This is a genomic window from Pseudoxanthomonas jiangsuensis, from assembly GCF_010093185.1.
Lineage (GTDB): Bacteria > Pseudomonadota > Gammaproteobacteria > Xanthomonadales > Xanthomonadaceae > Pseudoxanthomonas > Pseudoxanthomonas jiangsuensis.
The window spans coordinates 55,665-148,887 of record NZ_PDWL01000007.1; the positions used below are offsets into that span (position 1 = coordinate 55,665).

Consider the following 93,223-nt stretch of genomic DNA (forward strand, 5'->3'; position numbering starts at 1 on the left):
CCGGCCAATGGTCGGGCAGCAGGCGGAAATGCCGGCGCAACTGGGCAAGCCCGCCGGCCTGCTGCTGTTCGCGGTCGGCGCGGCCCAAGGCGCGCGCCGCCGCTTCGGGCAGCGCGCCCGGCAGGCGCACGCGTGCGGGCAGCAGCAGCGAGATGGCGGTCATGGCGCGCCGTTCATGGCACCGCGATCATGACGCACCCGGCGGCGGTCGCGGGACATGCGCGCCGGCTCAGCCCAGGTACTGGACCCGGGCGATCTCGTACTCGCGCTTGCCGGCCGGGGCCTCGATCACGATCGCGTCGCCCTCCTCCTTGCCGATCAGCGCGCGCGCCACCGGCGAGGAGATCGCGATCAGGCCCTGCTTGATGTCCGCTTCCAGGTCGCCGACGATCTGGTAGCGCACTTCCTCGTCGGTCTCCACGTCGGCCAGGGTCACGGTGGCGCCGAACACCACCTTGCTGCCGGCGTTGAGCTTGGCCACGTCGATCAGGTCGGCGTGCGAGAGCTCGCTCTCGAGCTGCTTGATCCGGCCCTCGATGAAGCCCTGCTGCTCGCGCGCGGCGTGGTACTCGGCGTTCTCCTTGAGGTCGCCATGGCCGCGGGCTTCAGCAATGGCGGCGATCACCTCAGGCCGCTTCACCGACTTCAGGTGGTCCAGTTCCTCGCGCAGGCGCGCGGCGCCCCGCAGCGTCATCGGTGCCCTCATGCCTGCAGCTCCTCGTGCAGCTCCTGCAGCGACCAGACCGGACCGGTGCCGCGGAATTCAAGCGAATGCACCAATGCCTTGGCTCCAGCGATGGTGGTCGAGTAGGTTACGCGCTGCTGCAACGCCTCGCGCCGGATCGAGAACGAGTCGGCGATCGCCGCGCGGCCCTCGGTGGTATTGACGATGTAGGCGATGTCGCCGTTCTTGATCGAGTCGACGATGTGCGGGCGGCCCTCGGCGACCTTGTTGACCACCGAGCACTCCACTCCGTTCTCCTGCAGCCAGGCCGCGGTGCCGCGGGTGGCGACGATGCTGAAGCCGCGCTCGACCAGGGCCTGGGCCACCGGCAGCACCCGCTTCTTGTCCGGGTCGCGGACCGAGACGAAGGCCTTGCCCGGCGCCGGCGCCTTGATCCCGCCGGCCTCCTGCGCGCGCGCCATCGCCGCGCCGAAGCTGCGGCCCACACCCATCACCTCGCCGGTGGAGCGCATCTCCGGGCCGAGGATCGGGTCCACGCCCTGGAACTTGGCGAACGGGAAGATCGCCTCCTTCACCGAGTAGTAGTCAGGCACCACCTCGCGGGTGGCGCCCTGCTCGGCCAGCGAGCGGCCGGCCATGCAGCGCGCGGCGATCTTGGCCAGGGCCACGCCGGTGGCCTTGGACACGAACGGCACGGTGCGGGAGGCGCGCGGGTTCACTTCCAGCAGGTAGACGGTGTCGTCGCCGTCCTCGTTGGCCTGGATCGCGAACTGGGTGTTCATCAGGCCGACGACATTGAGGGCCTTGGCCAGCTCGATGACCTGGCGGCGCAGCTCGCCCTGGGTGGCGGCCGAAAGCGAGTACGGCGGCAGCGAGCAGGACGAGTCGCCCGAATGCACCCCGGCCTCCTCGATGTGCTCCATAACGCCGCCGATGAGGGTGGCGCCGGTGGAATCGGCGATCAGGTCCACGTCCACCTCGACCGCGTTGTCGAGGAAGCGGTCCAGCAAAACCGGCGAATCGTTGGAGACCTTGACCGCGTCGCGCACGTAGCGCGCCAGGTCGGATTCGCCATAGACGATCTCCATGGCGCGGCCGCCGAGCACGTAGCTCGGGCGCACCACCAGCGGGTAGCCGATCTCGCGGGCCAGGACCAGGGCTTCCTCAGCGTTGCGGGCGATCCGGTTCGGCGGCTGCTTCAGGCCCAGCGAGTCGACCAGCTGCTGGAAGCGCTCGCGGTCCTCGGCCAGGTCGATCGAGTCCGGGCTGGTGCCGATCACCGGCACGCCGTTGGCCTCCAGCGCGCGCGCCAGCTTCAGCGGGGTCTGGCCGCCGTACTGCACGATCACGCCCTTGGGCTGCTCGAGTTCGACGATCTCCAGCACGTCCTCGAGCGTGAGCGGCTCGAAGTACAGGCGGTCGGAGGTGTCGTAATCGGTGGAGACCGTCTCCGGGTTGCAGTTGACCATGATGGTCTCGTAGCCGTCCTCGCGCAGGGCAAGGGCGGCATGGACGCAGCAGTAGTCGAACTCGATGCCCTGGCCGATGCGGTTGGGACCGCCGCCGAGGATCATGATCTTGTCGCGACTGGTCGGCTGCGCCTCGCACTCGTCCTCGTAGGTCGAGTACAGGTACGCGGTGCTGGTGGCGAACTCGGCCGCGCAGGAGTCGACCCGCTTGTACACCGGCTTGACCTTGTGCGCGCGGCGCAGGGCGCGGATGCCGGCCTCGTTGGTGCCGGCCAGCTGGGCCAGGCGCGCGTCGGAAAAACCGTCGCGCTTGAGCTTGCGCAGGCGCGCGGCGTCCAGCGAGTCCAAGCCCTCGGCCGCCAGCTTCTTCTCTTCCTGCAGGATCTCCTCGATCTGGTCGAGGAACCACGGGTCGATGAAGGACAGGGCATGGATTTCCTCCACGCTCATTCCGGCGCGGAAGGCGTCGGCCACGTAGAACAGGCGTTCCGGGCCCGGGGCCTTGAGTTCGCGGCGCAGGGTCGCCAGGTCGTCCTCGCTGCCCAGGTCCAGGCCGGTGGGGTCGAAGCCGACCTTGCCGGTCTCCAGCCCGCGCAGGGCCTTCTGCACCGATTCGCGGAAGGTGCGGCCCATCGCCATCACCTCGCCCACCGACTTCATCTGGGTGGTCAGGCGGGCGTCGGCCTGCGGGAACTTCTCGAACGCGAAGCGTGGAATCTTGGTGACCACGTAGTCGATCGCCGGCTCGAACGAGGCCGGGGTCTTGCCGCCGGTGATCTCGTTCTTCAGCTCATCGAGGGTGTAGCCCACCGCCAGCTTGGCCGCGACCTTGGCGATCGGAAAGCCCGTCGCCTTGGAGGCCAGCGCCGAGGAGCGCGACACCCGCGGGTTCATCTCGATCACCACCACCCGCCCGGTCTGGGCGTTGATGCCGAACTGCACGTTTGAGCCGCCGGTGTCCACGCCGATCTTGCGCAGGACCGCGATCGAGGCGTCGCGCAGGCGCTGGTACTCCTTGTCGGTCAGGGTCTGGGCCGGGGCGACGGTGATCGAGTCGCCGGTGTGCACGCCCATCGGGTCCAGGTTCTCGATCGAGCAGACGATGATGCAGTTGTCCGCGGTGTCGCGGACCACCTCCATCTCGAACTCCTTCCAGCCCAGCACCGATTCCTCCACCAGCACCTCGGTGGTCGGCGACAGCTCCAGGCCGCGGTTGACGATCTCGATCAGCTCCTCGCGGTTGTAGGCGATGCCGCCGCCGCTGCCGCCCAAGGTGAAGGACGGGCGGATGATGGTCGGGTAGCCGACCGTGGCCTGGATCTCCAGCGCCTCTTCGAGGGTATGGGCCACGGCCGCCTTCGGGCACTCCAGGCCGATCTCGCCCATGGCCACGCGGAACAGCTCGCGGTCCTCGGCCATGCGGATGGCGTCGCGCTTGGCGCCGATCAGCTCGACCCCGTACTTCTCCAGCACGCCGTGGTCGGCCAGGTCCAGGGCGCAGTTCAGCGCGGTCTGGCCGCCCATGGTCGGCAGCAGGGCGTCGGGCTTCTCCTTGGCGATGATCTTCTCGACCGTCTGCCAGTTGATCGGCTCGATGTACACCGCGTCAGCGGTGTCCGGGTCGGTCATGATCGTGGCCGGGTTGCTGTTGACCAGCACCACCCGGTAGCCCTCCTCGCGCAGGGCCTTGCAGGCCTGGGCGCCGGAGTAGTCGAACTCGCAGGCCTGGCCAATGACGATCGGGCCTGCGCCGATGATCAGGATCGTCTTGATGTCGGTGCGCTTTGGCATCTCAGTTCTTCTCCGCGTGCGTGTTCGACATCAGCGCAACGAACCTGTCGAACAGCGGTGCGACGTCGTGCGGGCCGGGCGAGGCTTCCGGGTGGCCCTGGAAGCTGAAGGCGGGGGCGTCGGTCAGCTCGATGCCCTGGTTGGTGCCGTCGAACAGCGAGCGGTGGGTGACGCGCACGTTGCCCGGCAGGGTGGCCTCGTCGACCGCGAAGCCGTGGTTCTGCGAGGTGATCATCACCCGGCCGCTGTCGATGTCGATCACCGGATGGTTGGCGCCGTGGTGGCCGTGGCCCATCTTCACCGTCTTCGCGCCGGCGGCCAGCGCCAGCAGCTGGTGGCCCAGGCAGATGCCGAACAGCGGGATCTTCCTGGCCACGAACTCGCCGATCGCGGCGATCGCGTAATCGCACGGCTCCGGATCGCCCGGGCCGTTGGACATGAACACGCCATGCGGGTTCATCGCCAGCACGTCCGCGGCGGGCGTCTGCGCCGGGACCACGGTGACCTCGCAGCCGCGCTCGGCGAGCATGCGCAGGATGTTGGTCTTCACCCCGAAGTCGTAGGCCACGACCTTGAACTTCTTGTCCGCCTCGACGAAGGCGTTGCGGTCCAGGTCCAGCTGGCCGGCGCTCCACGGATAGGCCGTGCCGGTGCTCACCACCTTGGCCAGGTCCATGCCCTTCAGGCCGGGGAACTTGCGCGCCGCTTCCAGCGCCTGCTCGACGTCGATCGTGCCGGCCATCAGCGCGCCGTTCTGGGCGCCGCGCTCGCGCAGGATGCGGGTGAGCTTGCGGGTGTCGATCCCGGCGATGGCGACCACGCCGCGCGCCGCCAGCCAGTCCTGCAGCGAGGCCTGGCTGCGCCAGCTGCTGGGACGGCGCGGCACGTCGCGCACGATCAGGCCGGCCGACCAGACCTTGGCGGCCTCGTCATCCTGGTCGGTGCAGCCGGTGTTGCCGATGTGGGGATAGGTCAGCGTGACCAGCTGGCGGGCATAGGAGGGATCGGTCACGATCTCCTGGTAGCCGGTCATGGCGGTGTTGAACACCACTTCGCCGACCGACAGGCCGCTGGCGCCTACGGATTCGCCCTCGAACACGGTGCCGTCTTCGAGGACGAGGATTGCGGGTTGGGTCACGTCGTTCGCCTTGAGGTGGAGGAGCCCTGTCGCCGGCCGGCCTGGTCGAAAGCGGGCTGCAAGAAACCGCGGACGGGTGTCTCTCCGGTCCGAGGCGTGGGGTAACAGGCGAGCGGGAATTGTACCGGCGACGCCCCCAAAAGGGAACGCCGGATCAGCGCCGGATGCGCCGCGGCGCGCGCCGGTTCAGGCGTCGCCGAACAGCAGGCCGCGCATCGTGTACGCGCCGGGCGCGCGTCCGGCCAGGCCGCTGGCGGCCTGCAGGGCGCCGCGGGCGAAGATGTCGCGGTTGGTTGCGCGGTGAACCAGTTCGATCCGCTCGCCCTGCCCGGCGAACTGCACCAGGTGCTCGCCGACGATGTCGCCGGCGCGCAGGCTGGCGTAGCGCGGCTGCGCGCCGCCCTGCTGCGCCGATTCGCCCAGGGTGAGCGCGGTGCCGGAGGGCGCGTCCTTCTTGTGCACGTGGTGCGATTCGACGATGTCGCAATCCCAACCCGGCAAGGCGCGCGCGGCGCGCTCGACCAGTTCGTTGAGCACGGCCACGCCGACACTGAAGTTGGAAGCCCACAGCAGGGGAATGGTGGCCGCGGCGGCGTCGAGCTTGCCCCGCTGCTCCGGCGACAGCCCGGTGGTGCCGGATACCAGCGGCCGGGCGCGGGCCACGCACAGGGCCAGCACCGGGTCGAAGCCCTCGGGCAGGCTGAAGTCGATGGCCGCATCGAAGTCCGGCACGCCGGCCAGTTCGGCGGCGGCGAAGTGCGGCACGCCGTCGACCACCCGCTGCGCCGGCGCACGCCTGGTTACCGCGGCAACCACCTGCCAGTTCGCCGGGGATTCGGCCGCCAGGCGCATCAGGGCCTGGCCCATGCGCCCGGAGGCGCCGTGGATGAGGACTCGCAGGGGCGTGGTGTTCATAGGCCGCGCAGGCTAGCCGGCAGGCGGCGGTGGGGCAAGCGGCCTACCAGACCAGGTCGTCCGGCACCTGGTAGCGCGGATCGGCGTAGGGATCGTCCTGCCGGGACGGCGGCGGTTCGGTCCCGGCCGGGGCTTCGGACGGCCCCTTCAGCGCCACCGCCGGCGGGAACACCGCCTCGGCTTCGGCCAGCACCGCCGCGTCCACCAGCAGGTAGCGGCCGTTGAGCTGGAGCACGCCCAGCTCGCCGGCGGTGAGCGCCTTGAGCTGAGCCTCGTTGACGTAGATCCGCTTGATCCTGCCGCCGTATTCGAAGTGGCGGGCGATCTCGGCGGCCGGGTCGTTCAGGGCCTTGCCCTGCAGCAGTTCCTCGAGCCTGGCCCGTGCCTCGCGACGCTGGCGGGCCTCCTCCTGCTTCTGCCGCTCGGCCTCGATCCGCTCCTGCTTTTCCTGGTTGGCGCGCAGGGCCCAGGCCTTGCCCAAGTCCATCTCCGAGGCCGGCTTGCGGCGCGCGCCCGCCTCGCCCGGCTTGCCGCCCGGGCGGCCGCCGCCTCCCTGGCGCGCTAGCGTAGTGCCCTTGGCCTGGGCACCGGCATGGCCTTGCGGACCGCCCCGGCGCTGCTCACCCCCACGCCCGTGCGGACCGCCCTTGCCGCCCGGCCCGCGCGGATGCGCGCCCTGCCCGCCCTTGCCGTCGCGGGACGGGGCCGGTTTGCGCTCGGGTTCGGGGGCCTTGAAGCCGAGGTTGAGCAACTGGTCGCGGAGGCTGTCGATCATGGGCGTGGTCGGGCGTGCGGTGGCCGCGTGGCGGCCAGTGGTACGGAAAGGTACGAAGTTCGAGGCGTAAACCGGGCGCGGGGCCGGTTCGGAAGCGGCGCCGCGGTCGGGTGGCGCCAGCCGCGGCTCAGTAATGCGGCGGGGGCGGTTCGCTGCCGGCGTCGGCGTAGAGCGCGCCGCGCAGGCCGCGCAGGTCGGCCAGCATCGCCTGCAAAAGGGCCTCGCTGCGCGCCGTTTCCAGCCGCGCCTCGGCCAGGGCCTGGCTCATCTCGTTCAGGGCATGCTCCTGGAAGGCGAGCCGGGTCTCCAGCTCGACCAGGCGCTGCTCCAACCGGGCATCGACGAGCCGGGCGTCGACCAGGCCGTCGTCGCCGAAGCCGGGCATCGGCATCTGCGCCGGGCTCATGGCGCGCGCCCCACTGCTGCCGTCGGACGCGAGGACACCCGCAAGGAGCGGCCGCGGCCGATGCCGTAGTAGGCCAGGCCGGCGGCCTCGATCTCCTCGGGCTCGTACAGGTTGCGGCCGTCGAACACCACCGCGTCGGCCAGGGCCGCGTGCAGGCGGGCGAAGTCCGGGCTGCGGAACTCCTTCCACTCGGTGACCACGACCAGGGCGTCGGCGCCCTCGAGCGCAGCCTGGGCCGAATCGCACAGGACCAGGTCCTCGCGCTGGCCGAAGATCCGCCGCGCCTCGTCCAGCGCCTCGGGATCGTAGGCGCGCACGCTCGCGCCGGCCTCCCACAGCTGCGCCAGCAGGCGCCGGCTGGAGGCCTCGCGCATGTCGTCGGTGTTGGGCTTGAACGCCAGCCCCCAGACCGCGAAGGTCTTGCCGCGCACGCCCTCGTCCTCGCCGCGGTCGTAGTGGCGCTGGACCAGTTCGAACAGGTGGCCCTTCTGCCGCTCGTTCACGCCCTCTACCGCCTCCAGCAGCTGCGCGGGATAGCCGTTCTGCTGCGCGGTGCGGGCCAGCGCCTGCACGTCCTTGGGGAAGCAGGAGCCGCCGTAGCCGGCGCCGGGATAGATGAAGTGCCAGCCGATCCGCGGGTCGGAGCCGATGCCCTTGCGCACCGCCTCGACGTCCGCGCCGACCTGCTCGGCGATGTTGGCGATCTCGTTCATGAAGCTGATCTTGGTCGCCAGCATCGCGTTGGCCGCGTACTTGGTCAGCTCGGCCGAGCGCACGTCCATGACCACGAAGCGGTCGTGGTTGCGGTTGAACGGCGCGTACAGCCGGCGCATGCGCGCCACCGCCGAAGCACTGTCGGCGCCGACCACGATCCGGTCCGGGCGCATGCAGTCGGCCACCGCGTCGCCCTCCTTGAGGAACTCGGGGTTGGAGACCACGTCGAACGCGACCTCCGCCCCGCGCGCGGCCAGCTCGGCGGCGATCGCCTCGCGCACCTTGTCGGCCGTGCCCACCGGCACGGTCGACTTGTCCACCACCACGGTCGGCCGCTCGATGTGGCGGCCGATGGTGCGGGCCACCGCCAGCACGTACTGCAGGTCGGCGCTGCCGTCCTCGTCCGGCGGGGTGCCGACGGCGATGAACACGATGTCGCCGTGCGCGACCGCCGCGGCCGCGTCGGTGGTGAAGTGCAGGCGGCCGGCGGCGTGGTTGGCCTTGACCATCGGCTCCAGGCCGGGCTCGTAGATCGGGATGATCCCGTTCTTCAGGCCCTCGACCTTGGCCGCGTCGACATCGACGCAGACCACGTCGTGGCCGACCTCGGCCAGGCAGGTGCCGGTGACCAGGCCGACGTAGCCTGTGCCGAAGATCGCAACGCGCATCGTGTGTTCCGTGGAGAGTCCGGGGCCTGGAAGCCTGGCACGCCGGATGTTACGGCGCGATGCCCAGCAGCTCGACGTCGAAGGTCAGGGTCGCGTGCGGGCCGATCTTGCCGCCCGGCGCGCCGTTGGCGCCGTAGGCCAGGTCCGACGGGATCCAGAACCGGTACTTGGCGCCGACCGGCATCAGGGCCACGCCCTCGGTCCAGCCGGCGATCACCTGGTTCAGGCCGAACTCGGCCGGCTGGCCGCGCTCGTAGGAGCTGTCGAACACGGTGCCGTCCAGCAGCTTGCCCTCGTAGTTCACGCGCACGGTGTCGGTCGGGTTCGGGCGCGGACCGCTGCCTTCGCGCAGGACCAGGTACTGCAGGCCCGAAGCGGTGGTGATCACGCCCTTCTGATTGCGGTTCTGGGCCAGGAAGGCGGCGCCATCGGCGCGGTTCTTCTCGGTCGTGGCCTGCTGCTTGGCGCTCATGTAGCCCTGCAGGGTGGCCATGGCCTCCTGCTCGGCCAGCAAAGGGGTGCCGCCGGCGAAGGCGGTGCGCACGGCCTGGAACAGCACGGCCAGGTCGATGTCGTCCTTCAGCGGCGCCAGCGAGGGGCCGATCGCGCGCTCGCCGAGCATGGTGCCGACGTCTTCCTTGGACGGCGCCGGCGGCTCGCTGCCCGGCGCCATGCCCGGGATGCGCTGGCCGGAGCGGGCCGCCACCGCGGTCTGCAGGCCGACGTGGGTGGCCTGGGCCTTCTCGTCGCTCTGCAGGGGCTTGCCGCCGGCGAAAGCGTTGCCGACCGCGCGCTGCATCGCGGCCAGGTCGATGTCCTGGGCGATGGGCTGGAACGAGCGGGCCACGTCCAGGCCGATCGCGTAGCTGACCTTGTCCTTCTCGCTGGCCAGTACGGTCTTGTCCTGTGCCATCGCCGCGCCACTCATCATGCTCGCTCCCATCACCAGCGACGCCAGGGCGCCACGCATGCGGTTGTTCATTCGTTGGGTTCCGTAGGGTTGTCGATCCACCGGCCGGGCCGGCGCGGCGCATTGTCGCATGCGCGTGCGGCGACGGCTCAGCGCTGCGGGCGCGGCGCCTTCAGTTCGCGTTCGATCGCCGCCACCAGCTCCGGATCCTCGGGCTTGACCTTGCTCGGCCAGTTGCCCACCACCCGGCCGTCGCGGGCGATCAGGTACTTGTGGAAGTTCCAGCCTGGCTCCACACCGGTGGCCGCGGCCAGGCGCCGGTACAGGGGCGTGGCGTCGGCGCCGGTGACGGTCACCTTCTCGAACATCGGGAACTTCACCCCGTAGGTGAGCGTGCAGAACTCCTGGATCTGTTCCTCGCTGCCCGGCTCCTGTCCACGAAAGTCGTTGGAGGGGAAGCCGAGCACGGCGAAGCCCTGCGCGGCATGGCTTCTTTGCAGCGCCTCCAGGCCTTCGTACTGCGGGGTGAAGCCGCACTTGCTGGCGGTGTTGACCACCAGCAGCACCTGCCCGGCGTACTGACGGGCCAGGTTGACGGGGGTCTTGCCGGCCAGCGGCCGGTAGTCCACGTCCAGCAGCGAGGGGCTGGCCGCGGTCGCCGGGGTCATGGCGGCCAGGACAAGAACCATCGGAATCAACGACTTGATCGACATGGTGGACTCCTTGCGGACTGAGTGGCCGGCGGGATGCCGGCATAGGCCATCGGTTGGGTCACGCGGGTGTTGACGCCCTGTGTTTAGGTGTTATAGTTGAATACAACACCAGTCACCCAGAGCAGGAAGCCTCATGAAGCGCATCAGCCAAGCACGCCGGACCGGGTTTCTCGCCTTCGGCCTGGCCGTGCTCGCGGGCAGCACGTTCCTGTCCGGGGTGGCCGGCTGGCTGCCCGACCACGATGGACGCCGTGGCGATTATGAACCGGCTGTGGCCGCGGCGGAGCGCGGCGAGGCGGACCTGGGCGAAGGCGGCGAACGCGCCGTGCGCCGGGTCAGGGCCTCGGCCATGCCCTATTTCTCCTTTGCGCAGTCCCTGCGCCCACGGGGTTGACCCATGAGTGACATCCAATGGAGCGACGGCGCTCCGATCTACCGCCAACTGAAGGACCGCGTGATCGCCATGATGCTGGACGGAATCCTCAAGCCCGGTGAAGCCCTGCCCTCGGTCCGCCAGGTCGCGGCCGAGTACCAGCTCAACCCGATCACCGTTTCCCGCGCCTACCAGGAACTGGCCGACGAGGGCCTGGTCGAGAAGCGCCGCGGGCTGGGCATGTTCGTCACCGAGGAAGCGTCCAAGCAGCTGCGCAGCAGCGAGCGCGAGCGCTTCCTCAACGAGGAATGGCCCGTTGTCGCCGAGCGCATCCAGCGCCTGGGCCTGTCCATGCAGGACCTGCTGAACTCCCTGGGGAAGAACCACTCATGAACGCCATCGCTCCCGAACACGCACGCCCCGACGCGGTCGTGTCCGCCCGCGGCCTGCGCAAGGCCTACAAGCACAAGCTGGCCGTGGCCGGTGCCGACTTCGACATCGGCGCCGGGCGGATCGTCGGCCTGATCGGGCCCAACGGCGCCGGCAAGACCACCGCGCTGAAGGCCATCCTCGGCCTGACCCCGTTCGACGGCCGGCTCAAGGTGCTGGGCATGGACCCGCGCACCCAGCGCGACGAACTGATGAACCAGGTCTGCTTCATCGCCGACGTGGCGGTGCTGCCGCGCTGGATGCGGGTCAAGGAGGCGATCGACTTCGTCGCCGGCGTGCACCCGCGCTTCGACCGGGCCAAGTGCGAGCGCTTCCTGGCCAACACCCAGCTGCATCCGAAGCTGCGGGTGCGGGAGATGTCCAAGGGCATGATCGTGCAGCTGCACCTGGCGCTGGTGATGGCGATCGACGCCCGCCTGCTGGTGCTGGACGAGCCGACCCTGGGCCTGGACATCCTCTACCGCAAGCAGTTCTACCAGCGCCTGCTGGAGGACTACTTCGACGAGGACAAGACCATCGTGGTCACCACCCACCAGGTCGAGGAGATCGAGCACATCCTCACCGACGTGCTGTTCATCCGCGACGGCCGGATCGTGCTGTCGGCCGAGATGGAGCACCTGGCCGAGCGCTACTGCGAGGTGCTGGTGGCCGCCGAGCGGCTGGAGGAGGCCCGCACCCTGGGCCCGGTGGAGGAACGCGCCCTGCCCTTCGGCAAGACCGTGCTGCTGTACGACGGGCTGCCGCGCGAGCGCGCCGCCGCCCTGGGCGAGGTCCGCAACCCGGGCCTGGCCGACCTGTTCGTGGCCCTGATGAAAGGAACCTACGCATGAATGCCGTCGCCACCACCCCGTCCAACCGCTGGACCGCCACCTTCGGCTGGCTATTGCGGCGCGAGTTCTGGGAGAACCGCGGCGGCTTCCTCTGGGCCCAGCTGATCACCAGCGGCATCGCCGTGTTCCTGGCCGCGCTGGGCGCGGTGATCGGCGTGGTCCAGGCCCGCCGCCACCTGGGCGAGACCGCCCGCGACATCGGCGACGTGGCCGAGTTCCTGCGCGGCATGGGCGCGGCCGGCGACGGCATCCTGATGGCCGGCTTCAGCCTGACCGGGATCGTGGTCGCGTTCGTGGTGTTCTTCTACGCCCTGGGCAGCCTGTACGACGACCGCCGCGATCGCAGCGCGCTGTTCTGGAAGTCGCTGCCGGTGTCCGACGCGCAGACCGTGCTGTCCAAGGCCGCCTGGGCGTTGCTGCTGGCGCCGGCGATCTCGATCGCGGTCGGCCTGCTGGCGGGGATCGTGTTGTGGATCATCGCCGGAATCGCCCTGGCCGCCAGCGGCGTACCGCACGCCGGCGCCCTGTTCACCCAGGCCCACCCGTTCCACGTCCTGGGCCGGATGGCCGCCACCCTGCCGCTGGGCATGCTGTGGTCACTGCCGGCGGTGGGCTGGCTGATGTTCTGCTCGGCCTGGGTGCGCAGCAAGCCGTTCCTGTGGGCGGTGCTGGTGCCGGTGCTGGGCTGCGTGATCATCAGCATCTTCGGCGCCATGCCGGGACTGAACGTGCCGCACGGCTGGATCTGGTACGTCGCCGTCTACCGCGGCCTGATGAGCGTGATCCCCGGCACCTGGGTCGCCGGCAACCTGGACGAGCAGTTGCTGAACGGACAGGACATCCATGATCCGGGCGACGTGGTCCGCGCCGTGCTCGAGCAGACCAGCAACCTGGAGCTGTACGCCAGCCTCGACCTGTGGATCGGTGCGGCGGTGGGCGCAGCCTTCATCGCCGCCGCCATCTACCTGCGCCGCTGGCGCGACGAAGCCTGAGCCGGCCGCGCCGGCCATTCGAGAGGAAGCCCGACCATGCATCGCCTGACCCTGCTGCCCCTGCTGCTGATGGCCTCGCCGCTGGCGCTGGCCGACGACAACGGCTGCCCCCACTCGGCACCGCGCCAGCTGAGCCTGGACACCGCCGGCGCGAAGGTGGTGCGGGTGGAGACCCACCAGCACACCGTGCGCCTGCGCGCCGCGCCCGGATCAAGCCACGTCCTGTCCGGCCGCGCCTGCGCCGGCAAGGCCGCCTGGCTGCAGGACCTGACCGTGACCCAGGCGCGCGAGGGCGACACCCTGGTGGTGCGCCTGCGCCGCGAGAACCCGGCCGGGCTGGCCAGCCTGTTCGGCGACAACCGCGCCTCGCTGGAGGTCTCCGGCACCGTGCCCGAAGGGGTGCTGGTGCAGCTGGTGGTCGGCTCCGGCGAGGCCTCGCTGGAAGGCGGCGCCGGCGCCAGCGCCGACGTCGGCTCGGGCGAGGCCCGGCTGCGCGGCGTGCGCGGCGCGGTCACCGCCAAGGTCGGCTCCGGCGAGGTGGAGGTCCAGGGCGCCGGCGCGCTCAAGGTGCTGTCGATCGGTTCGGGCGACGTCGAGGCCCGCGACATCGGCGGCGCGGTCGAGGTCGGTTCGATCGGCTCTGGCGACTTCAGCCTGGACGGCGCCCGCGGCGAGGTCCGGATCGGCTCGATCGGCTCCGGCGACGCCGGCCTCAAGCGCGTCGCCGGCGCGGTCAAGGTCGGCTCGATCGGCTCGGGCGACCTGGAGGTCGAAGGCGCCGCCAGCCTGGCGGTGGAATCGATCGGCAGCGGCGATGTCGGCCACCGCGGCGTGACCGGCGCGGTCGACCTGCCGCGCGGCCACTGACCATGAGGAGAGGAACCATGGAACACGCATCCCGCCACCGCCCCCTGCTGCCCTGGCTGCTGGCCGGCCTGCTTCCGCTGGCCGCGCAGGCCACCGACGCGCCCAAGGGCGGCATCGGCCACGAGATCGGCACCGAACTGGCCGACGCCCGCAAGGAAGTGCGCCAGGAACTGGCCGCCGCCCGCGCCCAGCTGGAGACCGAGAACCTGGAGGTGGGCAACAGCTTCCGCTTCGGCACGTCCGGCAAGCGCGACAGCGGCAAGGACGAAGCGCTGCCGAAGGCGGAGATCACCCCGGCCGGCGATTTCCTGATCGAAGGCCGCGCGGTCGCGGTGGACGAGGCCCAGCGCCGCGAACTGCTGGTCTACCGCCGCCAGGTCATCGACATCGCCAGCGCCGGGATCGAGATCGGCGAGCGCAGCGCCCAGGCCGCCCTGGACGCGGTCGACCGCGGTCTGTTCGGGCTGATGTTCGGCGCCCTGACCGGCAGCCTGGAACGGCGCCTGGAAAGGACGATCAAGCAGTCGATCGAGCCGGGCGTCGCGCGGATCTGCAACAGCCTGCCGGCGCTGCACGCCTCGCAGCAGAGGCTCGACGCCCTGCTGCCGCAGTTCCGGCCCTACGCCACCCTGGAGGCCGACGACGTCGACGACTGCAGGGACGAAATGCGCCGCGAATTCGCCGGCAACTAGGAGGAACAGACCATGCGCAAGCTCCATCTTCTCGCCCTCGCCGTCCTGCTGCCGCTGGCCGCCTGCGGCCGCGATTCCGCCCCAGCCGCCGGCGCCGCGCCCGACGACGAGGGCTTCATCGCCCGCACCACCCGCAAGGCCCTGGAAGAGGCGCGCAAGGACATCGCCGAGGGCAACGTCCGGGTGGGCGGCGGCGTCAACGATGGTGGCCTGGTCATCAACGGCGCGCGCATCGGCGCCAGCGACGGCCGCCTGCCCAGGGCCGAGATCAGCCCGCAGGGCGACCTGCTGGTCGACGGCAAGCCGGTGCCGGTGAACGCGGCCCAGCGCAAGCTGCTGCTGGAGCACCGCGCCAACGTGATCGCCGTGGCCGAGGCCGGCATCGCCATCGGCATGCAGGGCGCGCGCCTGGGCAGCCAGGCCGCCAGCGGCGCGCTGGCCAGCGTCTTCAGCGGCAAGTCCGACGAGTTCGAGAAGCGGATGGAGGCCGAGGGCGCCAAGATCGAAGCCGAGGCGCTGAAGCTGTGCGACCACCTGTCGCCCCTGCTGTCCTCGCAGCAGGCGCTGGCCGCGGCGCTGCCGGCGTTCCAGCCCTACGCCACCCTGGAGCAGTCCGACATCGACGACTGCCGGAGCGAGCAGGCCAAGTCCGACGGCGGCAACGTCGGCCGCGAGGTCGCCCAGGCGGTGGCCCAGGCCACGGCCGAGGTCCAGGCGGCCGGTGAAGCGGCCGCGGCGGCGACCGATGCGGCCGCCACCGCGACCGCCGATTCCACCAACACCGACGCGGCGGCCGAAGCCGACGCCGCCGCGCGCAAGCAGTGAACGGCCTCTTGCAGGAGCCTGGCCTGCCTTACCCGCCGCCGCCCGGGGTGCCGTGGATGCCGCCCTTGGCCAGCACCGCCGGATCCAGCAGGGGCGCCAGTTCCTGTCGCGGCAGGCCGGTGACCTCCATCGCCACCTCCAGCACCGGGCGGCCTTCCTTGTAGGCCTGCTTGGCGATCGCCGCGCCCTTCTCGTAGCCGATCACCGGGTTGAGCGCGGTGACCAGGATCGGGTTGCGGTCCAGCGCCCGCTTCACCACCTCGCCGCGCACCTTCAGCCCGGCGATCGCCGAGTCGGCCAGCAGCCGCGACACCGCCGACAGCAGCTGGATCGAGTCCAGCAGGTTGGCCGCGATCAGCGGCAGGGTGACGTTGAGCTGGAAGTTGCCGGTCTGCCCGGCGACGGTGATCGCGGTGTGGTGGCCGATCACCTGGGCGGCGGCCATGACCGTGGCCTCCGGGATCACCGGGTTGACCTTGCCCGGCATGATCGAGCTGCCCGGCTGCAGGGCCGGCAGTTCGATCTCGCCCAGCCCGGCCAGCGGCCCGGAGTTCATCCAGCGCAGGTCGTTCGCGATCTTGATCAGGGCCACCGCCAGCGCGTTGAGCTGGCCCGACAGCTCGACCGCGTCGTCCTGCGCGGCCAGGCCCTCGAACTTGTCCTGCGCGCTCTCGAACTTCGTGCCCGCCAGCGCCGAGAGGGCCTTGGCCGCCTTGCCACCGAAGCGCGGGTCGGCATTGATCCCGCTGCCGATGGCGGTGCCGCCCAGCGGTAGCCGGCGCAGGCGCCTGAGGCTGTCCTGGATCCGGTCTTCGGCCGACTTCAGCTGCGAGGCCCAGGCCCCGAACTCCTGGCCGAAGGTCAGCGGCATCGCATCCATCAGGTGGGTGCGGCCGGTCTTGACCACCTTGCGCAGCTCGCTGCCGCGCTTCTCGATGGTCCGGCGCAGGTGCTTGAGCGCCGGCAGCAGATCCTCGACCACGGCCAGCTGGGCCGAGACCCGGATCGCGGTGGGGACCACGTCGTTGGAGCTCTGGCCGAGGTTGACGTGGTCGTTGGGGTGGACCCTGCCCTTGCCGGCCTTGCCCGAGGCGTTCGCCAGCGCGGCGATCACCTCGTTGGCGTTCATGTTCGAGGAGGTGCCCGAGCCGGTCTGGTAGATGTCGACCGGGAAGTGGGCGTCGTGGGCGCCGGAAGCCACGTCCAGCGCGGCGGCGCGCACCGCCGCGGCCACGTTCTTCGGCAGCAGGCCCAGCCCGGCGTTGACCTCGGCCGCGGCGGCCTTGACCAGGCCCAGGGCGCGGATGAAGCCGCGCGGCATCGGCCGGCCGGAGACCGGGAAGTTCTGCACCGCGCGCTGGGTCTGCGCGCCCCACAGGGCGTCGGCGGGGACCTGCAGTTCGCCCATGCTGTCGCGTTCGACCCGGGTCTTCGCGGCTCCGGGCCGGGATGCGCCGGAAGCCGCGGCCTTGCCGCGGGGGGACGAGGAACTGCCGGCGGCGGAAGGCTTCGCGCGGGGCCGGGCGGGGGTTTTACTCATGGACCGTCTCCAGTGGGGTTGGACTACGGCGGGCAACCGGCGGGGCCGGCGGCTGGCTGAGGCTGCGCAGCATACGCCAGCCGGTATCGCCTCTGTAGGCATTGGTCTTGCTGGCGACCGCAAAACACACCAGCCATCAGCAACGGCGAAAGCATCGACTTGGCCGGCTTCGGGCTGAGCCGCGGCGGACGCCGGGACCCAGTGCCTTTGCACGCTCACCCCGGGGGGAGCAGAAGCACCAGAAGCGGTGAACTCAAAAGCCGCAGAGGCCGCCGTGTCTTGGGTCTGCGAGGCAAATGGCACAGGGACGTGCCACGGCCGCGCGTTGCGGGCAGGACGCCCGCCCGAGCGGTGCACCGCAGACCCAAGGCACGGCGGCCCCGCCCGAAGCCCGCGCTTTTGCGCCAACCCTCCGGACGACGCAGGGAAAGCCGCAAAACCACGCCCGCAAGCCATAGGCCCTAAACTATGCGGCTCCGTTCCCCAGCCAGCCGCCCCCATGCCGGATTCCGCCCTGCTCGCCCTGTCCCCGCTCGACGGACGCTACGCCTCCAAGGTCGACGCCCTGCGCCCGATCTTCTCCGAGTACGGCCTGATCCGCGCCCGGGTCAAGGTCGAGGTCGAGTGGCTGCTGGCCCTGGCCGCCGAGCCGGGCATCGCCGAGCTGGCACCCTTCTCCGCCGCCGCCCAGGCCCGCCTGCGCGCCCTGGCCGAGGGCCTCACCGTCGCCCACGCCGCCCGGGTCAAGGAGATCGAGCGCACCACCAACCACGACGTCAAGGCGGTGGAGTACTTCATCAAGGAGCAGCTCAAGGACGATGCCGAGCTGGGGCCGGCCCTGGAGTTCGTCCACTTCGCCTGCACCAGCGAGGACATCAACAACCTGTCCTACGCCCTGATGCTGCGCGAGGCCCGCGACACCGTGCTGCTGCCGGCGCTGGACGGCATCGCCGCCCGCCTGCGCACCCTGGCCCACGAACAGGCCGCCCAGCCGATGCTCTCGCGCACCCACGGCCAGACCGCCTCGCCCACCACCCTGGGCAAGGAAGTGGCCAATGTCGTCGCCCGGCTGGAGCGCCAGCGACGGCAGATCGCCGCGGTCGAGCTGACCGGCAAGATCAACGGCGCGGTCGGCAACTACAACGCCCACGCCGTCAGCTACCCGGACCTGGACTGGCAGGCGTTCGCGCGCAGCTTCGTCGAGGGCCTGGGGCTGCCGTTCAACCCCTACACCACCCAGATCGAGCCGCACGACAACGTCGCCGAGCTGGGCGACGCGGTGCGCCGCGCCAACACCGTGCTGGTCGACCTGGCCCGCGACGTCTGGGGCTACATCTCGCTGGGCTACTTCAAGCAGAAGCTCAAGGAAGGCGAGATCGGCTCCTCGACCATGCCGCACAAGGTCAACCCGATCGACTTCGAGAACGCCGAGGGCAACTTCGGCATCGCCAACGCCCTGTTCGAGCACTTCTCGGCCAAGCTGCCGATCAGCCGCTGGCAGCGCGACCTGACCGACTCCACCGTGCTGCGCGCCCTGGGCACCGCCTTCGGCCACACCCAGGTGGCGCTGGACTCGCTGGCCAAGGGCCTGGGCAAGCTGGAGGTGAACCCGCAGCGCCTGGACGCCGACCTGGACGCGGCCTGGGAAGTGCTGGCCGAGGCCGTACAGACGGTGATGCGCCGCCACGGCCTGCCCAACCCCTACGAGCAGCTCAAGGCCCTGACCCGCGGCCAGGGCATCGACGCGCAGGCCATGCGCGGCTTCGTCGCCTCGCTGGACCTGCCCGAGGACGCGCGCGCGCGCCTGGCCGCGCTGACACCGGCCGGCTACACCGGGCTGGCCGAGAAGCTGGCCCGGGCGATCTGAGGCGCGAGCATGTCCGCTTTCCGTATCCTGCCCCCCGGCCTGCTGCTCGCGGCCCTCGCCGCAGGCCACGCCCAGGCGGCGCCCGCCGCCGCGGCCCCGGCGGCACGCTGCCCGGCCGACGCCGGCTGGGACACGCCCTCGGCCCCGCACCACATCCATGGCGAGACCTGGTTCGTGGGCACCTGCGGCATCACCGCCCTGCTGCTGACCTCGCCCGAGGGCCACGTCCTGCTCGACGGCGGCACCGCCCGGGGCGCGGCGCTGATCGAAGCCAACATCCGCGCCCTGGGCTTCGACCTGCGCGATGTGCGCTACATCGCCGGCTCGCACGAGCATTTCGACCACGCCGCCGGCATCGCCGCCCTGCAGAAGGCCAGCGGCGCCACCGTGGTCGCCCGCGCGCCGGCGGCCGAAGTGCTGCGCACCGGCCGCAGCGGCCGCGGCGACCCCCAGTACGGCGTGCTGGAAGCCTTCGACCCGCTGCCCGGCGAAGTCCGCCTGATCGGCGATGGCCAGGTGCTGGAGCTCGGTCCCCTGCGCCTGACTGCACACGCCACCCCCGGCCACACCTCCGGTAGCACCAGCTGGACCTGGCGTTCCTGCGAAGGCCAGAGCTGCGTGGACATCGCCTATGCCGACAGCCTGACCGCCATCTCCGACGACCAGTGGCGCTTCGGCGACGAGGACGCGCACCCCGGCTACCTGGCCGCGTTCCGGCGCAGCCTGGACGCGGTCGCCGGCCTGCCCTGCGACATCCTGGTCACCCCGCACCCGTCGGCCAGCGACCTGCTGGCGCGGATCGGGCCCGGCGCGGACAAGCCGCTGGCCGCGCCCGGCGCCTGCCGGGCCTATGCCGACACGGCCCGCGAGCGCCTGGACCGGCGCCTGGCCGAGGAAGAAGCTGGCGCCCGCTGAGGGTCTTCGACGCCGACCACCTTCGACCGCCGCGGCTTGCCCGCGATCAAGCCGCCGCCACCGGGCATGGGCGACAATGGCCGCTCGCCCTGTCCGGCCAATCCGCCCCGCACCGATGAAGAACACGCCGAAGACCGCCGCCCTGCCGTTCGAGGTCCACGCCCAGGGCGACCTGCCGCTGGGCATGCCGGCCGAACGCTTCCTGCGCGACTACTGGCACAAGCGCCCGCTGCTGATCCGCGGCGCCTTCCCGGATTTCCAGACCCCGCTGATGCCCGAGGACCTGGCCGGCCTGGCCTGCGAGGAGGGCGCGCTGGCGCGGATCGTCAGCCACGACCGCAACCGCGACGGCTGGGAGCTGCGCACCGGCCCGTTCCAGGAGGAGGACTTCCCCGGCATGCCCGACCACGACTGGACCCTGCTGGTCCAGGACGTGGACAAGTGGGACCCGGACGTGGCCGCCCTGCTGGAGGCGTTCCGCTTCCTGCCGCGCTGGCGGCTCGACGACGTGATGATCAGCTTCGCCGCCACCGGCGGCTCGGTCGGCGCCCACGTCGACCATTACGACGTGTTCCTGCTGCAGGGCCTGGGTCACCGCCGCTGGCAGATCGACGCCAGCGTGGCGATGGGCCGGCCGGCGCCGGACCTGGCGTTCCGCGACGACGTGGCGATCAAGCTGCTGCGAATCTTCGAGCCCACCCACGACTGGGTCCTGGGCCCCGGCGACATGCTCTACCTGCCGCCGCTGGTGCCGCACCACGGCGTGGCGCAGGACCCGTGCCTGACCTTCTCGGTCGGCATGCGCGCGCCCTCGGCGTCCGAGCTGATGGGCGACTGGCTGGACGAGGTCCTGGTCGACGCCGACGAGGCGGTCCGCTACCACGACGAGGACCTGGCGGTGCCCGCCGATCCCAACGAGATCGACGTGGCGGCGATGAACCGGGTGGTCGAGGCGCTCAACGCGATCCGGATGAACGATCCCGACCGCCTCGGCGACTGGTTCGGCCGCTTCATCACCACCTACCGCGCCGCCGGCGAGGTCATGCCCGGCGCCAGGCCGCGGCCGCGGATCGAGCTGGAATGGGACCTGGACCACGGCGCGGCCCTGCAGCGCCATCCCTGGTCGCGGATGGCCTGGCGCCACCGGCACGCCGGCCAGGGCGCCACCCTGTTCTGCAGCGGCCGCTCGCTGGAACTGCCGCTGGCCGACGCCCGCCGCCTGGCCGACGCCGCCTGCCTCGACGGCGCCGCCTGGGCGGCCCTGTCCACGGCCGGGCGCGACGCCGCCTACGCCCTCTACGAGGCCGGCCACTACGCCCTGCAGGCCGACGATCCGGACGCGGACAACGGGGAATGACGAGCCCGCGCTTCACCGTCGCCGCCGCCGAGTACGCCCGCGACCACGCGCGGCTGCATGCGCTGCGCACGACGGTGTTCGTGCACGGCCAGCGGGTGCCGGCCGGACTCGAGCGCGATGCGCTGGACCCGCTGAGCTTCCACGTCCTGGCCGAGGCCGACGACGGCACCCTGCTCGGCACCGCGCGCCTGACCCCCGAGCGCCGGATCGGGCGGATGGCGGTGCTGGAGCAGGCCCGTGGCCACGGCATCGGCGCGGCGATGCTGGATGCGCTGGTCGCCGAGGCCCGCCGCCGCGGCTGGCCCGAGGTCGCCCTGCACGCCCAGCTTCACGCCCTGCCGTTCTACGCCCGCGCCGGCTTCGTCCCGGCCGGTCCGGTGTTCGCCGAAGCCGGGATCGAACATCGCGGCATGCACCGCCGGCTGCCCGGGGCCAGCCCGGTCGAGGACGCCGACGCCGCCGCGGCCGTGCTGGTGGCCCTGGCCAGCCATGCCCGCAGCCGCCTGGGCCTGTACAGCCGCGCCCTGGACCCGGGCCTGCTGGACCGCGCCGACGTGCTCGAGGCCCTGCGCCGCTTTGGCGTGCGCCCGGGCGAGCGCCAGGTCCGGATCCTGCTACAGAACGCCGCCGTCCCGCAAAGAAGCGGCGCTCCGCTGCTGCCGCTGGCCCAGCGCCTGCCCAGCGTGTTCGCCTTCCGCGAGGTGCGCGAGCCGGTGGACCTCAACTACCCCTCGGCCTACGCCTTCAACGACACCGGTGGCGCCCTGTTCCGGCCGCTGGGCCACCGCTTCGACGGCGAGGGCGGGATCGAGGACGCGGCCACCGCGCGGCGCCTGCGAGGCGAGTTCGACCGGGTCTGGGAACGTTCGCGGCCCTGCGTGGAGTACCGGGCGCTGATGTAGACGGGCGGGTGGACCGCTATCCGAAGGCACGCATCCGCAAGCACACCGTTCAAGCCAGGCACAAGCCATGTGTCCGCCCGGGACTGTCCCGGACAAGACCCGCATCCCAGATGGCAACGAACGCCTGCGCATCCACCGGAGTGTGAACCCCGGCACGACAGGACCCTGTCGCAACAGTCCCTTAGCCCTTCGGCTAGGCCCCTCCGCGCGGCAATGGGGCTATACTTTTGCGGCTTTCAAGCCCGTGCGACGGGCACTGGGCCGCGCGGCCCGCCTCCCACCCACACCCGACCTCATCGTGGACAACCTACTCAAGCAGTTTGCGCAGTCATCGCAGCTCGGCAGCAATGCCGCCTTCATCGAGGACCTGTACGAGCAGTACCTGGTCTCCCCCGACAGCGTAGACCCGAAGTGGAAGGCCTACTTCGACGGGTTCAAGGGCCGCGAGGCCGGTGACGTCCCGCACTCGGCGGTGATCGCCCACGTCGCCCAGGCCGCGCGTGACGCCGCCAGCGGCACGGCGGCGGCGGCCCCGGCTGCCGGCGACGAGCGCGAGCGCAACGTCGGCCGCCTGATCACCGCCTACCGTTCGCGCGGCCACCTCGGCGCCGACATCGACCCGCTGGCGCTGACCCCGCCGATGAACCCGCCGGACCTGGGCCTGGGCTTCCACGACCTGGCCGAGCGCGACCTGGACAGCGAGTTCAGCACCGGCGGCCTGGCCGGCCAGCCGCGGATGAAGCTGCGCGACCTGCTGGCGCGGCTGAAGGCGACCTACGCCGGCCCGATCGGCGCCGAGTTCATGCACATTCCCGAGGTCGAGCAGCGCCAGTGGCTGTACCAGCGCCTGGAGCTGGCCGGCGGCGACTACAACCTCAGCGCCGAGACCCGCCAGCGCGTGCTGGAGCGGCTGACCGCGGCCGAGGGCCTGGAACGCTACCTGCACACCAAGTACGTCGGCCAGAAGCGCTTCTCGCTGGAAGGCGGCGACTCGCTGATCCCGCTGCTGGACACGGTGATCCGCCAGTCCGGCGTGGACAAGGTCAAGGACATCGTCATCGGCATGGCCCACCGCGGCCGCCTCAACGTTCTGATCAACACCCTGGGCAAGAACCCGCGCAAGCTGTTCGACGAGTTCGAGGGCAAGTTCGAGCACGACGAGCGCGCCCATGCCGGCGACGTGAAGTACCACATGGGCTTCTCGGCCGACATCGCCACCCCGGGCGCGCCGGTGCACCTGGCCCTGGCCTTCAACCCCTCGCACCTGGAGATCGTCGACCCGGTGGTCGCCGGCTCGGTGCGTTCGCGCCAGGAGCGCCGCGGCGACGACGAGCGCCGCCAGGTGCTGCCGGTGCTGATCCACGGCGACGCGGCCTTCGCCGGCCAGGGCGTGGTGATGGAACTGTTCCAGATGTCGCAGGCGCGCGGCTTCGCCGTCGGCGGCACCGTGCACGTGGTGATCAACAACCAGGTCGGCTTCACCACCAGCAACAAGGAAGACGCGCGCTCGACCCTGTACTGCACCGACGTGGCCAAGATGGTCGGTGCGCCGGTGTTCCACGTGAACGGCGACGACCCCGAAGCGGTGGTGTTCGTGGCCAAGCTGGCCTATGAGTTCCGCCAGCAATTCAAGAAGGACGTGGTCATCGACCTGGTCTGCTACCGCCGCCACGGCCACAACGAGGCCGACGAACCGGCGGCGACCCAGCCGGTGATGTACCAGACCATCCGCAAGCACCCGACCACCCGCGAGCTGTACGCCGCGCGCCTGGAGAAGGCCGGGGTGATCGACGCCGGCACCGCCAAGGCGCTGGTGGACGAGTACCGCAACAAGCTCGACGCCGGCGAGGTCACCACCGAGCTGGCCGCCTCCAAGCCGGAGGACTACGAGCTGACCATCGACTGGTCCAAGTACCTGTCCGGCACGCTGTCCGACGCGGTCGACACCAAGGTGAAGAAGGCCACGCTGACTCAGCTGGCCAAGATCATCAACACGATTCCTCAGGGCGTCTCGCTGCACCCGCGCGTGGCCAAGATCTACGAAGACCGCCTGAAGATGGCGGCCGGCGAGATCGGCGGCGACTGGGGCTTCGCCGAGAACCTGGCCTACGCCACCCTGCTCTCGGAAGGCTACGGCCTGCGCCTGGTCGGCCAGGACGCCGGCCGCGGCACGTTCTTCCACCGCCATGCGGTGCTGCACGACCAGAAGACCGACAGCTACTACCTGCCGCTGCGCCAGCTGGTGGAGACCCCCGAGCAGGCCACCATCATCGACTCGCTGCTCAGCGAGGAGGCGGTGATGGCGTTCGAGTACGGCTTCTCCACCACCGACCCGAACACCCTGGACATCTGGGAAGGCCAGTTCGGCGACTTCGCCAACGGCGCCCAGGTGGTGATCGACCAGTTCATCGCCTCCGGCGAGGCCAAGTGGGGCCGCATCTCCGGCCTGACCCTGCTGCTGCCGCACGGCTACGAAGGCCAGGGCCCCGAGCACAGCTCCGCGCGCCTGGAGCGCTTCCTGCAGCTGTGCGCGCTGGAGAACATGCTGGTCTGCGTGCCGACCACCCCGGCCCAGTGCTTCCACATGCTGCGCCGGCAGATGAAGATGAGCACGCGCAAGCCGCTGATCGTCATGTCGCCCAAGTCGCTGCTGCGCCACAAGCTGGCGGTGTCGAGCCTGGAGGAGCTGGCCAGCGGCGAGTTCCAGCACCTGATCCCGGACAGGAGCGCCGACCCGAAGAAGGTCAAGCGCGTGGTCGTGTGCTCGGGCAAGGTCTACTACGACCTGCTCGAGGACCAGCTCAAGCGCGGCCAGGACAACGTCGCCATCGTCCGCGTCGAGCAGCTGTACCCGTTCCCGCGCGAGGCGCTGTCCACGGTCCTGCAGACCTACGCCAACGCCACCGAGGTGGTCTGGTGCCAGGAGGAGCCGCAGAACCAGGGCGCCTGGTACCAGATCAAGCACCACCTGCAGGCCTGCCTGGCCAAGGGCCAGGCGCTGAGCTACGCCGGGCGCACGCGCTCGCCGTCGCCGGCGGTGGGCCACTTCGCCGACCACGTCGAAGAGCAGCTCAAGCTGGTCGCCGACGCGCTGGTCAACCCGCCCGGCAACCAGCTCGCCGCCGAATAATCCTTCGCCCCACGAAACGCACAACGAATCAAGGACGCCCTCATGGCCACCGAAGTCAAAGTCCCGGTCCTTCCCGAATCCGTCTCCGACGCCACCATCGCCAGCTGGCACAAGAAGGCCGGCGACGCGGTCAAGCGCGACGAGAACCTGGTGGACCTGGAGACCGACAAGGTCGTCCTGGAAGTCCCCTCGCCGGTCGACGGCGTGCTGAAGGAAATCAAGTTCCAGGAAGGCGATACCGTCACCAGCTCGCAGGTCCTGGCGATCATCGAGGAAGGCGCCACCGCCGCCGCAGCGCCGGCCGAGGCGAAGAAGGACGACAAGCCGGCCGCCGGCGCCGAGGAAGTGCAGGCCAAGGCCGGCGCGGCCAAGGCCGAAGCCGCCGCGCCCGCCTCGACCAAGCCGGCCCCGGCCGCCGCGTCGGGTGGCGAACTGCCGCCGGGCGCGCGCTTCACCGCCAGCAAGGAAGGCATCGACCCGTCGCAGGTCGAGGGCACCGGCCGTCGCGGCGCGGTGACCAAGGAAGACATCGTCAATTACGCCAAGTCCGGCGGCGCCGGCAAGGCCGGTGGCGCGCGTCCGGAAGAGCGCGTGCCGATGACCCGCATCCGCAAGCGCATCGCCGAGCGGCTGATGCAGTCCAAGGACTCCATCGCGATGCTGACCTCGTTCAACGAGGTCAACCTGGCCAAGGTGTCGGCCGCGCGCAAGGAGCTGGGCGAGGACTTCCAGAAGGCCCACGGCATCAAGCTGGGCTTCATGAGCTTCTTCGTGAAGGCCGCGGCCAACGCGCTGCAGCGCTTCCCGGTGATCAACGCCTCGGTCGACGGCGACGACATCATCTACCACGGCTACGCCGACATCTCAATCGCCGTGTCCACCGAGAAGGGCCTGGTCACCCCGGTGCTGCGCAACGTCGAGCGCCTGGGCTTCGCCGACATCGAGCAGGGCATCGCCGATTACGCCAAGAAGGCGCGCGACGGCAAGCTCGGCCTGGACGACCTGCAGGGCGGCACCTTCACCATCACCAACGGCGGCACCTTCGGCTCGCTGATGTCGACCCCGATCGTCAATCCGCCGCAGAGCGCGATCTTGGGCATGCACACCATCAAGGAGCGCCCGATCGCCGAGAACGGCCAGGTCGTGATCGCGCCGATGATGTACATCGCCCTGTCCTACGACCACCGCATCATCGACGGCAAGGACGCGGTCCAGTTCCTGGTGGACATCAAGAACCAGCTCGAGAACCCGAACCGGATCCTGTTCGGCCTGTAATCGCATCGGAAGGAACAGGAAATGGCTGAAAACTTCGACGTCGTCGTCATCGGTGCCGGCCCGGCCGGCTACCACGCCGCGATCCGCGCCGCGCAGCTGGGCCTGAAGACCGCCTGCATCGACGCCGCACTGGGCAAGGACGGCAAGCCGGCGCTGGGCGGCACCTGCCTGCGCGTGGGCTGCATCCCGTCCAAGGCGCTGCTCGACTCCTCGCACCAGTACGAAAACATGCTGCACAAGTTCGAGCAGCACGGCATCGGCTTCAAGGATGCGTCGATCGACGTGGCGAAGATGGTCGCCCGCAAGGACGGCATCGTGAAGCAGTTCACCGGCGGCATCGCCCAGCTGTTCAAGGCCAACAAGGTCACCGCGTACTACGGCTTCGGCCAGCTGCAGCCCGGCAATGTCGTGAAGGTGAAGCAGCACGACGGCTCGGAAGTGGAGCTCAAGGGCACCAACGTCATCATCGCCGCCGGTTCGGATTCGATCGAGCTGCCGTTCGCCAAGTTCGACGGCGAGGCCATCGTCGACAACGTCGGCGCGCTGGATTTCACCGAAACCCCCAAGCGCCTGGCGGTGATCGGCGCCGGCGTGATCGGCCTGGAACTGGGCAGCGTGTGGAAGCGCCTGGGCGCCGAGGTCACCATCCTCGAGGCGATGCCCGACTTCCTGGCCGCCGCCGACGCCGAGGTGGCCAAGCTGGCCGCGCGCGAGTTCAAGAAGCAGGGCCTGGACATCCGCCTGGGCGCCAAGGTCTCCAAGGCCGAGGTCAAGACGAAGGGCAAGAAGAAGGAAGTCGCCGTCACCTACACCGACGACAAGGGCGCAGAGCAGACCCTGGTCGTGGACAAGCTGCTGGTGGCCGTCGGCCGCCGCGCCGCGACCAAGGGCCTGCTGGCCGAAGGCACCGGCGTGCAGCTCAACGAGCGCGGCCAGGTCGTGGTCGACGACCACTGCCACACCGGCGTCGATGGCGTCTGGGCGGTCGGCGACTGCGTGCGCGGACCGATGCTGGCGCACAAGGGCTTCGAGGAAGGCATTGCCGTGGCCGAGCTGATCGCCGGCCTGCCGGGCCACGTCAACTTCGACACCATCCCGTGGGTCATCTACACCGGCCCGGAAATCGCCTGGGTCGGCAAGACCGAGCAGCAGCTCAAGGCCGAGGGCGTGCCGTACAAGACCGGCACCTTCCCGTTCGCCGCCGTCGGCCGCGCCGTGGCGATGGCCGAGCCGGTCGGCTTCGCCAAGGTGATCGCGCACGCCGAGACCGACCGCGTGCTCGGCCTGCACCTGGTCGGCCCGAACGTGTCCGAGCTGGTCCACGAAGGCGTGCTGACCATGGAGTTCAGCGGCTCGGCCGACGACCTGGCGCGCATCTGCCACGCCCACCCGTCGCTGTCCGAAGCGATCCACGACGCGGCCATGGCGGTGGACAAGCGCGCGATCCACAAGGCGAACTGAAGGTTCGCCTTGTGGATGGAAGACGTTCGCTGCGCGAACGTCTTCCATGCATACCGCCATCCCCGCCGCTCCGCGCCTTCGGCGCGGACCGCCCCCGACTCGGGGGCTGCGGCACACGGCCTCCCGGTTCGGGATGCAGCTGGTACAAAGGACGGCCCGGGCGATGCCCGGGCTTTCGCCTTCCAGGGAGGCAGGGAATGCCCCGTTCGCCGCGATACCCGCAGATGTTCCCGTTCGTCGTCCTCGCATTCGCTTCCGCCGCCACCGCCATGCCGACCGAACCGCCCGCTCGCGCCGATGCCGCTCCGGTCCCGGTCCCAGTCCACGTGCTCTGCGCCCGGGTGCAGCCGGGCATGAACTACCGCGATGCCGTGGCGCTGATCGGACGCGAACCGGACGAAACCCTGTCCGGCCATACCGCCGCCGGGCCTGCGGGCGAACCGCCCGGCAGCTACGCGATCGACTTCTGGTACGACACCGGGGTCGATGGCCGCCGCCTGGTGTCGAGCCTGCACTACCGCGGCGGCACGATCGAATCGGTCGACTGCGGCCGTCCCACTGACGGGCCGGCATCTCCCGCCTCCCCCGCTTCTCCAGGAACCTGATCCATGCGTTCGATCTGCGTCTATTGCGGCTCCAACGCCGGCAGCAAGCCGGCCTATGCCGAACGTGCCATCGCCCTGGGCGACCGCATCGCCAAGAACGGCCTGCGTCTGGTCTACGGCGGCGGCAACGTCGGTCTGATGGGCACGGTCGCCAACGCGGTGTTGGCCGCCGGCGGCCAGGTCACCGGGGTGATCCCCAAGCAGCTGGCGGACTGGGAAGTGGCCCACCGCGGCCTGACCGAACTGGAGATCGTCGGCTCGATGCACGAGCGCAAGATGCGCATGTTCGAGCTCTCCGACGCCTTCGTCGCCCTGCCCGGCGGCTTCGGCACCATGGAGGAGATCTTCGAGATGCTGACCTGGCGCCAGCTCGGCATCGGCAGCAAGCCCTGCGCCTTCCTCGACATCGAGGGCTTCTACGCCCCGCTGATCGGGATGATCGACCGCATGGTGGAGGAGCGCTTCCTGCACCCCGACCAGCGCGCGGACCTGTGGTACGGCAGCGACCTGGGCGAAATGCTGGCCTGGATGCAGGCGTACGAGCCGGCGCAGGCGTCCAAGTGGATCGACGAGAAGCGTCGCGACGTGATGCGGTAAGCCCACCAGCTCCTACAAAGGTCGGGCTTCGGCGGCGGCAGGCGCATGCCAGAATCGGGACAAGGCATCGACCGAGGAATCGCCATGACCATCCCCGCCACCTTCCCAGCCTTCCGCATCCACAGCGACGACGCCGGCTACCGCAGCGGCATCGAGGCTTTGGCGCTGGACGCGCTCTCGCCCGGTGAGGTGGTGGTCAAGGCGGCCTGGTCCTCGGTCAACTACAAGGACGCCCTGGCCGGCACCGGCAAGGGCAGGATCCTGCGCCGCTTCCCCCTGGTCGGCGGGATCGACGTGGCCGGCCACGTGGTCGCCTCCACCGACCCGAAGTTCCGCGAAGGCGACCCGGTGCTGGTCACCGGCTGCGGCCTCAGCGAGACCCGCGATGGCGGCTATGCCGCCTACGCCCGCCTGCCGGCCGAATGGGTGGTCGCCCTGCCGCGCGGCCTGGACCTGCGCCAGAGCATGATCCTGGGCACCGCCGGCTTCACCGCCGCGCTGGCCCTGTACCGCATGCGCGAGAACCGCCAGCGCCCGGAACTGGGCCCGCTGGCCGTCACCGGCGCCACCGGCGGCGTCGGCTCGCTGGCGGTGGCGATCTTCAGCAAGGCCGGCCATGAGGTCCACGCGATCAGCGGCAAGGCCGACCAGGCCGCCTACCTGAAGTCGCTGGGCGCGAGCGAAGTCCTCGGCCGCGATGCGCTGGAGGCCAGGCGTCCGCTGGAGTCGGTGCGCTTCGGCGGCGGCCTGGACAACGTCGGCGGGCCGATGCTGGTCAGCCTGCTGGCCCAGACCGCGCCCTACGGCAATGTCGCTGCCGCCGGCCTGGCCGCGACTCCCGGGCTGGACGCGCTGACGGTAATGCCCTTCATCCTGCGCGGCGTCTCCCTGCTCGGCATCGGCTCGGCCGGCACCGCGCGCGACATCCGCGACGACATCTGGGCGTTGCTGGCCGACGCCTGGAAGCCGGCGCAGCTCGATGCGATCTGCACCCGCGAGGCCACGCTGGAGGAACTTCCGGGCGTGTTCGACACGATGCTGGCCGGCGGCTCCCTGGGCCGCACGGTGGTGCGCCTGCCCGGGTAGCGGCGGCTCTCCGACGACCAAGTACGGCGAACCGCCTGGCCGGCAGCGACCGCGGCGGACGCGCCGGCGGTTCCTACCTGGCGGACGCCGGCGTGGCGGGTTCCTGCCCGGACTCGACCAGCGGATACACCCGCACGTAGTCCACCTCCATCCACGCAGGGAAGGCCGCCGCGTCCACGCCCTCGGCGCCGCCCCAGTCGCCGCCGACCGCCAGGTTCATCAGCAGGTGGAAGCGCTGGTCGAACGGCCACGCGTCCGGACCGGTACCCTCGTTGGCGAACGCGAACGCCGGCGCGTCGTCGATGAAGCCCTCGATCCGCTCCGGCGTCCAGTCGACCCGGTAGCGGTGGAAACTCTGACTGGCGCCCTCCACCAGGGTCGCCTGCCCGCGCTGGGTGCCGACCTTGTGGTTGTAGGCCTGGGTGTGCACGGTGACGTGGACCCGTCCCGGATCGTGGCCGACGTGCTCCATGATGTCGATCTCGCCCGAACGCGGCCAGCCGCCGTAGCGGTTGTCGGTCGGCAGCATCCACAAGGCCCCCCAGGTCCCGCGCCCGACCGGCAGGCGCGCCCGAAACTCGATCCGGCCGTAGAGGAAATCGCCCTTGCCGCGCGAGACCAGACGCGCCGAGGTGTAGTCGTTGCGGCGGTTCACCCGCTGGCGGTGGGCGACGATGGTCAGCAGCCCGTCACCGACGAAGGCGTTGGCCGGCTTGTCGGTGTAGTACTGCAGCTCGTTGTTGCCCCAGCCGTCGCCGCCGAGGTCGTAGCCCCATTTGCCAGGATCGGGCGCGCCCTCGTAGTCGAATTCGTCCTGCCAGACCGGGGTCTGGCCGAAGCTCCAGCGCGGCGCCGCGCCCGCTTCCGCCGCCGGCACGGCCACGCCTGCCAGCGCCAGCCAGGTTCCCAGCAGGCCCGCACGGCCGAAGCCGACGATCCGATCCATTGCGCTCCCCCATCCACGCCGCCGGACGCGGCCCGTCGATTCTAGGCAGTCCTGGCGGCTACGGCCTGCTGCGCTGCCGCGGGCACGCAGGCGGCAATCTCCCTACCCTCGACCCATGCTCACGATCCTCCGCACGATCCTTCGTCGCCTCGCCCTGCCCGCGCTGCTGTTCCCCGCCATCGCCACCGGGGCCCCCGTCGCCGCAGCGGATAGCGTCGCCAATTCCGCGCACGGCACCGTGCTCGTGTTCACCCGCACCCTGGGCTGGCGCCACGACTCGATCCCCGAGGCGGTCCGCACCCTGCGCGAACTGGCCCAGGCCGAAGGCCTGGCCGTGGTCCACAGCGAGGATCCGGCGCTGTTCGACGATGCCGGCCTGGCGCGCTTCCGCGCGGTGGTATTCGCCAACACCACCGGCGAGGTGCTCGGGCCTACGCAGCGCGCGGCGTTCGAGCGCTACATGCGCACCGGCGGCGGTTTCATGGGCGTGCACTCGGCCGCCGACACCGGATACGGCTGGCCCTGGTACGGCCGCCTGGTCGGAGCCTGGTTCGCCAACCATCCGCCGGGCCTGCAATCCACCGAGGTGCGCTTCGAGCATGGCCTGGGGCCGGACGGGATCGAGCGCTGGCAGGTCACCGACGAGCTGTACAACTACCGCCGCAACCCGCGCCCGGAGGTCACCGTGGTCGCGACCGTGGACGAATCGCGCTACGAAGGCGGACGCATGGGCGCCGACCATCCCATCGCCTGGTGCCACGCCGGCGCGGGCGGTCGCGCCTGGTACACCGGACTGGGCCACGCCGTGGCCCTGTACGCCGATCCGGTGTTCCGCGCCCACCTGCGCGACGGCCTGCGGTATGCGGCCGGGCTCGGGGCGCCCTGCCTCGCGCCCGCCACGCCCGGGACGTGACCGGGCGCACACGCCGGGAGGCTTCCGGCCGCATCACGCAACGTCTACACTCCGGCGCAGGGGAAAGACACCGGGGGAACGCCGCATGGCTCGCATCCTGATCGTGGACGATTCGCCATCCCAGCTGATGGGCATCCAGCGCATCGTCGAGAAACTCGGCCACGAGACCCTGACCGCCGAGGACGGCGCCGCGGGCGTGGAAGTGGCCAAGGCGCAACTGCCCGACCTGATCCTGATGGACGTGGTGATGCCGAACCTCAACGGGTTCCAGGCCACCCGCACCCTCAGCCGCGAAAGCACCACCCGCGACATCCCGGTCGTGCTGGTCACCACCAAGGACCAGGACACCGACCGGATGTGGGGCATGCGCCAGGGCGCGCGCGCCTACCTGACCAAGCCGTTCTCCGAAGCCGACCTGTCCGACGTGATCGGCCGCCTGCTCGACGGCAAGGCGCCGGCCGGGGAAGCCTGAGCGGCCGGCACCGGCCTTCGCCGGTGCCTTCCACTGCCACGGTTCAGCCGCCGAAGGCCTTGGCCAGCTCGCGGTAGGCCTTGCGCTGGGCGTCGGTCTCCGGGGCCGGCGCCTGCACTTCCAGCTCCACGATCTGGTCGCCCGGCGGCTCGCCGGGCAGGCCGCGGCCGCGCAGGCGCAGCTTGCGCCCGGAATCGGAGCCGGCCGGGATCTTCAGCTCGACCTCGCCGCCCAGGGTGGGCACGGCCACGGTGGTGCCCAGCGCCGCTTCCCAGGGCTGCACTTCCAGGGTGTGCAGGATGTTGCGACCGTCCACCTCGAACTGCGGGTGGGCCAGGTACTCGACCTCCAGCAGAAGGTTGCCGCCGCCGTTGCCCTGCCCGGCCAGGCGGATCGACTGCCCGGCGCGGATGCCCTTGGGCACGCGCACGTCCAGCTGGCGGCCGTTGAGGGTGATGCGCACGCTGTCGCCGCGGTGGACCGCTTCCAGCGGCACCGCCAGCCTGGCGCGGGTGTCGCCGCGCGGCTGCGGGCCGGGGCCGCGCGGACCTGCGCCGGCGCCGCCGCGCTGGCGCGCGAACAGGCTCTCGAAGAAGTCGCTGAAGCCGCCGCCGCCGCCGCGGCCGCCCATGTCGCCGAACACTTCGTCGAAGTCGAAGCCGGCGCCGTCGAAGCCGCCCGGCGGCGGGTTGAATTCCTGGCCGGGGCGGTAGCCGCGCGCGCGCAGCTGGTCGTAGGCGGCGCGCTTCTGCGGATCGCGCAGGGCCTCGTAGGCCTCGCCGATGGCCTTGAACCTGTCCTCGGCGTCGACCTCCTTGCTCACGTCCGGGTGGTACTTGCGCGCCAGCCGGCGGTAGGCCGACTTGATCTCGGCCTCGCCGGCGCTGGGCTCCACCCCGAGGATCGCGTAGTAGTCCTTGAATTCCATCCGTTCACCGTTCTCGAAACTGGAGGGCCCCGCCGCCCGTCCGGCGGCGCGGGACCGGAAAGCGCGAAGGCCCGTGGCGCGGACGCCACGGGCCGGATTCTAAAGCCTGTCGCGTCACCGCCCGCCCGGCGGGCCGGACTTCGCGGCGCGTCCGCGGCGGCAGGTGCCGGCCGCCGCGGATGCGGGCGCTTACTGCACCTGGATGCGGCGCGGCGTGGCCTGCGGGCGCTTGGGGATGTCGATCCGCAGCACGCCATGGCGGCCGCTGGCGGTGATGCCGTCGGCGTCGGCGCTGTCGGGCAGGGCGAAGCGGCGGTGGAAGCCGCCCCAGGCGCGCTCGCGGCGCGAATAGCGACCGGACTCGTCGTCCTGCTCGCCGGCGCGTTCGCCCTTGAGGGTGAGCACGCCCTTGTCCATCTGCACCTCGATCGCCTGCGGGTCCACGCCGGGGATGTCGGCGAAGATCACGAAGCGGTCGGCCTCCTCCTTGATGTCCACCCGCGGCGCCCATTGGCTGGTCACCACGTCGGACGGCTCGCCGGCGGCCTCGCCGAAGAAGCGCTCGAACACCTGCTTGAACTCGTCCTGCAGGGCGCGGCCGGGGACGGTGTTGTAACGGACTACGGTCATGGCGGGTTCTCCTTGGTCGTGACGCCGCGGCGGGGCGCGGCCATGCCCGGAACATGGGTGCCGGCCGCCGGCTTTCAACACCCGCGCACGCGGCGGCCACGCGGCTGCGGCTACACTCGTTCAGCCTCCGGTGAACCGCCGGCCCCTCCCCCAGCAGGACCCCCGCCATGACCATCCAGATCGGCGACCGCATCCCCGAAGTCGTGCTCAAGCGCATCCGCGAAGGCGTGGAGAGCGTGGACACCCCGACCCTGTTCGAAGGCCGCAAGGTGCTGCTGTTCGCGGTGCCCGGCGCGTTCACCCCGACCTGCTCGGAGAAGCACCTGCCCGGCTTCATCGCCCGCTTTGACGACTTCCGCAGCCGCGGCATCGAGGTGGTGTGCATGGCGGTCAACGACCCGTTCGTGATGCAGGCCTGGGGCCGGACCCTGGACGCGCCCGAGGGCCTGCAGCTGGTCTCCGACGGCAACGCCGACCTGACCAGGGCGCTGGGCCTGGAAATGGACGCCAGCGGCTACGGCATGGGCATCCGCGCGCGCCGCTTCGCCCTGTACGTGGAGGACGGCGTGGTCCGCCAGCTGTTCGTGGAAGCGCCGGGCGAGTTCAAGGTGTCCTCGGCCGACTACGTGCTCGAGCACATCGGCTGAGCGGCGCGTTGCGGCGCCAGCATCCGTCGCCGCCTACCGCCGTTCCTGCACCGGAAGACGGGTGCGCGCCGCCATGTCCACCACCCGGAACTCCACCCGCGTCCAGGCCCCGCTGTCGGCCAGCGCGGTCAGCACGTGCGCGCCCGGCCCAGCACCGGCGTAGTCGTACTCGAAGCCGCGCGCGCCTTCCGTGCGTGCGATCCAGCGCCCGTCCAGCAGCCACTGCACGCCCGCCGTGGCGCCCAGCGCCCGCACCTGCAGGCGCAGGCCGCGGCCGCTGCCGGGCGGCGCGGCCAGGCTCGCCCGGTCAGCCAGGCCCTCGATCCGCAACGACTCCGCCGCACCGCGGCCATCGTCTGCGCAGTCCGGCGCCAGCGGCGGCAGGCTCGAGGCGCGCCGGGTCGCCGCCGGCAGCCAGGGCGAGACCAGGGCCGGCCAGCGCGCGATCTCCGCCTCGCGCGCTTCATGCGCCAGGCGGCAATCGGCCGACAGCCGCAGGCCGCTGGCGGCGTCCACCTGGAAGCGCTCGCGGCCAGCGCTCCACAGCCGCGCCTGCCGCTCGGGCAGGGTCGGCGGCGTGGACCCGTCCAGGCGCCAGGCCTGCAGCCGGCGCTGGCACAGCGCAGCGGGGGTTTCCGCCGCGGCCCGGCCCAGGGGCCAACACACTTCGACCGCCTCCACCGTGTCCGGCCGCGGCAGCGGATCGGCATCGCCATGCGCCCGCGGCAGGCCGTCCAGGGTCTCCAGCAGCAAGGGCAACGCGGTGATCGCGCCGTACTGGCCCGGCAGGGGCGTGCCGTCCGGGCGCCCGACCCAGACCCCGGCGGTGTAGCGACGGCTGCCGCCCACCGCCCAGGCATCGCGGAAGCCGTAGCTGGTCCCGGTCTTCCAGGCCACCGCCGGGCGGCCGCCGGGATCGAAACGGCCCGCGGCCTGGCCCGGGCGCGGCGCGGCCTGCAGCACCTCGCGCACGATCCAGGCTGCGCCGGGCGACAAAAGACGTCGTTCGACCAGCGGCTGCTGCGGGGTGTAGCGCACCTGCGCCGCCAGCCCACCGCGCTGGAACGCGGCAAAGGCGCCGACCAGGTCCTCCAGCCGCGCCCCGGTGCCGCCGAGGATCAGGGCCAGGTTCGGCCGCGCCCCGCGCGGGAAGCGCAGGCCGATGCCTGCATGGTCCAGGCGCGCGGCGAAGCGCGCCGGGCCGACCCGGTCGAGTAGGTCCACCGCCGGCACGTTCAGCGACAGCCGCAGGGCGGTGGCCGCACTCACCGGCCCGTTGAAGGCCTCGCCGAAGTTGCCCGGGCGGTAGCCGCCGAAATCCTGCGGCGCGTCCACCAGCAGGCTTTCCGAATGGATCAGGCCATCGTCCAGGGCCATGCCGTAGAGGAAGGGCTTGAGGGTGGAGCCGGGCGAGCGCCAGGCCCGGACCATGTCGACGTGGCCCAGCCGCTCGCGGTCGCCGAACGCCACCGAGCCGACGTAGGCGCGCGCCTCCATGCTCGCGTTGTCCACCACCAGCAAGGCCGCCGAGGTCCGCGGCGGCAGCGTGGCGAAGTAGGCGGCGACCCGCTCCTCCAGCGCGCGCTGCAGGTCGGCGTCGACGGTGCTGGCGATCCGCGCCGCGCGCGGCTGCCCGGCGGCCAGCCTTTGCGCCAGCAGGGCCGCGTGCAGCGGCACCTGCAGCGAGCGCGCCACCACCGGCTCGACCCGGGCGTCGGCCACATCCTGCGCCGGCCACGCGCCCAGCGCCTGCATCCGTGCCAGGACCTTGTCGCGGGCCGCGCGCGCGGCCTCGGGATGGCGGTCCGGGCGCAGCCGGCTCGGCGCCTGCGGCAGCACCGCCAGCAGCGCCGCCTCGGCATGCGACAGCCGCGCCGCCGGCTTGCCCAGGCAGGCCCAGCTGGCCGCCTCGACGCCCTCGATGGTGCCGCCGAAGGGCGCGCGTTCCAGGTACAGCTGCAGGATCTGCGCCTTCGACAGCCGCGCCTCCAGCTGCAGCGCACGGGCGACCTGGCGCAGCTTGCCGCCGGCGCTGCGGGTGTCGTGGCCGTCGAGGATGCGCGCGACCTGCATGCTCAGGGTCGACCCGCCGGACACGATGCCGCCGTGGCGCAGCCATTGCCCGGCCGCGCGCCAAAGCGCCATCGGGTTCACCCCCGGGTGGTGGTGGAACCAGCGGTCCTCGTAGTTGAGCAGGGCCTGCAGGTACAGCGGCGAGACCGACTCCGGAGTGGCCGGATAGCGCCACACGCCTTCGCCATCGGCGAACGCGCGCAGGGGCGTGCCGTCGCGGGCGGTGACGACGGTGGCGATGCCGGCATCGCCGGCGGGCAGCGGCGGCGGGAAGGCGAAATCGAGCACGAGCACGGCGAGCAGCACGGCCACGATGCTCCAGCGCAGCCAGGGCAGCAGGCGGCGCAGCGGCGTGCGCCCGCCTTTTCGTTCGCCTGCTGCCAAACGGGTCATCCCGTCCTTCCCCTCACTGCCGACCGATCCCTGTCATTTGAAGCGATCGGGGTGCCGGGCGGAAGCCTGGCGTAAAAGCGCTGACTTCGGGCGGGGCCGTCGTGTCATGGGTGCGGATGCAGGGTTGCGGCGCTTTGGCGTGCGGCCTGCTGCCGCTCATGTCCCCCGGTCCCGGCCCGGCGGGCCGGAACCTCCTCCTTTACTTCCCGTCAGCAGGCCGCACGCCAAAGCGCTCCAAGCTTGGCCGGCGGCCCACGGAAAGCGGGATCCATGCGTCGACTCTGGCCTTTCGTCCGGCGGCCAATGAGGGTGAAGCGGTGCGGTGCGATGCCTGCTGACGGGAAGTAAAGGAGGAGGAACCGGCTTCACCGGTTCCGGGGGACATGAGCGGCAGCAGGCATCGTGCCGCACCGCCGCGACCGCCTTTCCCGCCCAGGCTTTCCGGTTCTGGATGGCATCCATCCCCGCCGTCGGGAGAAGAACCAAAGAAAAGGGACCGGCTTCCCGGTCCCTCCACTTTCCAGCAGCCTCGGCAGCGCCCTGCCTCAGCGCAACCCGGTCTCGCTGCGCGCGATCACCAGCCGCTGGATCTCCGAAGTGCCCTCGTAGATCTCGGTGATCTTGGCGTCGCGGAAGTAGCGCTCCAGCGGCATCTCCTTGGAATAGCCCATGCCGCCGTGGATCTGCACCGCCTGGTGGGTGATCCACATCGCCGCCTCCGAGGCGGTCAGCTTGGCGATCGCCGCCTCGGCCGAGAACGGCTTGCCCTGCCCCTTCAGCCACGCCGCGCGCAGCGTCAGCAGCAGGGACGCGTCCAGCTTGCACTTCATGTCCGCGATCTTGGCCTGGGTCATCTGGAAGGTGCCGATCGCCGCGCCGAAGGCCTTGCGCTCGCGCACGTACTCCAGGGTCTTCTCGTAGGCCGCCCGGGCGATCCCGATCGCCTGCGACGCGATCCCGATCCGGCCCGAGTCCAGCACCCCCATCGCGATCTTGAAGCCCTCGCCCTCCGCGCCCAGGACCTCGTCCGTCTGCGCCACGTAGTCGGCGAACTCGATCTCGCACGTGGCCGAGGCGCGGATGCCCAGCTTCGGCTCGGTCTTGCCGCGGTGGAAGCCCGGGCGCGCGGTGTCGACCAGGAACGCGGTGATCCCGCGCGCGCCCTTCTCCGGCTCGGTCATCGCGAACAGCACGATGTACTTCGCCACCGGCCCGGAGGTGATCCAGCTCTTCTTGCCGTTGATCACGAACGTGCCGTCGGCCTGCTTCACCGCCCGGCAGCGCATCGCCGTGGCGTCGGAGCCGGACTGCGGCTCGGTCAGGGCGAAGGCGCCGATCTCGCGGCCCTCGGCGATCGCGCGCACGTAGGTCTGCTTCTGCGCCTCGCTGCCGTGCTTGAGGATGCCGGCGCTGAACAGCGAGTTGTTGACCGACATGATGGTCGAGTGCGCGGCGTCGCCGGCGGCGATCTCCACCATCGCCAGCACGTAGCTCACTGGGTCCATGCCGGCGCCGCCGTACTCGTCGGGCACCTCGATGCCCATCAGCCCGTTCTCGCCCAGCACCTTGATGTTGTCCAGCGGGAACTCGCCCTGGCGGTCGTAGTGCTCGGCGCTGGGCGCGATCACGTCCTGGGCGATGCGGCGGGCCACGTCCTGCAGCATCAGTTGTTCTTCGGTGAAGCTGAAATCCACGGTGAGACCCCTCCGGTCCTGGCGATTGGTCCCGATTGTAACCGCCCCACCATTCGGTGGCGTATGCGGTTGACCGTCCCCGCCCGCCGGGGAGACAATCATCTCTATATCGCGATAGGAAGATATTTATGGACCTGGAGGACTGGTCGACCCGGCTGAAGGTCTTCGCCGACGCCACCCGGGTGCGCCTGCTGGCGCTGCTGGAGCTGGAAGAACTGACCGTGGCCGAGCTGTCGTCGATCACCCGGCTGGCCCAGCCGCGGGTCTCGACCCACCTGGCCAAGCTCAAGGAGGCCGGGCTGGTGCGCGACCGCCGCGCCGGCGTGTCGGCCTACTACCGCTTCGACGAGGCCGCCCTGGATCCGGCACAGCGCGCATTGTGGCAGGCCCTGAGCACCGGCAGCGACGACCCTTTGCTGCGCCAGGACGCCGAGCGTCTGCCCGGAGTGCTGGCCGCGCGCGCCGCCGACCAGAACTGGGCCGACAGCGTGGCCGGCGACATGGAGCGCCACTACTCCCCCGGCCGCACCTGGGAGGCGCTGGCGCGCAGCGCCCTGCCCCTGCTGGAGACCGGCGACGTGCTCGACATCGCCTCCGGCGACGGCGTGCTGGCCGAGCTGCTGGCGCCGCACTCGCACCGCTACGTCTGCATCGACACCAGCGCCCGGGTGGTGGCCGCCGCCAGCGAGCGCCTGCGCCGGCTGCAGAACGTGGAGGTGCGCGAGGGCGACATGCACGCGCTGCCGTTCAAGGACGCCAGCTTCGACCTGGTGGTGCTGATGCACGCCCTGACCTACTCGGCGCGGCCCGCCCAGGCCGTGGCCGAGGCCGCACGGGTGCTGCGCAAGGGCGGCCGCCTCCTGCTGAGCAGCCTGGCCCGGCACGAGCACAAGGCGGTGGTGGAGACCTACGGCCACGTCAACCTCGGCTTCCCGGCCAAGGAGTTGAAGAAGTTCGCCGAGAAGGCCGGGCTGGAGGTCACCAGCCTGGAGACCGTCACCCGCGAGCGCCGCCCGCCGCATTTCGAGGTGATCTCGCTGATCGCCCTCAAGTCCTGAACACCCGAGCCGCACCGATGAACACCCTGCCCTGGCTGCACCCCGACCGCGTCGCCCTGCTCGAACAGGCGCTGCGCGAGCGCATCCTGATCATCGACGGCGCCATGGGCACGATGATCCAGCGCCACGAGCTGGAGGAGGCCGACTACCGCGGCGAGCGCTTCGCCGCAGGTTTCGACCACGCCCACCACCCCGACCACGAGGGCCACGGCCCGCACTGCGGCCACGACCTCAAGGGCAACAACGACCTGCTGCTGCTGACGAAGCCGGAAATCATCGCCGGCATCCACCGGGCCTACCTGGAGGCCGGCGCCGACCTGGTCGAGACCAACACCTTCAACGCCACCTCGGTTAGCCAGGCCGACTACCGCCTCGAGCACCTGGTGTACGAGCTGAACAAGGCCGGCGCCCGGGTGGCGCGCGAACAATGCGACGCGGTCGAGGCGACCACGCCGCGGCAGCCGCGCTTCGTGATCGGCGTGCTCGGCCCGACCAGCCGCACCGCCTCGATCAGCCCGGACGTGAACGACCCCGGCTACCGCAACACCAGCTTCGACGAGTTGCGCGCGACCTACCGCGAGGCGGTCGAGGGCCTGATCGACGGCGGCGCCGACACGCTCATGGTCGAGACCATCTTCGACACCCTCAACGCCAAGGCCGCGCTGTACGCGATCGAGGAAGTGTTCGACGCCCGTGGCGGGCGCTTGCCGGTGATGATCTCCGGGACCATCACCGACGCCTCCGGGCGGACCCTGTCCGGGCAGACCGCCGAGGCTTTCCACACCTCGCTCGCCCACGCCCGGCCGTTGTCGATCGGCCTGAACTGCGCGCTCGGCGCCAAGGACCTGCGCCCGCACGTGGAGGCGCTGTCGGAGGTGTCGCCGTATTACGTCAGCGCCCATCCCAACGCCGGCCTGCCCAACGCCTTCGGCGGCTACGACGAGACCCCGGAGGAAATGGCCGAGGTCCTGCACGAGTTCGCCCAGGCCGGCCTGCTCAACCTGGTCGGCGGCTGCTGCGGCACCACCCCGGACCACATCCGCGCCATCGCCGGGGTGGTGCGCGGGCTGCCGCCGCGACAGCCGCGCACGCTCCTGGAGCAGGCCGCATGAAACACGCCGTGACTCCGGAACCAACCCGTCGTCCCGGCGAACGCCGGGACCCAGTGTCTTCCCCCCCCCATCACCGCAAGTCGCTGGGTCCCGGCATTCGCCGGGACGACGGGCGCTAGCCGATCTGCCGTCCATGTCCTCATCCATCCCTAGATACACCCGCCTCTCCGGCCTGGAGCCGCTGGTCATCACCCCGGAGCTGCTGTTCGTCAACGTCGGCGAGCGCACCAACGTCACCGGCAGCGCCCAGTTCCGCAAGCTGATCAAGGAAGACCGCTACGCCGAGGCGGTGGAGGTCGCGCGCCAGCAGGTCGATAGTGGCGCGCAGATCCTCGACGTGAACATGGACGAGGGCCTGATCGACTCCGAGAAGGCGATGGTCCGGTTCCTCAACCTGATCGCCTCCGAGCCGGACATCGCCAAGATCCCGGTGATGGTCGACTCCTCCAAGTGGGAGGTGATCGAGGCCGGGCTGAAGTGCCTGCAGGGCAAGGGCGTGGTCAACTCGATCTCGCTCAAGGAAGGCGAGGCGGCGTTCGTCGAGCACGCGCGCAAGGTGCTGCGCTACGGCGCCGCCGCGGTGGTGATGGCCTTCGACGAGACCGGCCAGGCCGACACCTGCGCGCGCAAGGTCGAGATCTGCACCCGCGCCTACCGGATCCTGGTGGACGAGGTGGGCTTTCCGCCGGAAGACATCATCTTCGACCCCAACATCTTCGCGATCGCCACCGGCATCGAGGAACACGACAACTACGCGGTGGACTTCATCGAGGCCACCCGGATCATCAGGCGGACCCTGCCGCACTGCCACGTCTCCGGCGGCGTGTCGAACGTGAGCTTCTCCTTCCGCGGCAACGAGCCGGTGCGCGCGGCGATCCACTCGGTGTTCCTGTACCACGCGATCAGGGCCGGCATGGACATGGGCATCGTCAACGCCGGCGCCCTGCCGGTGTACGACGACCTGGACCCGGAACTGCGCGAGCGGGTCGAGGACGTGGTCCTCAACCGCCGCGCCGACGGCACCGAGCGGCTGCTGGAGATCGCCGAGAAGTACAAGGGCAAGAAGGGCGAGAAGAAGGCCGAGGACCTGGCCTGGCGCGGCAAGCCCGTGCGCGAGCGTCTGGCCCACGCCCTGGTCCACGGCATCGACGCCTTCGTCGAGGAAGACACCGAACAGGCGCGGCAGCAGGCCACGCGCCCGCTGGACGTGATCGAAGGCCCGCTGATGGACGGCATGAACGTGGTCGGCGACCTGTTCGGCGCCGGCAAGATGTTCCTGCCGCAGGTGGTCAAGTCGGCGCGGGTGATGAAGAAGGCGGTGGCCTACCTGCTGCCCTTCATCGAGGCCGAGAAGGCCCGCACCGGCGACGCCGGCAAGTCCAACGGCAGGATCGTGATGGCCACGGTCAAGGGCGACGTGCACGACATCGGCAAAAATATTGTCGGCGTGGTCCTGGCCTGCAACAACTTCGAGGTCGTGGACCTGGGGGTGATGGTGCCGGCGCAGAAGATCCTGGACACCGCACGCGAGGTCCAGGCCGACCTGATCGGCCTGTCCGGGCTGATCACGCCCTCGCTGGAGGAGATGAGCCACGTCGCCCGCGAGCTGCAAAGGCAGGGCTTCCAGACCCCGCTGATGATCGGCGGCGCCACCACCTCGCGCGCCCACACCGCGCTGAAGATCGACCCGCACTACAAGGCGCCCACGGTCTGGGTGAAGGACGCCTCGCGCGCGGTCGGCGTGGCCCAGTCGCTGATCAGCCCGGAGCTGCGGACGAAGTTCGTCGCCGCCAACGACGCCGATTACGCCGAGATCCGCACCCGCCATCGCAACCGCGGCGACGCCAAGCGCCTGGTGTCGCTGGAGAAGGCGCGCGGCCAGCGCTTCGACGGCGGCTGGGGCGCCGGCTACATTCCGCCGGCGCCGAACCGCACCGGCGTGCACGCCTTCGAGGACTGGCCGCTGGCCGACCTGCTGCCGGTACTGGACTGGACCCCGTTCTTCCAGGCCTGGGAACTGGCCGGCAAATTCCCGGCGATCCTCACCGACGAGGTGGTCGGGGTCCAGGCCAGCGAGCTGTACCGCGACGCCCGGGCGATGCTGGAGAAGATCATCGCGGAGAAATGGCTGACCGCGCGCGCGGTGTACGGCATCTGGCCGGCGCACGGCGTCGGCGACGACGTGGTCCTGGAGCACGCCGACGGCCCGGCCACCCTGCACTTCCTGCGCCAGCAGGTGGACAAGCCGGTCGAGCGACCTGACTTCTGCCTGGCCGACTTCATCGCCCCGAAGGACCAGGGCGTGGCCGACTGGATCGGCGCGTTCGCGGTGACTGCGGGCATCGGCATCGAGCCGCACCTGGCCCGCTTCGAGGCCGACCACGACGACTACAACGCGATCCTGCTCAAGGCCCTGGCCGACCGCCTGGCCGAGGCCCTGGCCGAGCGCCTGCACCAGCGGGTGCGCACCGAGTTCTGGGGCTACGACACGGCCGAAGCGCTGGACAACGAGGCGCTGATCGCCGAGAAGTACCGCGGCATCCGCCCCGCCCCCGGCTACCCGGCCTGCCCGGAGCACAGCGAGAAGGGCACCCTGTTCCGGCTGCTGGACGCCGGGGCCAACGCCGGCATGACCCTGACCGAGAGCTTCGCGATGCTGCCGACCGCGGCGGTGTCCGGCTACTACTTCAGCCATCCGCAGAGCCAGTACTTCGTGGTCGGCCGCGTGGGCAAGGACCAGGTCGCCGACTACGCCCGGCGCAAGGGCGTGCCGCTGGCCCAGGCCGAACGCTGGCTGGCCTCGAACCTGGACTACGACCCGGAGTAGCGCCAGCACCGGCCGCCTCCGCACGCAACCCGCGCCGGCCACGGCCGCCGCGGCGCCCCCGTACAATGGGCGCCATCCTTCTCCCGGAACCTGCGCATGCAGCCCGAAACCGTCCGCGCCGTCGTCACCGGCGGTGTCTCCGGCCTCGGCCTGGCCGTGGCCACCCGCCTGGTCGCCGACGGCGGCAAGGTCGCCCTGCTCGACGTCAACGACGACAAGGGCGCCCAGGCCGTGGCCGCGCTCGGCGAGGCCAACGCCCGCTACTTCCGCACCGACGTCACCGACGAGGCCGGCGTAGCCGCCACCTTCGCCGCCGCCCGCGATTTCCTCGGCGGCCTCAACGCCGCCGTCAGCTGCGCCGGCATCCTCGGGTCCGGCCGGGTGCTGGGCAAGGACGGGCCGATGCCGCTGGACGGCTTCGCCCGCACGGTGATGGTCAACCTGGTCGGCAGCTTCAACGTGGCCAAGGCCGCCGCCGACCTGATCCAGCACAACCCGCCGGGCGAGGACGGCGAGCGCGGCGTGATCGTCAACACCGCCTCGGTTGCCGCCTACGAGGGCCAGATCGGCCAGGCCGCGTACGCGGCCTCCAAGGGCGGCGTGGTCGGCATGACCCTGCCGATGGCGCGCGAGCTGGCCCGCTTCGGCATCCGGGTGATGACGGTGGCGCCGGGCGTGTTCTGGACCCCGATGGTCGACGGCATGCCGCAGGCGGTGCAGGACTCGCTGGCCGCCACCATCCCCTTCCCCGCCCGCCTCGGCCGGCCGGAGGAATTCGCCGACACGGTCGCCTTCATCCTGCGCACCCGCTACCTCAACGGCGAGACCCTCCGCCTGGACGGCGCCACCCGACTGGCGCCGAAGTGAGGATCCGCCCGCTCTCCACCGGCGGCCCGGATCGCCGCGGCGCGCGCCCGCGGCCCAAGCCGCCGCCCGCGCGCGGCCGCCGCCCCGCCTGACTCCAACCGATCCCAGAAACCCGATTCCTACCGGTCGAACCCATGAAAGCCAGCGACATCAAGAAGGGCAACGTCGTCGAATACAACAACGGCGTCTACCAGATCCGCGACATCGAGCGCAGCTCGCCGCAGGGCCGCGGCGGCAACGTGCGCTTCCGTTTCATCATGTATTCGGTGCCCGGCGGCGCCAAGCTGGACGCCAGCTTCGACGCCGACGACAACCTCACCGAGGTCGAGCTGCTGCGCCGCCAGGCCACGTTCTCGTACAAGGACGGCGAGGCGTTCGTGTTCATGGACGACGAGGACTACACCCCCTACACCCTGGACCCGGACGCGATCGGCGAAGCCGCCGGCTACATCACCGACGGCCTGTCCGGCATCTACGTGCAGGTGATCGACGAGCAGCCGGTGGCGATCCAGCTGCCGCAGCACGTGACCTTGGAAGTGATCGAGACCCCGCCGGAGCTGAAGGGCGGCACCGCGACCAAGCGCCCGAAGCCGGCCAAGCTGAGCACCGGCATCGAGATCATGGTCCCGGAGTACATCACCACCGGCGAGCGGATCCTGGTCAACACCACCACCGGCGAGTTCGGCGGCCGCGCCGACTGAACCGGGCCGGCGGCCGGCTTCTCCCTGTAGGAGCCGGTCTTGCCGGCGACCGCCATGGTGGACGTGTTTGCGTGAAACCGGGTGCTATTGATGTATCCGTCTCCGCGGTCGCCGGCGCTCTTCCACGGACGGATGTCCGGTCCGGCTCCTACAGGGGCGGCGCATCGTCGAGCGCACGCAAGCGCTCGCCCAGCAATGCCAGGTTGGCCTCGGTGCCCTCCAACGCCGCGCGGCGCGATGCCGGCAGCAGTTCCCGCAGCTGCACCTCGAGCATCCGCGCATTGCCGGCACGGTGCTGCGCATCCTCCCGCACCCGCGCCTGCAGCACCGTGCGCTCGTCTTCCTGCGGCAGGCCGTAGCCGGCCACCCCGTCCAGCCAGGCCGCCGGCCGGCTGAAGGCGCCGCCCAGGCGCAGGAAATCGCGCAGGGCCTCCACAGTCGCCACCGGCACGCCGTCCAGGTCGGCGCCGGCGCCCAGCCAGCGGCGCTTGAGTTCGTCGCGGGCCAGCGCGTGCTGCCGGCGCCAGGCCGCCGATTCCAGCACCAGCAGGGCGGCCGCAGCACGCAGGCCGGCACGGTCCAGTTCGGGCGCACGCGCAGCCGGCGGCAGCGCCAGCCAGTCCTCCGCCGAATCCGGCACGAGGTCGAGTTCGGCGCGCGCGACCGCGTACATCGCCGCGTAATGCGCGCTGGCCGGCTCGAACCGGAAGCCCAGGCGCACCCGTTCGCCGGGATCTGCAGGCACCGCCGCCGCGTCGATCAGGCCCTGTCGCTCCAGCCTGCGCCGCAGGCCGGTCGGGGTGATGCTGCGCAGCGGCGAAGCGGCCAGCCGCGGCGAGGCATCGTGCAGCAGCTTCCAGGTCTCCACCGCGCAGTTGTTGGCAACGAACCAGTAGCGGCCGTCGTAGTTCCAGTGCAGCTGCGCCGCGCGCCCGGCCAGCGCCTCGATCTCCGGGCGCGTCAGCGACAAGGGCCAGGAACCCAGGCCGCGCAGTTCGACCCGGGTGTACTCGTCCACCACCTGGTCCAGCGGCAGCGCGAACAGGCGCGAGGGATAGGAACCGGTCAGCCCGCGCCAGCTGGAGATCTGCAGGTCGTCGACGAAGGCGCGGAACGACAGCACCAGGTGGTGCTGCAGGTCCAGGCGGCAATCCGGCCCGCGCGGCCGGCCCGGCGCGCACACCACCAGGCGCAGCATGCCGTGGCCCCAGCGGCTCATCGGCCGCGCGTTGCCCTCGGCCAGCAGGTAGTCCACCGCGAAGATCCGTGCCGGATCGACGACGCGCACGGGCTCGGCCGCGGCGACCGCGTCCTGGACGAAGGCCAGTCCGGGCGCGCAGGCCGCGCGGCCCGCCGGCACCTCGCCGAAGCGGGCATCGAAGTACGCCGCCAGCGCCGGGCGCCGGCAGGCGTAGTCCGGGTCGAGCAGATAGTGCTCCAGGTTCACCGCCAGGTATTCGCGCGGCGAATGCAGCTCGTACGGGTCGGGGCTGCGGTCGCGGAAGTCGTTGCGCCCGCGCCGGCCCGGGCGCAATGCAGCCACCTGCCAGCCGGCCAGGTCGAGCAGGCGCGGATCGCGCGACAGGCCGCCGGCGGCGGTGCGGTCATGGAGATGGGCCAGCTCGTGCAGGACCGCGGCCAGCGCGGCGCGGGATGCGGATGCCGCCTCCTGCGCCGCGGCGGAAAGGGCATCCCCCGCCGCGATGGCCGGAGCGGCCTGATCGGACAATGGCGGCTGCGCCATCCAGGCCGCGAGCAGTTGCCGGTCCAGCAGCATCCGCCAGTGGCGCGCGCGGCCGTGCACGCCCTCGGGCAGGTCGTCGCGCCATTCGACCGCGATCGGCCGGTCCAGCGAGGCGGCCCAGGCCGCCGGCAACCGGGCGGCCGCCTCGGCCAGGAGCCGGCCGGTCGCCTCGCGTTCCTCGCGCGTCAGCGCGCCGTGCAGCTCGAACCTCGGCGCGGCCACGGCCTGGCCGCTGGCCAGCAGCAGCCAGCCCAGCAGCGCGGCGCCGCGCAGGCTCATCCGCGGGCGAGGATCTTCCGCGCCAGCTCCAGGTCGCTGGCCTGGCGGCCGGCCTGGTCGCCCTCGCCGCGCTCGCGCATCACCCGCAGCGCGGCCTCGAGCCGGGCGCTGCGCAGGCGGCCGTCGCTGGCCACGAACGCGGCCGCGTCCTCGCGCGCCTGCAGCACCAGCTTGTCGTCGCCGGAGGTGCTGCCGGAGGACGCGGAGCTGCCGGCCGAAGACGCGCCCGCGGAAGTGCCGGCGAAGCTGGAAGCCTGCGCGGCCGACGCGGCGCCGAGGCACAGCAGGAGGGCGAACAGGGAGGCGGAACGGCTGTTCATCGGGCGGGTCCGGAAGGCGGTGACGGATGCGCCAAGACTAGCCGCAAGCGGCATCCGCGTGCATGACCGGCGGGTAAGTGAACGGGTGCTTCCCTGTAGGAGCCGGCCTTGCCGGCGACCGTGGAGGCGGACGGATCATTGGCGCCGGGTTTCACGCAGGCGCTTCCGGCATGGCGGTCGCCGGCAAGACCGGCTCCTACAGGGTTGCGGCCCGCTCAGGCGTCGAACAGCTTGCCGGGGTTGAGGATCCCGTTCGGGTCGAACACCCGCTTGACCCCCTTCATCAGCGCGATCTCCGCCTCGCTGCGGGTGCTGTCCAGGTACGGCTTCTTGACCAGGCCGATGCCGTGCTCGGCCGAGATGCTGCCGCCATTGGCCTTCAAGGCCTGCGCCAGCAGCTTGGTCACCTGCTCGCACTGGGACACGAAATCGGCGTCGGAGGTCTCGTCCGGCTTGAGCACGTTGATGTGCAGGTTGCCGTCGCCGATGTGGCCGAACCAGACCACGTCGAACTGCGGGTAGGCCTGTCCCAGCAAGGCCTGGGTCTCGGACAGGAACGCCGGCATCGCCGAGATCCGCACCGACACGTCGTTCTTGTACGGCTTGTACCGTGCCACCGCCTCGGTGATGCCCTCGCGCAGGCGCCAGATCTGCTGCGCCTGGGCCTCGGACTGGCTGATCACGCCATCGGCGACCCAGCCCTGCTCCATGCAGTGCTCGAACGCGGCCATCGCCGCCGCCTCGGTGGCCTCGTCGTCGCTGGCGAACTCGGTCACCACGTAGTACGGGTATTCCTCCTCCAGCGGCTTCTGCGCACCGTGGGCGAGGACGTGGCGCAGGGCGCGGTCGGTGAAGAACTCGAACGCCTCCAGCCGCAGGCGGCCGCGGAATTCGGCGAACACCTGCATCAGCACCTCGAACGAGGGCAAGGCCAGCAGCATGACGTTGGTCGGCGGCGGCGGGTCGGTCAGGCGCAGGATCGCCTCGACCACGATGCCGAGGGTGCCTTCCGAGCCGACCAGCAGCTGGCGGAAGTCGTAGCCGCTGGAGTTCTTGACCAGGGCGCGGTTGAGCTGCAGCAGTTCGCCGCCGCCGGTGACCACGGTCAGCCCGGCGATCCACTCGCGGGTGTTGCCGTAGCGGATCACCCGGATGCCGCCGGCATTGGTGGCGATGTTGCCGCCGATCGAACACGAGCCGCGGGCGCCGAAGTCCACCGGATACACCAGCCCGTGCTCGCGCGCGGCGTTGTGCACCGCTTCCAGGACCATGCCGGCCTGCACCGTCATCGTGCGGTCGACCGGATCGAAGTCCAGGACCTTGTTCATCCGCTCCAGGCTCAGCACCAGTTCGCCGTGGGCGGCCACCGCGCCGCCGGACAGGCCGGTGCGGCCGCCGGAGGGCACCACCGCCACGCCGTGGCGGTTGGCCCAGCGCACGACCGCCTGCACCTCCTCGACCGTGGCCGGCAGGGCGATGGCCAGCGGCGCCGGGGTCCAGCGGCGGGTCCAGTCGCGGCCGTAGTGCTCCAGGTCGGCGGCGTCGGTCTTCAGGCGCAGGTCGGGCGCCGACTGCAGCAGGTCGGCGAGGCGGGAATCGGTCATGGGGGCCAGGCGGAAAGCGCGCGTGCGGGAGCGCGCAAGCGTGCCAGCGAAGCCGCGGTGCGTCCAGCGGGCCGGAGGTCCCGTCGTCGCTGCAGCGGATCGATCGCAGGCCCCGTTTCAGGGGCAACTTTCCGCATGCGCGGTTTGCCGCGAAACGCCGCACACGGTGTTCCGCGCGAAGGGCGAAAACACCATGCCGCAGTGCGGAAAACGGGTACCGCTTCTGGCATAGTTGGCGGCTCCCGCCACACCTGCCCGGAAGCGCCGCGAATGTCGCCCAAGAAGACCTCGTTCCCGAAATCCGACATCCGCGTCCTGCTGCTGGAAGGCGTCAGCCAGACCGCGGTGGAGACCTTCCGCGCCGCCGGCTACAGCCAGATCGAGTTCCACGAGAAGTCCCTGCCGGAGGACGAGCTGAAGGCGCGGATCGCCGAGGCCCACATCGTCGGCATCCGCTCGCGCAGCCACCTCACCGCCGAGGTGCTGGCCGAGGCCAAGCGCCTGATCGCGATCGGCTGCTTCTGCATCGGCACCAACCAGGTCGACCTGGAAGCGGCCGAGCTGGCCGGCATCCCGGTGTTCAACGCGCCCTATTCCAACACCCGCTCGGTGGCCGAGCTGGTGGTGGCGCAGGCGGTTTTGCTGATGCGCGGCATCCCCGAGAAGAACGCCCAGTGCCACCGCGGCGGCTGGTCCAAGTCGGCCGCCGGCAGCCACGAGGTGCGCGGCAAGACCCTGGGCATCATCGGTTACGGCCACATCGGCACCCAGGTCGGCGTGCTGGCCGAGGCGATGGGCATGAACGTGGTCTTCCACGACATCGAGACCAAGCTCTCGCTGGGCAACGCGCGCCCGGCGCAGGGCCTGGACGACCTGCTGGCGCGCGCCGACGTGGTCACCCTGCACGTGCCCGAGACCGCGTCCACGAAGAACATGTTCGGCGCCGCCCAGATCGCGGCGATGAAGCGCGGCGCGCACCTGATCAACGCCTCGCGCGGCACCGTGGTCGACATCGATGCGCTGGCCGCGGCACTGGAGTCGGGCCACGTCGGCGGCGCGGCGGTGGACGTGTTCCCGGTCGAGCCCAAGGGCAACGCCGATCCCTTCGTCTCGCCGCTGACGAAGTTCGACAACGTGATCCTGACCCCGCACATCGGCGGCTCCACCCTGGAGGCGCAGGAGAACATCGGGGTGGAGGTGGCGGCCAAGCTGGTGCGCTACAGCGACAACGGCAGTACCCTGTCCTCGGTGAACTTCCCCGAGGTCACCCTGCCCGGGCACGAGGACAGCCTGCGCCTGCTGCACATCCACCGCAACGTGCCGGGCGTGCTGTCGAAAATCAACGAGATCTTCAGCCGCCACGCGCTCAACATCGACGGCCAGTTCCTGCGCACCGACCCCAAGGTCGGCTACGTGGTGATCGACGTGGCCGCCGACGAGGCCCAGGCCGCGGTGCTGCGCGAGGAACTGGCGGCGATCCCGGGGACTTTGCGCACCCGCGTGCTGTACTGAGCCGCCCGCCGCGGCGCGGCCCGCACGGGGCCGCAGCCGCCGGCAGGCGCGGAAAACCGAAATCAGCTTCAGGCCGGACCCCACTGATCGCGGCGCCCGCCTTCTGTAGCTTGCCCGTCCGATGCGGCGCCCAGTCCCGGGCCCACGGACAGGAAGGCGGAAGGATGGACGACGCATGGAACCGGCGCTGATCCTGGCGATGGGCATGTTCTCGCTGGGCATGTCCATCTCCCCCGGCCCGGCGAACATGGTGATCGTGGCCTCCGGCGCCAACCACGGCTTCCGGCGGACCCTGCCGTTCGTCTCCGGGGCCACCGTCGGCTTCACCCTGCTGCTGGCCTTCGTCGGCTTCTGGCTGTTCAAGGCGATCGGCGGCCACCCGGCGTTCTTCCGCGCGCTGGGCATCGCCGGCGCGCTGTTCGTCGCCTGGGTCGGCTGGAAGATCGCCGCGGCGCGGCCGGAACTGGCGGTGGAGAAGGCGGGCGTGCCCAGCTTCATGCAGGGCTTCGCCCTGCAGTGGCTCAACCCCAAGGCGTGGATCGCCTGCGCCTCGGGCGCGGCGCTGTTCTCCGACCCGCGCACGCACGCCCCCCTGGCCGTGTTCGTGGCGATCTACGCGGTCGTCTGCTACCTGTCGCTGGCGGCCTGGGCGGTGCTCGGCGACCGGGTGGCGGTCCTGCTCGATAGCCCGCGGCGCATCCGCGCCTTCAACCTGGCCATGGGCGGGATGCTGGTCGCCACCGCCGGCTACATGCTCTGGCTGCAGCTGTTCAGCGCTCCGGCGACGGCGGGTTGAAGGCGTCGTACAGGGCGTTGACCAGGGCGTAGGCGGCGCTGCTGGCGGAGACGTTGGCCGGCCACACCGCGTGGACCTGCAGCGGCTCCAGGGTCCATTCCGGCAGCACCGCGACCACTTCGCCGCGGCGGATGCCCTCCCCGCTCAGGTAATCCGGCGGCGCCGCCAGGCCGACGCCGCAGGCGGCCAGCCGCCAGGCGGCCTCCACGTTGTCCACCCGCACCCGCGGCACATACCGGATCTCGACCGTCTCGCCGCTGCGCGCATGCCGGAACCGGCGCGTGTCCGGGCGCATGGCCAGGCCGATCCACGGCAGCCCTTCCAGCTCGGACGGGTGCGCGACCGGCGCATATCCGGCCAGCAGCGACGGCGCCGCGAGCACCCGCCGCGGCAGCAGGCACAGGTGGCGGGCTTTGAGCCCGCTGTCGGGCAGTTCGCCGATGCGGAAGGCCAGGTCGATGCCCTCGGCGACGATGTCCTCCAGGTAGCGGATGTCCTCGATCATCGCCGCTCCGAGCCGGAGGCGACCGGCGCCACCTGGCCCAGGGCCGGCGAGCGCGCCAGCCACTTGCCGGCCATCCGCCGCATCGATTCGTCGCCGGCCGGGTCGGCGGCGATGGCCGCGACCTCGCGCCAGGCCAGCGCGTGCGACTCCTCGCTGACCACGAAGCGCTCGTCCGCGCCGGCCCGGACCACGTAGCGCACGTCGTAGTGCCAGTGGCCCGGCACCTGCCCGCGTTCCGGGATCCAGTGCCGGTCCAGGTCGAAGATCGCGCCGTCCTCCAGGGACAGCCCCGCCACCCCGGTCTCCTCCTCGGCCTCCCGCAAAGCCACCCGGGCCAGGTCGGCGTCGCCGTCGGCATGGCCGCCCGGCTGCAGCCAGCGGTCCAGCTTGCGGTGGTGGGTCAGCAGGGTGCGCCGGCCGTCGGCGCCGACCACCCAGGCCGAGCCGGTGAAGTGCCCGGCCAGGCGCTCGCGCACGAATGGGTCCAGCGGGTCGGCCAGCAGCTCGAGAAAGGCCTCGGCGAGCGCGCGCTCCTGCGGCCAGCGCACGGCGTAGGCGGCCAGGGCGGCGGCCAGCGCCGGGGATCGTTCAACTGCGCGCATCGGCGGCGGTCCAGGCGGTCGGATCGGGGCGGCGGATTATCGCCTGCCGCCGCCCGCGCAGGCAGGTCCCAGGCCCGCCCCCATGATCGACGTTGCAAGCGCAACTTGTGATCCCCGTGCCCGTTTGGCAAGGTACGGCGCTTATGCGGTTGCCAGGGGGCGGCCGTCCTGAACAACAACAGGCACATCGGACGGCCACGCACGGGGAACCACGCATGTCCAAAGGTCTATTCATCGTCAAGCCGGTCGAACCGGCCGGCCACGTCGACGCCGGCGAGCCGGTCGAGGGCAGCCTCCAGGGCGAGGCCACGCTCAAGCGCACCCTGACCGCGCGGCACCTGATCCTGCTGGGCATCGGCGCGGTGATCGGCGCCGGCATCTTCGTCCTCACCGGCCAGGCCGCGGCCAACCACGCCGGCCCGGCGATCATGCTCAGCTTCGTCCTGGCCGGCTTCGCCTGCGCCCTGGCCGGGCTGTGCTACGCCGAGTTCTCGGCGATGATGCCGGTCTCCGGCAGCGCCTATTCCTATTCCTACGCCACCCTGGGCGAGTTCACCGCCTGGTTCATCGGCTGGTGTCTGATCCTGGAGTACCTGTTCGCGTCCTCGACCGTGGCGGTCGGCTGGTCCGGCTACCTGGTCAGCTTCGTGACCACCACCCTGCACCTGCCCTTCCCGGCCGAGTTGGCCTCGGCGCCGATCACCTGGACCGACGGCCAGTTCGTGCGCACCGGCAACCTGTTCAACCTGCCGGCGGTGGTGATCGTGGCCGCGATCAGCGGGCTGTGCTACGTCGGCATCACCCAGTCGGCCTTCGTCAACGCGATCGTGGTGGCGATCAAGGTCGCGGTGATCGCCGCGTTCCTGGGCGTCGGCGTGATGTACGTCGATCCCGCCAACTGGACCCCGTTCATCCCGCAGAACACCGGCCCGGGCCAGTTCGGCATGGACGGCGTGTTCCGTGCGGCGACCATCGTGTTCTTCGCCTACATCGGCTTCGACGCGGTCTCCACCGCCGCCGGCGAGGCCAAGAACCCGCAGCGCGACATGCCGATCGGCATCCTCGGTTCGCTGGCGGTGTGCACCATCATCTACATCGCCGTGTGCGCGGTGCTGACCGGCATGACCCACTACTCTTTGCTGGGCACCTCCAAGCCGGTGGCCACCGCGCTGGAGGAGGTGATGAAGGCCGACCCGGGCGCCAGCCTGGGCTGGCTCAAGACCGCGGTGGAGATCGGCGCCATCGCCGGCCTGTCCTCGGTGATCCTGGTGATGCTGATGGCGCAGCCGCGGATCTTCTACTCGATGTCGCGCGACGGCCTGCTGCCGGCCCTGTTCGGCAAGGTCCACCCGAAGTTCCAGACCCCGTACGTGGGCACGATCATCGTCGGCGCGGCGGCCTGCCTGCTGGCCGGGCTGATGCCGCTGAGCGTGCTCGGCGAGCTGGTCTCGATGGGCACCCTGATCGCCTTCGCCACCGTCTGCCTGGGCGTGCTGGTGCTGCGCTACACCCGCCCGGACCTGCCGCGCCCGTTCCGGGTGCCGGCCGCGGTGCTGATCTGCCCGCTGGGCTTCCTGGCCTGCCTGTTCCTGTTCTTCCAGTCCTTCGTCGAGCACTGGCACCTGTTCGTCGGCTGGACGGTGGTCGGCATGCTGATCTACTTCGGCTACGGCTACGGCCACAGCAAGCTCAGGCGCCGGGCCGCCTGACCCTCCCGGGCCGGCGGGCACCCCGCCGGCCCTTCCGTTTGCACTCCCGACCTCCCAGCAGGAACCGCAGATGCTGCGACAGCTTCTGGCCACCAAGCACCCCACCGCCGCCAACCGCGACGCCACCGACCTGGGCCTGCACCGCACCCTCGGCCCCTGGGGCCTGACCGCGCTGGGCATCGGCGCGGTGATCGGCGGCGGCATCTTCGTCATCACCGGGCAAGCGGCCGCCCACCACGCCGGCCCGGCGATCATGCTCAGCTTCGTCCTGGCGGCGATCTGCTGCACCTTCTGCGCCCTGGCCTACGCCGAGTTCGCCTCGATGGTGCCGGTGTCGGGCAGCGCCTACACCTACACCTACGCCACCCTGGGCGAGCTGGCGGCCTGGTTCATCGGATGGATGCTGGTGCTCGAATACGGCGTGTCGGCCTCGGCGGTGGCGGTCAGCTGGACCGGCTACCTGCTCAGCCTGCTGGAGCACTTCGACATCTACCTGCCCGCGGCCCTGGTCAGCGCGCCGCTGGACGCGCAGCTGCGCCCGACCGGGGCGATCGCCAACCTGCCGGCGGCCGGCATCGTGCTGGCCCTCACCGCCGTGTGCTACGTCGGCATCCGCAAGTCGGCGTCGATGAACATGGCCATGGTCGTGCTCAAGACCGGGCTGATCGTGCTGGTGATCTTCGCCGGCTGGAAGTACGTGGAACCGGCCAACTGGCAGCCATTCATCCCGGCCAACGAAGGCCCGGGCAAGTTCGGCTGGGACGGCGTGCTGCGCGGCGCGGCGATGGTGTTCTTCGCCTACATCGGCTTCGAGGCGGTGTCGGTGGCGGCGCAGGAATCGCACCGGCCGCAGCGCGACCTGCCGATCGGCATGCTGCTGTCGCTGGCGATCTGCACCGTGCTGTACATCGCCATGGCCGCGGTGATGACCGGGCTGGTGCCCTACACCGCGCTGGGCACCGCCGAGCCGGTGGTGACCGCGGTGGCCGCGCACCCGCAGCTGGGCTGGCTGCGGGTGGTGGTGGAAATCGGCGCGCTGATCGGCCTGTCCTCTGTGGTGCTGGTGATGATCATCGGCCAGCCGCGGATCTTCATGATCATGGGCCGCGACGGCCTGCTGCCGCCGGTGTTCACCCGGATCCACCCCGAGTACCGCACCCCGCACATCAACACCGTGATCACCGGCCTCGGCATCGCCCTGCTGGCGGCGCTGTTCCCGCTGGACATCCTCGGCGAGCTGACCTCGATGGGCACCCTGGTGGCCTTCGCCTCGGTCTGCATCGGCGTGCTTGTCCTGCGCCGGACCCAGCCGGAGCTGCCGCGCCCGTTCCGGATCCCCGGCGCCTGGCTGGTCTGCAGCCTGGGCGTGCTCAGCTGCGCGGCTTTGCTGTCGGCGATGACCGCGCACAACTGGATGCTGATGGGGGTGTGGACCGCCGCCGGCTTCCTGGTCTACGCCGGCTACGGCTACCGCCACAGCCGCCTCCGCGGGTAAGGCGCAGCCCGCTGGCGGGCTGCCCCCCAGGTCTTGCTTCGCAAGACCTGGGCCCCCGCTTCGGCCTCGCCTATCCCCGCGGCTTCGCCGCGCCCCTTTAACATAGGGGGCTCTCCTCCAGACCGTTGACCGCCGGCGGTGCCTCGCCCGCCGCGCGGCGAAAGTCCTAGAATGTGGCGATGAACCAGACCACCGTCCCCTACAGCAGTGACCGCCTGCGCGAGCTGGCGCAGCTGCTGATCGGCAACGTCCGCGAGCTGGCCCAGGCCGGCTGGACTCCGGCCACCAGCAGCAACTTCTCCCACCGCCTGGACGACCGCCACGCCGCGATCACCGTCTCCGGGCGTGACAAGGGCCGGCTGGTCGAGGACGACATCATGGTGGTGGACCTCGACGGCCAGGCGGTCGGCCGGCCGTTGCGGCCCTCGGCCGAGACCCTGTTGCACACACAGCTGTACCGGCGCTTCCCGGAGATCGGCTGCGTCCTGCACACCCACTCCCCGGCGCAGACCGTGGCCTCGCGCCTGTACGCGCCGCAGGGCCACGTGCGCCTGGAAGGCTACGAGCTGCTCAAGGCCTTCCACGGCAACCAGACCCACGAGATGGCGGTGGACGTGCCGGTGTTCGCCAACACCCAGGACATGACCGTGCTGGCCGCCCAGGTCGAGGCCGCGCTCGACCGCGAGCTGGCCGCGGGCCGGCCGCTGTGGGCCTACCTGATCGACGGCCACGGCCTGTACGCCTGGGGACGGGACATGGCCGAGGCCCGCCGCCACCTGGAGGCGTTCGAGTTCCTGCTCGGCTGCGAACTGGAACTGCGCCGGCTCGGCGCCCGCTGACCGCTCATTCCCGCGCCGCGCGCACCGTTGCGCCGGCGTTATCAGAGCCGTCGCCGCCTGCTGGTAATCTTGGCGGCCTACGCGGCGCATCCCCGCGCCATCGCACAGGTGAGACCCCATGAGCCGACTGCGCATCTTCGACGAAAACGACCCGGGCCAGCCCCTGTTCGCCAGCACCGACGCGGCCGCCGTCGCCGCCGAGCTGGAGAAGATCGGGGTGACCTTCGAGCGCTGGCAGGCCAGCAAGCCGATCGAGCCGGGCGCCACGCCCGAGCAGGTCATCGAGGCCTATCGCGCCGACATCGACCGCCTGGTCGCCGAGCGCGGCTTCAAGACCGTGGACGTGGTCAGCATTGCCCCTGACAACCCCAACCGCGCCGAGATGCGCAGGAAGTTCCTGGACGAGCACTTCCACAAGGAGGACGAGGTCCGCTTCTTCGTCGCCGGCTCGGGCCTGTTCACCCTGCACGTGGACGGCAAGGTCTACGAGATCGAGTGCGTCAAGGACGACCTGATCGCGGTCCCCGACGGCACGAAGCACTGGTTCGACATGGGCGAGGAGCCCAGCTTCGTCGCCATCCGCTTCTTCACCGAGCCGGACGGCTGGGTCGGCCACTTCACCGGCACCGACATCGCGCAGAAGTTTCCTCGCTACGAACCCAAGGCCGCCTGAGCGCCGCCTGGACCTTCTGCGCCGCCCCTTCCCACGCCCCTCGTCCGCGAGGGGCGCTTCGTTTCCCGGACGCCCGCATGACCCGCGCCATCCTCACCGACATCGAAGGCACCACCAGCAGCATCTCGTTCGTGCGCGACGTGCTCTTCCCGTACGCGCGCCGCGCCCTGCCCGGCTTCGTCCGCGAACACGGGCACGAGCCGCAGGTGCGGCAGTGGCTGGACCAGGTCGCGGTCGAGGCCGGCGGCCTGTGCCAGGACGAGATGATCGTCGAGACCCTGCAGGGCTGGATCGACCAGGACCGCAAGCACACCGCGCTCAAGGCGCTGCAGGGTCTGGTCTGGGAAGACGGCTACCGCAATGCCGACTTCACCGCACCGATCTATCCGGACGCGGCCCAGACCCTGCAGCGCTGGCATGCGCTCGGACTGCCGCTGTACGTGTATTCGTCCGGCTCGGTGCCGGCGCAGAAGCTGTTCTTCGGCCACAGCGACGCCGGCGACCTGACCGGACTGTTCTCCGGCTGGTTCGACACCGAAACCGGCGGCAAGCGCGAGGCCGCCAGCTACGAGCGCATCGCCGCGGCCATCGGCCTGAAGCCGCACGACCTGCTGTTCCTGTCCGACGTAGTCGAGGAACTGGACGCGGCCCGCGAGGCGGGCATGCGCACCGTGCTGGTGGACCGTCGCGAGGACTACCCGCAACCGCGCCAGGGCGACGCCGCCCACGGCCACACCCGGGTCGCCAGCTTCCTGGACATCGAGCTGCCGCTGTAGGCGGCATGCCGACTTGAGAATGCTTCGCGTTCGAACACCGTTTTCCGCGGCTGGCTAGACTGCGCCCCACGTAACCGCCCGCCACCAAGCGAGCCAGTCACGCGATCCGCGCCAGCCAGCCTGCGCAAGCCAGCCCGGACTCCACGACGCCCCGCATGGGGCGTTTTGTTTTTCAGCGAAGTGTCACTCGCCGGCATCCTCCAGGCGGTAGCCGATGCTCGCCCTCGCCTCGCCCTGCCAGCGGTCGAAGGCGCGGACCTCGACCGCGTGCTCGCCCGCCTCCAGCCCGGTCGGCAGGGCGCCGCGCCACAGGTGGGTCGAAGGCACGGCCTCGGGCGAACGGTCGTAGCCGCGCAGGGCCGGCGCCAGGTCGTCGGCGGCATTCTCCAGCAGCAGCCGCGGATCGGCGCGCTCGACCCGCCGCATCGGCTGCCACTCCCCCCCGTCGACCCGGTACTCGACCCGAGTGTCGGCCTCGCCCATGAACACGTTGGCGTACACGCCCCAGGCCGGATAGGCGCCGCGGCGCAGCACCTTCGGCGCGTGCAGGGCCATGGCCGCGGTGAACGCCGGATCGTCCACGGGCGGGCGCGCCGGGCGCCAGGCCAGGGCGTAGCTGCCGTCCCCGTGCACCGTGAGCAGGGCGCTGCCGTTGGGCGTGCCGTCGCTCATGGTCGCATCGGGAATCCCCTGCGCATCCGCCGCGCCCGACCAGAACGCACCGCAGGCCGCGCCCACGTTGTATTCGTGCAGCGGCTGCGCGCCCTGCCAGCCGTCGACGGCGCCGTGCCGGTAATGCCGCTGGTTGTGGCTGTGGCCGCTGAGCAGCAGCAACCGCGGGCGGTCGCGCAAGAGGGCGAACAGGCGCGCGCGGTCGGCGGCGCGGAAGGTCGGACGGCCGCCGGTGTCGAACAGCGGGATGTGCATGCCCAGCACCAGCAGGCGCTCGCGCGGCAGCTGCCGCAGGTAGTTCTCCAGGAACAGGAACTGGTCCTCGCGCAGCCCGCCGACGTAGCCCGGCGCCTGTCCCGGCTGCACCACCACGTCGTCCAGGAACACGAACGCGGCCGCGCCCTGCTCCAGCGCGTAGGTGTCCGGGCCGTAGCTCGCCTTCCAGGTGCGCAGGGAATCGCCATCGCCGGCCGCGTCCGGATCCAGGTCGTGGTTGCCCGGCACATGGAACCAGGGCACGCCCAGCTGGGCGGTGATCTCGTTGAGCCGCGGGTACAGGCCGACCTCGTCGTCGACCAGGTCGCCCAGGGTCACCCCCAGCGCCGCCCGCGGCCGGCCGAGCGGTTCGACGATGTCGCGCCGGTAGTAGTCGATGTCGCGCGCGTCCTTGACCTGGGTATCGGCGAACAGCAGCACTTCAAACGCGGAAGGTGCCCTGCCGCGCCCGTCCGCCTGCAGACCGAAATCGGCGTGGACCCGCCCGTCGCCTTCCGCCTCGATCCGACGCCAGAACGCCGGCAGGCCGTCGGCGCCGGCGACGAAGCGGTATCCGGCCGGCTTGACCACGAAGACCGCATCGCCGGGCACCGCCGCGATCCGGTAGCGCCCCTGCGCATCGGTGCGGACCAGATCGCGGCCGTTGGACACCGCCACGCCCGCCAGGCCGGCCTCGCCCGTGCCACGGCCGGGACGCCCGTCGCGTTCGAGATGGACGCTGCCGGCGACTTCGACTTCGGCCCCACCGCCTGCCGCCGGCGATGCGGCCGCAGGCACGGCGAGGGCGGCGAACGAGCCGATGCAGGCCAGCAGGAACGACCACGGCAAGGTTCTGGACATGCGCATGCACCGGCGGAGATCCGGCGATTCTAGGCCCTCCGGAAAAATTTCCGCCGGAATCCTTGCCCAGGACCGCGCCGATCCAGTATGATTCGCGCCCTTGTCGGGGTGTAGCTCAGGCTGGTAGAGCGCTACGTTCGGGACGTAGAGGTCGCAGGTTCGAATCCTGTCTCCCCGACCATTGATCCATCGCGGTACGCAGACCGGCCTCGCGCCGGTTTTTGCTTTCAGGGCTTCCCTTCGTTCGCCCCGGATGCGCGCCCGCCCCGCCGCAGGCCACCCACCGTGCACGCTTCCCCTACCGCCAACGACGCCAGGCTCCCGGGCCGGGCGCTGGTGCTGGCCGGCATCCTGCTGGCCGCCGTCAACCTGCGCACCGCGGTCACCTCGCTGACGCCTTTGCTGGACGTGCTCGGCCGCGAGTTCGGTTTCGGCCCCACCCTGGCCGGGCTGCTGGGCATGGTCCCCACCGCCGCCTTCGCCGTGGCCGGCGTGGGCACGCCGCGGCTGGCCCATCGCCTGGGCCTCGAGCGCACCGCGGTGCTGGCGATGGCGCTGGCCGCCACCGGCCTGCTGTGGCGCTCGCTGAGCGGCGGCACCGGCGGCCTGCTGGCCGCCTCGGCGGTGGCGCTGGCCGGCATGGGCATCGGCAACGTGATCCTGCCGCCGCTGGTGAAGCGCTACTTCCCGGACCGGATCGGCACGGTCAGCTCGCTGTACATCACCGTGCTGCAGGTCGGCACCATCCTGCCGGCGTTGCTGGCGGTGCCGCTGGCCGACGCCGCCGGCTGGCGGGTGTCGATGGGCGCGTGGACCCTGCTGGCGCTGGCCGCCCTGCTGCCCTGGCTGGGCGTGCTGCGGATCGAGCGCCGCGGCGGCAACGCGCTGGCGCAGCTGCACGACCGCGCGGTGGCGCCGGGCGACGAGGCGCCCGAGCTGGCGGCGCCGCCGGCCCGCGGCCGGGTCTGGACCACCGGCCTGGGCTGGGGCATGGCGGTGATGTTCGGCATGACCTCGCTGGTCACCTACGCCATGTTCACCTGGCTGCCCAAGCTGATGGTGGAAGCCGGCGCCAGCCCCGCCTTCGGCGGCACGATGCTGGCGCTGTTCTCGGCGCTGGGCCTGGTCGGCGCGCTGGCGATGCCCTCGCTGGCCGCGCGCATGCGCAATCCCCTGCCGATCGCCTTGCTCTGCGCGGCCTGCCACCTGTCGGCGTTCGCCGGCCTTTTGTGGGCGCCGATGGCCGCGCCCTGGCTGTGGGTCGCGCTGCTGGGCATGGGCCCGAGCACGTTCCCGCTGGCCCTGACCCTGGTCAATCTGCGCACCCGCACCCCCGCCGGCTCGGCCGCGCTGTCGGGCTTCGCCCAGGGCGTGGGCTACGCGCTCAGCTGCCTGGGGCCTTTGCTGTTCGGCTGGCTGCATGAGCGCAGCCACGGCTGGGGCCTGCCGTTCGCATTCCTGGCGGCGTGCGTGGGGCTGATGGTGGCCGGCGCCTGGCTGGCCTGCCGGCCGGGATTCCTCGAGGAACGCTGGTAGCCTTCAGAGCAGGTCGGGGTGCCGCACCTGGCCCTCGCCGCGGACCACGAAGCGCTCCACCGTCAGCGCGTCCAGGCCCATCGGGCCATAGGAATGCAGGCGGGTGGTGGAGATCCCGATCTCCGCGCCCAGGCCCAGCTCGCCGCCGTCGGAGAAGCGCGAGGAGGCGTTGACCATCACCACCGCCGAGCGCAGGGCGTGGACGAAGCGCGCGGCATGCGCCGGGTCGCTGGTCGCGATCACCTCGGTATGGTCGGAGGTGTAACGCTGGACGTGGGCGATGGCCTGCTCCAGGTCGTCGACCACGGCCACGGCCAGGATCAGGTCCAGGTATTCGGCGGCGTAGTCCTCTTCCGTCGCCGGCGCCATGTCGGCCACGATCGCGCGGCTGCGCGCGTCGCCGCGCAGTTCCACCCCGCGCGCGCGCAGCGCCTGGGCGGCCTTCGGCAGGAACTGCGCGGCCACCTCGGCGTGCACGAGCAGGGTCTCCAGCGAATTGCAGGCCGCCGGCCGCGAGATCTTGCCGTCGATCAGCAGGTCCAGCGCCAGGTCCAGGTCGGCCGGCGCGTCCACGTACTGGTGGCACACGCCCTTGTAGTGCTTGATCACCGGCACCCGCGCGTGCTCGGCCACGAACCGGATCAGGCCCTCGCCGCCGCGCGGGATCGCCAGGTCGACGATCTCGTTGAGCTGGACCAGCTCCAGAATCGTCTCCCGGCGCAGGTCCTCGACCAGGGTCACCACCGCCTCGGGCAGGCCTGCCTCGCGCAAGGCGCGCTTGAGCGAGGCGGCGATCGCGGTGTTGGAATGGATCGCCTCCGAGCCGCCGCGCAGGATCACCGCGTTGCCAGCCTTCAGGCACAGCGCGGCGGCGTCGGCGGTCACGTTCGGGCGGGCCTCGTAGACCATCGCGATCACCCCCAGCGGCACCCGCACGCGCTCGACGTGGATGCCGTTGGGGCGGTCGTAGGCGCGGGTGACCTGGCCGACCGGATCGGGCAGGTCGGCGACCTCGCGCAGGGCGTCGGCCACCCCGCGCAGGCGCTTGGGATCCAGGCGCAGGCGGTCGAGCATCGCGCTGCCCGTGCCCTTGGCCGCGGCGGCCTCGATGTCGCGCGCGTTGGCGGCCAGGATCGCTTCGGCGTCGTCCTCCAGCGCCTGGGCCATCGCCCGCAGCAAGGCGTCCTTGGCGGCGGTGGGCAGCTGGGCGATGGCCAGAGCGGCCTCGCGCGCCTGCAGTGCCTGGGTCCTGATGTCGCTTGCGGCCATGCGGTTTTCCTCTTGGCCCGGTGCGGGCCGGGGTTGGATCACAACAGCACCAGGTCGTCGCGGTGGATGACGTTGCCGCCGTAGTTGTAGCCCAGGACGGACTCGATGTCGCGCGAGTGGCGGCGCGCCAGCCGGCGCACGTCCACCGCCGAGTACTGGCTGATGCCGCGGGCGATCCGGCGCTCGCCGTCGGCTTCGCGCAGCACCACCTCGACCATGTCGCCGCGGCGGAAGTCGCCCTCGGCGCCGAGCACGCCGCCCGGCAGCAGCGAGGCGCCCTTGTCCGCCAGCGCCGCGGCGGCGCCGGCATCGACCACGATCGCGCCCGGTTCCACCGGCGCGTGCCGCAGCCAGTACTTGCGGGCGGCAATGCGGGTGCTGGCGGCGCGGATCCGGGTGCCTTCCAGGCGGTCGTGGGCCAGGTCGCGCAGGACGTCGGCGCGGCGGCCGTTGAACAGCACGGTGTCGATCCCGGCGGCGCCGGCCTTGGCCGCGGCCTCCAGCTTGGTGCGCATGCCGCCGGTGCCCACCGCGCTGCCCTGGCCGCCGGCCATGGCGAACACCGCCGGGGTCAGCTCGGCGACCTCGGCGATCCGCTTCGCGTCCGGGTGGGTGCGCGGGTTGGCCTCGTACAGGCCGTCGATGTCGGTGGCGATGAACAGCACGTCGGCGTCGATCAGGGCGGCGACGATCGCGGCGAGGTTGTCGTTGTCGCCGAGCTTGAGCTCGTCCACCGAGACGGTGTCGTTCTCGTTGACCACCGGCAAAGCGCCCAGGGCCAGCAGCTCGTTGAGGGTGGCGCGGGCGTTGAGGTAGCGGCGGCGGTTGCGCAGGTCGTCGTGGGTCAGCAGGACCTGCGCGACCGGGCGCTCGAAGAAGCGCTGCCACAACCCGATCAGCTGCGCCTGTCCGAGCGCGGCCAGGGCCTGGCGCGCGGCCATCGCGGCGCCGGCCTCCTCGGCCTTGGGCAGGATCGCGCGGCCGGCCGCGACCGCGCCGGAAGACACGATCACCACCTCGCGCCCGGCCGCAAGCGCCGAGGACACGAACTGGGCCAGGCCCAGGGCGAAGCGCGGCGACAGCCCGCCGCCGTCGGCCGCCAGCAGGCTGCTGCCGACCTTGAGCACCGCCCGGCGCCAGGCCGGCAGCACCACCGTCCGCGTATCCGCCGCGCTCATGCCTGCCGGGTCCTCATCGTGCGTTCCATTCGTGGACCGTGAGGTCCGAGCTGGCGGTGAGCGCCAGCGGATCGGTGGCCACCAGCGCCTGCGCCTCGGCCAGGCTGGCGATGCCGTGCAGCACGTAGGCGCCACCGCTGCGATCGCTGAAGCCGCCGGTCAGCACCAGCAGGCCGCGGGCGCGCAGCTCGTCGAGCCAGGCCAGGTGCGGGGCGATGGCGGCTTCGTCGAAACCGGGTTTGCGGATGGCGAGGACGAGGTAGTGCGGCATGGATTTCATCCCAAGGCATTCCAACGCGCCTGCAACGCCTCCAGGCGCAGGTCGGCCGCCGATCCCGGCGACACCCGCGCGGCCAGGCTGCCTTCCGGCGTCCTGCCCTGCCCGGCCGTGTCGGCGCTGGCCGCGGCGGCCTTGTAGGCCTCGCGGAACGGGACGCCGGCCACCGCGGCCTCGACCGCGACGTCGGTGGCGTACATGCCCGAGTCGATCGCCGCGCGCAGCTTTTCCTCGCGCCACTCCAGGTTGGCCAGCAGGGCCGGCAGCAGTTCCAATGCCGCCAGGCCGCGGCCGAAGCCGTGGAAGATCGCGCCCTTGGACGCCTGCAGGTCGCGGTGGTAGCCGGATGGCAGCGACAGCAGCTGCTCGATCTCGGTGCGCGCTGCCGCCACGCTGGCGTGCGTGGCGCGCATCAGCTCGATCACGTCGGGATTGCGCTTGTTGGGCATGATCGAGCTGCCGGTGGTGTACTGCGCCGGCAACGCGACGAAGCCGAACTCGGCGCTGGTGAACAGCGACAGGTCCCAGGCGATCCGGCGCAGGTCCAGGGTGGCGCTGCCCAGTGCCTCCAGCGCGGCCAGCTCGAACTTGCCGCGCGAGAGCTGGGCGTAGATCGGCGAGACCTGCATCCGGGCGAAGTCCAGCGCGGCGGTGGTGTGCTCGCGGTCCAGCTTGAGGTTCACGCCGTAGCCGGCGGCGGTGCCCAGCGGGTTGGCGTCCACCAGCTTCAGCGTGTCGGCAGCGCGCACCGCGTCGTCGATGAAGGCCTCGGCCCAGCCGGCCCACCACATCCCCGCCGAGGAAACCACGGCGCGCTGGATGTGGGTGTAGCCGGGCACCGGCAGGCCCCGCTCGGCCGCGGCGCGGTCCAGCGCGACCCGGGCGACCTCGCGCGAGAGCGCCGCCACGCGCGCCAGCTTCTCCTTCAGCCACAGCCTCGTGGCGACCAGGATCTGGTCGTTGCGGCTGCGACCGGTGTGGATCTTGCGGCCGGCATCGCCCAGGCGCTGGGTCAGCCGCGCCTCGATCGCCGAGTGGCCGTCCTCGTAGCCTTCGTCCAGGACGAAGGCGCCGGAGCGGAAGTCGTCGGCCAGGATGTCCAGCTCGCGCGACAGGCCGTCCAGTTCGCCCTGGCTGAGGATGCCGATCCTCTGCAGGCCCTGCGCGTGCGCCTTGCTGGCGGCGATGTCGTACAGGAAGAACTCGCGGTCCAGGATCACGTCGTCGCCGGCGAGGAAGCGCTGGATCTGCGCGTCCACCGCCACGCCAGGCTTTTGCCACAACAGGTCAGCCATTGGTCTGGTTCTCCTCGACCGGGATGCCGGCCAGCTCGGGCAGGCCAAGCGCGATGTTGATGTTCTGCAGGGCCTGGGTGGCCGCGCCCTTGAGCAGGTTGTCGACGGTGGCCACCACCACCACGCGCTTGCCGCCCGGGGCCACGGTGAAGCCGCCGATCTCGACCCCGTGGCGGCCGGCGATACGGCTCACCCACGGCGCCTGCTCGACCACGTCCACCAGCGGCTCGCCGGCGTAGCGCTGCTCGTAGCGGGCGCGGATCCAGTCGGCCTTCAGCGGCTCGTTCAGCCACAGGTTGGCGGTCAGGGTGATGCCGCGGAAATGCGGAGCCACGTGCGGCATGAACTCCACCGGCACCTGCAGCTGGGCCGAGACCTCGCGCTCGTGCATGTGGTCGGCGAGCGCGTACGGCATCAGGTTGTCGCGCAGCAGCTCGACGTTGTTCTTGTCCGAGGGCGTGGTCCCGGCGCCGGAATAGCCGGACACGCCGAAGCACTGCGGCGGCCCGGCCAGGTATTCGAGCAGGGGCCAGATCGCCAGCTGCATGGCGGTGGCGTAGCAGCCGGGATTGCTGATCCGCTTCTGGCCGGCGTAGCGGCCGCGGGTGATCTCCGGCAGGCCGTAGTACCAGCCCGGGTCGAAGCGGTAGTCGGCCGACAGGTCCACGATCAACGTGCCGGGCCGGGCCGCGTCGATCGCCTCGACATACGGCGCGGCCTTGCCGTTGGGCAGGGCCAGCACTACCACGTCGGCGCCGGCGGCGGCCACCGCCGCCGGGTCGAGGCTGGCGTAGCGCAGCTCGCCGGCGTAGGCGTCGCTGTGGTCGGCCACGCGCTGGCCGTCCAGCTCGCGCGAGGAGACGAAGGCCAGCTCCAGCTCCGGGTGGCCGGCGATCAGCCGGATCAGCTCGGCGCCGGTGTGTCCACGGGCACCGACGATACCGATGGTGTATTTCCTGCTCATGCGTTGGCTTCCAGGCGGAATTCCAGGTGCCGGCGCACCGCCGGCCATTCCGTGTCGATGATGGAGAACACGACGGTGTCGCGCAGCGACCCGTCGGCGTGGCGCTTGCAGTTGCGCAGCACCCCGTCCTGCTTCGCCCCCAGGCGCGCGATCGCCGCCCGCGAGGCATGGTTGAACCAGCTGGTCTCGAAGAACACGCTGGCGCAGCCCAGGGCCTCGAAGGCGTGGGCCAGCAGCATCCGCTTGCACTCGGTGTTGACCCCGGTGCGCTGCACCGCCGGCGCGTACCAGGTGTAGCCGATGCCCAGCCGCGGCACCTCGGGCTCGAGCCCGTAAAAGCGGGTGGTGCCCACGATCGCACCGGCCGCATCGCGGACCGCGAACGCCAGCACCCGGCCCTGCGCCTGCGCTTCCAGCACGCCGTCGACATAGGCCGCCACCTGCCCCGGCGCCGGCACGTTGGTGTACCAGAGCCGGTCCAGGCCGCTGCCTTCCACCACCGCACGCAGGCCGTCGGCATGCGCCGCCTGCAAGGGCTCGAGCGTGGCGTGGCGGCCGGCCAGGGTCGGCACCTGGCGCCAGGCTGCGGCGGAAGCGGCGCCCATCCTCAGCCGACCAAGGTGGGCTGGCGGGTGGCGCAGTGGGCCACGCAGCGCTCGATCCGGTCGAAACCGTCCAGTCCGTACCAGAACACCTTCCACTTCTCCTGCTTGATGCAGCCGTCGGACTCGGCGTAGTAGAAGATGTTGACCTGGTTGTGGTGGCGCGAGCGCCAGAACAGCTCCGGCGTCTCCTCGCGCATCACGTTCCACACCGCCCGGCCCAGACCTTCGCCCTGGGCGTCGTCGAGCACCGCGAACTTGTCCAGGTACACGCCCTCGGGGGTGTCGACCAGGATCACCGCGGCGCGGTAGTTCTCGCTGACGTAGGCGCGCAGCAGCGCGGTGCGCTGGAAATAGTCGGGCACCAGTTCGCGGCCGAAGCTGGACTCGATCAGGGTCTTCATCCGGCCCAGGTCCAGCGCGTCCCAGGAGGTGGCGCGCAGCACCTTCTCGCCGCGCCGGACCAGGGTGCCCGAGCCCTTGTGGGTGAACAATTCCTTGGCCAGGTCCGCCGGCCGGGTGATCGACACCGACGACTCCAGCGGCAGCTTGTCCAGCAGGTCCTTGATCTGCTCGATCTTGACCTTCATCCCGCCGTGGATCCACGGCTGCTCGATCAGATGCGCGTACTCGGTGGACAGGTTGATCGAGTCGATCACCTTGCCCTGCTCGTCGAGCAGGCCGCCGGTGCCGGTGAGGAAGATGATCTTGTAGGGCTGCAGCTCGCGGACCAGCTCGTTGGCGGCGAAGTCGGCGTTGATGTTGAGGATCTGGCCGCTGGCGGTCTCGCCCAGGCTGGTGATCACCGGGATCGAACCGGCCTTCAGGCTGGCCTCGATCGGCGCCAGGTTGACCTTGCGCACCTCGCCGACCAGGCCGTAGGTGGCCTGGTCCAGGTAGTCGGCCTCGAACACCCCGCCGGTGATCGAGGTGGCGCGCGCGCCGTTCTGCTGCAGGGCCTCGACCAGCTTGAGGTTGGAGGCCTGGAACACCCTGCGCACGATCGCCAGCGCCTCGGGCGTGGTCACCCGCAGGCCGTTGACGGTCCGCTTCTCGATCCCCGCCGCCGACAGTTCGGCGTCCAGCTGCGGCCCGGCGCCGTGCAGCACGATCGGAGTCAGGCCGACCTCCTGCAGGAACGACAGCGAGGAGGTCAGGTCCTCCAGCTCGTCGCGCAGCACCGCGCCGCCGACCTTGACCACGGCGAAGCGCTTGGCGTCCAGCTGCGAGAAGCGCTTGAGGTACTGGCTGATCTCCTTGGCGCTGGCCATGCTCGAGAGCAGGCGGACGATGGTCTGGCGGGTCTGCTGGTGGGCTTGCATGAGTTTCGTGTCTTGCGGAAGGGGATGGCGGCGCCGGCCGAAGCTCAGCGCAGGCCATTGATGATCGAATCGACCGAGGCCGCGTAGCGCCGCAGCTGGTCGAGGGTGACGAACTCGTCGGCGGTGTGGGCCTGGGCGATGTCGCCCGGACCGTAGACCAGGGCGGTGTAGCCGCCGGCCGAGAACAGGGAGGCCTCGGTCCAGAAGTCCACCGCGTTGCCGATCGGCAGGCCCAGGGCGTCGGCGACGTCGCGCGCGGCCAGGCGGCGCTCCTCGGCGCGGGCGACGTCTCCCGAAGGCAGGCTCGGTCCGCGGAAGGTCTCCTCGAAGTGCGCCGCGGCCGGCTCGGCGAAGCCGGCGAAGGTCGCCAGCAGCCCGTCGATGTCCATCGACGGCAAGGGCCGGAAGCCGAAGCGCAGCTCGGCGTCCGGGGCGATCATGTTGGCCTTGATCCCGCCTTCGATCCGGCCGATGTTGAAGCGCAGCCCGGTCAGCCCGCCGAAGCGCGCGTGCGCCAGCGACTGCACGTGGTCCAGGGCGCGGTCGCCCCAGCGCACGGCCTGGTGCAGGGCGCTGGCGGCGGCGTCCTGCTGGCCCGAGGCGTGCCCGGCGCGGCCCTTGAACCGCATCAGCACCGAGGAGATGCCGCGGTGGGCCAGCACCGCCTCGCCCATCGTCGGCTCGGCCACCAGCACCGCCTCGTAGGGCTGCGGCCCGCGGGCGAGGAAGGAAGCGATGCAGCGCGGATCGTTGGCCTCCTCGTCGGAGGAGAACAGGAACGCCGCGTCGCCGGCGCCGGCATTGGCCGCGGCGACCAGGGCCGCCGCCGCGCCCTTGATGTCGCACACGCCCAGGCCGACCACGCGGTCGTCCAGGCGGCGCATCACGTGCGGGTCGGCGCTCCAGTGCGGCGAGTCGGGGACCGTATCCAGGTGCACGTTGAACAGGTACTTCGGTCTGCCGCGCACCGCGTACAGGCTGACCGCACCGGCGCCGTGGTCGACCACCTGCACCTCGAAGCCGGGCAACTGCGCGCGCAGGTAGCCGAAGATGCCGCCCTCGGCGGCGATCGCGCGCGGCGGGTTGCGGGTGTCGAAGGACACCAGCCGTTCCAGGTGCGCGAGGGTGGATTGGAGCAGGTCGGTCATTGCCTCAGCCCGTCGTTCCCGCCCAGGCGGGAACCCAGTGACTTCGATGCGGTATCCGGTGCCGCGTGCGCAAGGCACTGGGCTCCCGCCTGCGCGGGAGCGACGGCCCCATGTGCCATTGCGGCCTTCACCGGTTGATCTCGGCCCACAGGGTGCTGCTCATGCCGAACAGCTTGATGAAGCCCTCGGCCTCCTCCACGCCCCAGTCAGCCGACTGGGCATAGGTGGCGCCCTTGGCGTTGAGGATGTGCGGCGAACGGATGGCGACCGCATCGACGCGGCCGCCGCGGGTCTCCAGCACCACCTCGCCATTGACCTGGGCCTGCGAGGAGGCCAGGAACGCCTCCAGGTCGGTCTTCAGCGGGTCGTGGTAGAAGCCCTCGTACACCAGTTCCACCCACTTGCGCGCCACCTCGGGCTTGAAGCGGTTCTGCTGCTTGCTCAGCACCGCCTCCTCCAGCGCGCGGTGCGCGGCCAGCAGGGCGGTCAGGCCCGGCGCTTCGTACACGATCCGGCCTTTCAGGCCGATCACGGTGTCGCCGGTGTACATGCCGCGGCCGACACCATATTGGGCGAACATGGTGTTGAGCCTGGCCAGGATCTTCGCGCCTTCCAGCGGCTTGCCGTCCAGCTCCACCGCCTCGCCCTGGACGAACTTCAGGGTCACCGTCAGCGGCTCGGCCGGCCAGGCCGCGCGCGGCGCGCACCAGCCGCGGGCGCCCTCGCCCGGGGCCTCCCACTTGTCGATCTCGCCGCCGGACATCGTCACGCCCAGCAGGTTCTCGTTGATGGTGTAGCTCTTCTGCTTGGCCCGCACCTCGAAGCCGCGCTCCTCCAGGTACTTCTGCTCGTAGGCGCGGGTCTGGGTGTGCTGCTTCTGGATCTCGCGGATCGGGGCGACGATCCGGTAGTCGCCCTGCGACTTCACCGCCAGGTCGAAGCGGACCTGGTCGTTGCCCATGCCGGTGCAGCCGTGGGCGATCGCATTGGTACCCAGTTCGGCCGCGCGCGCCAGCGAGGCGTCCACGATCAGGTAGCGGTCGGAGACCAGCAAGGGGTACTGGCCCTGGTAGCCCTCGCCGGCCTGCACGAACGGCTTGACGAAGCCGCTCCACAAGGCCGCGCCGCCGTCGACGGTGACGTGGCTGGCCACGCCCAGCTCGGCGGCGCGCTGCTCGATGTAGGCGCGCTCCTCGGCGTCCACGCCGCCGGTGTCGGCGAAGACCGTGTGCACGTTCCAGCCCTGCTCCTTCAGGTAGGGCACGCAGAAGCTGGTGTCCAGGCCGCCGGAGAAGGCCAGGACGATGTCGCGGGATTGGTTGGGGCTGCTCATGGGGTCGTTTCCGTGGGGATGCGGGTATTCGGGGGACGTTCTGTGGCCGGCGCGCTTCAGCGCACCAGCGCGGACATGACCGCCTTCTGCACGTGCAGGCGATTCTCGGCCTCGTCAATGGCAATACAGTTGGGCGAGTCCATCACCGCATCGGTGGCCTTGACGTTGCGGCGCAGGGGCAGGCAGTGCGAGAACACGCCGTTGTTGGTCAGCGCCATCTTGGCCTCGTCCACGATGAAGTGCTTGAAGCGGTCGCGGATCGGCTTCTCCGGCTCCCAGTTGCCGAAGTACGGCAGCGCGCCCCAGCTCTTGGCGTAGACCACGTCGGCGCCGCGGTAGGCCGACTCGATGTCGTGACTGACCCGGAACGAGCCGCCGCTCTCGGCGACGTTGTCGTTGGCCCAGCCGATGTAGCGCTCGTCGAGCACGTACTCGGGCGTCGGGCACAGCAGGGTCACGTCCATGCCCAGGCGAGTAGCAATCGTCAGCGCGGAGTTGGCCACCGCCGTGTTCAGCGGCTTGGGATGGTAGGTCCAGGTCAGCACGTACTTCTTGCCGCGCAGGTCGCTGGTGCGGAAGTGCTCCTGCAGGGCCAGGGCGTGGGCCAGTTCCTGGCAAGGATGGGTGATCGTCTCCATGTTGATCACCGGCACGGTCGAGTACTTGGCGAAGGCCTTGAGCACGTGGTCCTGGCGGTCGTAGCTCCAGTCCTTGAACTTGGGGAAAGCGCGCACGCCGATCAGGTCGACGTAGCGGGCCAGCACCCGCGCCACCTCGGCGATGTGCTCCTCGGTGTCGCCATCCATCACCGTGCCCAGGTCGAACTCGATCGGCCAGGCGTCCTTGCCCGGCTGCAGCACGATGGCGTGGCCGCCGAGCTGGAACGCACCCAGCTCGAAGCTGGTGCGGGTGCGCATGGACGGGTTGAAGAACACCAGCGCGATCGACCTGCCCTTGAGCTCGCTGCCCAGCTTGTTGCGCTTGAACAGCGCGGCCTGGGTCAGCAGGGCGTCCAGGTCCGGGCGGCTCCAGTCCTGGGTGTTGAGGAAGTGCTTGAGCGACATCGATCGTTCCTTGCGGTGGCACCGGCCCTGGCGGACTCGGGCGTGGTGGAGCGGAGACTACTCGGGTACTTCTGAAACTTTTTCCCGGGGCCGGAAACGAAAAAACCCAGCCTGGGGCTGGGTTTTCCGAACGGACAGCACGATGCTCCGGTCACCCAGCGGAAAGGTGGGGTTCCGGTCGACGCGCGCGCGAGGTCATCCCGGAGGCCATCCGGGCGGTGCTTGCGGCATGCGGCTGCAGGTCGGTGTTCATCGGTCGCGAATGGTCGCACGCGCTCCCGGGCCATGCAAGCCCGCGGGGAACCACGGAGGCGATGCGGGGAAGGCTCAGGGCGAGACGGGCGCCGCTTCGGCCACCATCGGGGTCACCGCGACCCGGATGCGCAGGCGGTTGCCCGGATCCTCGGCCAGGCGCGAGCGGTACTTGGTGCCCTTGTAGACGTAGTCCACGTCGTAGGCGATCGGGCGCTGGAACTGGCGGTCGACCTGGACCAACTGGCAGTTGGCGTTGCGTCGCGCCGGCGCCGCGGCCACGGGGGCCGGCTGCGGCGCTTCCTCTTCGCGCGCGAACAGGCCCTTGACCGAGTCCACCATGCGCGAGAACACGCCCGGCTGCTCCCGGTGCTCGTCCGGCACCGGCACCTGGATCACCGGGGTGGACTCGCAGCGCTCCTCGGTGCGAGTGGCGCGCAGGGTCTGGTAGACCGGCTCCACCTTGAGCACCTGGGCGTACTCGATCCGCACGTTCTCGGCCGGCACCACCCGGATCTGGCCCTCGGCCTGGGCGGACGTGCCGGACGGGGTCTGCGCCATGGCCGGCTGCCAGGCGCAGCAGGCCACCATGCCCAGCAGGGAGGATCGGAGCAGACGGAGCATCGGACCGGGAGATACGGCGGAGCCGACAGTGTAGGCAACGCGCCTTGCAGCCGGCTGAACCAAGCCCCCTGCGCGCGCCAGCAAAGGCCGGGTTCGCGTGGCCGCGGACGGCGCGCGGGCCCGGCGCGCTAGAATCGCAGGCCTTTCCCGACGTCCCCTGCCGATGTCCCTGCGCCTGTACAACAGCCTGACCCGCAAGGTCGAGGCGTTCGAACCGCTCGATTCCGCGTCGCCGACCATGTACGTGTGCGGGCCGACGGTCTACAACTACGTGCACATCGGCAACGCCCGCGGGCCGGTGGTGTTCGGGGTGCTGGCCGCCCTGCTCCGGCGCCGCCACGGCGCGCTGAAGTACGCGCGCAACATCACCGACGTGGACGACAAGATCAATGCCGCCGCCGCCGAGCAGGGCGTGCCGATCTCGGCGATCACCGACCGCTTCGCCGCCGCCTACCGGCAGGACATGGCCGCGCTGGGCGTGGCCGCGCCGGACATCGAGCCGGAAGCCACCGCCCACATCCCGCAGATCGTGGCCATGATCGAGCGCCTGGTCGAGGCCGGGCACGCCTATGCGGCCGAAGGCCACGTGCTGTTCTCGGTCGCCAGCTTCGACCGCTACGGCCAGCTCTCGCGCCGCGATCCGGAGGAGATGCTGGCCGGCGCGCGGGTGGAGGTGGCGCCGTACAAGCGCGACCCCGGCGACTTCGTGCTGTGGAAGCCGTCCACGCCCGAGCTGCCCGGCTGGGACTCGCCCTGGGGCCGCGGCCGCCCGGGCTGGCACATCGAGTGCTCGGCGATGGCCGCCGCCCACCTGGGCGAGACCATCGACATCCATGCCGGCGGCATCGACCTGCAGTTCCCGCACCACGAGAACGAGATCGCGCAGAGCCAGTGCGCGCACGGCGGCAAGGTGTTCGCCCGGTTCTGGCTGCACAACGGCATGCTCAACTTCGGCGGTGCCAAGATGAGCAAGTCGATCGGCAACATCGAGCGGGTCCACGACCTGGTCCGCAGGCATCCGCCCGAGGCTCTGCGCTACGCCCTGCTCTCGGCCCACTACCGGCAGCCGCTGGACTGGTCAGATGCGCTGATCGAGCAGTCGGTGCGGACCCTGGACCGGCTGTACGGCACCCTGCGCGACCTGGCCGGGATCGAGACGGCGCCGGCGATTCCGCTGGCGGTCGAGGATGCGCTGGAGGACGACCTCAACACGCCGCAGGCGCTGGCCGAGCTGGCGCGGATCGCCGGCGAGGCGCGCAAGGCCGGCGATGCCGCCGAGAAGGCGCACCTGAAGGCCGAACTGCTCGGTGCCGGCCTGGCCCTGGGCCTGCTGCAGCAGGCGCCGGCCGACTGGTTCAACCGCGGCGCCTCCGGCGAGGACGACACGCGGATCCAGGCGCTGGTGGACGAGCGCGGCGCGGCCAAGCGGGCGCGCGACTTCGCCCGCGCCGATGCGATCCGCGAACAGCTGGCGGCCGAAGGCATCCTGCTGGAGGACACGCCGCAAGGCGTGCGCTGGGTGAGGAAGCACGCGTGAGCGAACCCCTCTTCCCCCTCGAACCCACCGCCGCCGCCGCACAGGCCGCGATCAAGGACGAGTTCGCCTTCTTCGGCGACTGGTCCGAGCGCTACCAGTACCTGATCGACCTGGGCCGCAAGCTGCCGCCGTTCCCGGAGGAATGGAAGGTCGAGGAGCACCGCCTGCACGGCTGCCAGTCGCTGGTCTGGATCGTGCCGCAGGGCAACCGCGAGCGCCTGGACTTCCACGCCGTCAGCGACTCGGCCATCGTCTCCGGGCTGATCTACCTGGCGCTGCGGGTTTACTCCGGCCGCCCGGCCGCGGAGATCCTGGCCACCGACCCGGACTACATCGCCGACATCGGCCTGGCCCGGCACCTCTCGCCGACCCGCAGCAACGGCCTGGCCTCCCTGCTGGCCTTCATCCGCGACACCGCGCGCGCGCAGGCCTGAGGTGGCCGGCGCCACGCCCGACCTGTCGATTCCCTCACCCCTGCGCGAGAGCGGCTTCCGGGTCCTGCTCGGCTACCGGCTGTGCGCGATCCTGTCCTACCAGATCGTCGCGGTCACCGTCGGCTGGCACATCTACGAACTGACCCGCGACACCTTCGCCCTGGGTCTGGTCGGCCTGGCCGAGGTCCTGCCCTTCATCGGCATGGCCCTGTTCGCCGGCTACCTGGTCGACCACCTGCCGAAGAAGCGGCTGGGGGCGATGGCCTGCGCCGGCCTGTGCGCCACCGCGGTGCTGCTGGCGCTGGTCGCGGCCGGTCACCTGGCACCGGGCAGGACCTGGCCGATCTATGCGGCGATCGTGCTCACCGGCCTGGTCCGCTCGTTCCTCACGCCGGTCTACACCGCGCTGTTCGCGCGGGTGCTGCGGCGCGAGCAGTTCGCCCGCGGCGCCAGCGTCGGCAGCGTGGCTTTCCAGACCGCGCTGGTCTGCGGCCCGGCGCTGGGCGGGGTGCTGGTCGGCTGGGCCGGCAAGACGGTGGCCTATGCGCTGGCCGCAACGCTGGCAATCGTCGCCGGCGGCGTGCTGCTGTCGCTGCGGGTGCCCGAGCCGAGGCCCGAAGGCCCGCGTGCGCCGGTGTTCGCCAGCATCCGCGAGGGCCTGCGCTTCGTGTTCGGCAACCAGGTCATGCTCGGCGCGCAGGCCTTGGACCTGTTCGCGGTGCTGTTCGGCGGGGCGATCTCGCTGGCGCCGGCCTTCATCCACGAGATCCTGCACTACGGTCCGGAAGGCCTGGGCATCCTGCGAGGCGCGCCGGCGCTGGGCGCGGTGCTGGTCGGCGTGGTCCTGGCGCGGCGGCCGCCGGGGCGCCACGCGGGCCGGCTTTTGCTGTGGGCGGTGGCCGGGTTCGGGCTGTGCATCATCGGCTTCGGCCTGTCGCGGCACTTCTGGCTGTCGGCGTTCTTCCTGCTGCTGTCGGGCGTGTGCGACGGGGTGTCGGTGGTGTTGCGCACGACGATCATGCAGCTGGTCACTCCGGACGGAATGCGCGGGCGAGTGGCCTCGATCAACGGCATCTTCATCGGTTCGTCCAACGAGCTGGGCGCGTTCTACGCCGGCTCGATGGCGCGCCTGCTCGGGCTGGTGCCGGCGGTGGTGCTGGGCGGCTGCGTCACCCTGGGCGTGGTCGCCACCACCGCGGTGAAGGCGCCGAAGCTGCGGCGGCTGGACCTGAAGGAACTGTAGGCGCGTTCCGCACCGGACACGGAAAAGCGAAGCCCGCCGGAAGGCGGGCTTCGTCATGAACGGCCTGCGCGGGCGGGTTATTCGCCCTGCTGCTTCTGCAGGTGTTCCCAGCGCTCCTGGGCGTCGATGGTGCGCTCGGCGGTCAGACGCGCCTCCAGGCGCTCCAGGCCGATCTCCTCGCCGGTGTCCACGCAGTAGCCGTAGTCGCCGGCTTCCAGGCGCTTGAGCGTGCTGTCGATCTTGCCGATCAGCTTGCGGTAGCGGTCGCGGGTGCGCAGCTCGAGCGAGTTCTCGGTCTCGCGGGTGGCACGCTCGGCCTCGTCGCCGATGTCGCGCACTTCGTCCTTGAGGTTCTCGATGGTCTGCTTGGATTCCTCGACCAGGTCCGCGCGCCACTGCAGAAGCCGCTGGCGGAAGTACTCCTGCTGCAGCGGGCTCATGTATTCCTCGTCCACCTTCGGCTTGTAGCCGGCCGGCAGGACGGGGCGGCCGGTGGCGTCGTCGACCTTGTAGTCCACGACCGCACGCCGGGACGGCGCAGGGGCCTGCGTTTCGGGCTTCTTCGAGACCACGGCGACGGCGACCTTGCCGGGAGTCCGGACCGGCGGCTGGACCGGCTTGGCCGGGGTCTTGCTGGGGGGTTTGCTTGGGGGCACTGGCTTGTCTTGCGGGGTTGCGACCGCCGGCACCGGGGACGCCTTGGCGGCGGTCGGCTTGGCGGTGGATTTGGGGGACTCAGGCCGGCTAGCCGGCTTGGGAGAGGACTTGCTGGCCACCGTAGGCCGGGCATCCGGCTTGGCGGCAGGCTTGCTGGAGGCGACCGGCCTGGCAGCGGGCTTCGCCGCGGCCACCGGTTTGGCGGCGGGCTTGGTCGCCTTGGCCACCGGCCTGGCGGCCGCGACCGGCTTCTTCGCCACCGGCTTGGCAGGAGCGGCCTTCTTCGGGGCGACCTTGGCGGGAGCGGGCTTGGCCTTCTTCACCGCGGGCTTGGCGGCCGGCTTGGCGGCCTTCTTCGCGACGGGTTTGGCCGGCGCCTTCTTCGCTGCCGGCTTGGCGACGGGCTTGGCTCCCTTCTGCGGAGCCTTCGCCGCCGTCTTGGCCACCGGCTTCTTGGCGGGAACGGTCTTCTTGGCCGCTTTGGCGGCCTTCTTCACGGGTTTCTTGGCAGCCACGTACGAAGGTTCCTCCAGGGTTTTCCCGTTGCCGGGAAAGCGCGCCTTTATAGCTCACCCCACCCGGTGCGGCAACCTTGTACGGGCGCGGGTATCATGGCCGCGTGATCGCCCGCCTGCTCATCCTGGCGCTGCGCGCCTACAAGCGCTTCATCAGCCCTTGGCTCGGCCCGCGTTGCCGCTTCGTGCCCAGCTGTTCGGAGTACGCGATGCAGGCCATCGCCCTGCACGGCCCGGCGCGCGGCGGCTGGCTGGCGGTGCGCCGCCTGGCCCGCTGCCAGCCGCTGCATCCGGGTGGCTACGACCCGGTGCCCGAGGGCACCGGCGCACACTCCCCTTCCTGCTCCTGCAAAGGCCACTCCTGATGTCCGGCACCCTGATCGTCAACGCCCGCCTGGTCAACGAAGGTCGCCAGTTCGACGGCGACCTGCGGATCGACGCCGCCGGCCGCATCGCTGCCATCGGCCCAGGCCTGCAGGCGCGCCCCGGCGAGGAGGTGGTCGACGCCGCCGGCCGCTGGCTGCTGCCGGGGATGATCGACGACCAGGTCCACTTCCGCGAACCGGGCCTGACCCACAAGGGCGACATCGCCAGCGAATCGGCCGCGGCGGTGGCCGGCGGCCTGACCAGCTTCATGGACATGCCCAACACCAACCCGCCCACCCTCGACGCGGCGGCGCTGGAGGCCAAGTACGCGCTGGCCCGGGGCCGGGCCTGGGGCAACCATGGCTTCTACTTCGGCGCCAGCAACGACAACCTCGACGCGGTGCGCACGCTCGACCCGAAGGCCTCGCCGGGCGTGAAGGTGTTCATGGGCGCGTCCACCGGCAACATGCTGGTCGACAACCCGGAGACGCTGGACGGGATCTTCCGCGAGACCCCGGTGCCGATCATCACCCACTGCGAGGACACCCCGACCATCGACCGTACCCTGGCCGAGTTCAAGGCCCGCTACGGCGAGGACGGGCTGACCCCGGCGATGCACCCGGACATCCGCTCGCGCCAGGCCTGCATCAAGTCCACCGAGCTGGCCCTGTCGCTGGCGCGCCGGCACGGCACCCGCCTGCACGTGCTGCACATCTCCACCGCCGACGAGCTGGCGCTGTTCGAGCGCGGCCCGCTGGTGGACGCGGCCGGCAAGGTGCGCAAGAGGATCACCGCCGAGACCTGCATCCACTTCCTGCGCTTCGACCGCGCCGACTACGCGCGGCTGGGCAACTTCATCAAGTGCAACCCGGCGATCAAGGACGCCTCCGACCGGCAGGCGCTGATCGCCGCCCTGGTCGAGGACGTGGTCGACGTGCTGGCCACCGACCACGCGCCGCACACCCTGGAGGAGAAGCAGAAGCCCTATCTGCAGGCGCCTTCCGGCCTGCCGCTGGTGCAGTACGCGCTGCTGGCGGCGATCGAGCTGGTCCACGAGGGCCGCATGGACATCGCCCGGGTGGTGCAGAAGACCGCGCACGCGCCGGCGCAGCTGTTCGACGTGGCCCAGCGCGGCTTCCTGCGCGAGGGCTACTGGGCCGACCTGGTGCTGGTCGACGATGCGCCGCTGACCGTGCGCCGCGAGGACGTGCTGTCCAAGTGCGGCTGGTCGCCGTTCGAGGGCACCACGTTCCGCTCGCGGATCGGCGCGACCTGGGTCAACGGCCGGCTGGCGTGGAACGGCCGCGAACTGGTCGGCGCGGCGGACGGGCAGCGGCTGGAATTCGACAGGTGACCACGGGCCCGTCGTTCCCGCGCAGGCGGGAACCCAGTGGCTTCCGTTCCGATCGCGACCCACCCGTCGAAAATCCACGTCGCTGGGTTCCCGCCTGCGCGGGAACGACGGTACTGATGGTGGTCTGCGCGCTGGTTGCCGGACTGGTTCCGATCCCGGGCTGGACAACCCCACAGGACCACGCTCCCGCCGCAGCCGGCCCGGCCGACGTCCGGGTGGTCTTCCCCGCCAGCGTGCCGCAGGGCTCGATGGTGCTGGGCAAGGTGCCGCCGGGCAGCAAGGTGGAATACGCGGGACGCACCTTGCGCACCACCGGCTACGGCACGGTGGTGTTCGGCATCGGTCGCGACCAGGCCGGCCCGGTGCAGGTGGCGGTGACCCGGCCGGACGGCAGCCGCGAAGTGGCGCAGATCGCAGTGACCGCGCGCGACTGGCCGGTGCAGAGGGTGGACGGGGTGCCGCCGAAGACGGTCGATCCGCCGCCGGTGATCGCCGCGCGCATCGCCCGCGAACAGGCCCGGGTGGTGACCGCGCGCGAGCGCGACGACGATCGCGCCGACTTCGCCCGGCCCTTCGCCTGGCCTTTGCAGGGACGGATCAGCGGCCGCTTCGGCCACCAGCGGGTCTACAACGGCAAGCCCGGTTCGCCGCATTCGGGCATGGACATCGCCGCGGCCACCGGCACGCCGGTGCAGGCCCCGGCCGCCGGCGTGGTCACCTTCGCCGACCCGGACCTGTACCTGACCGGCGGCACCGTGCTGCTCGACCACGGCTTCGGGATCAGCTCCAACTTCCTGCACCTGTCGCGGATCGACGTGCAGGTCGGCCAGCGGGTCGAGCAGGGCCAGGCGATCGGCGCGGTCGGCGCGACCGGGCGGGCGACCGGGCCGCATCTGCATTGGGGGATGAACTGGTTCGACGTGCGCATCGATCCCCTGCTGGTGCTCGAGCGCCAGCCCTGATCCGCCATGGACGACCTGTTCGCCACCGCCGCCCGGCCTGACGACGCCACCACCGCGCGCATCCACGTCGGCACCGGCGGCTGGGTCTACGCCCCGTGGCGCGGCGGCGCGTTCTATCCGGAGAAGCTGGTGCAAAGGCGCGAGCTGGAGTACGCCAGCCGCCAGCTGACCGCCATCGAGATCAACGGCACCTATTACGGCGCGCAGAAACCGGCCACCTATGCGAAATGGCGGGACGAGACCCCGCCCGGCTTCCTGTTCACCGCCAAGGCGCCGCAGAGGATCATGGCCAGCCGCCGCCTGGCCGGCACCGGTGCGCAGGTCGAGGACTTCGTCGGCGGGATCGCCGAGTTGGGCGATCGCCTGGGCGCTTTGCTGTGGCAGTTCGACCGCGGCCAGTCGCCGGCGCTGGACGAACTGGCCGCCTTCCTCGACCTGTTGCCGGAGCGCGCCGGCGGGCGCCGCCTGCGCCACGCGCTGGAGCTGCGCGATGCGGCGCTGTTCACGCCTGCGCTGCTGGAGCTGCTGCGGGCGCGCAACGTGGCGCTGGTGTTCGCCGGCTCGGACGAGCACCCGTCCTGGGCCGACCTGACCGCCGACTTCGGCTACGCCCGGCTGATGCAGTCGCGCGCGGACTTGGCCGAGGGCTACCCTGGCCGGGAACTGGACGAGTGGGCGCGCCGCGCCCGCCAATGGGCCGGCGGCGGCGATCCGGACGACCTGCCGCACCTGGGCGGCGTGCAGGCGCCTGCGGCCGCGCGCGAGGCCTTCGTGTTCTTCATCGCCGGGGCCAAGGAGCGCAACCCGGCCGCGGCGCAGGCGCTGATCGCCCGGCTGTAGGCGCCGCTCCCGGCGTGCGAGGATGGGCCCCATGACCGAATCCCATCGCCGCACGCCGGCCACGCCGCGCTTCGCCCTGGTCCTGCTGGGCCTGTTCGCCATCGCCTGGGTCGCGCTGGCGATCGCGCCGAAATACCGCGACGACTGGGCCCTGGAGAACGTGCTGGTGCTGGTGGCGGTCCCGGTGCTGGCCTGGGGCTGGCGCACGCTGCCGCTGACCCGGCTCAGCTATGCCTGCCTGTTCCTGTTCGGCCTGCTGCACGAGATCGGTGCGCACTACACCTACGCCGAGGTGCCGTACGACGCCTTCTTCCAGCGGCACCTCGGCTTCTCGCTGGACGCGGCCCTGGGCCTGCAGCGCAATTCCTTCGACCGGCTGGTGCATTTCCTCTACGGCGTGCTGGTGACCCCGGCCTGCATCGAGCTGCTGGACCGGGTGGCGCCGCCGCGCGGGGCCTGGCGCTGGGTGATGCCGGTGAGCTTCGTCATGTCCCATTCGCTGCTGTTCGAGATGTTCGAGTGGCTGGCCGCCAGCGTGTTCGGCGGCGACCTTGGCCAGGCCTACCTGGGCACCCAGGGCGACGTATGGGATGCGCAGAAGGACATGCTGATGGCCACGGCCGGGGCGGTGGTCGCCGTGACGGCGCTGGGCCTGCGCGGCTGGCTGGCGCCGCGCCACTGAGGCGCGACCGCATCGACAGCATCGTCGCGGGCACCGGCGGCGGGCGATAATGCGCCGATGCCGACCTCCGATCGCACCCGCGCCCAACTGCAAATCCATTTCTGCGTCCTGTTGTGGGGCTTCACCGCGATCCTGGGCAAGCTGATCAGCCTGCCCGCGTTGCCGCTGGTGTGGTGGCGGATGCTGCTGGTCGTGGCGGCGCTGGCCCTGATCCCGCGCGTGTGGCGCGGGCTGCGCGCGTTGCCGCCGCGGCTGGTGCTGGCCTATGCCGGCATCGGCGTGCTGGTGGCCCTGCACTGGCTGACCTTCTACGGCGCGATCAAGCTGGCCAATGCCTCGGTGGCGGCCACCTGCATCGCGCTGGCCCCGGTGTTCACGGCGGTGATCGAGCCGTGGGTCGCGCGGCGCCCCTTCCGCCCACGCGAACTGGCGCTGGGCGTGGCGGTGCTGCCGGGCGTGGCGCTGGTGGTCGGCGGCGTGCCCGATGGCATGCGCCTGGGCGTCGCCGTGGGGGCGCTGTCGGCCCTGCTGGTGGCCGCGTTCGGTTCGTTCAACAAGCGCCTGGTCGAACACGCCGACCCGTTGACGGTTACCGGCATCGAGCTCGGGGCCGGCACCCTGGCGCTGACCCTGCTCGCGCCGCTGATGCCGCTGCTGTTGCCGGCCTTCGCCGGCGACCTCCTGGTCCTGCCTGGGCTGCACGATGGCGCGCTGCTGCTGGTGCTGTCGCTGGGCTGTACCCTGCTGCCGTTCGCGCTGTCGCTGGTCGCGCTGCGCCACCTCAGCGCCTACACGGTGCAGCTGGCGACCAACCTGGAACCGGTCTACGCGATCGTGCTGGCGGCGCTGCTGCTGGGCGAACAGCGCGAGCTGACCCCGCTGTTCTACCTGGGCGTGGCGATCATCCTCGGCGCGGTGTTCCTCGACCCGCTGCTCTCGCGCCGCGGCCGCAAGCCCCCGCCGGCCGAGGTGCAGCACCCGGAAGTGCTCGGCATCTCCGAGGCCAAGCAGCTGGTGGAATGACGACGCGGCACGACGGGCCGGATCCGGTCCTGGTCGACGGATTGTCCGTCCAGCCGGCAATCGCGGACCGGGGATGGTGGCGGGACTAGCCGGGCAAGCCCGGCTCTACGAAAACCAGGCCGGGCGCGGGGCTTCAGTGGCCTTCGTCGACTTCGACCCGGTCGCGGCCGGCGTTCTTGGCCCGGTACAGCGCGTGGTCGGCGCGGGCGATCAGCTCGCCGGGCGTTTCGCCGCGCCGGTACTGGGCCACGCCGATGCTGCCGCTGACCACGATCCCGATCGGCAGCACGGCGATGCCCTGGCGCAGGAACTCGCACTGCAGCCGCGCCTGCTCGAGCGTGGCGTCGGGAACGAGCACGGCGAATTCCTCGCCGCCGTAGCGTGCCGCCATGCCCGCGCCGGCAAAGTGCGACTTCAGCAGCGCGGCCACCTCGGCGAGCACGCGATCGCCCTCGGCGTGGCCGTTGACGTCGTTGATGGTCTTGAAATGGTCCAGGTCCAGCAGCGCCACCGACAGCGGCAGACCCTCGCGTTCGGCCCGCTCGATCGCGGCGGCCAACGCCACCGCGTATGCACGCCGGTTGGGCAGGCCGGTCAGCGGATCGGTGCGGGTCTGCTCGGCCAGGTCGGCGTTCTGCTGTTCCAGCAGGTCCGAATACTGGGTCAGCTGCTGCTCGTACCAGTCCCGGTCGCGCATGTGGCGGTCGAGCTCGCGCGCGGCCCGGCGCAGTTCGATCAGGTGCGCGGCCTGGCGCGCCAGCGCGCGCAAGGCTTCGGCCTGGCTCCCGCTCAGCGTGCCCGGGCGGTCGTCGAACACGCACAGGCTGCCCAGCGGCAGGCCCTCGCCATCCAGCAGCGGCACGCCGGCGTAGAAGCGCACGCCCAGCTCGCCGGTGACCGCCGGATGGTCCACGAAACGGGCATCGCGCAGGGTGTCCTCCACCAGCATCAGGCGTCGTGGTTCGAGGATGGCGTGGGCACAGAACGATTCGTCGCGCGGGGTCTGCTCGGTGTCGAACCCGTAGCGCGCCTTGAACCACTGCCGGTCCGCATCGACCAGGGTCACCGCGCCCCTGCCCGTCCCGGCGAGGGTGGTGGCCAGCCTTACCAGGTCGTCGAAGGCCTGGTCGGGCGGCGAGTCCAGCAGGCGCGTGGCGCGCAGGGCGGCCAGGCGTTCGGCTTCGTTGTCCGGCTTGGCGGGTCTGAGCATGCGTCCCCCGGGGATTGGTGGGCGCAAGTATGCCAAGCGCGGCGGGCGCCGGCGTCAACGGCGCGCACGCGCTGCGCTCAGTGCACGACCAGCACCGGCACCGGGCTGAGCGCGATCACCTTCTGCGTCACCGAGCCGACCAGCAGGCTCTTCAGCGCGCCCTTGCCGTGGCTGCCGATCACGACCAGGTCGGCCTTGGCGGCCTTGGCCCGGGCGAGCACGGTGGGCACGATCTCGCCGACCGCGGCGTGCTCCTGGAACGCCAGCCGCGCCCGCTGCAGGGCCTGCCGCACCGCCGCCAGCGCGGCCTCGGACTGGCGCTCGTAGTAGCGCCCCGGGCCGGCCTTGCCGAACTCCTTCTCCGCCGCCCTGGACAGGCGCGGGACCACGTGCAGCACGTGCAGCTCCGGCGCCTCCTTCAGCGCCTTGGCCAGCCTGGCCACCCGGCGCACGGCCGCGGTGGCGACCGCGCTGTCGTCCACCGCCAACAGGATCCTCATCGACTGCGCTCCTCAGCACGGGGTATGCGGCGATGGTAATGCGGCCGCCGGCGCGCCGGAATGACCACGATCAATTGCCACTGCCACTGTGCCGCCGCCGGGCTACCAGTCCTGGTGCCCGGGCAGCAGGCCGCGCAGCTCGGCCTCGCTCAGGTTGCGCCACTGCCCGGGCTTGAGCGCGCCCAGCCTGACGTTGTCGATCCGCACCCGGCGCAGCTGGGTGACCCGGTAGTCGAAGGCCGCCGCCATCAGCCGGATCTGCCGGTTCAGGCCCTGCTCGAGCACGATCCGGAAGCCGAACTTGGCGATCCGCGTGGTCCGGCACGGCAAGGTCGTCTGGCCGTGGATCCGCACCCCGCGCGCCATCCCGCGCAGGAACTCCTCGGTCACCGGCTTGTTGACCGCGACCAGGTACTCCTTCTGATGGCGGTTCTCCGCGCGCAGGATCTGGTTGACGATGTCGCCGTTGCTGGTCAGCAGGATCAGCCCCTCCGAATCCTTGTCCAGGCGGCCGACCGGGAAGATCCTCTGCTCGTGGCCGACGAAGTCGACGATGTTGCCGTCGACCGCGCTCTCGGTGGTGCAGGTGATGCCGACCGGCTTGTTCAGGGCGATGTAGACGTGGCGGCGCTTGCCGGCCTTGGCGGTGCGCGCCTTCAGCGGCTGGCCGTCGACCAGCACCGCGTCGCCTTCGCCGACCACCGCGCCGGTCCCGGCCGGCTGACCGTTGACGGTGACCCGGCGCGCGGCGATCAGGCGGTCGGCCTCGCGGCGGGAACAGAAGCCGGTCTCGGCGATGTGCTTGTTGAGGCGTACGGTCATGGCGCCATTATGGGCGAGGCCGGCGCCGCCGCGGCGGCCGGCCGCGCCAGGGCGTCCTCCTCGATCAGCTGCTCCAGCGGGCACGGCACGTGCACGCCGAAGCCCTGGATCCGCGACACCCCCAGCAGGGCCAGCCGGCGCGCGGTGGCGTCCGAGTCCACCCATTCGGCGATGGTCTCCTTGCCCAGCGCCTGGCCGACCTGGGCCATCGAGCGCACCAGCGCCAGGTCGCTCTCGCCGCTGGCCATGTCGCGCACGAACACGCCGTCGATCTTGAGGATGTCGATGTCCAGGCGCTTGAGGTAGCCGAACGAGGACATGCCGCTGCCGAAGTCGTCCAGCGCGATCCGGCAGCCGCGGGCGCGCATGGCGGCGATGAAGCGGCAGGCATCGTCCATGTTGCCGATCACCGCGGTCTCGGTGATCTCCAGGCACAGCCGCGCGGCCAGCTCCGGCTGGCGGTCGAACAGGCCGCCCAGGTGTTCCAGGAACGCGGGATCGACCACCGACTGCGCCGAGACGTTGACGTGGCACAGCTCCAGCCTGTGCAGGTGCCCGGGATGGGCGGCCAGCTGCGCGGCCACCGCGTCGATCACGTGGCGGTCCACCAGCATGCCCTGGCCGTAGCGTTCGATCGCCGGCAGGAACGCGCCGGGCTCGTACAGCTGGCCATCGCGCTCGCGCAGGCGTACCAGCACCTCGTAGCGCAGGCCGCCGCTGCGGCCGCCGTCGACCGGCTCGATCTTCTGCGCGTACAGCAGCAGCCGGCCCTCGGCGATCGCCAGCCGCACCTGCGCCACCCAGTCCAGCTCGCGCCGGCGCCGGGCCAGGGTCTGGTCGGACTCGCGGTAGCAGCGGACCCGGTTGCGGCCCTCCTCCTTGGCCACGTAGCAGGCGGTGTCGGCCGCGCGCAGCAGCCAGTCGACGTCGGCCGCGCCGGCGTTGATCTCGACCACGCCGGTGCTGCAGTTCAGGCCGAAGCTGCGCCCGTCGCGCTGGAAAGCGTTCGCCGCCAGCGCCGCGTACACCCGCGCCATCACCGTCTCGGCTTGTTCCAGGCTGGTGTCGTGCAGCAGCACCGCGAACTCGTCGCCGCCCAGCCGGCCCAGCCAGTCGCCGCGGCGCAGGCAGTCCTGGACGATCCCGGCGAAGCGGCACAGGTAGCGGTCGCCGGCCTCGTGGCCGCAGGTGTCGTTGACCAGCTTGAACTGGTCCAGGTCGATGTAGCACAGGGCGTGACGGTCGCCGCGCAGCTTCACCTGGCCCAGCAGCTGGGACAGGCGGCGGCCGATCTCGCGCCGGTTGATCAGCCCGGTCAGTTCGTCGTGGCTGGCCTGGTGGGCCATCTCGCTGGCCAGGGCGTGGGCGTCGGACACGTCCTCGACCAGCACGAACACGTGGTCCTGCCCGGGCCGGCGCCCGGCGACCATCGAGGCGGTCCAGCGCACCCAGCGCATCCGGCCCCGGGCGCCGAGCAGGCGCCGCTCGCCCTGTTCCAGCAGCGCGGCCCAGTCGATCGCGCCGTCGCCGCGCGCAGGCAGGTCCTCGCTCAGCATCACGTCGGCCAGGCGGGACTGGCGCAGGCGCGGCAGCGGCATCTGCAGGATCTGCGCCAGCGCGCCGTTGGCCTGGGTGAAGCGGCCCTGCAGGTCCAGCCGGGCCATGCCCACCGCCGACTGGTGGAAGGCCATGCGGAATTCGCTCTCGGTCTCGCGCACCCGGTGCAGGGTGCTGCGCATCACCCGCACCGCGTAGGCGGCCAGCAGCACGAACACCGCCACCGCCAGCAAGAGAAGACCGCGGCGCATGGCATGGCTGCCTTCGGCCAGCGAGCGCGAGAACGCCAGTTCCAGCGGCCGCAGGCGGGCGTCGATCGCCAGCACCTCGCGCTGGTAGGCCTCGGCCTGGCCGGGTTCCAGCGGCCCGGCGCGCAGCTGCCGCTCCATCGCGTCGGCCAGCCCGACCAGGCGCAGGATCTCGCCCTCGGCCCGGCGCCAGTGCTCGACCGACTCGCGGAAGTACGGCGCCCGCTGCAGCAGCCGGAACATCCACAGCATCCGGTCGATGTCGCGCGGGTCGCTGCCGCCGCGGAGGAAGCCGGCGCGGCCGGCCGCCATGTCCACCGGATCGCGCTCCAGCGCCAGGCGCCCGTCGCGGTCGCCCAGCGGCACGTCCAGGGCGCGGCGGGCCTCGGCCAGGTCGGCGGGATCGCCGCCGCCGGCATAGCGGTAGAGCGCGTGCACCGCCCGCTGCTGGGCCTTGGACCAGTGGCTCTCGCCGATGATGTAGGCGGTGGCGCCGGCCTGGGTCTCCAGCAACAGGGTGGTCAGCAGGGTGCCGAGCGCGCACAGGCCGACCAGCAGCGCCACCCGGAACGGCAGGCGCTGCAGGCCGCGATCGTTGTCCTGTGCTTGCGTGCCGCCCAAACCTGGTCTCCGCGCATCGGCTGGCTTGCAGGCCCGCCTCACGGCGGGGGCGTACGCGGGCCCCGGTCCCGGACTGATCGGCCGGCGCCGGCGGCGCTTGAGCCGCGCGACCCGGCCGCGGCGCCGCCGCCATCGCAGCCCGTGCCGGCGGTCACACTGCGGGCGGCTCCGGCTCCTCGACGGCGGCCTCGACCCGGTCGCGGCCGCCGCGCTTGGCCCGGTACATCGCCTCGTCCGCGCGCCGCAGCAGGGCGGCCGCGTCGCGGTCCCCGGCCCGCAGGGAGGCCAGGCCGATGCTGGCGGTCACCGCCAGGCCGGGCACGCCCAGGCCGGCGGCGGCCTCGGACACCCGCCGGCGCAGGAACTCCATCCGCCGCCGCGCCGCCTCGCCCTCCACGCCCGGCAGCAGCAACAGGAACTCTTCCCCGCCCATCCGGATCACGTGCGCCGGTTCGCCGACGGCGGCGGCCAGCACCCGCGCCACCGCGACCAGCACCCGGTCGCCGACCGCGTGCCCGTGGAGGTCGTTGATCCGCTTGAACAGGTCGATGTCGAGGAAGCCCACGGTCAGCGCGCCGTCGCCCGCGCGCGCCTGCTGCAGCCGCTGCTCCAGGGTGCGCAGGCCGGCGCGCCGGTTCGGCAGGCTGGTCAGCGCATCGGTGTCGGCCAGCTGCTGCATCTCGTCGCGCTGCCGGCGCAGGCGACCCAGGCGCAGGTTGAGGGCGTAGGCGCTCACGGTCAGGAACCAGGTGATCGAGCCCTGGATCGCCTCGACCCGGTACTCCACCAGCCAGCGGTTGCCGGCCAGGTCGAGCAGGCCCATGGCCAGGAACGGCAGCATCGCCGCCAGCCCGGCCGTGCCTTCGGCCGACCCGCCCGCCGCGGCGAACGCCCGCCGATGGCTGGCGCCGTACAGGCCGATGGCGAACACCATCAGGTAGCCGAGCCGGAACGCCAGGTCCACCCCGCGCGCCAGCGGCGCCAGCGCGGCCATCGGCAGGGTCGCCGCCAGGACCGCGCCGCCGATCCAGCAGGCCAGGGTGAGCTGCAGCAGGTGCCGGCGCGAGGACAGCCACAACGCCGCCCCGCCGACCAGCAGCCACATGCCGTACAGCAGGGTGCTCAGGCCGATGCAGGAGAAGGCCGTCAGCCAGCGCCACTCGCTTTCGCCCACCGGCAGCCAGGGCTGCGGATAGCCGCTCAGGCCGCTGAGGATCGCCTGCCACAGCACCGCCAGCAGGCACAGCAGCGCATAGCCCAGGAACACGCCGTCGCGGGCGCTGAGGAAACCCATCAGCGCGGTGAAGGCCAGGGCGATGGCCACCGCCAGCGCGGCCGCGCGCACCAGCAGGCGGGCGGTGTCGATCTGCTGCACCGGGCTGGGGGCGCCGACCCGCACGGTCGGGATCCAGGCCGGCTTCAGCGGCCGCGTCCAGGCCACCCGGATCGGCTCCATGTCCCCGGCCGGCGGCACCACCACCATCCCCACGCCCGCACGGAAGCGCGAATCGCGGGTGCCGGCGTCGTGCATGCGGCCGCAGACCTCGCGCTCGCCGTGGGCGACCATCACCTCGCCGGCGAACACGTTGAACACGTCCACCGCCTGCGGCACCCCGGGCCAGCCGCCTTCCGGCGGCGGGATCTCGACCCGCACGTCCAGCGCGGCCAGCGCCTCGGGCGAGCAGCCGCGCACCGGGGCCGGTTCCCACGCCGGCGCGCCGGCCACCAGGTACTCGCCCTGCGGCTGCGGACCGATCGCGCCCTGCACCTGCAGCCAGGTCCACAGGGCCACCAGCAGGCCCAGCAGCACCAGCCGCAGCGCCATCCAGCGCCGGCCACGCCGCCCCCCTGCATTCCAGCGCTGCATCTTCCCCTGCGATCCCATCCCGAAAACCATGCCCGCCCATGCCCTCGCGCCGTCGCGGCCCGGAGTCCAGGCGACGCATCCGGTCGCAGGCATGATCGGCCGCGGAGGCGGCGACTTGAACGGGAATGTCAGGCGCCGGGGCCGAGGCGGGCCGCAGCCCGCCCCGTCGCGACCTCAGGCGCGGATCGCCGCCGCGACAGCCGCGGCGACCGGCTTCAGCCTCGCGGCTTCGGCGGACCCTTGCGATGCGGCCTGGCCGCCGGCGCCCGGCCCGGCTTGCCGCCCGGACGCGCGCCCTGGGGGCGGAAGCGGGCGCGCGGCGCGGACGCGTTCTCGCCCGGGGCGTGGCTGCCGTCCCAGCGGCTGATCCGCAGCTGCTGGCCGACCACCCAGGCCTTCTGCAGGTGCGACATGATCTCCTGCGGCATGCCCTCGGGCAGGTCGAGGATCGAATGGTCCTCGTGGATGTCGATCCGGCCGATGTAGCGGCTCTCCAGCCCGGCCTCGTTGGCGATCGCGCCGACGATGTTCCCGGGCTTGACCCCGTGCACGTGGCCGACCTCGACCCGGTAGGTCTCCATGCCCGCATCGGGCGCGGCGCGCGGCGGCTTGGGCGCGCGCGGCGGACGGCTGCCGTAGTCGCCTTCCTGCGGGCCGTCGAACGCGCGATGCGCGCGCGCGCCGGCATCGCCGTCGTGGCTGCGTGGCACGAAGCCCTCGCGCGGCGGACGCGGCGGGCGGGCTGCGCGGGCGTCCTCGCCGCGCGGCTCGCGCTCGAAGCGCGGCGCCCGCGGCGGCGGGTCCTTGGCTTCCAGCAGCAGCGGAGTGTCGCCCTGCAGCAGCCGCGCCAGGGCGGCGGCCACTTCCGACTCGGGCACGTCGTGCTCGCCGGCGTAGCGCGCGACCAGGTCGCGGTACGGCTCCAGGCCGCCGCTTTCCAGCGCGCCGGAGATCTTCTCGAAGAACCTCGCCACCCGGCGGTCGTTGACCGCGTCCACGCTCGGCAGCCGCATTTCCTCGATCGGCTGCCGGGTGGCGCGCTCGATCGCGCGCAGCATGCCCTTCTCGCGCGGGGTCACGAACAGGATCGCCTCGCCGCTGCGCCCGGCGCGGCCGGTGCGGCCGATGCGGTGGACGTAGCTCTCGGTGTCGTAGGGGATGTCGTAGTTGAGGACGTGGCTGATCCGCTCCACGTCCAGGCCGCGCGCGGCCACGTCGGTGGCCACCAGCACGTCCAGCTTGCCTTCCTTGAGCTGGGCGATGATCCGCTCGCGCTGCTGCTGCTGCAGGTCGCCGTTGATCGCCGCGGCGGCCTGGCCGCGCGCCTGCAGCTTCTCGGCCAGCTCCTCGGTACCGGCCTTGGTCCGGGCGAACACGATCATGGCGTCGAACGGCTCGGCCTCGATGATCCGGGTCAGGGCGTCGAGCTTGTGCATGCCGCTGACGAACCAGTAGCGCTGCCGGATGTTGGCCGAGGTCGTGGTCTTGGCCGCAATGGTGACCTCGGCCGGATCCTTGAGGTAGGTCTGGGCGATGCGCCGGATCGGCGCCGGCATGGTCGCCGAGAACAGCGCCACCTGGCGGGTCGGCGGGGTCTTCTGCAGGACCGCCTCGACGTCGTCGATGAAGCCCATGCGCAGCATCTCGTCGGCCTCGTCCAGGACCAGGCACTTGAGCTCGGACAGGTCCAGGGTGCCGCGCTCGAGGTGGTCGATCACCCGCCCCGGGGTGCCGACCACCACGTGCACGCCGCGGCGCAGGGCGTGCAGCTGCGGGCCGTAGCCCTGGCCGCCGTAGATCGGCAGGACGTGGAAGCCGGGCATCTTGGTGGCGTAGCGCTGGAAGGCCTCGGCGACCTGGATCGCCAGCTCACGGGTCGGCGCCAGCACCAGCGCCTGCGGCTTGGTCCGCGCCAGCTCCAGGTTGGCCAGCACCGGCAGGGCGAAGGCGGCGGTCTTGCCGGTGCCGGTCTGGGCGGTACCGAGCACGTCGCGGCCGGCCAGCAGCGCCGGGATGGTGGCGGCCTGGATCGGCGAGGGCGACTCGTAGCCGACTTCGCTCAGGGCGGCGAGCAACGGCTCGGGCAGGCCGAGGTCGCCGAAGCGCGGCGCGGCGGGGGTTTCTTGATCGGGGGCGGACATCCGGGGCTCCGGCGGCGCGCGCCAGGACGGCGCGGCGGGGTGTTGTAACAAGGGCGCCATTGTGCGCCGTCCGGCCCGGGCTTGTCGCGCCCGGGCTGAACGGGCGGGCCAGGGTCGTTCAGCGCCGGCGCTCGCGCTCCGGGTTCGGGACTTCCGAACGGAGCTTCAGCCCCCGACCCCAGCCTCCGCCGGTGCCGCTTCGGCGGCCGTGGCCGCCGGCGGCGCGGGCCGCGGTACCGGGCCTGCGTCGGCGCCCTCCACCACCGGCTCGGCGTTCTCCGCGGGTGCCGCCGGCTCGGACATGGCGTTGAACTCGGCCAGCGGGCTCTCGGCCGGGCAGTCGTCGTCGGGGAAGCCGAAGTCGCGGCGCAGCTGCAGGCCGCAGGCGTTCAGCGTCTGCACCGTCTCGCCGCCGCGGCAGCGTCCGTCGTAGGCGCGCACCCAGGCCTCGCGCCGGCGCATGAAATCGTCGCCGCACTTGTCCAGCAGCTGCACCCGGTCCAGATCGTCCTGGGCGGCGTTGTTGCCGTCCAGGCCGTAGGCCGCCAGTTCGTCGGTGGTGAGCAGGCGCAGGCTGCGGTTGGGTACGGTCTTCATCACGTCGGCCAGCAGGGGCGAGGCACCGTTGCGCTCCAGGTAAGCGCGAACGGTGGCGTAGACCGCCTGCAGCTCGGTGTTGAGCTCCTCGCGGTTGGTGGCGGTGGAGCTGAGCCGGATGATCCGGTGGATGCCCACCCGCCCGGCCAGCACCCGGCTGTCGCCGCCGGCCAGCACGAACACGCAGGCGCTGTGGCAGACCGAGTCCTCGCGCACCCACAGGGTCCAGTGGTGCTTGCCGATCCAGTCGCCGGCGCGGATCGCGTCCTCGACCTGGCCGCCGGTGGAGTCCAGGTCCAGTACCCGGTTGCCGATCCCCAGGCCGTCGGCCATGCGCGTGACCCGCTCGACCAGGGCGGTGAAGTCGCTGGCGATCTTGCCGCGGTAGCGCAGGCGCAGGACGTCACCGGCGCGGCAGGGTTCGAGCAGGTGGCGCAGGTTGGCGCGGCTGGGGGTGCTGATCGCCTCGCCGTCGCCTTCGCGGTAGTCGAGCCGGCAGTCGATCCAGGCCTGGCCCGAGGTCAGCTCCATCGGCGACCAGTCCGGCGCCTTGGCCTTGGCCGGCGGCGCCGGCGCGGGCGGCGGCGCGACCGGGGCCACCGGCGCCTGGCTCACCGCGCCGCCCTCCTCCGGCGAGGCCACGGTCTGGGTCTCGATCTCCGCCGGCGCCGGCGGCACGGGCGCGGCCGTACAGCCCGTGAGGGCGCAGAGGAACAGCAGGGTCAGGCCGCGGCGCGGCAGCAGGAACGACGGGAGCACGGTCACGGCAGGCGATGAAGACGACCCGCAGTCTAGGCGCTGCCTCCGCGGCCGTGGCAACGGGCGATGAACGCGGTCGCCGCGCTCAGCGCAACAGGGGCCACAGCACCATGGCGAAGCCGACCATCGACACCGTCCAGGCCGTCGAGCGCAGGTAGGGCACCCCGGACAGGTACAGCGGCACATAGGCCAGCCGCGCCCAGAAATAGACCTGCGCGCCCAGCGCGCTGGTGGCGTCGGCGCGGCCGCTGGCCGCCAGCGCCAGCACTGCGGCGGCGAACAGCGGGAAGGTCTCGAGGAAGTTGCGGAACGCGCGCTCGCTGCGCCCGGCCGCGCCGGCCGGCGGCGCCATCTGCTGGTCGCGGTTGCCGGTGTTCCAGGCCATGCCGCGCTGGCGGGTGACCAGCAGGTCGGCCAGCAGGAGCTGGGCCACGCCCAGCACGATCGCCCACGCCAGATACTGGATTTCGACGCTCATGAACTTTCTCCTTCCTGGATGTCGGGGCGCAGGGTAGCAGGCGCTCCCGCTACCACTGTCTCTTAAACACCTCCTACCCTGCCGGCGAATAGAGA

General features: G+C 71.4%; 84 protein-coding genes and 1 tRNA gene (1 of these 85 running past the window's edge). 43 read left to right on the plus strand and 42 right to left on the minus strand.

Going from position 1 to position 93,223, the window contains the following annotated elements; translation table 11 throughout:
* From CSC62_RS06230 to CSC62_RS06275, 10 genes are all read right to left on the minus strand, one after another.
* Positions 1-163: the 5' portion of a phosphoglycerate mutase gene (locus tag CSC62_RS06230; RefSeq protein ID WP_162405313.1), read on the minus strand. 779 nt of this gene lie to the left of the window's left edge; only the first 163 of its 942 coding nucleotides appear in the window; it begins with the start codon at positions 161-163; its stop codon lies beyond the left edge, outside the window.
* A 66-nt stretch (positions 164-229) separates the two neighbouring features.
* Complete coding sequence (greA, locus tag CSC62_RS06235; protein ID WP_162405314.1) at positions 230-706, minus strand: transcription elongation factor GreA; 477 nt, start codon at positions 704-706, stop codon at positions 230-232.
* The gene (carB, locus tag CSC62_RS06240; RefSeq protein WP_162405315.1) at positions 703-3,945 is read right to left on the minus strand and encodes a carbamoyl-phosphate synthase large subunit; all 3,243 of its coding nucleotides are present in this window, start codon (positions 3,943-3,945) and stop codon (positions 703-705) included. Before carB ends, greA begins: the two co-directional genes overlap by 4 nt.
* 1 nt (position 3,946) lies before the next feature.
* Complete coding sequence (gene carA, locus CSC62_RS06245) at positions 3,947-5,083, minus strand: glutamine-hydrolyzing carbamoyl-phosphate synthase small subunit (protein ID WP_162405316.1); 1,137 nt, start codon at positions 5,081-5,083, stop codon at positions 3,947-3,949.
* A 186-nt stretch (positions 5,084-5,269) separates the two neighbouring features.
* Positions 5,270-5,998, minus strand: a complete 729-nt coding sequence (gene dapB / locus CSC62_RS06250) for a 4-hydroxy-tetrahydrodipicolinate reductase (protein ID WP_162405317.1) — start codon at positions 5,996-5,998, stop codon at positions 5,270-5,272.
* 43 nt (positions 5,999-6,041) lie between these two features.
* Positions 6,042-6,773: a DUF2058 family protein gene (locus CSC62_RS06255; RefSeq protein ID WP_162405318.1), complete on the minus strand. Its 732-nt coding sequence runs from the start codon at positions 6,771-6,773 to the stop codon at positions 6,042-6,044.
* 127 nt (positions 6,774-6,900) lie between these two features.
* Positions 6,901-7,158: a SlyX family protein gene (locus CSC62_RS06260; protein ID WP_162405396.1), complete on the minus strand. Its 258-nt coding sequence runs from the start codon at positions 7,156-7,158 to the stop codon at positions 6,901-6,903.
* A 17-nt stretch (positions 7,159-7,175) separates the two neighbouring features.
* Positions 7,176-8,561 (minus strand): UDP-glucose dehydrogenase family protein, encoded by a 1,386-nt coding sequence (locus CSC62_RS06265; RefSeq protein ID WP_162405319.1) that lies wholly within the window; start codon positions 8,559-8,561, stop codon positions 7,176-7,178.
* A 49-nt stretch (positions 8,562-8,610) separates the two neighbouring features.
* The gene (locus CSC62_RS06270; RefSeq protein WP_162405320.1) at positions 8,611-9,543 is read right to left on the minus strand and encodes an FKBP-type peptidyl-prolyl cis-trans isomerase; all 933 of its coding nucleotides are present in this window, start codon (positions 9,541-9,543) and stop codon (positions 8,611-8,613) included.
* 77 nt (positions 9,544-9,620) lie between these two features.
* On the minus strand, positions 9,621-10,184 hold the full coding sequence (locus CSC62_RS06275) for a glutathione peroxidase (RefSeq protein WP_162405321.1): 564 nt from the start codon (positions 10,182-10,184) through the stop codon (positions 9,621-9,623).
* A gap of 133 nt (positions 10,185-10,317) precedes the next feature.
* Here CSC62_RS06275 and CSC62_RS06280 point away from each other — a divergent pair, with 133 nt between their 5' ends.
* The 7 genes from CSC62_RS06280 to CSC62_RS06310 are packed head-to-tail and all read left to right on the plus strand — an operon-like array spanning position 10,318 to position 15,213.
* A complete protein-coding gene (locus CSC62_RS06280; RefSeq protein ID WP_162405322.1) occupies positions 10,318-10,578 on the plus strand; it encodes a hypothetical protein in 261 nt (86 codons plus the stop codon).
* Positions 10,579-10,581: 3 nt separating this feature from the next.
* Positions 10,582-10,950, plus strand: coding sequence for a GntR family transcriptional regulator (locus CSC62_RS06285; protein WP_162405323.1), 369 nt, complete (start codon positions 10,582-10,584; stop codon positions 10,948-10,950).
* Positions 10,947-11,837 (plus strand): ABC transporter ATP-binding protein, encoded by an 891-nt coding sequence (locus tag CSC62_RS06290; protein ID WP_162405324.1) that lies wholly within the window; start codon positions 10,947-10,949, stop codon positions 11,835-11,837. Before CSC62_RS06285 ends, CSC62_RS06290 begins: the two co-directional genes overlap by 4 nt.
* A complete protein-coding gene (locus CSC62_RS06295) occupies positions 11,834-12,829 on the plus strand; it encodes an ABC transporter permease (protein ID WP_162405325.1) in 996 nt (331 codons plus the stop codon). The genes CSC62_RS06290 and CSC62_RS06295 overlap by 4 nt, the downstream gene beginning before the upstream one ends.
* 36 nt (positions 12,830-12,865) lie before the next feature.
* Positions 12,866-13,696, plus strand: coding sequence for a DUF4097 family beta strand repeat-containing protein (locus CSC62_RS06300; RefSeq protein WP_162405326.1), 831 nt, complete (start codon positions 12,866-12,868; stop codon positions 13,694-13,696).
* A gap of 17 nt (positions 13,697-13,713) precedes the next feature.
* Complete coding sequence (locus CSC62_RS06305) at positions 13,714-14,388, plus strand: hypothetical protein (RefSeq protein ID WP_162405327.1); 675 nt, start codon at positions 13,714-13,716, stop codon at positions 14,386-14,388.
* Positions 14,389-14,400: 12 nt separating this feature from the next.
* Complete coding sequence (locus CSC62_RS06310; RefSeq protein ID WP_246194238.1) at positions 14,401-15,213, plus strand: YggN family protein; 813 nt, start codon at positions 14,401-14,403, stop codon at positions 15,211-15,213.
* Between the two features lie 28 nt (positions 15,214-15,241).
* Here the strand turns inward: CSC62_RS06310 and CSC62_RS06315 are convergent, their stop codons facing one another.
* Entirely contained in the window at positions 15,242-16,753 is a 1,512-nt protein-coding gene (locus CSC62_RS06315; protein ID WP_162405328.1) for an aspartate ammonia-lyase, read from the minus strand.
* 499 nt (positions 16,754-17,252) lie between these two features.
* On the opposite strand from CSC62_RS06315, the gene purB reads away from it, so the two are divergent.
* The 10 genes from purB to CSC62_RS06365 all read left to right on the plus strand — a co-directional run bounded on the left by purB (position 17,253) and on the right by CSC62_RS06365 (position 29,948).
* Positions 17,253-18,620: an adenylosuccinate lyase gene (gene purB / locus CSC62_RS06320; protein WP_162405329.1), complete on the plus strand. Its 1,368-nt coding sequence runs from the start codon at positions 17,253-17,255 to the stop codon at positions 18,618-18,620.
* 9 nt (positions 18,621-18,629) lie between these two features.
* On the plus strand, positions 18,630-19,535 hold the full coding sequence (bla, locus tag CSC62_RS06325) for a subclass B3 metallo-beta-lactamase (RefSeq protein ID WP_211368942.1): 906 nt from the start codon (positions 18,630-18,632) through the stop codon (positions 19,533-19,535).
* A 115-nt stretch (positions 19,536-19,650) separates the two neighbouring features.
* On the plus strand, positions 19,651-20,892 hold the full coding sequence (locus tag CSC62_RS06330; RefSeq protein ID WP_162405330.1) for a cupin domain-containing protein: 1,242 nt from the start codon (positions 19,651-19,653) through the stop codon (positions 20,890-20,892).
* A complete protein-coding gene (locus CSC62_RS06335; RefSeq protein WP_162405331.1) occupies positions 20,889-21,794 on the plus strand; it encodes a GNAT family N-acetyltransferase in 906 nt (301 codons plus the stop codon). The genes CSC62_RS06330 and CSC62_RS06335 overlap by 4 nt, the downstream gene beginning before the upstream one ends.
* Positions 21,795-22,092: 298 nt before the next feature.
* Positions 22,093-24,924, plus strand: a complete 2,832-nt coding sequence (locus CSC62_RS06340; RefSeq protein WP_162405332.1) for a 2-oxoglutarate dehydrogenase E1 component — start codon at positions 22,093-22,095, stop codon at positions 24,922-24,924.
* A 42-nt stretch (positions 24,925-24,966) separates the two neighbouring features.
* Positions 24,967-26,199 (plus strand): dihydrolipoyllysine-residue succinyltransferase, encoded by a 1,233-nt coding sequence (gene sucB, locus CSC62_RS06345; RefSeq protein ID WP_162405333.1) that lies wholly within the window; start codon positions 24,967-24,969, stop codon positions 26,197-26,199.
* Positions 26,200-26,220: 21 nt separating this feature from the next.
* A complete protein-coding gene (lpdA, locus tag CSC62_RS06350; RefSeq protein ID WP_162405334.1) occupies positions 26,221-27,660 on the plus strand; it encodes a dihydrolipoyl dehydrogenase in 1,440 nt (479 codons plus the stop codon).
* Positions 27,661-28,013: 353 nt separating this feature from the next.
* A complete protein-coding gene (locus tag CSC62_RS06355; RefSeq protein WP_162405335.1) occupies positions 28,014-28,265 on the plus strand; it encodes a hypothetical protein in 252 nt (83 codons plus the stop codon).
* 3 nt (positions 28,266-28,268) lie between these two features.
* Positions 28,269-28,862: an LOG family protein gene (locus CSC62_RS06360; RefSeq protein ID WP_162405336.1), complete on the plus strand. Its 594-nt coding sequence runs from the start codon at positions 28,269-28,271 to the stop codon at positions 28,860-28,862.
* Positions 28,863-28,946: 84 nt separating this feature from the next.
* Entirely contained in the window at positions 28,947-29,948 is a 1,002-nt protein-coding gene (locus tag CSC62_RS06365) for a YhdH/YhfP family quinone oxidoreductase (protein WP_162405337.1), read from the plus strand.
* A 73-nt stretch (positions 29,949-30,021) separates the two neighbouring features.
* Here the strand turns inward: CSC62_RS06365 and CSC62_RS06370 are convergent, their stop codons facing one another.
* Positions 30,022-30,894, minus strand: coding sequence for a glycoside hydrolase family 16 protein (locus CSC62_RS06370; RefSeq protein WP_162405338.1), 873 nt, complete (start codon positions 30,892-30,894; stop codon positions 30,022-30,024).
* Between the two features lie 115 nt (positions 30,895-31,009).
* Between CSC62_RS06370 and CSC62_RS06375 the strand changes: the two genes are divergently transcribed.
* Together CSC62_RS06375 and pilH are read left to right on the plus strand one after the other, a co-directional pair.
* Entirely contained in the window at positions 31,010-31,807 is a 798-nt protein-coding gene (locus CSC62_RS06375; protein ID WP_162405339.1) for a ThuA domain-containing protein, read from the plus strand.
* Between the two features lie 85 nt (positions 31,808-31,892).
* Entirely contained in the window at positions 31,893-32,279 is a 387-nt protein-coding gene (gene pilH / locus CSC62_RS06380; RefSeq protein WP_162405340.1) for a twitching motility response regulator PilH, read from the plus strand.
* 43 nt (positions 32,280-32,322) lie between these two features.
* Here the strand turns inward: pilH and CSC62_RS06385 are convergent, their stop codons facing one another.
* The gene (locus tag CSC62_RS06385) at positions 32,323-33,207 is read right to left on the minus strand and encodes a DnaJ C-terminal domain-containing protein (protein WP_162405341.1); all 885 of its coding nucleotides are present in this window, start codon (positions 33,205-33,207) and stop codon (positions 32,323-32,325) included.
* Between the two features lie 189 nt (positions 33,208-33,396).
* Entirely contained in the window at positions 33,397-33,837 is a 441-nt protein-coding gene (locus tag CSC62_RS06390) for an Hsp20/alpha crystallin family protein (RefSeq protein WP_162405342.1), read from the minus strand.
* A 167-nt stretch (positions 33,838-34,004) separates the two neighbouring features.
* On the opposite strand from CSC62_RS06390, the gene CSC62_RS06395 reads away from it, so the two are divergent.
* A complete protein-coding gene (locus CSC62_RS06395; protein WP_162405343.1) occupies positions 34,005-34,484 on the plus strand; it encodes a peroxiredoxin in 480 nt (159 codons plus the stop codon).
* Positions 34,485-34,517: 33 nt separating this feature from the next.
* On the opposite strand, the gene pbpC is transcribed toward CSC62_RS06395, so the two are convergent.
* Positions 34,518-36,950: a penicillin-binding protein 1C gene (gene pbpC, locus CSC62_RS06400; RefSeq protein WP_162405344.1), complete on the minus strand. Its 2,433-nt coding sequence runs from the start codon at positions 36,948-36,950 to the stop codon at positions 34,518-34,520.
* Between the two features lie 545 nt (positions 36,951-37,495).
* The gene (locus CSC62_RS06405; protein ID WP_162405345.1) at positions 37,496-38,644 is read right to left on the minus strand and encodes an acyl-CoA dehydrogenase family protein; all 1,149 of its coding nucleotides are present in this window, start codon (positions 38,642-38,644) and stop codon (positions 37,496-37,498) included.
* Between the two features lie 128 nt (positions 38,645-38,772).
* Here CSC62_RS06405 and CSC62_RS06410 point away from each other — a divergent pair, with 128 nt between their 5' ends.
* From CSC62_RS06410 to yeiP, 5 genes are all read left to right on the plus strand, one after another.
* A complete protein-coding gene (locus CSC62_RS06410; protein ID WP_162405346.1) occupies positions 38,773-39,702 on the plus strand; it encodes an ArsR/SmtB family transcription factor in 930 nt (309 codons plus the stop codon).
* 17 nt (positions 39,703-39,719) lie between these two features.
* Complete coding sequence (locus tag CSC62_RS06415) at positions 39,720-40,814, plus strand: homocysteine S-methyltransferase family protein (RefSeq protein ID WP_162405347.1); 1,095 nt, start codon at positions 39,720-39,722, stop codon at positions 40,812-40,814.
* A gap of 133 nt (positions 40,815-40,947) precedes the next feature.
* On the plus strand, positions 40,948-43,641 hold the full coding sequence (metH, locus tag CSC62_RS06420) for a methionine synthase (protein ID WP_162405348.1): 2,694 nt from the start codon (positions 40,948-40,950) through the stop codon (positions 43,639-43,641).
* 96 nt (positions 43,642-43,737) lie between these two features.
* Positions 43,738-44,508 carry an SDR family oxidoreductase gene (locus tag CSC62_RS06425; protein ID WP_162405349.1) on the plus strand — a complete coding sequence of 257 codons (771 nt, stop codon included), beginning with the start codon at positions 43,738-43,740 and terminating at the stop codon, positions 44,506-44,508.
* 134 nt (positions 44,509-44,642) lie between these two features.
* Positions 44,643-45,209, plus strand: a complete 567-nt coding sequence (gene yeiP / locus CSC62_RS06430) for an elongation factor P-like protein YeiP (protein ID WP_162405350.1) — start codon at positions 44,643-44,645, stop codon at positions 45,207-45,209.
* A 148-nt stretch (positions 45,210-45,357) separates the two neighbouring features.
* Here the strand turns inward: yeiP and CSC62_RS06435 are convergent, their stop codons facing one another.
* From CSC62_RS06435 to CSC62_RS06445, 3 genes are all read right to left on the minus strand, one after another.
* Positions 45,358-47,232, minus strand: coding sequence for a DUF7844 domain-containing protein (locus CSC62_RS06435; RefSeq protein WP_162405351.1), 1,875 nt, complete (start codon positions 47,230-47,232; stop codon positions 45,358-45,360).
* Positions 47,229-47,552, minus strand: coding sequence for a DUF2388 domain-containing protein (locus CSC62_RS06440; protein ID WP_162405352.1), 324 nt, complete (start codon positions 47,550-47,552; stop codon positions 47,229-47,231). Before CSC62_RS06440 ends, CSC62_RS06435 begins: the two co-directional genes overlap by 4 nt.
* A gap of 215 nt (positions 47,553-47,767) precedes the next feature.
* A complete protein-coding gene (locus tag CSC62_RS06445; RefSeq protein ID WP_162405353.1) occupies positions 47,768-49,156 on the minus strand; it encodes an FAD-binding oxidoreductase in 1,389 nt (462 codons plus the stop codon).
* 270 nt (positions 49,157-49,426) lie between these two features.
* On the opposite strand from CSC62_RS06445, the gene serA reads away from it, so the two are divergent.
* Both serA and CSC62_RS06455 read left to right on the plus strand, forming a co-directional pair.
* Entirely contained in the window at positions 49,427-50,668 is a 1,242-nt protein-coding gene (gene serA, locus CSC62_RS06450; protein ID WP_162405354.1) for a phosphoglycerate dehydrogenase, read from the plus strand.
* A gap of 175 nt (positions 50,669-50,843) precedes the next feature.
* On the plus strand, positions 50,844-51,464 hold the full coding sequence (locus CSC62_RS06455; RefSeq protein WP_162405355.1) for a LysE family translocator: 621 nt from the start codon (positions 50,844-50,846) through the stop codon (positions 51,462-51,464).
* On the opposite strand, the gene CSC62_RS06460 is transcribed toward CSC62_RS06455, so the two are convergent.
* Entirely contained in the window at positions 51,439-51,969 is a 531-nt protein-coding gene (locus CSC62_RS06460; protein WP_162405356.1) for a substrate binding domain-containing protein, read from the minus strand. The two genes, CSC62_RS06455 and CSC62_RS06460, sit on opposite strands and share 26 nt — an antisense overlap.
* Positions 51,966-52,571 carry an NUDIX hydrolase gene (locus CSC62_RS06465; RefSeq protein WP_162405357.1) on the minus strand — a complete coding sequence of 202 codons (606 nt, stop codon included), beginning with the start codon at positions 52,569-52,571 and terminating at the stop codon, positions 51,966-51,968. The genes CSC62_RS06460 and CSC62_RS06465 overlap by 4 nt, the downstream gene beginning before the upstream one ends.
* Before the next feature lie 215 nt (positions 52,572-52,786).
* Between CSC62_RS06465 and CSC62_RS06470 the strand changes: the two genes are divergently transcribed.
* The 5 genes from CSC62_RS06470 to mtnC all read left to right on the plus strand — a co-directional run bounded on the left by CSC62_RS06470 (position 52,787) and on the right by mtnC (position 58,063).
* Positions 52,787-54,280, plus strand: a complete 1,494-nt coding sequence (locus CSC62_RS06470; protein ID WP_162405358.1) for an amino acid permease — start codon at positions 52,787-52,789, stop codon at positions 54,278-54,280.
* A gap of 70 nt (positions 54,281-54,350) precedes the next feature.
* Positions 54,351-55,775, plus strand: a complete 1,425-nt coding sequence (locus tag CSC62_RS06475) for an amino acid permease (protein WP_162405359.1) — start codon at positions 54,351-54,353, stop codon at positions 55,773-55,775.
* 179 nt (positions 55,776-55,954) lie between these two features.
* A complete protein-coding gene (locus tag CSC62_RS06480; protein ID WP_162405360.1) occupies positions 55,955-56,614 on the plus strand; it encodes a methylthioribulose 1-phosphate dehydratase in 660 nt (219 codons plus the stop codon).
* A 118-nt stretch (positions 56,615-56,732) separates the two neighbouring features.
* On the plus strand, positions 56,733-57,287 hold the full coding sequence (locus CSC62_RS06485; protein ID WP_162405361.1) for a 1,2-dihydroxy-3-keto-5-methylthiopentene dioxygenase: 555 nt from the start codon (positions 56,733-56,735) through the stop codon (positions 57,285-57,287).
* Positions 57,288-57,364: 77 nt separating this feature from the next.
* Positions 57,365-58,063 carry an acireductone synthase gene (gene mtnC / locus CSC62_RS06490; RefSeq protein WP_162405362.1) on the plus strand — a complete coding sequence of 233 codons (699 nt, stop codon included), beginning with the start codon at positions 57,365-57,367 and terminating at the stop codon, positions 58,061-58,063.
* Between the two features lie 183 nt (positions 58,064-58,246).
* On the opposite strand, the gene CSC62_RS06495 is transcribed toward mtnC, so the two are convergent.
* Positions 58,247-59,851: a calcineurin-like phosphoesterase C-terminal domain-containing protein gene (locus CSC62_RS06495; RefSeq protein WP_162405363.1), complete on the minus strand. Its 1,605-nt coding sequence runs from the start codon at positions 59,849-59,851 to the stop codon at positions 58,247-58,249.
* A 104-nt stretch (positions 59,852-59,955) separates the two neighbouring features.
* On the opposite strand from CSC62_RS06495, the gene CSC62_RS06500 reads away from it, so the two are divergent.
* Positions 59,956-60,032, plus strand: a tRNA-Pro gene (locus CSC62_RS06500).
* Between the two features lie 104 nt (positions 60,033-60,136).
* Entirely contained in the window at positions 60,137-61,387 is a 1,251-nt protein-coding gene (locus tag CSC62_RS06505; RefSeq protein WP_162405364.1) for a CynX/NimT family MFS transporter, read from the plus strand.
* A gap of 3 nt (positions 61,388-61,390) precedes the next feature.
* Here the strand turns inward: CSC62_RS06505 and CSC62_RS06510 are convergent, their stop codons facing one another.
* From CSC62_RS06510 to CSC62_RS06560, 11 genes are all read right to left on the minus strand, one after another.
* Complete coding sequence (locus CSC62_RS06510; protein ID WP_162405365.1) at positions 61,391-62,656, minus strand: glutamate-5-semialdehyde dehydrogenase; 1,266 nt, start codon at positions 62,654-62,656, stop codon at positions 61,391-61,393.
* 38 nt (positions 62,657-62,694) lie between these two features.
* A complete protein-coding gene (gene proB, locus CSC62_RS06515; RefSeq protein WP_162405366.1) occupies positions 62,695-63,834 on the minus strand; it encodes a glutamate 5-kinase in 1,140 nt (379 codons plus the stop codon).
* A gap of 13 nt (positions 63,835-63,847) precedes the next feature.
* Positions 63,848-64,105 (minus strand): YciI family protein, encoded by a 258-nt coding sequence (locus CSC62_RS06520; RefSeq protein ID WP_162405367.1) that lies wholly within the window; start codon positions 64,103-64,105, stop codon positions 63,848-63,850.
* A 5-nt stretch (positions 64,106-64,110) separates the two neighbouring features.
* Entirely contained in the window at positions 64,111-65,406 is a 1,296-nt protein-coding gene (gene argH / locus CSC62_RS06525; protein ID WP_162405368.1) for an argininosuccinate lyase, read from the minus strand.
* The gene (gene argC / locus CSC62_RS06530) at positions 65,399-66,370 is read right to left on the minus strand and encodes an N-acetyl-gamma-glutamyl-phosphate reductase (RefSeq protein ID WP_162405369.1); all 972 of its coding nucleotides are present in this window, start codon (positions 66,368-66,370) and stop codon (positions 65,399-65,401) included. Before argC ends, argH begins: the two co-directional genes overlap by 8 nt.
* Positions 66,367-66,975 (minus strand): GNAT family N-acetyltransferase, encoded by a 609-nt coding sequence (locus CSC62_RS06535; protein ID WP_162405370.1) that lies wholly within the window; start codon positions 66,973-66,975, stop codon positions 66,367-66,369. The genes argC and CSC62_RS06535 overlap by 4 nt, the downstream gene beginning before the upstream one ends.
* Positions 66,976-66,977: 2 nt before the next feature.
* Positions 66,978-68,294 carry an acetylglutamate kinase gene (locus CSC62_RS06540; RefSeq protein WP_162405371.1) on the minus strand — a complete coding sequence of 439 codons (1,317 nt, stop codon included), beginning with the start codon at positions 68,292-68,294 and terminating at the stop codon, positions 66,978-66,980.
* Between the two features lie 44 nt (positions 68,295-68,338).
* Complete coding sequence (locus CSC62_RS06545; protein WP_162405372.1) at positions 68,339-69,442, minus strand: acetylornithine deacetylase; 1,104 nt, start codon at positions 69,440-69,442, stop codon at positions 68,339-68,341.
* 127 nt (positions 69,443-69,569) lie between these two features.
* Positions 69,570-70,775 (minus strand): argininosuccinate synthase, encoded by a 1,206-nt coding sequence (locus CSC62_RS06550; protein ID WP_162405373.1) that lies wholly within the window; start codon positions 70,773-70,775, stop codon positions 69,570-69,572.
* Between the two features lie 56 nt (positions 70,776-70,831).
* Complete coding sequence (locus CSC62_RS06555; RefSeq protein WP_162405374.1) at positions 70,832-71,839, minus strand: N-acetylornithine carbamoyltransferase; 1,008 nt, start codon at positions 71,837-71,839, stop codon at positions 70,832-70,834.
* A 327-nt stretch (positions 71,840-72,166) separates the two neighbouring features.
* On the minus strand, positions 72,167-72,715 hold the full coding sequence (locus CSC62_RS06560) for a glycine zipper 2TM domain-containing protein (RefSeq protein ID WP_162405375.1): 549 nt from the start codon (positions 72,713-72,715) through the stop codon (positions 72,167-72,169).
* Between the two features lie 163 nt (positions 72,716-72,878).
* Here CSC62_RS06560 and cysS point away from each other — a divergent pair, with 163 nt between their 5' ends.
* The 3 genes from cysS to CSC62_RS06575 are packed head-to-tail and all read left to right on the plus strand — an operon-like array spanning position 72,879 to position 75,929.
* Positions 72,879-74,252 (plus strand): cysteine--tRNA ligase, encoded by a 1,374-nt coding sequence (gene cysS, locus CSC62_RS06565; RefSeq protein ID WP_162405376.1) that lies wholly within the window; start codon positions 72,879-72,881, stop codon positions 74,250-74,252.
* Positions 74,249-74,686, plus strand: a complete 438-nt coding sequence (locus tag CSC62_RS06570) for a SufE family protein (protein WP_162405377.1) — start codon at positions 74,249-74,251, stop codon at positions 74,684-74,686. Before cysS ends, CSC62_RS06570 begins: the two co-directional genes overlap by 4 nt.
* A gap of 1 nt (position 74,687) precedes the next feature.
* On the plus strand, positions 74,688-75,929 hold the full coding sequence (locus CSC62_RS06575) for an MFS transporter (RefSeq protein WP_162405378.1): 1,242 nt from the start codon (positions 74,688-74,690) through the stop codon (positions 75,927-75,929).
* 77 nt (positions 75,930-76,006) lie between these two features.
* On the opposite strand, the gene dksA is transcribed toward CSC62_RS06575, so the two are convergent.
* On the minus strand, positions 76,007-77,101 hold the full coding sequence (gene dksA, locus CSC62_RS06580) for an RNA polymerase-binding protein DksA (RefSeq protein WP_162405379.1): 1,095 nt from the start codon (positions 77,099-77,101) through the stop codon (positions 76,007-76,009).
* A 104-nt stretch (positions 77,102-77,205) separates the two neighbouring features.
* Here dksA and yidD point away from each other — a divergent pair, with 104 nt between their 5' ends.
* From yidD to CSC62_RS06610, 6 genes are all read left to right on the plus strand, one after another.
* Positions 77,206-77,466: a membrane protein insertion efficiency factor YidD gene (gene yidD / locus CSC62_RS06585; protein ID WP_162405380.1), complete on the plus strand. Its 261-nt coding sequence runs from the start codon at positions 77,206-77,208 to the stop codon at positions 77,464-77,466.
* Positions 77,466-78,821 carry a dihydroorotase gene (locus CSC62_RS06590; protein WP_162405381.1) on the plus strand — a complete coding sequence of 452 codons (1,356 nt, stop codon included), beginning with the start codon at positions 77,466-77,468 and terminating at the stop codon, positions 78,819-78,821. Before yidD ends, CSC62_RS06590 begins: the two co-directional genes overlap by 1 nt.
* 116 nt (positions 78,822-78,937) lie before the next feature.
* Positions 78,938-79,783, plus strand: coding sequence for a M23 family metallopeptidase (locus tag CSC62_RS06595; protein ID WP_162405382.1), 846 nt, complete (start codon positions 78,938-78,940; stop codon positions 79,781-79,783).
* Positions 79,784-79,789: 6 nt separating this feature from the next.
* Entirely contained in the window at positions 79,790-80,623 is an 834-nt protein-coding gene (locus tag CSC62_RS06600) for a DUF72 domain-containing protein (RefSeq protein WP_162405383.1), read from the plus strand.
* 31 nt (positions 80,624-80,654) lie between these two features.
* Positions 80,655-81,305, plus strand: coding sequence for a DUF2238 domain-containing protein (locus tag CSC62_RS06605; RefSeq protein WP_162405384.1), 651 nt, complete (start codon positions 80,655-80,657; stop codon positions 81,303-81,305).
* A 57-nt stretch (positions 81,306-81,362) separates the two neighbouring features.
* A complete protein-coding gene (locus CSC62_RS06610) occupies positions 81,363-82,328 on the plus strand; it encodes a DMT family transporter (RefSeq protein WP_162405385.1) in 966 nt (321 codons plus the stop codon).
* Positions 82,329-82,461: 133 nt separating this feature from the next.
* Here the strand turns inward: CSC62_RS06610 and CSC62_RS06615 are convergent, their stop codons facing one another.
* The 8 genes from CSC62_RS06615 to CSC62_RS06650 all read right to left on the minus strand — a co-directional run bounded on the left by CSC62_RS06615 (position 82,462) and on the right by CSC62_RS06650 (position 93,128).
* Complete coding sequence (locus tag CSC62_RS06615; RefSeq protein WP_162405386.1) at positions 82,462-83,538, minus strand: sensor domain-containing diguanylate cyclase; 1,077 nt, start codon at positions 83,536-83,538, stop codon at positions 82,462-82,464.
* Positions 83,539-83,615: 77 nt separating this feature from the next.
* Positions 83,616-84,038: a universal stress protein gene (locus tag CSC62_RS06620; RefSeq protein ID WP_162405387.1), complete on the minus strand. Its 423-nt coding sequence runs from the start codon at positions 84,036-84,038 to the stop codon at positions 83,616-83,618.
* Positions 84,039-84,140: 102 nt separating this feature from the next.
* Positions 84,141-84,860, minus strand: a complete 720-nt coding sequence (locus tag CSC62_RS06625) for a pseudouridine synthase (protein ID WP_162405388.1) — start codon at positions 84,858-84,860, stop codon at positions 84,141-84,143.
* Positions 84,857-87,286, minus strand: a complete 2,430-nt coding sequence (locus tag CSC62_RS06630; protein ID WP_162405389.1) for a putative bifunctional diguanylate cyclase/phosphodiesterase — start codon at positions 87,284-87,286, stop codon at positions 84,857-84,859. Before CSC62_RS06630 ends, CSC62_RS06625 begins: the two co-directional genes overlap by 4 nt.
* 151 nt (positions 87,287-87,437) lie before the next feature.
* On the minus strand, positions 87,438-89,111 hold the full coding sequence (locus tag CSC62_RS06635) for a sensor domain-containing diguanylate cyclase (RefSeq protein WP_162405390.1): 1,674 nt from the start codon (positions 89,109-89,111) through the stop codon (positions 87,438-87,440).
* A 257-nt stretch (positions 89,112-89,368) separates the two neighbouring features.
* A complete protein-coding gene (locus tag CSC62_RS06640) occupies positions 89,369-91,294 on the minus strand; it encodes a DEAD/DEAH box helicase (RefSeq protein ID WP_162405391.1) in 1,926 nt (641 codons plus the stop codon).
* Between the two features lie 165 nt (positions 91,295-91,459).
* Positions 91,460-92,656 (minus strand): COG3904 family protein, encoded by a 1,197-nt coding sequence (locus CSC62_RS06645; protein WP_246194242.1) that lies wholly within the window; start codon positions 92,654-92,656, stop codon positions 91,460-91,462.
* 79 nt (positions 92,657-92,735) lie between these two features.
* A complete protein-coding gene (locus tag CSC62_RS06650; protein ID WP_162405392.1) occupies positions 92,736-93,128 on the minus strand; it encodes an MAPEG family protein in 393 nt (130 codons plus the stop codon).
* Positions 93,129-93,223: the final 95 nt, after the last annotated feature.

Coding starts and splice junctions, on each gene's coding strand:
- greA (WP_162405314.1), bottom strand. CDS start 706: ATGAGGGCACCGATGACGCTGCGGGGCGCCGCGCGCCTGCGCGAGGAA.
- carB (WP_162405315.1), bottom strand. CDS start 3,945: ATGCCAAAGCGCACCGACATCAAGACGATCCTGATCATCGGCGCAGGC.
- dapB (WP_162405317.1), bottom strand. CDS start 5,998: ATGAACACCACGCCCCTGCGAGTCCTCATCCACGGCGCCTCCGGGCGC.
- CSC62_RS06255 (WP_162405318.1), bottom strand. CDS start 6,773: ATGATCGACAGCCTCCGCGACCAGTTGCTCAACCTCGGCTTCAAGGCC.
- CSC62_RS06260 (WP_162405396.1), bottom strand. CDS start 7,158: ATGCCCGGCTTCGGCGACGACGGCCTGGTCGACGCCCGGCTCGTCGAT.
- CSC62_RS06265 (WP_162405319.1), bottom strand. CDS start 8,561: ATGCGCGTTGCGATCTTCGGCACAGGCTACGTCGGCCTGGTCACCGGC.
- CSC62_RS06270 (WP_162405320.1), bottom strand. CDS start 9,543: ATGAACAACCGCATGCGTGGCGCCCTGGCGTCGCTGGTGATGGGAGCG.
- CSC62_RS06275 (WP_162405321.1), bottom strand. CDS start 10,184: ATGTCGATCAAGTCGTTGATTCCGATGGTTCTTGTCCTGGCCGCCATG.
- CSC62_RS06280 (WP_162405322.1), top strand. CDS start 10,318: ATGAAGCGCATCAGCCAAGCACGCCGGACCGGGTTTCTCGCCTTCGGC.
- CSC62_RS06285 (WP_162405323.1), top strand. CDS start 10,582: ATGAGTGACATCCAATGGAGCGACGGCGCTCCGATCTACCGCCAACTG.
- CSC62_RS06290 (WP_162405324.1), top strand. CDS start 10,947: ATGAACGCCATCGCTCCCGAACACGCACGCCCCGACGCGGTCGTGTCC.
- CSC62_RS06295 (WP_162405325.1), top strand. CDS start 11,834: ATGAATGCCGTCGCCACCACCCCGTCCAACCGCTGGACCGCCACCTTC.
- CSC62_RS06300 (WP_162405326.1), top strand. CDS start 12,866: ATGCATCGCCTGACCCTGCTGCCCCTGCTGCTGATGGCCTCGCCGCTG.
- CSC62_RS06305 (WP_162405327.1), top strand. CDS start 13,714: ATGGAACACGCATCCCGCCACCGCCCCCTGCTGCCCTGGCTGCTGGCC.
- CSC62_RS06310 (WP_246194238.1), top strand. CDS start 14,401: ATGCGCAAGCTCCATCTTCTCGCCCTCGCCGTCCTGCTGCCGCTGGCC.
- CSC62_RS06315 (WP_162405328.1), bottom strand. CDS start 16,753: ATGAGTAAAACCCCCGCCCGGCCCCGCGCGAAGCCTTCCGCCGCCGGC.
- purB (WP_162405329.1), top strand. CDS start 17,253: ATGCCGGATTCCGCCCTGCTCGCCCTGTCCCCGCTCGACGGACGCTAC.
- bla (WP_211368942.1), top strand. CDS start 18,630: ATGTCCGCTTTCCGTATCCTGCCCCCCGGCCTGCTGCTCGCGGCCCTC.
- CSC62_RS06330 (WP_162405330.1), top strand. CDS start 19,651: ATGAAGAACACGCCGAAGACCGCCGCCCTGCCGTTCGAGGTCCACGCC.
- CSC62_RS06335 (WP_162405331.1), top strand. CDS start 20,889: ATGACGAGCCCGCGCTTCACCGTCGCCGCCGCCGAGTACGCCCGCGAC.
- sucB (WP_162405333.1), top strand. CDS start 24,967: ATGGCCACCGAAGTCAAAGTCCCGGTCCTTCCCGAATCCGTCTCCGAC.
- lpdA (WP_162405334.1), top strand. CDS start 26,221: ATGGCTGAAAACTTCGACGTCGTCGTCATCGGTGCCGGCCCGGCCGGC.
- CSC62_RS06355 (WP_162405335.1), top strand. CDS start 28,014: ATGAACTACCGCGATGCCGTGGCGCTGATCGGACGCGAACCGGACGAA.
- CSC62_RS06360 (WP_162405336.1), top strand. CDS start 28,269: ATGCGTTCGATCTGCGTCTATTGCGGCTCCAACGCCGGCAGCAAGCCG.
- CSC62_RS06365 (WP_162405337.1), top strand. CDS start 28,947: ATGACCATCCCCGCCACCTTCCCAGCCTTCCGCATCCACAGCGACGAC.
- CSC62_RS06370 (WP_162405338.1), bottom strand. CDS start 30,894: ATGGATCGGATCGTCGGCTTCGGCCGTGCGGGCCTGCTGGGAACCTGG.
- CSC62_RS06375 (WP_162405339.1), top strand. CDS start 31,010: ATGCTCACGATCCTCCGCACGATCCTTCGTCGCCTCGCCCTGCCCGCG.
- pilH (WP_162405340.1), top strand. CDS start 31,893: ATGGCTCGCATCCTGATCGTGGACGATTCGCCATCCCAGCTGATGGGC.
- CSC62_RS06385 (WP_162405341.1), bottom strand. CDS start 33,207: ATGGAATTCAAGGACTACTACGCGATCCTCGGGGTGGAGCCCAGCGCC.
- CSC62_RS06390 (WP_162405342.1), bottom strand. CDS start 33,837: ATGACCGTAGTCCGTTACAACACCGTCCCCGGCCGCGCCCTGCAGGAC.
- CSC62_RS06395 (WP_162405343.1), top strand. CDS start 34,005: ATGACCATCCAGATCGGCGACCGCATCCCCGAAGTCGTGCTCAAGCGC.
- pbpC (WP_162405344.1), bottom strand. CDS start 36,950: ATGACCCGTTTGGCAGCAGGCGAACGAAAAGGCGGGCGCACGCCGCTG.
- CSC62_RS06410 (WP_162405346.1), top strand. CDS start 38,773: ATGGACCTGGAGGACTGGTCGACCCGGCTGAAGGTCTTCGCCGACGCC.
- CSC62_RS06415 (WP_162405347.1), top strand. CDS start 39,720: ATGAACACCCTGCCCTGGCTGCACCCCGACCGCGTCGCCCTGCTCGAA.
- metH (WP_162405348.1), top strand. CDS start 40,948: ATGTCCTCATCCATCCCTAGATACACCCGCCTCTCCGGCCTGGAGCCG.
- CSC62_RS06425 (WP_162405349.1), top strand. CDS start 43,738: ATGCAGCCCGAAACCGTCCGCGCCGTCGTCACCGGCGGTGTCTCCGGC.
- yeiP (WP_162405350.1), top strand. CDS start 44,643: ATGAAAGCCAGCGACATCAAGAAGGGCAACGTCGTCGAATACAACAAC.
- CSC62_RS06435 (WP_162405351.1), bottom strand. CDS start 47,232: ATGAGCCTGCGCGGCGCCGCGCTGCTGGGCTGGCTGCTGCTGGCCAGC.
- CSC62_RS06440 (WP_162405352.1), bottom strand. CDS start 47,552: ATGAACAGCCGTTCCGCCTCCCTGTTCGCCCTCCTGCTGTGCCTCGGC.
- CSC62_RS06445 (WP_162405353.1), bottom strand. CDS start 49,156: ATGACCGATTCCCGCCTCGCCGACCTGCTGCAGTCGGCGCCCGACCTG.
- serA (WP_162405354.1), top strand. CDS start 49,427: ATGTCGCCCAAGAAGACCTCGTTCCCGAAATCCGACATCCGCGTCCTG.
- CSC62_RS06455 (WP_162405355.1), top strand. CDS start 50,844: ATGGAACCGGCGCTGATCCTGGCGATGGGCATGTTCTCGCTGGGCATG.
- CSC62_RS06460 (WP_162405356.1), bottom strand. CDS start 51,969: ATGATCGAGGACATCCGCTACCTGGAGGACATCGTCGCCGAGGGCATC.
- CSC62_RS06465 (WP_162405357.1), bottom strand. CDS start 52,571: ATGCGCGCAGTTGAACGATCCCCGGCGCTGGCCGCCGCCCTGGCCGCC.
- CSC62_RS06470 (WP_162405358.1), top strand. CDS start 52,787: ATGTCCAAAGGTCTATTCATCGTCAAGCCGGTCGAACCGGCCGGCCAC.
- CSC62_RS06475 (WP_162405359.1), top strand. CDS start 54,351: ATGCTGCGACAGCTTCTGGCCACCAAGCACCCCACCGCCGCCAACCGC.
- CSC62_RS06480 (WP_162405360.1), top strand. CDS start 55,955: ATGAACCAGACCACCGTCCCCTACAGCAGTGACCGCCTGCGCGAGCTG.
- CSC62_RS06485 (WP_162405361.1), top strand. CDS start 56,733: ATGAGCCGACTGCGCATCTTCGACGAAAACGACCCGGGCCAGCCCCTG.
- mtnC (WP_162405362.1), top strand. CDS start 57,365: ATGACCCGCGCCATCCTCACCGACATCGAAGGCACCACCAGCAGCATC.
- CSC62_RS06495 (WP_162405363.1), bottom strand. CDS start 59,851: ATGTCCAGAACCTTGCCGTGGTCGTTCCTGCTGGCCTGCATCGGCTCG.
- CSC62_RS06510 (WP_162405365.1), bottom strand. CDS start 62,656: ATGGCCGCAAGCGACATCAGGACCCAGGCACTGCAGGCGCGCGAGGCC.
- proB (WP_162405366.1), bottom strand. CDS start 63,834: ATGAGCGCGGCGGATACGCGGACGGTGGTGCTGCCGGCCTGGCGCCGG.
- CSC62_RS06520 (WP_162405367.1), bottom strand. CDS start 64,105: ATGCCGCACTACCTCGTCCTCGCCATCCGCAAACCCGGTTTCGACGAA.
- argH (WP_162405368.1), bottom strand. CDS start 65,406: ATGGCTGACCTGTTGTGGCAAAAGCCTGGCGTGGCGGTGGACGCGCAG.
- argC (WP_162405369.1), bottom strand. CDS start 66,370: ATGAGCAGGAAATACACCATCGGTATCGTCGGTGCCCGTGGACACACC.
- CSC62_RS06535 (WP_162405370.1), bottom strand. CDS start 66,975: ATGGGCGCCGCTTCCGCCGCAGCCTGGCGCCAGGTGCCGACCCTGGCC.
- CSC62_RS06540 (WP_162405371.1), bottom strand. CDS start 68,294: ATGCAAGCCCACCAGCAGACCCGCCAGACCATCGTCCGCCTGCTCTCG.
- CSC62_RS06545 (WP_162405372.1), bottom strand. CDS start 69,442: ATGACCGACCTGCTCCAATCCACCCTCGCGCACCTGGAACGGCTGGTG.
- CSC62_RS06550 (WP_162405373.1), bottom strand. CDS start 70,775: ATGAGCAGCCCCAACCAATCCCGCGACATCGTCCTGGCCTTCTCCGGC.
- CSC62_RS06555 (WP_162405374.1), bottom strand. CDS start 71,839: ATGTCGCTCAAGCACTTCCTCAACACCCAGGACTGGAGCCGCCCGGAC.
- CSC62_RS06560 (WP_162405375.1), bottom strand. CDS start 72,715: ATGCTCCGTCTGCTCCGATCCTCCCTGCTGGGCATGGTGGCCTGCTGC.
- cysS (WP_162405376.1), top strand. CDS start 72,879: ATGTCCCTGCGCCTGTACAACAGCCTGACCCGCAAGGTCGAGGCGTTC.
- CSC62_RS06590 (WP_162405381.1), top strand. CDS start 77,466: ATGTCCGGCACCCTGATCGTCAACGCCCGCCTGGTCAACGAAGGTCGC.
- CSC62_RS06595 (WP_162405382.1), top strand. CDS start 78,938: ATGGTGGTCTGCGCGCTGGTTGCCGGACTGGTTCCGATCCCGGGCTGG.
- CSC62_RS06600 (WP_162405383.1), top strand. CDS start 79,790: ATGGACGACCTGTTCGCCACCGCCGCCCGGCCTGACGACGCCACCACC.
- CSC62_RS06605 (WP_162405384.1), top strand. CDS start 80,655: ATGACCGAATCCCATCGCCGCACGCCGGCCACGCCGCGCTTCGCCCTG.
- CSC62_RS06610 (WP_162405385.1), top strand. CDS start 81,363: ATGCCGACCTCCGATCGCACCCGCGCCCAACTGCAAATCCATTTCTGC.
- CSC62_RS06615 (WP_162405386.1), bottom strand. CDS start 83,538: ATGCTCAGACCCGCCAAGCCGGACAACGAAGCCGAACGCCTGGCCGCC.
- CSC62_RS06620 (WP_162405387.1), bottom strand. CDS start 84,038: ATGAGGATCCTGTTGGCGGTGGACGACAGCGCGGTCGCCACCGCGGCC.
- CSC62_RS06625 (WP_162405388.1), bottom strand. CDS start 84,860: ATGACCGTACGCCTCAACAAGCACATCGCCGAGACCGGCTTCTGTTCC.
- CSC62_RS06635 (WP_162405390.1), bottom strand. CDS start 89,111: ATGGCGCTGCGGCTGGTGCTGCTGGGCCTGCTGGTGGCCCTGTGGACC.
- CSC62_RS06640 (WP_162405391.1), bottom strand. CDS start 91,294: ATGTCCGCCCCCGATCAAGAAACCCCCGCCGCGCCGCGCTTCGGCGAC.
- CSC62_RS06650 (WP_162405392.1), bottom strand. CDS start 93,128: ATGAGCGTCGAAATCCAGTATCTGGCGTGGGCGATCGTGCTGGGCGTG.